This is a genomic window from Bradyrhizobium iriomotense (assembly GCF_018130765.1).
In the GTDB taxonomy this organism is placed as follows: Bacteria; Pseudomonadota; Alphaproteobacteria; order Rhizobiales; family Xanthobacteraceae; genus Bradyrhizobium; species Bradyrhizobium iriomotense_A.
Window position 1 is genome coordinate 447,072 of record NZ_JAFCJZ010000003.1, and the last position, 84,314, is coordinate 531,385.

Consider the following 84,314-nt stretch of genomic DNA (forward strand, 5'->3'; position numbering starts at 1 on the left):
GTCCGTGACCCTCGATCTGAAAATGACGTTCCTGCGGCCGCTGTCGGTGCGTTCCGGGCTGATCTCGGCCGAAGGCAAGATCATCAAGCTGGGGCGCCAGACCAGCTACACCGAGGGGTTCGTCCGCGACGGCAAGGGCGCGCTCGCGGTCCATGCAACTGCAACCTTTTCCATGATCGGCAATGTCTGAACACGAATTAATCCACCGCCTAGTCCATTTCTGTGTTATGAGATGATCTCCGACATGCAATGAGACGTCCATGCGCTATTCCCGGGAACACAAGCAGGAAACCCACGACCGGATCGTGAAGAAGGCCTCGGTGCGGCTGCGCGAGAAGGGTGCGCACGGCATCGGCGTCGCCGACCTCATGAAGGAGGCGGGCCTGACCCATGGCGGTTTCTACGCGCATTTCGATTCCCGCGAGGCGCTGGTGATCGAGGCCTTCGGTTATGCGATGGACCGCTCGATGGAGCACTGGCGCAAGATCACCGGCGAGGCCTCGCCGGAGAAGCGGCTGGCGCTGATCGCGGAGGCCTATCTCTCGACGCTGCACCGCGACAATCCCGGTCATGGCTGCTCGATCCCTGCGCTCGGTGCCGAGATCGCCCGCGAGAGCCCGAAGACGCGAAAGGCGTTTGCCGGCAAGCTCGACGAGATGATCGAGATGATGACCGACTATATCCCGAACGTCCCGCGAAAGGCCGCCCGCAAGCAAGCGATCGCGACGCTGGCGACGATGGCCGGCACCATGCTGCTGGCGCGGATCGCCGGCTCCAGCGAGTTGTCGGACGAAGTGTTGAAGGCGGGCCGGGACAGCGCGCTGGGCGGCGCGAAGCGGGAGCCGAAGGTGGCGGCCGCGAAGAAGGCGAAGCAGAACTGAGTGCCGCGGTGCCGTAGGGTGGGTTAGCCGAAGGCGTAACCCACCACTTCTGTCGCCGCGGCAAGAAAGATGGTGGGTTACGCTTCGCTAACCCACCCTACGAGACCTGCGCTATCGACCCGCAAACAGCGCCCGCTCGCGCTCCACGATCTCGCAGATGTAATCCGCCACTGCCCTGATCCGCGCGAGATCCTTGCTGTCGGCGTGCATCAGCATCCAGAACGTCCGCGTGATCGAGATCTCCTCCGGCAGCACGGCCACCAGCTGCGGATAGTCGCTCGCCATGAAATGCGGCAGCACCGCGATGCCGAAGCCGGAGAGGGTGGCGTTGAGCTGTGCGATCAGATTGGCGCTGCGAAAGCGCGCGGAGATCCGTGGCGACACCTGCGGCAGATAGTCGAGCTCCGGCGTGAACAGCAGCTCCTCGATGTAGCCGACGAAGCGGTGCTGCGGCAGGTCCTGCCGCGAGGCGATCTTCGGGAAACGGTCGAGATAGGCCGGGGCGGCATAAAGCCCGAGGCGATAGTCGAGCAGCTTGCGGCCGACGATGCGGCCTTCCTTCGGCATGGTCAGGCTGATCGCGATGTCGGCCTCGCGCTTGGAGAGGCTGAACAGCCGCGCGGTAGCCACAAGTTGCAGGTCGAGATCGGGATAGCGGTCCGCGAACGGCGCCAGCCGCGGTGCCAGGAACGCGGTGCCGAAGCCATCAGGGGCGCCGATCCGCACCGTACCGGTCAGCCGCGCCACCGAGCCGCCGACCTGTTCCTGGTTGGCGACGATGGTCGATTCCATGGCTTCGGCGCTGTCGGCGACGCGCTGGCCGGCCTCGGTGAGGAGATAGCCGGTCTTGCGCCGGTCAAACAGCTTGGCCGAGAGGTGCTTTTCCAGCCGGTCGACGCGGCGGATCACCGTGGCATGGTCGACGCCGAGCTGTTTTGCCGCAGCCGACACCGAGCCGCCCCGCACGATGGCCAGCACGAAGCGAAAGTCGTCCCAGTCGATGTGACCTTGATCCAGCATTTTCGCACATCTATGGTGCATTATCTCAGACTTGAATCCTATAAAATGCAGGTCAATAGGATTTGTCAAAGCGAACACGCTCGGCCTGAAGGAGACCATTCCATGCGTTCAATCGGACATTTCATCGGTGGCAAGGAGGTCAAGGGCACCTCTGGCCGCACCGCCGACGTTTTCGAGCCGATGACCGGTGACGTCCAGGCCAAAGTGGCGCTGGCGTCCAAGGCCGAGGTCCGCGCCGCCGTGGAGAACGCGCGCGCAGCTCAGCCCGAGTGGGCCGCGACCAATCCGCAGCGCCGTGCCCGCGTCATGATGAAATTCGTCGAGCTCGTGCAGCGCGACTACGACAAGCTCGCCGAGCTGCTCGCCCGCGAGCACGGCAAGACCGTGCCCGACGCCAAGGGCGACATCCAGCGCGGCCTCGAGGTCGCCGAATTCGCTTGCGGCATCCCGCATCTGATGAAGGGCGAGTACACCGAAGGCGCCGGCCCCGGCATCGACATCTATTCGATGCGCCAGGCGCTCGGCGTCGTCGCCGGCATCACGCCGTTCAACTTCCCGGCGATGATCCCGATGTGGAAGTTCGCCCCGGCGATCGCCTGCGGCAACGCCTTCATTCTCAAGCCGTCCGAGCGCGATCCCGGCGTGCCGATGCTGCTCGCCGAACTCATGATCGAGGCGGGCCTGCCGGCCGGCATCCTCAATGTCGTCAACGGCGACAAGGAGGCGGTCGATGCCATCCTCGACGATCCCGATATCAAGGCGATCGGCTTCGTCGGCTCCACGCCGATCGCGCACTACATCTACGAGCGCGCAGCCCAGACCGGCAAGCGCTGCCAGTGCTTTGGCGGCGCCAAGAACCACGCCATCATCATGCCGGATGCCGACATGGACCAGGCCGTGGACGCGCTGATCGGCGCCGGCTACGGCTCGGCCGGCGAGCGCTGCATGGCGGTCTCAGTCGCTGTGCCCGTCGGCAAGTCCACCGCCGACCGCCTGATGGAAAAGCTGATCCCGCGCGTCGAGAGCCTCAAGATCGGCACCTCGATCGATCCGTCGGCCGATTACGGTCCGCTGGTGACGCGCGAGGCGGTCGAGAAGGTCAAGGGCTACATCGACATCGGCATCAAGGAAGGCGCAACGCTTGCCGTCGACGGCCGCGGCTTCAAGATGCAGGGCTACGAGAACGGCTTCTATCTCGGCGGTTCGCTGTTCGACAACGTCACCAAGGACATGCGGATCTACAAGGAAGAGATCTTTGGTCCGGTGCTCTCGGTCGTGCGCGCGCATGACTACAAGGAAGCGCTGGCGCTGCCGTCCGATCATGACTACGGCAACGGCGTTGCCATCTTCACCCGCGACGGCGACGCCGCGCGCGACTTCGCGGCCAAGGTCAACGTCGGCATGGTCGGCATCAACGTGCCGATCCCGGTGCCGATCGCCTATTACACCTTCGGCGGCTGGAAGAAGTCGGGCTTCGGCGATCTCAACCAGCACGGTCCGGATTCGGTCCGCTTCTACACCAAGACCAAGACGGTGACCTCGCGCTGGCCGTCCGGCGTCAAGGAAGGTGCGGAGTTCTCGATCCCGCTGATGAAGTAGGGCTGTTGCCCAGCCCGTCATTGCGAGCGTAGCGAAGCAATCCAGTATCTTTCCGCAGAGACAGTCTAGATTGCTTCGTCGCTTCGCTCCTCGCAATGACGAGGAAGGTGAGGAGCCCAGCATGCAGTTCGCTCTGAACGAGGATCAGATCGCGGTTCGCGACATGGCGTTGGCGTTTGCGGCGGAGAAGATCGCGCCGCACGCGCTGCGCTGGGACGAGGAAAAGCATTTTCCCGTCGATGTCATGCGCGAGGCCGCCACGCTTGGCATGGGCGGTATCTACATAAGCGAGGATGTCGGCGGCTCCGCCATGACGCGGTTCGACGCGGCGCTGATCTTCGAGGCACTGGCGACGGGCTGCCCGACCACCTCGGCCTTCATCTCCATCCATAACATGGCGAGCTGGATGATCGATGCCTTCGGCAGCGACACCCAGCGCCAGCAATGGCTGCCGAAGCTCTGCACCATGGAGCTGATCGCGAGCTACTGCCTGACCGAGCCGGGCGCCGGCTCGGATGCGGCAGCGCTCCGCACCCGCGCGGTGCGTGACGGCGACCATTACGTCCTCAACGGCCAGAAGCAGTTCATCTCCGGCGCCGGCGGTACCGATCTTTTGGTCGCGATGGTGCGGACCGGCGGCGACGGCCCCGGCGGCATCTCGACCCTTGTCATCGACGGCAAGACGCCCGGCGTCTCCTTCGGCGCCAATGAGCGCAAGATGGGCTGGAACGCGCAGCCGACCCGCGCAGTCATGTTCGAGAACGCCCGCGTGCCCGTGGCCAATCGCCTGAGCGAGGAGGGCACAGGCTTCAAGATCGCGATGGCCGGTCTCGACGGCGGCCGCCTCAATATTACGGCATGTTCGCTCGGCGGTGCGCAGACCGCGCTCGATAAGGCGCGCGCCTATATGAAGGAGCGCAAGGCGTTCGGGAAACGCCTCGACGAATTCCAGGCGCTGCAATTCAAACTCGCTGACATGGCGATCGAGCTGGAAGCCGCGCGTACCTTTTTGTGGCGCGCCGCCGCCGCGCTGGACCGCAAGGACCCCGACGCCACCATGCTCTGCGCGATGGCCAAGCGCTTCGGCACCGATGTCGGCTTCGAGGTCGCCAACCATGCCCTCCAACTCCACGGCGGCTACGGCTACCTCAGCGAATATGGCATCGAGAAGATCGTGCGCGATCTGCGCGTGCACCAGATCCTCGAAGGCACCAATGAAATCATGCGGCTCATCGTGGCGCGCAAATTGATCGAGGGCGCGCGATGACGGCAGTGGAAGAGGGCGATCTCGTCGCCCGTGTCGAGGGCGCGGCCGGTGTGATCCGCCTCAACCGTCCCAGGGCCATCAACGCTGTGACGCTGGAGATGTTTCGCGACGTCGAAAAGGCGCTCGACCGTTTCGAGGCCGATCCTGAAGTCGCCGTGATCCTGCTGGAGGGCGCCGGCGAGCGCGGCCTGTGTGCCGGCGGCGACATCCGCACGCTCTGGGAAAGCTCGAAGGTCAACGGCGACCTCGGCAAGATCCTGTGGCGCGAGGAATACATCCTCAACGCCCGGATCAAGAAGTTTCCGAAGCCCTATGTCGCCTTCATGGACGGCATCGTAATGGGCGGCGGCGTCGGGCTCTCCGCGCATGCCAGCCACCGCGTGGTTACGGATCGCACCAAGCTTGCGATGCCCGAGGTCGGGCTCGGCTTCTTCCCCGACGTCGGCGGCACCTATCTGTTGTCGCATTCGCCGGGCGAGATCGGCACTTATTTCGGGCTCACCGGCCAGACCATGAACGGCCCGGACGCGATCCACGCGAAGTTTGCGGACTGGGTGGTGCCGGCAGCGAAACTCCCGGAGCTGCGCGAGGCGCTGACGAAGGTCCGTTCCGGTACGACCGCCGCCGAGGTCGGCAAGCTCATAGATGGCTTTGCAACCGGCGAGACCGCAGGGCCGGTCGCGGCGAAGGAGCCGGCGATCGATGCGCTGTTCGGCTTCGCCCGCATGGAGGACATCGTCGCGGCGCTGAAGCGCGACGGCTCCGACTTCGCCCTGGCGACGCTGAAGACGCTCAACGAGAAATCGCCGCGTGGCATGGTGGTTACGCTAAAACTGCTGCGGCTCGCGCGCAAATCGTCGAGCCTGGAAGAGTGCCTGGTGCGCGAATATCGCGCCGCGCTGGAAGTCTTCCGCAGCGACGATTTCCGCGAAGGCGTGCGCGCCGCCGTGATCGACAAGGACCGCAACCCGACCTGGTCGCCGCCGCGGATCGAGGATGTGACGCCGGACATGCTAGCGCCGTATCTCGCCGAGATCGGCGCCGACGAGCTCAAGTTCAACTAATCAACGCTCAAGCGGAGGAACGACAATGGCCACGATCGCATTCATTGGTCTGGGCAACATGGGCGGCCCGATGGCCGCTAACCTGGTTAAGGCCGGCCACAAGGTGGTGGCGTTCGACCTCGTCGAGGCCTCGCGCAACCAGGCCAAGGCCGATGGCGCCGGCATCGCCGACAGCGCCGCGGGCGCTGTGAAGGGCGCCGATGTCGTCGTCACCATGCTGCCGGCCGGCAAGCATGTGCTCGGCGTCTGGAACGAGGTTGTGCCCGCCATGGCCAAGGGCACGCTGATTATCGATAGCTCTACCATCGACGTCGAAAGTGCGCGCCAGGCGCATGCGCTCGCCGCCAAGAACGGCGTGCTTTCGGTCGACGCGCCGGTCTCCGGCGGTACCGGCGGCGCCAAGGGCGCAACGCTCACCTTCATGTGCGGCGGTGACGACAAGGCATTTGCGGCGGCAAAGCCCGTGCTCGAAAATATGGGCAAGAGGATCGTGCATTGCGGCGGCGCTGGCGCGGGGCAGGCGGCCAAGATCTGCAACAACATGATCCTCGGCATTTCCATGATCGCGGTGAGCGAAGCCTTCGCGCTTGGCGAGAAACTAGGGCTCTCGCACCAGGCGCTGTTCGACGTCGCCTCGACCTCGTCGGGCCAGTGCTGGTCGCTGACGACCTATTGCCCGGTTCCCGGCCCGGTGCCGACCTCGCCCGCCAACAACGACTACAAGCCGGGCTTTGCCTCAGCGCTGATGGTGAAGGACCTGACCCTGGCGCAGGATGCGGCGAAGGCCGCGGGGGCGGCCACGCCGCTCGGCCAGCATGCGCAGGAAATTTACCAGGCCTTCGACGCAGCCGGCCAAGGCGGGGTGGATTTTTCCGGAATTATCAAGCACGTTCGCGGCCTCGCTGGAAAATAGCGAGGCTTCGCCCGTAGCCCGGATGGAGCGAAGCGAAATTCGGGACGGTTCCTTCGCGTTGCGCAAGCGGCCCCGGATTGCGCTTCGCTCCATCCGGGCTACGCTCGAAGGTCAATTCGACGGGCCCGGACCATGACCACATTTCAGGAAGCGCGCGCGTTTCTGCTTCATAACCGTACCGACTACGAGACCGCGGTCAAAGGCTTCCGCTGGCCCGATCCGGTTCCCTTCAACTGGGCGCTCGATTGGTTCGACGAGCTCGCGAAGGATGCCGAAGCTAAGGACCGGCCCGCGCTCTGGATCGTCGATGCCGCGCAGGATCGGCAGACAAAACTGTCCTTTGCGGCGCTGTCGCGCCGCTCCAACCAGGTCGCGAACTTCCTCCGCGCGCAGGGCCTGAGGCGCGGCGATCATCTTCTGCTGCTGCTCGGCAATGTGGTCCCGCTGTGGGAGACGATGCTCGCCGCAATGAAGCTCGGCGTGGTCGTGATTCCCGCGACGACGTTGCTCACCGCCGACGAGCTGCGTGACCGGCTTGATCGCGGCAAGGCGAGAGCGGTCGTCGCCGCACAGGATCAGGTCGCAAAATTCGCAAGCCTCGGTGCGGAGAATGTCGTTCGCATCGTCGTCGGTGCGGCTTCGGATGGCTGGCTCGCCTATGACGAAGCGGCAAAGGCGCCCGAAAGCTTCACGCCCGACGGCCCGACCAATGCCGACGACCCGATGCTGCTCTATTTTACCTCGGGCACCACGGCAAAACCAAAGCTGGTGCGGCACAGCCAGCGCAGCTATCCCGTCGGCCATCTCTCGACGATGTACTGGATCGGGCTGAAGCCCGGCGACGTCCATCTCAATATCTCTTCGCCCGGCTGGGCCAAGCATGCCTGGAGCTGCTTCTTCGCGCCGTGGAATGCCGGCGCGACCGTGTTCGTGGTCAACCAGCCGCGCTTCGATGCCAAGGCGCTGCTCTCCACCGTCGGCCGCTGCGGCGTCACCACGCTGTGCGCGCCGCCGACGGTGTGGCGGCTGTTCATCCAGGAGAACCTCGCCTCGTTCAAGGTGAACTTGCGCGAGGTCTGCGGCGCCGGCGAGCCGCTCAATCCTGAGGTGATCGACCAGGTGCAGGCCGCCTGGGGTCTCACCATCCGCGACGGCTACGGCCAGACCGAGACGGCGGCACTCGCCGGCAACTCGCCGGGCCAGCCCATCAAGATCGGTTCGATGGGCCGGCCGCTGCCGGGCTATCGCGTGCAGATCAGTGATGCCGATGGCAATCCCGCGAGGGAGGGCGAGGTGACGCTGGTGCTGGGTGATGACCGTCCCGCCGGCCTGATGCAGGGCTATCAGGGCGACGACGGCAAACTCGCAGGCGCCGAAGGCGCGCTCTATCGTAGCGGCGACGTCGTGTTCGAAGACGCGGACGGCTATCTCACCTTCGTCGGCCGCTCCGACGACGTGTTCAAATCCTCCGACTACCGCATCAGCCCGTTCGAGCTGGAGAGCGTGCTGCTCGAGCATGAGCTGGTCGCGGAAGCCGCGGTGGTGCCGAGCCCCGATCCGATCAGGCTTGCGATCCCCAAGGCCTTCGTGCTGCTGACCTCGGGCGCAGAGCGGACCCCGGAAACGGCACTCTCCATCTTCCAACACCTGCACACGCGCCTGGCGCCGTTCAAGCGCATCCGCCGCCTCGAAATCGTGACCGAGCTGCCGAAGACCATCTCTGGCAAAATCCGCCGCGTGCAGCTACGACGGCTCGAACGCGACGATGATCGCAATGATCCGCTGCGCGGCCGGGAATTCCGTGAGGAGGATTTTACGGAATTGCCGAAAACACGGAGCGAGACTTAAGTGGTGCTTGTCATTCCGGGGCGATGCGTAGCATCGAGCCCGGAATCCATTTGGCCGCAGAGTCTGTTGTGGAATGGATTCCGGGCTCGCGCTTCGCGCGCCCCGGAATGACAGTGGTTGGAGCTAGTAATGAACGAAGTCTGGAAGAAGCCGCCGATTACGCTCGAGGCCTATCAGGCCATGGTCGGCAAGGAGATCGGCGTGTCCTCATGGCACCTGATCGATCAGCCCCGCATCGACACCTATGCCGACGTGATCGAGGATCACCAGTTCATCCACGTCGATCCGGAACGCGCGAAGAAGGAAACCGCCTTCGGCACCACCATCGCGCACGGTTTTCTCACGATGTCGCTGCTGTCGATCATGTCCTATGAGGTGATGCCTGTGATCGCGGGCACCACGATGGGCGTGAACTACGGCTTCGACAAGCTGCGCTTCATCTCGCCGGTGCGTTCTGGAAAACGCGTCCGCGGCCGCTTCGTGCTGGCGGAAGCCAAGCTGCGCAAGCCCAACGAGCTGCAATCCCGCACCAACGTCACGGTGGAGATTGAAGGCGAGGACAAGCCCGCACTGGTCGCCGACTGGCTCGGCCTGATCTATTTCGCGTAAACGCCGCCCGTCATGGACGGGCTTGACCCGGCCATCCATCGCTGCTCAAAAGCTGACGAATTCTCGAGGTTCTCACCCTCTCCCCTTGTGGGAGAGGGTGGCTTCGCGAAGCGAAGCCGGGTGAGGGGTCTCTCTCCACGAACTCGGCTGCCGCGAGATACCCCTCATCCGGCGCCGTAGCCGACGCTACGCGTCGGCGTCCATTTTAGGTACGGCGGCCGTAGGCCGCCTATGCCACCTTCTCCCACAAGGGGAGAAGGAAGAAGAAGCAGGAATTATACTCATGGCAATCAGGTTCGACGGACGCGTCGCCATCGTTACCGGCGCAGGCAATGGTCTCGGACGCGCGCATGCGTTGGGGCTGGCGAGCCGCGGCGCCAAGGTCGTGGTCAACGATTTCGGCGGCGCGCGTGACGGCACCGGTGGTTCGCTGTCGCCGGCGGAAGCCGTGGTCGAGGAGATCCGCAAGGCCGGCGGCACCGCGATGGCCGACGGCGCGGACGTCTCCAATTTCGAGCAGGTCACCGCCATGGTCGAGCGCGCCACCAGGGAGTGGGGCAGTGTGGACCTCTTGTGCGCCAATGCCGGCATTCTGCGCGACAAATCGTTCGGCAAGATGGAAGCCGCCGATTTCCAGAAGGTGCTCGACGTGCATCTCGTCGGCACCTTCTATTGCTGCAAGGCGGCCTGGGCCGGCATGCGCGACCGCAACTACGGCCGCATCGTGCTGACGACGTCGTCCTCCGGCCTCTACGGCAATTTCGGCCAGGCCAATTACGGCGCGGCGAAATCGGGCATGGTCGGCCTGATGAACGTGCTCGCCGAGGAAGGCCGCAAGACCAACATCCGCGTCAACATCATCTCGCCGACGGCCGCCACCCGCATGACCGAAGAGCTGCTGCCGCCGCAGGCGCTGCAACTGATGAAGCCGAACGCGATCACGCCGGCGGTCGAGTACATGCTCAGCGAGGACGCACCGACCCGCACCATCATGGGCGCCGGCGCCGGCTCGTTTGCGGTGATCAAGATCGTGGAGAGCGAAGGCATCAACCTGCCGGAGTCCGAATGGACGCCCGACGCGATCGCCGCCCACTTCGCCGAAATCGGCGACATGTCCAAGGCGAAGGCGCTGCAGGGTGCCTTCGAGCAGACGCAGAAGTATGTGGCGCAGGCCGCAGCGCGGGCGGGGATCAAGCTCTGAGTTGTTGTCATTCCGGGGCGCGCGTAGCGCGAACCCGGAATCCATCGTGCTACAGAATCCGCCGCCCAATGGATTCCGGGCTCGCGCCCAAGCGGGCGCGCCCCGGAATGACGCTGTTTTCGGCGCGAGAATCTGGCCTAAACTCTCGCCATGACCACAATCGACAACCACATCGCCGTCATCGGTGCCGGTCCCGCCGGGCTGATGGCAGCGGAGGTGCTGGCGCAAGGCGGTGCCGGTGTCACCGTCTATGACGCCATGCCATCCGCGGGCCGCAAACTCCTGATGGCCGGTCGCGGCGGGCTCAACCTCACCCACAGCGAACCGCTGCCGGATTTCCTCACCCGCTACCGTGAGGCGATGCCGCATTTGCGCGCCGCGGTCGAAGCGTTTCCGCCCGACGCGCTGCGCGACTGGAGTGCGGCGCTTGGGCAGTTGACGTTCGTCGGCAGCAGCGGGCGGGTGTTTCCAAAAACGTTCAAGGCCTCGCCATTGCTCCGCGCCTGGTTGCGGCGGCTGGATGCGACCGGCGTGCAATTCGCATTTCGGCATCGCTGGACCGGATGGGACGAGCAGGGGCGGCTGCTGTTTCAAACACCTGATGGCGCATCGGCCGTAGTCGCTCGCGCCACCGTGCTCGCGCTCGGCGGCGCAAGCTGGCCACGTCTGGGCTCGGACGGCGGCTGGGTCGACATCCTCGCGGCAAAAGGCATTGCCATCTCAAAGCTGCGGCCGGCCAATTCCGGCTTCACGGTCGCATGGTCCGATGTGTTCCGCGACCGTTTCGAAGGCCAGCCGCTCAAGGGCGTGGCGCTGACGATCGGCGCGCACACGGTGCGCGGCGAAGCGGTCATCACTCGCGGCGGCATTGAAGGCGGCGCGATCTATGCGCTGTCGGCCGAGCTGCGCGAGGCGGTGCTGGGGATCGGACAGGCGCGGCTGACGATCGCCTTGCGGCCCGACCTCGATGCCGCGGCTCTGACCACGCGCTTATCAGGCACCCGCGGCAAGCAATCGCTGGCCAACTTCCTGCGCAAGGCAGCGCAACTGTCGCCGGTTGGAATCGGCCTGATGCAGGAAGCCGCTATCGCATCCGGCCGGCCGCTGGCGGCGTTCTCGCCGGCCGAGCTTGCTCAGCTGATCAATGCAGTTCCGGTTCAGCTCAGGGGTGTCGCGCCGATCGACCGCGCGATCTCGACAGCGGGTGGAATAACGTTCGACGAGCTCGACGAGCACTTCATGCTGCGCAAGCTGCCGGGCGTGTTTGTGGCCGGCGAAATGCTGGACTGGGAGGCGCCGACCGGGGGCTATCTGCTCCAGGCGTCGTTCGCGACCGGCGCTGCGGCGGGCAGGGGCGCGCTGGGGTGGTTCGCCCAATCGCAGAAATCGTAGGGTGGGCAAAGGCGCGAAGTGCCGTGCCCACCACCTTTCGCAGTTATCACGAGAAGTCCTGGGCACGCTTCGCTTTGCCCACCCCACGGCAGTTTGCCGCTCGAAGGATGCGCGGGCGCTCCCGCAGCGCCTTACCTCAGCTTCCCGCGTGCGGCCACCGGCAGCGTGCCGATGATCTCCTCGCCGCGCACCATCACCACCTCGTCCATCATGTTGACGACGACGCAGACATGGTTTGGCACGATGCGCACGACGTCGCCGACATTCGGCCGCGTGTTGCTGCGGGACAGGTCGAGGAAGCCATGCTCCTCGGCGAACTTCGCGATTCTAGCCTCGGGGTGCTCCAGGATCAGGCCGTGGCCATCGAGGCCGCCGGTGTCCGTCGTCAGCGTCTTCGAGCCGGCGTCCAAAATGCCGCGCTCGGGCGCAGCGCGGCTCACAACGGTCGAATAGATGTGCAGCGCGCAGTCGTCCCAGGTGGCGGAGCCGGCCGCGACCTGCATGCGGTCGTTGTAGATGTAGGTACCGAAGCGATGCTCGGTGCCGCCCTTGAGCTTGCCGATGTTGACGAGGTTCGGCGTGCCGCCGGTCGAGACGATCTTGGCATCGAGCCCATGCGCGCGCACGCCGGCCAGCGCTTCGTCGTAAAACTTCTGCGCATCAGCCCAGCCGGTCTCGGTCGGGTACAGCATGAAGCCGGCGAACTGCAGTCCCTTGGACACAGCGATCTCGCGCGCCAGCGCGATCGCCTCGGCCGGCGTCTCGACACCCGCGCGCTTGCGGCCCGTGTCGCATTCGACCACGACCGAGAGTGGACGGCCGGAGGCCGCAGCGGCCTTGGGCAGGCCGGCGACGACGGTCGAATTGTCGGCCGCGACCGTCATGTTCGCCTTCGCCTGCAGCGCGCCGAGCCGCGCCATCTTCTCGTCGCCGAGCAGATTGTAGCTGATCAGGATGTCGTCGATGCCGGCATTGGCCATGATCTCGGCCTCGCCGAGCTTCTGGCAGGTGATGCCTTTCGCTCCAGCCGCGACCTGCATCTTGGCGATGGTCGGGTTCTTGTGCGTCTTGATGTGGGGGCGGTTGGCGATGCCGGCGTCGTCGCAGGCCTTCTGGATCCGCGCGATGTTGCGCTCGACCCTGTCCATGTCGATGACAGCGCAGGGCGTGCCGTATTCGCGGGCGATTTTGGCGGCGAGGGCAGTTGTCATGGGAGTCCTTTAGTTGGCGCGCATTCTGATCGCAAAACCGGTACCCACTTTTGCGGAATGCGCGCTAGGCCTGTTCTATTTCTTCGCGGAGCATTTCAAGTTCGAGCCAGCGCTCTTCGGCGGTAGACAGTTCTTCGTGCGCCTTGGCGATCGCGGCCGACGTATCGTCGAATTTCTTCCGATCTTTCGCATAGAGATTGGGATCGTCGAGCACGCGCTGCAATTTTGCAATATCGGCGTGAAGCGTTTCCATCTTCTTCGGCAGCGTTTCCAGCGCGTGCTTCTCGTTGAAGCTCAGCTTCCGCTTCGGCGCCGACGCTGGAGTAGCGGCGCGCTCCTCTTTCTTCTCCGCAGGAGCTTGCGTCTTCGCCGTCTCGCGCTTGAGGTCCGCACCGCGCTGCGCCAGCATGTCGCTGTAGCCGCCGGCATATTCGATCCATTTGCCGTTGCCTTCAGGCGCGATCACCGAGGTGACGACGCGGTCGAGGAAGTCGCGGTCATGGCTGATCAGGATGACGGTGCCTTCGTAGTCGCCGAGCATCTCCTCGAGCACGTCGAGCGTCTCCAGGTCGAGATCGTTGGTCGGCTCGTCCAGCACCAGAAGGTTCGACGGTTTCGCCAGCGCGCGCGCCAGCATCAGCCGGCCGCGCTCGCCGCCGGAGAGCACCTCCACCGGCGTGCCGCGCTGCTCCTGGCCGAACAGGAAGTCCTTCATGTAGCCGACCACGTGCTTCGGCTTGCCGCCGACCATGATCTGATCGCCACGGCCGCCGGTCAGGGCCTCGGCCAGCGTCGACTTGGGATCGAGGCTTTCCCGGTGCTGGTCGAGCGTGGCCGTCTCCAGATTGGCCCCTAACCGCACGATGCCGGAATCCGGCTGCGCGCCGCCGGTGAGCAGATTGACCAGCGTGGTCTTGCCGGCGCCGTTCGGGCCGATGATGCCGAGCCGGTCGCCGCGCTGGATACGCGTCGAGAAATTCTCGACGATTTTTCTCTCGCCATAGGCCTTGGTGATGCCCTTGGCCTCGATCACCAGCTTGCCGGATTGCTCGGCTTCCGCCGCCGCGAGACTAGCGGTGCCGGCCGTGCCGCGGTAGTTGCGCCGTTGGTCGCGCAGCGCATGCAGATTGGCGAGCCGCTTGACGTTGCGCTTGCGCCGGCCCGAGACGCCGTGGCGCAGCCAGTGCTCCTCGTCGACGATCTTGCGGTCCAGCTTGTGCTGGTCGCGCTCTTCTTCCGCGAGCACCTCGTCGCGCCAGCTCTCGAACGAGGCGAAGCCGCGGTCGATCTGCTTGATCTTGCCGCGGTCGAGCCAGGCCGTCGAGCGCGAGAGATTGGTGAGGAAGCGACGGTCGTGGCTGATGATCACCAGCGCGCCGCGGCGGCTGTCCAGTTCCTGTTCCAGCCACTCGATGGTGGAGAGGTCGAGATGGTTGGTGGGTTCGTCCAACAGCAGGATGTCGGGCGAGGGCGCCAGCACGCAAGCGAGCGCGGCGCGACGCGCCTCGCCGCCGGAGAGATTGTGCGGGTTCTCATCTCCGGTGAGGCCAAGCTGCTCGAGGAGATAGCGCGCCTGGTGATGGTCGTCACCCGGCGCGAGCCCGGCTTCGACATAGGCGAGCGTGGTCTTGTGGTCGCCGAAATCCGGCTCCTGCGGCAAATAACGGACGGTCGCGCCGGGCTGCACGAAGCGCGTGCCGCCGTCGGGCTCGACGAGGCCCGCCGCGATTCTGAGCAGCGTCGACTTGCCCGAGCCGTTGCGGCCGATCAGGCAGACGCGCTCGCCTGGCGCGACATTGAGCTCGACGCCCGATAGCAGCGGCGTGCCGCCAAAGGTCAGCGTGATGTCTTTCAGCTGGATCAGCGGCGGCGCCATGATCAGCCCTGGCTCGTCGCGGCTTGATCGGCGCGGCGGCGCTGGATCCGGCGCAGCGTCTGGTCGAGCGCCGAGAGGAAGGCGGAGCGGTCGCGCGGCGCGAACGATCGCGGGCCGCCCGTGACTTCGCCGGCCGAGCGCAGATCCGTCATCAGGTTGCGCACCGCCAGCGTCATCCCGATCGATTCTTCCGTGAACGGTTTTCCGTTCGGCGCGATCACGTCGGCGCCCGCCTTCACGCAGCGGCTCGCCAGCGGAATGTCCGCGGTGATAACGACGTCGCCGGGCCGGGCCCGCTCGGCGATCCAGTCGTCGGCAGCGTCCATGCCGGCGCCGGCCGCGACGCGCTCGATCAACGGGTCCTGCGGCACGCGAATGAAATTGCCGGCGACCACGCTCACGGGCACGCCGTGCCGGATCGCGACGCGATAGATCTCGTCCTTCACCGGACAGGCGTCGGCGTCGACATAGATGCGGGTGGGAGTGTCGGTCATTCCGCCGCGTGGTACCCCATTCGGGCCGCAAAGGCGAGGGGATTGACCGCTGTTCCCCGGCGCCTACGATTGGCCCTGAAACAACAAGAAATTTGGGGAAGCCAGCCATGCCGAACCGGCTCGAAACCTACCGTGTCGAGGCCTACAACACCGCAAAACATTCCGAAAACAAGATGCATGACGACACGGTGGCGCGCCGCTTCGGTTTCGAGGGCGGGCTGGTCCCGGGTGTCGATGTCTTCGCCTATATGATGCATGTTCCGGTGGCGCGCTGGGGCCGCGACTTCCTAAGCCGAGGGCTGGTCGAGGCGCGCTTCATCAAGCCGGTTTATGACGGCGAGGCTGCCGATGTCGACGCCACCGAGCACAATGGCCTGCTGACGATCGAGGTCTTCAGCCGCACCACGCTTTGTGCCACGGGGACGGCGTCGCTGCCGGCAACCGTGCCAGCGGTATCGCTGAGTGATTATGTCGAAGTCCCTGCGGTCGCCGAGCGCAAGCCGGTCAGCCCGGCCATTTCCGAGACGGGCAAATGGCTCGGCACAGAGCCGCGCCGCTGGATAGGGCAGGCCGCCGCGGACTATCTCGCCGACATCAGGGAGACCGACCCGATCTTCGCGCGCGAGCGCCTCGGCCATCCCGGCCTGATCCAGCGGGTCATGAACCGTGTCCTCGTCGATAACACCATTCTGGGCCCGTGGATCCACGTCGGCAGCCGCATGCAGCTGTTGTCGCCGGTACGCGCCGGCGACGAGATCACCGCGCGCGCAAAGGTCACCGCGAACTACGAGAAGAAGGGCCACCGCTTCGTCGACCTCGACGCACTCGTCGTCGCCAACGGCACCACGCCGCTCGCGCACTGCCAGCACACCGCGATCTACCAGCCGCGCGAGCAGGCGGCGGCGTAGCTGTTGGTCGTCATTCCGAGGCGGTCCGTCAGGACCGAACCCGGAATCTCGAGGTTCTCAGGTGCGCAATTGCGCACCATAGTTCGATGCTTCGCATCGCCCCGGAACGACAAACACGACATTACGCCGCCTGGCCCTTCGCGTCGTGGATCGCCCGCCACACCCGTTCCGGCGTCAGCGGCATGTCGATGTGCTTGATGCCGTAGTCGGAGAGGGCATCGAGCACCGCGTTCACCACGGTCGACAGGCTGCCGGCGCAGCCGGCTTCGCCGCAGCCCTTGCTGCCGAGCGGATTGGTCGTGGCCGGCACAGGGTGGTCGCCGACCGTCATGAACGGCACGTCCTCGGCGCGCGGCAGGGCGTAGTCCATCAGCGAGCCCGTGATCGGCTGGCCGCTCTCGTCGTAGCGGATGTGCTCCATCAGCGCCTGGCCGATGCCCTGGACCACGCCGCCATGCAGCTGGCCCGCGATCAGCAGCGGGTTGATCACCGTGCCGAAATCGTTGACCGCGCTGTAGCGCACGATCTGCACCACGCCGGTATCAGGATCGATCTCGACCTCGGCGACATGGCAGCCGTTCGGGAACGCGGAGGCGACCGGCTCGCTGGTGTGGTCGACGTCGAGGCTGTCGGGCACGCCATCCGGCACCTTGCCGTCATGCAGCTTCTTGGCGAGCTCCATGATGTCGATGCTGCGGTCGGTACCGGCGATCGTGAAGCTGCCGTCAGCGAACTCGATGTCGGCCTCGGACGCTTCGAGCATATGCGCGGCGGCACGCTTGCCCTTTTCGATGACGAGCTTTGCGGCCCCCACGATGGCCTGGCCGCTGGCGGTGATCGAGCGCGAGCCGCCGGTGCCGTTACCGGTGTGGACGATGTCGCTGTCGCCCTGCACCAGCTTCACGCTCTCGAAGGGCACGCCCAGCTGCTCGCACAGCACCTGCGCGAACGGCGTGGCATGGCCCTGGCCATAATCGAGCGTGCCGGTAATGAGCTGCACGGTGCCGTCAGCATCGAACACGATCTTGCCGAGCTCGGGGCTCGGCGGCGCGGTGACCTCGAGATAGGAGCCGACGGCGATGCCGCGCAGCTTGCCGGCCTTCTTGCTCTCCTTCTTGCGCTTGGCAAAATTCTCGTGGTCGGAGATGTCGAGCGCCTTGTTGAACACGGCCTGGAAGTCGCCGCTGTCATAGGTGACGCCGGAGGAGGCCGGGAACGGCATCTGGTTCGGCTTGATGAAGTTGCGCTTGCGCAAGGTCAGCCGGTTGATGCCCATCTCGTCGGCGGCGCGGTCGATCAGCCGCTCCATGTAGTAGTTCGCCTCGGGCCGGCCGGCGCCGCGATAGGCGCCCATCAGTGTGGTGTTGGTGAGCACCGTCTTGATGTCGACGCCCATCAGCGGCGTACGGTAGACGCTGGAAAAATTCTTGCCGGTGTTGAGCGAAAGCGGCCCCGGCGCAACGCCGGTGATATAGGCGCCGAGATTGCCGTAGCCGGACAGCTTTGCCGCAAGGAAGTGCCCTTCGGCATCGAGCGCGAGCTCGGCATGGATCTTCTGCGCGCGGCCGTGGCTGTCAGAGAGGAAGCTGGTGGAGCGCTCGTCGAGCCACTTCACCGGGCGTCCCAGTACCTTCGCCGCGTACAGGATGCACATGTATTCGGGATAGTTGATGTTCTTCATGCCGAAGGAGCCGCCGACATTGGCGGTGAGGATGCGCACCTTATCGTTCGGCACTTTCAGGTTCTTGGCGAGGTTGGCGCGGTTGCCCGCAACGCCCTGCGTCGGCACCTGAAGCGTGTAGCGCTCGGTCTTCTTGTCGTAGGAGGCGAGCCCAACGCGCGGCTCCATCGAGACCACGGCGACGCGGGTGTTCTCGATGTCGATCTTGGTGACGTGGGCGGCGCCGGCAAAGGCCGCATTGACCTTGTCCATGTCGCCATAGTGGTAGTCGAGGGCGACATTGTTCGGGATGTGGTCGTAAAGCTGCGGCGCGCCAGGCTGGGCGGCTTCCTCGGGATCGGTCACCGCGGGCAGCGGCTCGATGTCGAGTTCGACCGCCTCGGCCGCGTCGCGCGCCTGGGCCAGGGTCTCCGCCACCACGAAGGCGACGGGATCGCCGACGAAGCGGACCTTGTCGGTCGCCAGCGGCTGGCGGTTGGTCTGGAGCAGGGGCGAGCCGTCACGGCTCTTCAGCGGCAGGCCGCAGGTGAAGGGGCCATAGCCGGCGGCGTCGAGGTCCTTGCCGGTCCACACCCCCAGCACGCCCGGCATCGCCCTGGCGCCGTCGATACCGATGCCGCGGATGACGCCATGGGCATGGGTCGAGCGGACCACCACGGCATAGGCCTGGTCGGGCAGGTTGAAATCGTCGGTGTAGCGGCCCTTGCCGCGCACCAGGGTGTCGTCCTCCTTGCGGCGGACGGGCTGGCCGACACCGTATTTTTGCAGTGCAATAGCGTTTTCGAGCGTGGACGATTTGGTGTGTTCTTGCATGGAATCGACCTGAAAAGCCGGCAATTGCGCGATTTCGCGGGCGCCTGGAGGGGGGCCGGACCCCTCCTCAGATAACCCACGGACCCGTTCACGACAACGCACGAATGGGCATGGTCCTATGTGATGCGTTGTTGCGCAGGCCTGCCGCGCTGCTAATGTTTCAGGCGAAAAAGCAATTCCAGATCGGCCCGACCGGCCGCGGAAAGACAGTTTGTATGAATGACCACACGCGGCTCCGCGACGGCCTTGTGCCGCACGGTGAGCTGGAGGGGTCGATGGCGGCGGTGGCGTTGGCCACCGGACCGGCCGTCCCCGCGCAAGTGGCCGGAACCGGCGTCTATGCGGCGCTGGACCTTGGCACCAACAATTGCAGGCTGCTGATCGCCTGTCCGACCCAGGACGGCTTTCGCGTGGTCGATTCCTTCTCGCGCATCATCCGGCTTGGCGAGGGGGTCTCGGCGACCGGCTCGATCAGCGAGGCCGCGATCGAGCGCGCCATCGCGGCGCTCAGCATCTGCCGCGACAAGATCAATCTGCGCAAGGCGCGGCGGTTGCGGCTGATCGCCACCGAAGCCTGCCGCGCGGCCTCGAACGCGGAGGGGTTCCGCAGCCGCGTCGCGGCGGAGACCGGGATCGAGCTCGAGGTGATCGACCGCGAGACCGAGGCTTCGCTCGCCGTGCTTGGCTGCTCGCCGCTGGTCGACCCCAGGGGCAGGGGCGCGATCCTGTTCGACATCGGCGGCGGCTCGACCGAACTGGTGCGGATCGAGCGCGACCCCACCAATCCGGAGCCGCGCATCAAAGCCTGGATGTCGATCCCCTATGGCGTGGTCACGCTCGCCGAACAGTTCGGCGGCCGCGACGTGACGCCGGAGATCTATGCCGCGATGGAGCGCGAGGTCGCCAGCCACGTCACGCCGTTCGCCGAGGTGCATGGCCGCGATCTCACTGAGATGCATCTGCTCGGCACCTCGGGTACGGTGACGACGCTCGCCGGCATCCATCTCAATCTGGCGCGCTACGACCGCCGCCGCATCGACAGCATCTGGATGAACGATTCCGATATCACCGCGACCATCAACAAGCTGCTCGGCATGAGCTACGAGGAGCGCGCGAACAACAGCTGCATCAGCGTCGAGCGCGCCGACCTCGTGCTGGCCGGCTGCGCGATCCTCGATGCCATCCGCCACGCCTTTCCGCTGCCGCGCCTGCGCGTCGCCGACCGGGGCCTGCGCGAGGGCATGCTGGTCGAGATGATGCGCGAGGACGGCGCGCTCAGGAGCTGGTGAGATGGCGAAAGACACCACCGGCCGCTTGCACGTCCAGGTCAAGACCGGCGGCAAGCGCAAGCTGTCGTCGAAGCTGTGGCTGGAGCGGCAGCTCAACGATCCCTATGTCGCGAAAGCCAAGGCGGCGGGCTATCGCTCGCGCGCCGCGTTCAAGCTGCTGGAGATGGACGACAAGTTTCGGCTTCTGAAGCCCGGCATGGCCGTGGTCGACCTTGGCGCAGCGCCCGGCGGCTGGAGCCAGATCGCCGCCAAGCGCGTCGGCTCGGTGGAGGGCAAGGGCAAGGTCGTCGCCATCGACTTGTTGGAGATGCCCGAGATTCCCGGCGTCGATTTCGCGCAGCTCGACTTCATGGACAATGACGCGCCCGAAAAGCTCACCGCGATGCTTGGTGGCGGCGCCGACGTCGTGATGTCCGACATGGCCGCCAACACGACAGGTCACCGCAAGACCGACCAGCTCCGCATCGTCGGCCTCGTCGAGACCGCGGCGGCGTTTGCCTGCGATGTGCTCAAGCCCGGCGGCACGTTCCTTGCCAAGACGTTCCAGAGCGGCGCCGACGCCGATCTGCTGGCCCAGCTCAAGCGCGATTTCGCAACCGTGCGCCACGTCAAGCCGGCCGCGAGCCGGCAGGATTCGTCGGAGCGATACGTGCTGGCGACGGGATTTCGCGGCGGGTAGCACAGACTCCACCGTCGTCCCGGACAAGCGCAGCTCTAGACAACGCGGAGCGTTGTCTAGAGTGGAGCGCAGATCCGGGACCCATAGCCACAGGGAGAAGTGGCTAGAGGGACTCGGAGTTGCCGCCTTCGCCCCAAACTCCACCCTGTGGTTATGGGTCCCGGATCAGCGCGCGCTTGAGGCGCGCTTGTCCGGGACGACATCGAGTGGTAGGCGCGAGCATTCTTCATCAAAATCCGTATTTCACCGCACCACGCACCCTCTGGCTCTCGATGCCGCTGATAGAGCTCGTCAGCAGATATTCGAGATCGAGGCTGAGTGCGTTACCGACATCGGCTTTCACGGAAAGTCCGCCGGTCATGGTGTCGCGCGCCGTCGGGGTCCCGCTGAGCGTATAGCCGGAGGTCAGGCCGGCGAGATCGACGTAGTTCAGGCCCTGCACATAGCCGCCGTCGAAGGCGTGCCGCCATTCCGCGCGGACGGCTGGCGTCAACAGGCCCCAGTTCTGCAGCATCGGATAGGCGAGGCGGCCGCCGAGAACGCTGGCGACGCTGGTCGTGCTCATCCTGTCATAGCTCAGGGCCCATAGGCTCGAGCCGGTCTCGTTGTAGGCGCCCAGCGTGGCATTCACGATATCGACGCGGCCGTAGCTCGAAAGCTTCCAGCCGTCCCATCGGGAGACATGGCTCACGCCGACCGTGCCGAAGAGCTGGCTGCCCGAGCGCTGGCTGTCCAGCATGACGTTGCCGTCACTGGACCACCGTTTGCCGTCGAAACGGAGCCAACCATAACCGCCGGCGACATCCAGATAGGTGTGGGGCAGGAAGTTCCAGCTTGCATAGATCGTCGCGTTGAAGCTGCGCGCATCGATCCTCGATCCGTCCGTTCCGATCTTGTTGTGGTCGAAGCCGAGACCGAATGCGGCGCCCGCCTTGAGGCCGTCGGTGACGGTTCGATCGAAACCGAGCGTCAGTCCGGAGGACGTGAAGCGGTTGTCGTAGCTGTTGTCGCCTTGCAGCCTGCCGAAGCCAACCGTTCCGAATGCCCAGACATTGAATGGCAGCAGATTGGCCTTGTTGATGCGCTCGACCGCCTGAGGGAGCGCGGCGGCGAGCTGGTTGACGGCACGGCCGGCGTCGGACTGCGACGTCAGGCTCGTGCGGATCGGCAGATCGTCGGCGTAGCTGAGGGCCTGTGCCGCTGCGGACCGGTCGTTGAAGAGGCCGGCCGCCCGACGGTCGATTTCGGAATTGCTGGCCGATGCGCCGGACGGGCCTGCGGCCGCGATCGGGCCGGAGCCGGGTGCGCCATCATCCGCATCGTGCAGGCCTTCGAGACGCTGGAATATGTTACCGATCTGGGTCTGGCCGAAGCGGACCGCGGTCGAGACCTGCGAGGCGACGGTTCCACGGACCGCCACGCTTGTGCCGGGATCGGAGCGTCCGACCGTGAGCGAGATAGCGTTTGACGTGGCAGCGGCATTGTTGCCGTCACCGGCATAGATCGCGACAATCGAATGCGCGCCCGACGCCAGAGGCAAGGTCGTGAAGGATGCAGCCGAGCCGGAGATCGTCGCGGTGCCCAGCACGATCGTGCCGTCCTTGAAGCTAACGCTGCCGGTCGGGGAAGCGCCTCCGGACAGTGTCGCCGTCAGGGTGACGGACTGGCCGGCCGCAGGCGCGCTCGCCGAGCTCGATACGGCGATCGAGGGCGCGGCCTTGCCGATCGTCAGCGCGATCGCGCTCGATGTTGCCGAGGCATTGCTGCCGTCGCCGCCATAGATCGCCGTCAGGGAATGGGAGCCCACGACAAGTGTCGATGTTGCGAACGTCGCGGTCGCGCCCGAGATGGTCGCCGTACCGAGCGTCGTCGTGCCGTCCTTGAAGGTGACGGAGCCTGACGGCGAGGAGCCGCCGGAGAGCACCGCGGTGAAGACCACCGACTGGCCGGCGGGTGCCGAAGTCGACGAGCTGGACAGCAGGATCGAGGGCGATGCCTGGCCGACGGTCACGGCGATCGCACCTGACGTCGCGGCGGTATTGCTGCTGTCGCCGGCATAGACGGCGGTGATGGAATGGCTGCCGGCGGTCAGCGCGGAGGTCACGAGGATTGCGGTCGAGCCCGAGACCGTCGCAGTGCCCAGCGTGGAGGCGCCGTCCTGGAATGTCACGGTGCCGCTCGGCGAGGAGCCGCCGGACAATATTGCCGTGAACGTCACCGACTGGCCGGCGGCCGGCGACGTCAACGAGGCCGATACCGAGATCGAGGGTGACACCTTGGCGACGGTGACGGTGACGGCGCCGGAGGTCGCCGCGGCATTGCTGCTGTCCCCGCCATAGGCCGCCGTGATGCTGTGCGCGCCGATCGCGAGCGCCGCCGTCGTGAAGGTTGCCGTTGTGCCCGAGATCGCGGCTGAGCCGAGGACGGTGGCACCGTCGTTGAAGGTCACTGTGCCGCTCGCCGATGATCCTCCCGAAACCGTGGCGGTGAAGGTGACCGACTGTCCGGCGGACGGCGAAGCTGACGAAGCCGCAAGCGCGAGTGAGGCCGAGGCCTTGCCGACGGTCACCGTCACGGCGGTTGACGTCGCCCCGGCGTTGCCGCTGTCTCCGCCATAGACCGCGGTGATCGTGTGTGTTCCGACCGCAAGCGCTGCGGTGGTGAAGGTTGCGCTCGAACCCGCGATCGCGGCGGAGCCGAGGATAGTGGCTCCGTCCTGGAAGGTCACGGTGCCACTTGGCGACGATCCTCCTGAGAGCGTTGCCGTGAAGGTGACGGACTGGCCGACAGCCGGCGCCGTCGATGACGCCGCGAGCGAGATCGAAGGTGACGCCTGGCCGACCGTCACCATGATCGCACTGGAGGTGGCCGTGGCGTTGCTGCCGTCGCCGCCATAGACGGCGGTGATCGCATGTGTGCCGACCGTGAAGGCGGAGGTCGTCAGCGTCGCGCTCGCGCCCGAGATCGTGGCGGAGCCGAGCACAGTGGCGCCATCCTGGAAGGTCACGGAGCCGGTCGGCGAGGAGCCGCCGGAGAGTGTTGCCGTGAAGGTCACGGACTGACCGACGGTCGCCGCGCTCGACGAGCTGGAAACGGTCAGCGACGGCGAGACCTTGCCGACCGTGACGGTGATCGTGCCCGAACTTGCCGAGCCGTTGCTGCCGTCGCCGCCGTAAATTGCGGTGATCGGATGCGCGCCGACCGCGAGCGACGAGGTCGTGAAGGTTGCAGTCGAGCCCGAAATCGTGGCCGCCCCCAGCGTCGTGGAGCCGTCCTTGAAGGTCACGGAGCCGGTCGGCGAAGAGCCTCCGGAAAGTGTCGCCGTGAAGATCACCGATTGGCCGAGCGTCGGCGACAGCGAGGAGCTCGAAATCGAGACAGACAGCGATGCGCTGCCGACCGCCACCGTGATGGCGTTGGAGGTCGCGCCGGCATTGTGGCTGTCGCCGCCATAGACGGCGGTGATCGTATGCGATCCGGTCGACAGCGACGATACCGTCAGCATCGCGGCCGATCCGGAAACGGTGCCGGAGCCGAGCGAGGTGGCTCCGTCATAGAAGGTGACAGAGCCGCCCGGCGAGGTGCCGCCGCTGAGCGAAGCGACCAGTGTCGCGGGGTCGCCAGCGCTGGTTGACGTCGACGATGCGCCCAGGGTGACGGTCGGCGCATCCTGCGTGATCGTCACGGTGACCGAGCCCGACGTAACCGACGCGTTGGTGGTGTCACCGTTGTAGGTCGCGGTGATCGTGTGCGAGCCGACGGACAGCGACGACACCGCCAGGATGGCGGTCGTCCCGGAGATGGTGGCGCTGCCGAGCTGGGTCGCGCCTTCCTGGAAGGTGACGGTGCCGCTCGGCGAGGCCCCGCCGGTCAGGGTCGCGACGAGTGCAACGGATGAGCCGTAGCTTGCCGAAGAGGACGAGGCGGCGAGCGCGATCGAAGGCGTGATCTGGGCCACCGTGACCGTGGTGGAGCCGCTCGTAGCCGAATTGTTGTTGGAGTTGCCCGAATAGCTTGCGGTGATCGCGTTTGCTCCGACCGGCAGCGAACTGACCGTCAGGCTTGCTGTCGTCCCCGAGAGAGACGCGGTGCCGAGCGACGTTCCGTTGGCGTAGAAGGTGACTGTTCCGCTCGGCGAATAGCCTCCGCTCAGCGTCGCCGTCAGCGTCACCGAATTGCCGTAGATGATGGAGGAGGACGACGACGAGACGGACAGTGTCGGTGACGCCTTGTCGATCGTGATCTGGTAGGGGATGCTGCCCCAGCCCAAGCCGAGGGGAGTGGCATCCGAAGGAAGATTGCCGGACCCGGTCATGATCGATATGAACCCGAGATAGGTGCCTGCCGCCGTCGGGGTGCCGTTCATGGCAACGGAGCATGTGTCGCCGCTCGACGTATTCGAAATCGTCACCCCCGGCACGAAGGGGGGCATATCCGAAATCTGGCACTCGATGTCGTCGGTATAGATCGTGACGCTCTGCGAGTACGCGGTTCCGATCGTTCCGTTCGGGAGTGTTCGGAGGGCATGGGCCGGCGCGCTCGCGCAGAAGAGCAGAACGGCGGCCAGCCAAAGGCTGACAACAGCGTTTCGAACGGTGCGAGGCAGCACCGTCGCGATCGGCTCTGCATGGGCGAATGACGATGTCGCTCGCGTGGCGCGGCCCCTCTCAAGGTGCCCGCCGTGCGCGACCACGTCGAAACAATCGGAATGCATGCCCTGTCCCCGTCGTTCGGATCCCGCGCGATTGACGTCGCAGGGATTGCGCAGGCGAGGAGAGGGGTCGTCAGCGGAGGTGATCCGCCAACGCTCGATATCTCACACACCTGAGATCGTCTTGTCGGGTCTGGTAGGCGACGGACGGCAAATCCACCATCAACGCGGATTGATCCTGGGGATCGGGCAGCCGCTAGTCGCATTCCTGCGACAGCGCCAATTGTCCCGGGGCTGTTCGGTCCAAAGTGGCGCGATCGCAGATCGTCAAGGCGACGATGTGAACGACCAGGAAGGCGGCGGCCACGGCCAGCAGCCAGCCCATCTCGTCCTGGGCTCGAGGCCGCGCGGCCGACCTTGCTCGCGCTGGCTTGCCTGCAACGTTCATGTCCGTCCCCCCGGCATCCGTGTGGAACTCTTGATGTGTGATTGCTGCTGATCCCGCGACGCCGGCGTCGTCTTTAGAACCCGATCCTGACGTGCGCGCGCCCGCGCTCGCTGCGCGCGTTCTGTGCGATCAGTTCGTCGAGCTGGATGCCGAGACTGACGGACCGGTTCACCTGCAGCTCGAAGCCGAGACCGAGCAGGGCCTGGTCGCGCTTTTCCGCCGAGCCGAACAGGCTGTAGATAGTCGTCGGATCGAAGCTGTAGGCGATCGCTTGCGCATAGGAGCCGCTGAGGCTGCGGCGATAGGCGAGCTCGAAGCTGGATTTGAGCGCGCCGGCGGAAGTGTCCGTCACATGGCTGAACCTGGTCCCGAGCACGCCCGCGAGATCGACGGCCGAGGTCTGGTCGAAGGCGAGATTGTAGACGCCCGCACCGGTCTCGACATAGCCGTCGAGCCGGATCCATTGCAGGTCGAGCCGCGCATAGGGGGCGATCTTCCAGCGGCCGACCTTGGTCTCGTGGCTCACCGACAGCGAGCCGAACAGGTCGTTGGCGCCGCGATGTCCGGAGCCGAAGGCCTGCGCGGAGGTGTCGTAGCGATAATTGCCGAGCCTGCCGACGGCATAGCCGAGGACCGCGTCGATGAACCAGTGCGGCGCGACGCGGTAGCTGGCATAGGCCTGCGTGGACCAGACATTGGCATTGATGTGCGAGCCGTCGCTGCCGATCGTCGCATGGTCGATACCGAAGCCGACGGCGACACCGGCCTTCAGGTTGCGCGAGAGACGCGAATCGACGCCGGCGGTGAGCCCGGTGGAGGACACGTTGTATTTGGCGTCGGCGTAAGTGGTATCCCGGCCGAACTGCAGCGCGCCCGCGGTCCAGTAGCGCAGCGACGAATCGGATCCGGCCGGCACGGGCACGGCCTGTTCATCCCTCGACTTTGGCCGGGCCTGCGCCACGTCGGATGCGGAGACCGTCCTGTCCCCGGCATCCGCCGGCAGGCCAGACTGTCTCTGCGGCACCGGCATCTGCGCGAAGGAGGCCCTGTTGCTGACCAGGGGCACGTCGTCATTGTGCAGCTCGATCAGCCGGTCCTGCACATTGTCAATCTGCTGCTGCCCCATCACCTGCACGGTATGAACCTGGAAGTCGACCATCGCTTTCACGGTTGGATCCAGGGTCGGATCCGGCATGGCCGCGTAGCGATAGATGGCCGTGCCCGTGGCCGAGCCGAGCGGCGTCGTCACGGTGACATCGACCGCGCCTGCCGCGTGCGGCGGCGTCACCACCGATATCTGCGTCGCGCTCAGCACCGTGAACCCGAGCACGTTCACGCCGCCGAACTTGACCGACGTGGCGCCGGTGAGGTTCAGCCCGATGACGATGGTCGTTTGCTGTCCGGCGATCGGGCCCGATGCCGGATTGGTGCTGGTCACCACGGGGCCAGGACCGGGGCCGGGGTTGGGAGCGGCCGTACAGGTGACGGTGACGTCGATCTGCGACGGCAGGCCTTCGCTCAGGGAGCGCCAACTGAAGGTCTGCGTGCCGGTCACGGTCACGGTGACCTGCAGCGTGCCCGACGCCGCGCTGGAGCCGTCGGCATAATGGCCGCCGACACCGAGCTCGATGCCGTAGAAAAGGGTCGTGTCGACGACGAACGTGTAGTTCAGCTTGATGATGTCACCCGCGGTCAGCGACACCGTGGTGTCGGACTGGTGATCGGCCCCGCTCACATTGAAGGTGCCGGCATTGATGTCGGCGCAGGTGGTCGCCGCGAGCGCGGCGCCGGCACCAAGGGCCTGGACCAGGACGAACAGCACGATCGCGCGCGACACAGCCCGGGCCGCCGCCGAGGTCGCCTGCTTGAGGCGGGTGAGACGCGCGCGCGTGCCGTGACAAAAGAAAGCCATAACCCAATTCCCACTCGTCCAGATCCCCGGCCGCGATTGGCTGTAGCGCGGGACCGCGCGACTCGACGTCGGACGTGTCTGAGATCGACTGAAAGGGGCTCGTAGGCGAACGGGATCAAAACGGCCATCAACGCCGGTTGATCGTCCTGTCGGCCGAGACAAGCGAGCCCCCGACTTTGGCTCTGGACGAGGGCGGATCAACTCTGCAATGGAAGAGCTCCAGAGTGAATGAGCGCGGGGATAGGCCGGGATGCCGGCGGTAGAATTGGACCTTCAGGGACGCATCGGGACGAGCGGCGAGTTTCTTGACCCGAGGACGGAGGCGGCATTCTCCGAGAGCGGTTGGCGGTCGGCGCGCGCGATGGCCCTGCTGTGCGTTCTGGCCGACACCGTCGCGAGCCTGTCATTCGTACCGCTCGACGTCATGACGCTGAGCGGCTCGCGGCTTGCGTTCTTCCTGGAAGTGCGGCTCCTGATTGCGGTTGCCGCGGTCGCTGCCGTGCTGGCCCTGCTGCGGACGGGCGGATATGTGCGCATCGTCGCGATCACCTACGCGCACCAGTTTGCGTTCTTCACCCTCAACGCGCTGGTCTTCAACCATCCGAGCCTGACCCGTCACGGCGGATTGCTGCTGCCGCTGATCGCCATCGCGCTCAATCTGTGCCTGCCCGGGCGGTTTCGCTGGGTGGCGCTGATGAGCGCCTATGCGCCGATCGTGAGCCTGTTGTTCTGGGCGGTGCTCAGGCCGGATCCGGAGAGCCCGCTCGATCTCACGATCATCGGGCTGGTCGTGGCGGTCGGCTACGTTGTCGGTGCGGTGGCGCGTACGCAGTTCAACCGGCTGCGGCGCGAGGAATATCTGCGCATCGCGCGCGAGCGGCAGGTCAACCTCGATCTGCGTGAAGCCAAGGACGCGGCGGAAGCGGCCGCGAACGTCAAGGCCGACTTCCTTGCGGTCATGAGCCACGAGATCCGCACGCCCATGAACGGAATCCTCGGCATGGCGCAACTGGCGCTCGACGAGCCGCTGCCACCGTCACAGCGCAAGCGCCTGTCGATCATCAAATCGTCGGCGGAGGGGCTGCTCAACATCCTCGACGACATCCTGGACATCTCGAAGCTCGAACGGCAGGCCGAGGTCTACGAGCGCGCGCCGTTCGACCTCCGGCAGAGCCTGCGCGAGATCGTCAATCTGATGACGCCGCGCGCGCACGAAAAGGGGCTGAGTCTCCAACTGGAGCTCTCGCCCCTCGTGCCGCAATGGGTGCTCGGCGATCAGTCGCGCGTCAGACAAATCCTGTTCAACCTGATCGGCAACGCCGTGAAGTTCACGAGCCAGGGCAGCGTCACCGTCGAGGTGACGGCAGCCGGATCGCGGGACGGGGCGCGGATCAGTTTCTGCGTGTCCGATACCGGCATCGGGATCACGCCCGAGCAACGGGCGCATCTGTTTCAGGCCTTCGGGCAGGCGGATGCGTCGATCCGGCGACGCTTCGGCGGCACGGGGCTCGGACTTGCCATCTGCAAACGGCTGGTCGACGGCATGCACGGGGAGATCGACGTCGAGAGCGCGCCGGGAGAGGGCAGCCGCTTTCGGTTTTGCCTGCCGTTGCCGGCGATCGATGAACCCGCTGACGGCGATGCGATCGGCGTAGCGGCGCCGCAGGTCCGGCCGCTCAATCTGCTGCTCGTCGAGGATCTCCTCATCAACGCGATGGTCGCACGCGGGATCCTGGAAAAGGCGGGGCACAGCATCGCGCTCGTCAGGTCCGGCGAGCAGGCGCTCGAACTGGTGCGGAGCGCCAGGTTCGACGCGGTCCTCATGGACATGCAGATGCCTGACGTGGACGGGCTGGAGGCGACGCGCCGGATCCGGGCCCTGCCGCCGCCGCTCTGTCAGGTCCCGATCGTCGCCCTGACGGCCAACGTCATGTCGGAGGATGTCGCCGCCTGTCTTGCTGCGGGCATGGACGGCCATCTGGCGAAGCCGATCGACGTCGCAGCGCTGCACGCGGCGATCGAGGCGGCGCTGGAGGCCCGGCACTGGCCCGCATCCGGCCCGACTGCATCCCTGAAGGCCGGCGGCGACGTTCTCGTCGTGGGCGATGCGCGCAAGGCAACGCACGGTCCGCTTGGGGATCTGGGATTTCGCGTCTTTCCGGCGCAATCCTTCGAGGCCGCCGGGACGATGGTGGCGGCGCGAGAATTCGCGGCGATCGTTGCCGTCGCCCCGCCGCCGGGCTTTCTGCGATCGCTGCGCGACCGCGCTGCGGGAGAGGGCATGTTCATCGTCGGCGTTCCCGCCGAAGGAGACGCCGCGCGGCTGCTCGAGGAGGGCGCCGACCTCGTGCTTGCCGCGACGCTCGTGCCCGACGACATCGCCTGGAAGATCGGGGCCTTTCTCGCCTCGCAGCAGGCGTCCGGATCGTTCGCGCTCGAAGAGGTTTTTGAGCGCGACCGCATCGATGAATTGCAGGGCCTGTTCGCCACCAGCCTCAAGGAGCTGGACCGCGCGCTGGCACGAGGCGACCTGGCACCGAAGGATCTTGCAGGCGTCGCGCACCGCATCAAGGGAAGTGCCGCAAATCTGCGAATGCCGGAACTGGCCGCGCGCGCCGATGACGCGCTGACGGCGGCAAGGGCCGCCGGAGCCAGCCGCGGCGGTCTCGACGAGGCGGTCCGGGCGCTGCGACGGCAGATCGCCCTCGTCCTGAGGGAATTGGATGCCGCCGGGCAGAGCAGGCTGGTGCCCGCTTCCATCAACAGCGAGCTTGAAGGGGCCGATGTCGACGATCGTACTCGTGGTTGAGGACGCGCCGGAGATCCGGCTGATGCTGACCTCGTTCCTCCAGGAAGAAGGCATGGTCGCCCATGGCATGGCGACCGGCGGCGAGCTGCGCGCGGGGCTCGCGGCGCTGAGGCCCGACATCGTCCTGCTCGACATCAACCTGCCCGATGCCGACGGCATTGCGCTCGCACGCGAATTGCGGCTCGGCGAGCAATGCGGGCTGATCTTCGTCACCAGCCGGGATTCCGACGACGACGTTCTTTCGGGGCTGGAGGCGGGGGGCGACGACTATATCTCCAAGCCGATTAACCTGCGTACGCTGCTGGCCCGCATCCGCAGCGTCCTGCGCCGGACCAAGGAATCGGTCGTCACCTTCGACGGCTGGATTCTCGACCCGGTCCGGCGCGAGCTGTTTCGTCCCGACGGCAGCATGGTCAAGCTGACCTCAGGCGAATTCAACATCCTCGCCGCCCTTGCTTCGCAGATGACGCGGCCGCTCAGCCGCGATTTCCTGCTCGACGTCATCTCCAATCGCGACCCCCGCGAGATCAGCGAGCACACGGTCGACAATCTGATCGTGCGGCTGCGGCGGAAGATGCAATATGACGGAACGGCGGCGCCGATCGCAACGGTGCGCGGCGTCGGCTATGCGCTGATTCCGGTGCAGCAGCCGGCCCGCACCTGACGGACATTGATGCGGACCGTCCCGGGCATCTCGGCCCGGTCAGACCGGGATCGCGCGCACCGCCGCCCCGATGCAGATCGCAGCCATGATGGATGGCAGCGCCCAGCGCATCTGCCGCCTCAGTTCATCGATCATGGCCGCACTGAGCGCCCCGGTGCGACGTGACAGGGTATACAGCGACATGTCGACGATCAGGACCACGATCAGGTACATGTAGCCGAGAGAGATGATCTGGGCGACCGGCGTGTTGAGCGAAATGCAGCCCGGAAAACTCGATTCGAACGTGAAGCTGATGGCCGCGAGCGCGAGCAGCGACGAGAAGATCAGGCTGCCCTTGTCCTTCGAGATCAGATCCGGCGCCCACAGCACGAAAACCGATACCGCCAGCACGGCCATGATTGGCACAAAGATGCGCAGGAGATAGTGCGTCGAGATCCGCGCGAGCGTCATGGTCACGTCGAGCTTGGAATAGCTGCGGGCGTTCCAGCCCATCGCATCGCGGTTGGCGAAGCGCAGGCCGGCGGCGCGCCAGTCGACCGATGCGGTGGTATCCTCGATCCCGGAGATGTCTCGATCGGCTTCGGTGGAAATCAGGATGGCGTCCTGCGCCGCGTGGCGCGGCAGAAAGAACGAGAGCGTGAGATCCTGGCGATCGAAGGGGAAGGCGCTGAGGTTGAGGCCGAAGCGAAAGCGCGCTTCGTAACGCTCGATGAGCATCACTTCGCCGTTGGCATAGGTCGACGTGGCTACCGTGCGAGCCTCCGGCTCGCCGATGCGATTCTCGATTTCGAGGCCGGGCGTCCAGATCGATTTCAGATACGCGTCGGCATCCGCACCCGTGCGATCGAGGCGGCCGAAGCCTATCGTGACCGGATCGAAGGCCTGCCGATGGTCGGTCCAGCGCTGCGTGACCTCGACGAACAGGCGTCCCTCTCCAACGACCTCCTTGATGGAGAGCACCTTGAGGATTCGCACCGCGACCCGCACTCGCACCGGTAGCTGTGCTCCCGCGGGCAATTCGGTCTGAGCGGCCTCCGCTGGCGCTGCAACGAGACAGAACAACGCCAGGAAAAGGCTGAGGATGCGGGCGAAGGGTCTCATGGCCATGCCCTGCCGCGAGCGCGCGTGGCGCGGAACAGAAGCGCGAACGCCATGAAGGCGACGATGCCGCCGCAGATCGCCACGACGCGCAATTCGGTGCGCGAGCGTCCGAGCTCGGTGCCGTAATCAGCCTTGAGCGCGATGGAGAAGCCGATCATGCGGCCGCTGAAATCGACGAGCGGCCGCGTGATCAGGTCATAGCGGCGGCCCTCAATCGTCGGCGCGGCGGCCACGCTGTCGTGCGCCGGACGCAGCGGCATCGTCTTCAGCAGCGAGGAGAACAGCCGGTCGTCGGTCGACATCGCCAGCACGAGGTCGCCGAAGGCAGGCAGCTTGGGATCGAGCGCGATGCCCGCAAGCGAGGGGACGACGACAATCGCAATGTCGGCGTTGGACGTCGCCTTGACGCTCTCGATCAAAGGCTTCAGATCGAGGCCGACTTCGACCGTGCCGACCATGGCGCCCTGCTGCTCGACGATGGTCGCCCCGCGCAGGCCGATTCCGGCAACGCCGATCTCGAGTCCGACCTGCGGGCGCGTGGTACGATTGGCGGCGACGATCATCGGGCGAAATCCGGAGATGTCGTCGTCGAATTGCTCGGGCTTGTGGACACGCAGGAAATAGCGAATGTTCTTGTCCTGAAAGCCGAAGATCTGCACGCCGGCCTGCTGGTGAAGATGGGCAAAGGTTTCCGCGGACTGGCGCATCAGTTCGGCCCGGTCACGCGCAGCGAGCGCCTGGCGGATCGTCGCACGCCGCGCCGTGACCTCGGCCAGCGCCAATGCGAAGCGGCCGCCGCGGTCGAAAGCGGTGGAGAGCTCGCCGTTGACGAGCCGCATCTCGTCGCCACGGACGCGGGTTCCGATCTCGATCTCGTAGCCGTCGGCATACCAGAGCATGACGCCGAAGGCGGCCGCGATCACGGCGACCACGATTGCGGCGAGCATTCCCGAAAGGCCGCGTGACTGGTGAGCGCGTTTGAAATCGAGCCGCTCCGTCGCCGCGGCTGGAGTGGAAGTTTCGGTCGCGAGCATATGGAATTTCCGTGGCGGCGGACGTGAGACGGCGGCGCAGCACTCTACCCGCTGCGCGTGGCGGCAAATATCAATGGGCGTTGATGTAAGCTTGAAATCCGCCAGGATGCGCGGCGGGCCGCGGCGCTAGCCGAGCCGCTGGTCCCGCACGTCCTGCGTATCTTCCGTTGCGGCCTTCACGGCGGCCTTGGCCGCGCCCTTGCCGGCGCCCTTGCGGCTCGCGATCTCCACCGCCTTGCGGCCGGAGATCTCGTGGCCGGCGTCCGCAGGCATCTGCCAGAAGAACCAGCTCGAAGCCGCCGAGGTCAGCGCCACCACGACGAAGGCGGGCGCGAACATGGTGGCGTTGAGCTCGCTGACATGGCTGAGCCACATCGTCGTCTCCACGGAAGCCGCGCCGACCGCGACGCCGGCGGAGACCGCGAGCTGCTGGTTGACGCTGACGAGCGTCGTGGCGCGGCTCATCTGCGGGCTTTCCACGTCGGCATAGGCGACCGTGTTGATGGCGGTGAACTCGAGCGAGCGGAAGAAGCCGCCGACCACCAGGATCACCATGATGATAAGCAGCGGCGTCGTCACCGTGAACAGCGCGCAGACGCCGAGGAAGAACGCGCTGACGATCGCGTTCACCGTCATCAAATTGCGGAAGCCGAAGGTACGGATGATCCGCGCCGCCAGCGTCTTCATTCCCATGGCCCCGAGCGAGGAGGCGAAGGTGACGAGACCGGAATGGAACGGCGACAGGCCGAAGCCGATCTGCATCAGCAGCGGCAGCAGGAACGGCAGCGCGCCGATGCCGAGACGGAACAGGAAGCCGCCGAGAATCGCCGCGCGCAGCGTCGGCAGCTTGAGCAGCGAGAAGTCCAGCACCGGCGATCCCGTCCGCCGCGCGTGCAGGACGTAGAGCGTCATCGAGATCGCGCCGCCCACGACCAGCGCGGCCACCGTGCTCCAGGGCAGGAGGTTGAGCCCGGCGACGGAGAGACCGAACGCGATGCCGGCAAGGCCGATGCCGGCGAGCACCATGCCGTAGAGATCGAACGGCTCCTGCGTCTCGCTCTTGATGGGATCGATGAACTTCAAGGCCATGAAGATGCCGAGCAGCCCGATCGGGATGTTGATCAGGAAGATCCAGTGCCAGGACGCGTAGGTCGTGATGAAACCGCCGAGCGGTGGTCCGATCACCGGGCCGATCAGGGCAGGGACCGTCACCCAGGCCATGGCATTGACCAGCGCGCTCTTGTCGACCGAGCGCAGCAGCACGAGGCGCCCGACCGGCGTCATCATCGCCCCGCCCATGCCTTGCAGGATGCGCGCGAACACGAAGTCGGTGACCGAGGTCGAGAGCGCGCAGCCGACCGAGCCGACCATGAACACGCCGACCGCGATCGCGAACACCATCCGCGCGCCGAACCGGTCCGCGGTCCAGCCGCTCGCCGGGATGAACACCGCGAGCGACAGCAGGTAGGAGGTGATCGCAAGCTTCAGCGTCAGCGGGCTGGTGCCGATGTCGGCCGCAATCGCCGGCAGTGAGGTGGCGATGACGGTCGAATCCATGTTCTCCATGAAGAGAGCAGTGGCCACGATCAGCGGAATGATGCGTTGCTTGTCGACCATGACGGATCGGTAATGAAAATCGGAAGAATGGGCGAGGGTTGCGGCTTAACACCGTCGCCCGGCCGGGACCATTGCGGATCGACGCATAGCACCTAAATGCTGTGCTCGCTCCTTCGTCATTCCGTGGCGCGCCACTTGGCGCGAGCCCGGAATCCATCGCCCCGCGGGGGCCGCTGCGGGATGGATTCCGGGCTCGCGACTTCGTCGCACCCCGGAATGACGGTGGTGCCAGGCTGCCCACGCCGAATTTACCCTAAAAAAGCCTGTGCATGGCTGGCCAGCGGCTCGAATTGCTTTGATTCGTCACGCGGGCGTGCTATCGACCCGCGTCAACCCCACCGATGGGCTCCGATTCTCCGGCGATGCCGCAAGGTACGCCGAGGGCGGCGCTCATCCATAGCTATTTGCGGCAGGGCCGCAGGAAGGAGTTGGCAGATGGCCACGGTGCAACTTCAAGGCATCCGCGAAGCCTTTACGTTCGACGACGTGCTGTTGAAGCCGGGCCTTTCGGACGTCATGCCGGGCGAGGTCGACATCCGCTCGCGCGTCACCCGCGCCATTCCGCTCAATATCCCGATCATGGCCTCGGCCATGGACACCGTCACCGAAGCCCGCATGGCAATCGCCATGGCGCAGGCCGGCGGCCTCGGCGTCATCCACCGCAATTTCGATCCCGAGGGGCAGGCCGCCCAGGTGCGGCAGGTCAAGCGCTACGAGTCGGGCATGGTGGTGAACCCGCTCACCATTAGCCCCGAGGCGAGCCTCGACGACGCGCTCAAGCTGATGAGCGATCACGGCATCTCCGGCATTCCCGTCGTCACCGGCGCGAGCAAGACCACGCCGGGCAAACTGGTCGGCATCCTCACCAACCGCGATGTGCGCTTTGCCACCGATCGCCGGCAAAAAGTCTCCGAGCTGATGACGCATGAGGGCCTCGTCACGGTGCGCGAGAATGTCAGCCAGGACGAAGCGCGGCGGATGCTGCACCAGCATCGCATCGAGAAGCTGCTCGTCGTCGACGAGCAGTATCGCTGCGTCGGCCTCATCACCGTGAAGGACATGGAGAAGGCGGTCGCCCATCCGCTCGCCTGCAAGGACGCGCAAGGCCGCCTGCGCGTCGCCGCCGCCACCACGGTCGGCGACACCGGCTTCGAGCGCACCGAGCGGCTGATCGATGCCGGCGTCGATCTCGTCGTGGTCGACACCGCGCACGGCCATTCCCGCCACGTGCTGCATGCGGTGAACCGCATCAAGCGTCTGTCCAACTCCGTGCAGGTCGTCGCCGGCAACGTCGCGACCTCGGAGGGCGCGCAGGCGCTGATCGATTCCGGCGCGGATTGCATCAAGGTCGGCATCGGTCCGGGCTCGATCTGCACCACGCGCATCGTCGCCGGTGTCGGCGTGCCCCAGCTCACTGCGATCATGGATGCGGTCGAGGCTGCGAAGAAGTCCGACATTCCCGTCATCGCCGACGGCGGCATCAAGTTCTCCGGCGACCTCGCCAAGGCGCTCGCCGCCGGTGCCGACATCGCCATGGTCGGCTCACTGCTCGCCGGCACCGACGAGACACCGGGCGAAGTGTTCTTGTGGCAGGGCCGTTCCTACAAGGCCTATCGCGGTATGGGCTCGGTCGGCGCGATGGCGCGCGGCTCTGCCGACCGCTACTTCCAGCAGGACATCAAGGACTCGCTCAAGCTTGTGCCTGAAGGCATCGAGGGCCAGGTGCCCTACAAGGGCCCGGTCGGCAACGTCATGCACCAGCTCGCCGGCGGCCTCCGCGCCGCCATGGGCTATGTCGGCGCAAAGGACATGAAGGAGCTGCACGACAAGGCGCAGTTCGTCCGCATCACCGGCGCGGGCCTGCGCGAAAGCCACGTCCACGACGTCACCATCACGCGCGAATCGCCGAACTATCCGGGCGGGGGTTAGTCCCCAGTCTCGTGCCCCGGACGCAGCGCAGCGCCACTTCGGTGATGCGCTGCAGAGCCGGGGCCCATCTCCTCGCGTCCTGCCGTGTTGCTTTCTGGGTCCCGGCTCTGCGCAGCAACGTTGCACGTCGCAGCGCGACCGGGACACGAGAACTGCGTGCGCTTCGGCGTCTAACCGCTCCACCGCTTTTGTATTGACGCGCTCCACTGCCTCCGCTTCGCTCGCCGACCAAGAAACTTCGGAGGAAGCCATGTCCCAAGCCAAGCGCATCGTTCTCGCCGCACGTCCCGTCGGCGAGCCCAAGCCGTCAGATTTCCGCATCGAGGAATTCGCCGTTCCGACGCCTGCGGCAGGTGAGGTCCTGCTGCGCACGATCTGGCTCTCGCTCGATCCCTATATGCGCGGCCGCATGAGCGAGGGACCGTCCTACGCCGCACCGGTGCCGATCGGCGGCGTGATGGAGGGCGAAGCGGTCAGCGAGGTCGCGGCCTCCAACAATCCTGACTTTGCCAAAGGCGACATCGTGCGCATCCGCTCGGGCTGGCAGACGCACGCGATCTCGAACGGCAAGGGCCTGATCAAGGTCGATCCGAAGCTCGGACCGATCTCGACCTCCATCGGCGTGCTCGGCATGCCCGGCATGACGGCGTACACTGGCCTGCTCGACATCGGCAAGCCGCAACCGGGCGAGACCGTCGTCGTCGCCGGCGCCTCCGGTGCGGTCGGCTCGGCGGTGGGGCAGATCGCGAAGATCAAGGGCGCCCGCGCGGTCGGCATCGCCGGCGGCAAGGACAAGTGCGACTACGTGGTGAAGGAGCTCGGCTTCGACGCGTGTCTCGATCATCGCGAAACCGATTTTCCGGCCAAGCTGAAATTCGCTTGCCCGAAGGGGATCGACGTCTATTTCGAGAATGTCGGCGGCGCGGTGTTCGAGGCGGTGTTCCCGCTGCTCAATCCGTTCGCCCGCGTGCCGGTCTGCGGCCTGATCGCCCATTACAACGACACCGAAGCCAAGCCGCCGAAATGGGCCGCCAGCATGATGCGCGCGACCCTGACCAAGCGGCTGACCTTCCGCGGCTTCATCGTCTCCGATTTCGCCTCCCGCCATGGCGATTTCCTGCGCGACATGTCCGGCTGGGTCCGCGACGGCAAGGTCAAGTACAAGGAGTTCGTCACCGAGGGCCTGGAAAGCGCCCCCGGCGCCTTCATGGGCCTCCTGAAGGGCGCCAATTTCGGCAAGCAGCTGGTGCGCGTGGGGCCGGACAAGGCCTAGGACGACAGGGAATGGGACTCTCGTTGCCCCAGCGCCACAAGCCGGCTGGGGATGGTTAAGAAAGAGTCACCAAATGGTCACACCTGCGCGCAAAAGCCGCAGGTGTGACCGCCTGTTCATTGACGGGCCGGCGAAGGCATTGAATCATCGCGCATATTTTGGGTGTTGCGATGTTAGAGATTGTTCTTTTCTGCGTAATCCTCCTGGCCGCCGGCTATTGGGCGACGATGTTCGTCATGGGCCGCCGCGACGACGTCATCCATGGCAAGTTCGTTCATGCCGAGGAGGCGGGCGATTTCGCGCCAGCCGCAATGCCCGCGCCACCGCCATTCCCGAAGCGTCCGGTGAAAGTTGTGCAGTCCGCCAGTGTTCAGCCCGCGACCGCCGAGGCCAAGCCCGTGGACAGCGCGGCGCTGCAATCCCTGCTGGCGGCGATCCAGCAGGATCTCAAGAGCGTCGCGTAAGCACCCTCAGACGCTGCCGCGCTCGATCAGGAACAATTCGACTGCGAGCCGTTGCTCGGCTGCCGGCGCACCGGAGAGCCGCGCCAACAGCAATTCCCCCGCAATCCGCCCCAGGGCCGCCGCATCGAACGAGATGGTGGTGAGGCCGGGCGTGATCTGATCGGCGACGTCGTTGTCGCCGAAGCCGAGCACGGCGAGATCGCGCGGCACCGAGAGGCCGCGGGCGCGGGCCTCGATCAGCGCGCCGGTCGCGAGCAAATCGTTGGCGCAGAACACGGCATCGACCTTGCCGTCGCGCGCGAGCAGGGCGGTGAAGGCGGCGCGGCCGTCGACGAGGCCCGTGATCTCGCCCACACCGATCTCGTGAACGATATCGAGGCCGAGCTTTGCCGCTGCCGTGCGAAAACCGTCGCGGCGCAGGGCGCCGCGGCCGCTGTTGCGGCCGATGAAGGCGACGCGGCGATGTCCGGCCTCCGCGAGCCTCTTTGCCGCCATCGCGCCGGCATCCGCATTGGGCAAGCCGACCAGCATGTCGATGGGATCGCGCGGAAACGCCCAGGTCTCGATCACGGGAATGTCGAGCTCGGCGAGCGCTGTGCGGTTCTCCTCGAGCTCGATCACGCCGGTGAACATCACCGCGGCAGGGCGGATGCCGCGCAGCGACTGGATCATCGCGACCTCCTTGGCATAGGAGTAGGAGGTCTGGCCGACCAGCACCTCAAAGCCTTCCGGCTCCAGCGTCGCGGCGAAGCTCCGCACGGCAAGGCCAAACTGCTGGCTGAGGATGTTGGAGACGAAGGCGACGACGACGTTCGACCGGCCCGAGCGCAGCGCGCGCGCATGCGGGTTGGATGCGTAGCCGGTCGCTTCGATCACCTCGAGGATGCGCTCGCGGGTCTTGCGATTGACCTTCTCGGGATGGCGCAGCACCCGCGACACCGTGATCGGCGCGACGCCGGCGCGTTCTGCGACTTCCTCGATGCGCGGCGGCCGTCCGGTCGCATTGCTGCGGCCGGGCGGCGCCGGAATGCGCACCACGTCGTCGTAACCTGGCTTTGCCGGATCGGTCATCGAATCCTGGGGTTAGTCCAAGTCGGTATCGTCTCCGAAGTTCAGCGAGCGGGCAACTCGTCACGCGACAGAGCACGCCCGACCTGGACCAGGCAGTCGCCGCTCTGGCTGTCGGTATGCAGCCGCTGCGAGATCACGATGCCGTCGGCGGGGAAGCGCAGCGCCTCTTCGGCAAGCTCGGGGCGCTCGAAGTCGTGATACCAGCCGGCGATGTCGCCGGCCTTGACCCGCGCGCCGACGGTGACAGCGGGCTCGAACCAGCCGCGGCGCGTCGCGAACACCGCCTGGGCATGGCTCTGCAGCGCCAGCAGCTCGGTGGCGCGCTCGACCGGCGCATGTGGCCCCAGCACGGGCGCCTGGATGAGGCCAAGCGCGAGCAGCAACCGGTCGACCGCGCGCGCGGTGAACGCCATCGTCTGCGGCGTGACGGTGCCGCCGCCGCCGAACTCGCCGGAGAGTCCGATCGCGCCGGCGCGTGCGGCCGCCGCCATCGAGGTCGGCGCTGTGGCGCCGTTCTCGGCGACGAAGGCGAAGGGCATGCCGAGCCCTTCCATCAGGCGCAGCGCGTGGCCGAACATCTCGGGCGGCCCCTGCCGCTCGATCAGCGCGCAAGGTACATGCGCCATCGAGGTGCCGCCGGAATGGATGTCGAAGACGACGTCGTGACGCGGAAACAGCTCGTGCTCGAGGAAGTGCGCCAGACGGAACGTCGGCGTGCCCGCGGCATCGCCCGGGAAGGCGCGGTTGAGATTGCCTTCGTCGAGCGGCGAGCGGCGGCGCGCCGCCATCACGGCGGGCAGGTTGGCGAAGGGCAGGATGGTGATCTCGCCTTTGATGTCCTTCGCATCTAACCGGCGATACAGCCGCGTCAGCGTGATCTCGCCCTCATATTCGTCGCCGTGATTGCCGGCCATCAACAGCAGCTTTGGCCCGGCGCCGTTCTTGATCCGGAAGATCGGGATCTTGAGCTGGTAGTAGGGGGAGCGGTCGATCGAGAAGGGAATGCCGAGATGGCCGGACCATTTCTGGTCCTTCTCGAAATCGATGTCGTGGAAAAGTCCGGTATGCATGGGAGGCCTCGTGGCCGCGCCGTCGCCGGCGCCGGCCGAAGGTTGAAGAAAAAGTGACGCCTTTACAGCAAGGCGACCGCGGTCATCTCGACGCGCAGATCGGGATCGGCGAGGCGGGCCTCGACGCAGGCGCGCGCCGGCGGGTTGGCCGGATCGATCCAGGCGTCATAGACCGAGTTCATGGTGTCGAAGTCGGTAATATGCGGCAGGAAGACGTTGACCGCGATCAGCTTGGAGCGGTCCGTGCCGGCTTCCTTCAGCAGCGCGTCGATCTTGGCGAGCACCTGCTGGGTCTGCGACACGATGCCGGCCTTGCGGTCATCGGCGACCTGGCCTGCGATGTGCACCATGCCGCCGGCGGCGACGGCCTGGCTCATGCGCGAGCCGACGACGTAACGTTTGATCATCTGAAATTCTCCTCGTGAAGGTCGGCTCCCGCACGATGCGGGAGCCGTGTGCGAGCTTACAGCGTCGGCAGCGACTGCTCTTCCTTGAACCATTTCAGCTGAAGTGCGCCGAGCTTGCCGTTCAGCTTGTTGAAGAAGATGTCGGTGTTGATCCAGTTGAGCAGGTTCTGCTCGCCCTGGCGCACGCCGACATGGGCCGGTGACTGGCGGATCAGGAACTTCAGCTCGACCTCCTTGGTCGGGTTCTGGTCCTGCACCTTCAGCGCAATGGCGCTGTTCTCGGCAAACGTGTCGGCCTGTCCGGCGAGGAAGGCTGCGATGGCGGCCGGTGTGTCCTCGAAGCGCACCAGCTTCACCTTCGGCGCGTTGTCGGTGAGCCAGACGTCGAGCGTCGTGCCCTTGGCGACGGCGACCGTGCGGCCCTCGAGATTGTCGGGTTTCTTGCCTGTTGCCGCCGGAATCGATTTGGCGCCATAGACGCCGAGATTCACCACCGCATAGGGCTGCGAGAACATCACCTGCTGGGCGCGTTCGGGCGTCGCGCCGAGACCGGCGATCAAAATGTCGAGCTTGTCCGAGAGCAGGCTCGGGATGCGCGCGGCGCCCGTCACCGGCACGAGCTCGAGCTTCACGCCCATGTCGGCGGCGATCAGTTTTGCAAGATCGGCGTCAAGGCCGGCAATCTCGCCCTTGTCGTCCTTGAAGCCCCAGGGTGCTGCGTCGGTGAGGATGCCGACGCGAATCTTGCCGGCGCCGAGCACGTCCTGGAGCTTGTCGGCGTTGGCGAGATTCGGCGCGGCGAGAACGGCAAGCGCCGCGGCTGCGATGGTGAAGAAGGACTTCAACTTTCTCATAGCTCTCTCCTGGTGGCGGATTGGTGGACGATGATCATTTCGCAGAGGCAATGAAGCTTGCGAGCTCGGGCGTCTCAGGATTGGCAAACAGCTTTGCCGGCGGCCCCTGTTCCCAGACGCGGCCCTGGTGCATGAAGACGATGCGGTTGGCGACGTTGCGGGCAAAGCCCATCTCGTGGGTGACCAGGATCATGGTCATGCCTTGCTTCGCCATCGCCTCCATCACCTTCAAGACTTCGCCGACGAGTTCGGGATCGAGTGCCGAGGTCACCTCGTCGAACAGCATGAGGTGAGGGGCCATGGCGAGGCACCGCGCGATGGCGACGCGCTGCTGCTGACCGCCCGAGAGCTGCTCCGGCCATGCGTCGATCTTGTCGGCGAGGCCGACGCGGGTGAGCACATCCGCGGCCAGTGCACGTGCTTTCGCCTTGTCGATGCGTCCGGTGAGCAGCGGGGCAAGTGTGATGTTGCGCTCGACCTTCAGATGCGGAAACAGATTGAAGGCCTGGAACACGATGCCGACGCGCTGACGGAATTTCTTCAGGTCCGGCATCCTGGCGTGGACCGTCTGGCCCTCGACCCGGATCTCGCCGGAATCGACGCTCTCCAGCGCGTTGATGCAGCGGAGCAGCGTCGACTTGCCCGAGCCGGAGCGGCCGATGATCGTGACAATCTCGCCTTCCTCGACATCGAGCGAGACGCCCTTGAGCACCTCGACCTTGCCGAATGTCTTGTGCACGTCGCGGATTTCAACGAGAGCCATCGAGGCGGGCCTCCAGGGAGCGGGACCAGAGCGTGAGCGGCAGGCACAGCGCGAAATAGATCGCGGCGACCAGCGCGTAGGTGAGCAGCGGCTGGAACGTCGCCGCGCTCACCACTTGGCCGGCGCGGGCAAGCTCGACAAAGCCGAGGATCGAGGCGAGCGAGGTGCCTTTGATGAGCTGCACCAGGAAGCCGACGGTCGGCGGCAGCGACATCCGCAGCGCCTGCGGCGCAATGATGTGGCGGAATTGCTGCCAGGCGGAGAGGCCGAGGCAGGCGCCGGCCTCCCATTGCGCTTGCTTCACGGCCTCCAGCCCGCCGCGCCAGATCTCGCCGAGGAAGGCGGCGGTGTAGAGCGTGTAGGCGACGGTCACGGCGATGAGCGCCGGCACCTGGATGCCGAGGAAAACCGGCATGCCGAAATAGAAGAAGAACAAGAGGCCAAGCAGCGGCACGCTCTGGATCACCTGGATGCAGGCCGCCATCGCCCAGCGCAGACCGGCGAACCGGCTGATGCGGCCGAGCGCGAGCCCCAGCGCCAATGGCGCGCCGAAGGCGAGCGCGAGCACGACGAGCGCGACGGTCCAGCGCAGGGCCGCAAACAGCGAGACGAAATCGATGAGGGAGAAGGATCGCATCGCTTGTCCCTCAGCGCCGCCGCGGCCAGCGGAAGGCCGCCAGACCGACAATTGCGAACAGCGCCTTGAACGACATCGCCATCGCGAAATAGACCGCGCAGATCACCGCATAGACCTCGAAGCTGCGATAGGTGCGGCTTTCGATGAAGCCGGCGACATGAAACAGCTCGTCGGCCGCGACTTGCGAGGCGAGCGAGGTGCCGAGCAACAAGAGGACGAACTGGCTGGTCACGGCCGGATAGGCGTTGCGCAGCGCCGGCGGCAGGATGATGTGGCGGAACACCTGCCAGCCGGACAGTCCGAGGCACTGGCCGGCTTCGACCTGGCTGCGCGGAATGGAATCGAGGCCGGCGCGGATGATCTCGACGGAATAGGCGCCGAAATAGAGCGACAGCGCCACGGCGGCGGCCTCGAACGCCGGCAGCTTCAGGCCGAAATTCGGCAGCACGAAGAAGACGATGAAGATCTGGATCAGCGACGGCGTGTTGCGGAACAGCTCGATGTAACCGCGCACCAGCCAGCGCAGCGGCGTGATGCGCCCCTTCAGCGCGACCGCGCCGGCGATGCCGATCAGGAGTCCGGCCAGCGCCGAGATCACCGTCAGCTCCAGCGTGACGATGGCGCCGTCGATGAGCTGGTTCTGATAGCGCCAGAGCGGCAGGAAATTCATCGCCGCCCTCAGCCGAACTGGGTGGGAAGGGCGCGCGTGACGACGCCGTCGGCATCGAGGCCGAAGATGACGCGCCAGCGGTCGAGACAGGTGCAGGGATGCGAGATGCCGAAGGCGATGATGTCGCCGACCGCAAGCGTGCTATCGGGCGCGACGGAGAGGAAGGCGTGCTGGTCGTTGAGGCGCGTCACGGTGAGCGCAGGAGCGAGCCCTTGCTGCTCGACGCCGTCGCGGAACACGCGCAAGGGAACCGGCAGTCCCTGGTCGAAGGAGGCATCGCGCATGCCGAAGCCGGCGATGGCAAGGCCATCCTCGGGCCGCGACAGCACCTCGGCCCAGAGTGTCAGCGCGGGCCGAAAGCCTTCGACGGCAGAGTGGCGCAGACCGTCGACGAGCAGGCCGCCGCGCCGGTCCAGTTCCGCGAATGCGCGCGCATAGATGCCGTGATCGGCGAAGAACAGCGCGCCCGAGCGCAGGATCACGCTCGCGTTGCCGTCAGCCTGCGCCACCGGCGCCAGCGCATGCGCGACGATATCGAAATAGGCGGAGCCACCCGCGCTCATGATCAATGGCCGCTGCGGAGCGGCGGCGCGCACCAGCGCAAAGGTCTCGATGGTGCGCTCCAGCAGCGCTGTGATCGCGCGCATTGTCGCCTCGGCATCGGACGTTGCGGCCGCACCTTCGTAGGTGGCGACGCCGCCAAGCACGAGGCGATCGGCGGCGAGCACGGCTGCGATCGTTGCCTCGACCGCGGCGCGATCGCGCGCGCCGGCGCGGCCTGCACCTAACTCGACCAGCACGGACAATTCGGCGCGTCCCGCGATCCGCGCTGCCTCCGCGAGCGCTGCGACCGCGGCCGGTGAATCCGCAAAGGCGTGAAATTCCACATCGGGATAGGCGCTCAGCAGAGCGCCGAGCCGCCGGCCGGCCGCGAGCCCGCCGATCTCGTTGGCGAGCAGCAGGCGCCGCTCGCCGCTCGCGAGCAGCACGGCGGCCTGCTGGATATTGGCGACCGTCGTGCCCCACGCGCCGGCTGCGCGCAGCGAGCGCGCCAGCTCCGGCGACATCGGCGTCTTGGCGTGCGGCGCGACGCTGACGCCGGCGCTCTTGCACCAATTCAGGAAGAGGTCGCGGTTGGCCGCGAAGGCGGCTTCATCGAGGGTGAGGGCGGGCAGGGCGAGATCGCCGCGCGCAGGTGACCAGCGCTGGCTGCCGATGTCCTCGGTGGCGACGCCATCGACCAGGGGAATGCCCCGAATGGTCGTCGAAAGGCGTTGGCTATCCCACCGGGACAAGAACTGCATTGTCGCTCCCTCAGCGGCCCCTGACCGCTGGAATGAACGATATGTTCTGATGACAACGTTGTCATTAGCCAAATATAGCCAAGTTGGGGACAAATTCGATGCAGGGCGGTATTTAGATAAGTTTATCTGCCGTTGGATTGAGCTAGTGCTCGCCGCCCATCTGGGCGAGGACTTCCTCGATGTCGATATCGGCCTGGCCCGCCGCCCTGATGTGGCGGACCTCGAATCTGTCCGGCCCGAAGCGGTACTCGACGAGGCCGGTCTCCTTGATCGCGATGCGATCCTGGCGCGCGTCGTTGATCCTGAAGCCGACCGACGGCGCCCAGACGTGGCGCGTATGACGATAGGTGAAGTCGCGGCGCTGATGCACGTGGCCGCTGGCGATCAGGCGCAGATCGACACGCGCGAACATCTCGATCAATCGCGCGCGTGCTGGCTGCGGCACGTAGCGGATCGAGGTCTCAGGTAGTTCGGGGTCATCGGGCAGGTTGAGGAACAGCGGCTTGTGCAGGAACAGCGCGACCGGCCTGCCGTTCACGCGCGCGATCTCGGAGGCGAGCCAGTCGAACTGCTCGGCTTCGAAGGCGAGCCCTGAATTCATCACCAGCGTGTTGAGGCCGATGAAGCGCCAGCCGGCCGCTTCGAACGACCAATGGTCTTCGCCGATGATCTCGCAAAATTGCCGGCGGTTCGCTTCCGCGATCGGCGGCTTCGGTGCAGGTCCGATCGCGGTCGGATTGTCGCCGATGTCGTGATTGCCGGGGATGTAGCGGCAGGCGACGGGCAGGGCGTCGTGCAGGCCCTTCGCGAACAAGACATCGTCGCGGCTGGTCGGCCCGTCGAAGGAAACGTCGCCGGTGTTGACGACGAGGTCGGGCCGCTCGGTGTCGATGTGCTCGCAGACGCGATGGAAGTTTGCGATCAGGCCGGGAAAGCGCCGGCCGAGATGGGTGTCGGAAATCTGCGTGAGGCGAAATTCGGACATGGCATCAGCATACGCGTTGTCACACGTCGAAACGATGACGCCTGCCCACGCATCGCAATGAAGCAAAGTTTAAAGCGGGCGGTGGTCGTTGCGCGCGAGGGAAGGCCTATCCGCCGTCAAAGCAAATCCGTCCGACGGGTTTGCCATTGCTGCGATCCCTAAGCTGGAACGGACAGCGCAGGCGTTCGAGCGCCTTGCCGGCATCCTCATTGCCGAGCGCGGCAGCGCGCTTGTAATAGGCGATTGCGGCCTTGGCATCCTTCTCGCCGGCCCGGCCGGCTTCGGCATAGGCACCTAACCGCTCCAATGCGTCGGCATGATCGAGCGCGGCGGCCTTTTCGAACAGCGCCTTCGCGGCGACATCGTCTTTCGGACCGCCATCGCCGTCCTGGGTCATCAGTCCCAGCTGAAACATGGCCTCGTTGGAATTCGCGTCGACGGCCTTGGCGTACCATTTGCGCGCCAACGCCAAATCCGTCTTCCCGCCGACACCGGCGCCGTAGAGCGAGCCGAGGTTGAGCATGCCTTCGACGTCGCCGGCATTCGCCGCCTTCTCGATCAGCGTCCGTCCCTCGCCGATGTTCTTCCTGATGCCGTTGCCCTGGATCAGGAGCACGCCGAGGCCGGCCATCGCGGTGGAGCTGCCCGCATTAGCGGCCTTGCGATAAGCGCTTGCTGCCTCAGCCAGCTGCCGGTCGAACTCGTAGACGCGGCCGAGCTCCGTCCAGATCCGGCGCGGAGCGTCGGGCACTGCGGCGGCCGCTCTGCAGGCCTTCAGCGCGGCGGGGACATCGGCGATCTCGAGAATTCCCTTCACATCGGCAGGCCTGTCCGGATCGGTGGGATGCGCGGCGAGCCGGTCGCACGTCGCGATGTCGGCCGGGGCGGCGATGGCCGACATCCACAGTGCGGGACCAAGCAGGGCGGTGAGGACAAGCGCGGCAATGCGCAACTGCGTTCGGGGCATCACGTCACAGCACGCGATAGCGGATCGTGTAGGCGTCCTGCGGGGCGACGCTGCCAGCCACCGGCGAGGCGATACGGTCGGCGAGGTGCCAGGGGCCGAACTGCTCGGTGCGATGTGGCTCGGCGGGCAGGCGCAGGCGGAATTCGAACGTGCCCTTGCCGGGCAGTTTCACGACCAGCATGCGGTCCGCGGTGCGATGGTTGAGCGCGACCGCGCCGCGCAGCACTGCGCGTCCGTCGGCAAGGTCGCGCACGCCATCGACCAGGGCCAGGGTCTGGTTGCGGTCGGTGTGCAGCTCGATCTGGCTGTCGTTCACCGCCGCCAGCGTCTCGCGGGGCATGCGGATTTCGAACTCGACCGCGGGTTTTGACGGGTTGAGGCCGAGATAGGCGAGCGCGGCGTGGCGCATGTCGTAGGCGGCAAAGGCGAGCAGGGCGATGGCGGCGAGCGCGGCGAGGCCGTGCCTGACCACGTCCTGCCACGTTCGGTAGCTCAGGCGGAAATACACCGTCATCGCCAGCGCCACCGCGAGCGCCGTGGCGATACCTGCCAGCGCCGACATCAGGATGCCGAGCTGGCCGTCAGCGGATTCGGCGAAAGAGCCGATCAGGCTGGAGAGGGTGTTCATGGCGGTCGCTCGCCTTGTGCCCCAAAAGAGGGCGAAATTGCTTTAACAATCGGTGGTTGGTCGCAAGAGCGGGAACACCGGTTCAACTCGCTGATTGTCAGCGTGAGAAGTCGCGGCTAATGACGGTCCGCGGCGTGCCGCGCTTTACGGGAAAGTTCCGATGTCCGTCCAAATGGTCCTGCTGCCTGTCTTCGTGCAGGTCGGTCTCACCTTCGCGCTTCTGATCGGCATGGTGCTCGGGCGCCGGAAGGCGCTGGTCTCGGGCGAGACCAAGATCCGCGACATTGCGCTCGGCGAGCCGAACTGGCCCAAGGACGCCACCCAGATCGGCAATTGCTATCGCAATCAGTTCGAGCTGCCGGTGCTGTTCTATGCCCTGATCGCGCTGGCGCTGCCCTTGCGCCATGCCGATCTCTTCATCGTGCTGATGTCCTGGGTGTTCGTGGTGACGCGTTTTGCCCATGCCGGCGTGTTCGTCTCCTCCAACGATCTCGGCCGCCGCTCCACGATCTGGCTCGCCGGCGTGCTCGTGCTGCTCGCGATGTGGATCTACTTCGCGCTGAGAATGCTCCTGGTGATCTGAGCCTTACACGCTTGATCCAATCTGAAAGGTTCAAATGACCCCCGCTGCCCGGCTGTCCGCAGCCATTGAACTGATCGACACCATCGAGAGAGACCGCGTGCCCGCGGCCAAGGCGCTGAAGGAGTGGGGCACCGCGCACCGCTTCGCCGGCTCGGGCGACCGCGCCGCCATCGCCGGCCTCGTCTGGGACGTGCTGCGCCGCTACGCCTCGAGCGCGTACCTGATGGACGCCGACACCGCGCGCGCCAGGCTGATCGGCATGCTCCGCCTCGAGCGCGACATGGACGCGGCGACCATGGCCGCCATGTTCGACGGCAGCCGGTTTGCGCCGACGCCGCTGACCGAAGGAGAGCAGGCGGCGCTCAGCCAGCGCTCCCTCAAGGACGCGCCCCCTTCCGTCGCCGGCGATTACCCGGAATGGCTCGATCCGCACTTCGCAAAAGTGTTCGGCGAGGACCGTGCAGCGGAGACCGCCGCGATGGCGAGCCGGGCGCCGCTGGACTTGCGCGTCAACACGCTAAAATCCAATCGCGACAAGGTGCTGAAGGCGCTTTCTCATCTTCATGCGAAACCGACGCCTTGGTCCGCAACCGGCCTGCGCATCGAGCTTTCGGCCGATGCGCGTAACCCCGGCATCCAGGCGGAAGAGGATTTCATCAAGGGCGCAATTGAAGTGCAGGATGAGGGTTCGCAGCTTGCGGCCCAGTTCACCGCGGCAAAACCCGGCGAGCAGGTGATCGATCTCTGCGCCGGCGCCGGCGGCAAGACGCTGGCGCTCGCCGCCCTGATGCAGGGCAAGGGCCGGCTGATCGCGACCGACCGCGACAAGCGCCAGCTTGCCCCGATCCACGAGCGCCTGTCGCGTGCCGGCGTCCACAATGCCGATATCCGCACGCCCAAGGGCGAGGCCGATCCGCTGGCCGACATCCGCAGCTCGGCCGACCTCGTCGTGATCGACGCGCCCTGCACGGGAACCGGAACCTGGCGCCGCAACCCCGACGCCAAGTGGCGCATGCGCCCCGGCGCCCTGGAGATCCGCCTGCGCGACCAGGCCGAGGTCCTGGAGCGTGCGGTTCCCCTGGTGAAGCCGGGTGGCCGCATCGCCTACATCACCTGCTCGGTGCTGTCGGAGGAGAACGGCGAGCAGGTGAGGGCGTTCGTCGGCCGCCATCCCGAGTTCGCGGTGGTGCTGCCCGAGCAGACCGCCAGCGTGCTCTGGGACAAGGCCGAGGCGTTTGCCGACGCCGCGCTGCAGTCGGCCGAGGGCTGGCTGATGACGCCGCGGCGGACGGGAACCGACGGGTTTTTTGTGTCGGTGCTGAAGAAGACGGGATGATCAACGTTGTCATTCCGGGGCGCGCGTAGCGCGAGCCCGGAATCCATCGTGCGGCGGTCTCCGCGGGCTCATGGATTCCGGGCTCTCGCGTCGCGATCCCCGGAATGACAGGGAAAAAGCAAAAGCCCCGCGAACCGATCCCGGTCGCGGGGCTTTCGAGTTCTGGCGTCCTGCCGGTACGTCCGTGGTCAGAACGCTGCGCCGGCGTTAGCCGACGCGGAGATTGTCAGCCGACGACTTGCCGCTGCGGCGGTCGGCGACGATGTCGAACGAGACCTTCTGACCCTCGTTGAGGGACGAGAGGCCGGCGCGCTCGACAGCGCTGATGTGGACGAACACGTCCTTCTGGCCGTCGTCCGGCTGGATGAAACCATAACCCTTTTGGGTGTTGAACCACTTCACGGTGCCCATAGCCATGGGGAACTTCCTTTAATTAGTTAGAGACAGTACGCACGCGGACCGGTACGCGACGCTGCGCCCATGGCCCTGATGAGTCGATGTTTGGAGAATTCATCTGAAGCGTGCGCGCCCGTCTTAGACGAGGCGAAGCGGCCCAGTCGTTCGGCCAAGTATCGATGATCACAATATAGCGAGATAATTGGACTTCTTCAAGGCACCACCCGTGGCCCGGTACGTCGCCCGGATTTTCTATTTTGCGGTGCAAATACACCGCATGTCAGCCCTCAATCGACGATGAAAAGCGTCGCGCCTGACGCCGTCGAGGACCGGTGCGCGGCATCGCCGAAATCCGAAACCTGGTAGCTCATGCCCGCCGTCAGCTTGAACTTGCGGCCGTCGCGCAGCTCCGAATCGAGCTCGCCCTTGACCACGAAGATGACGTGGCCGCGGTCGCACCAATGATCGGCGAGATAGCCCGGCGAATACTCGACCATCCGCACCCGGAGATCGCCGATATTGAGCGTGCGCCAGAGCGCTTGCCCGGTCTCGCCAGGATGTGTGGTGGCCTCGACCTTGCTCCAGTCGGTGACGGTGAAGGGGGAGGTGGGGAGTTTCATGATGGTCGTCCTGTCTTGGAGCCGGCGGGCGTAGTGTTAGCGCACACACGTGCCACAGTCTCCGTCATTGCGAGCGCAGCGAAGCAATCCAGAAATGCATCCGCGGCGGCAGCCTGGATTGCTTCGCTGCGCTCGCAATGACGCTTGTGGAGGCACGCTCGCGCTTCACTCTCGCTGTCATTCCCCGCGAAGGCGGGGAATCCAGTACGTCGCGGCTTCTCCGTATCACGGCGCCGCCTCTGGAATACTGGATCGCCCGCCCCAGTGCGCAATTGCGCACAGGGCGGGCGATGACAGCGGTGAGTGTGGCTTCACCCTCAATGCACCAAATGGTTCGCCGACCCCTGCACGATCAGCCCGGCATCGTTCACCCGCAGATATTCGCAGATCTTCTTGCCGCGCTCGTTCGCATAGAACACCACGACGCTGTCGGGGCTGACGAACAGGTCGATCAGCGAAAAGTGCAGCTCCGGCAGCAGCCCGAGCGCCTTGCCCCAATAGGCCCGCAAGCTTTCCTTGCCGCGCACGGTCCCGCTGGCGTCGAACCCCATCATCGGAATCCGGTCCGAGGTCATCACGGCCGCCTCGTCATAGAGCGCGAGCACGCGTTCGAGATCGCGGGCGTTCCAGGCCTCGACCCAGGTCCGGCCGAGCGCGGCGAGCGTTGATGGCTGATGATGCTGTGACATGAGCGTTCTCCCTGATCGGCCCCTGTCGGACGGCGAGGCAAATTAGGTCAATAATACTTACCTATATACACTTGTCCATGCCCAAAGAAGAATGTGGGCGCGCAAGCCAGCGCGGTTGCGGGCGGGGGCTCCGTCGCGTATCTGCTTGCCATGACAGCAGCACAGAACGACCGCTCCGCGTCGACGCCCTCATTGGCCTCGGCGCATGACAAGATTCTCATCGTCGACTTCGGCAGCCAGGTGACGCAGCTGATCGCGCGTCGCGTGCGCGAGGACGGCGTCTATTGCGAGATCGTCCCGTTCAACAAGGCCGAAGCCGCCTTCAACGAGATGAAGCCGAAGGCGGTGATCCTCTCCGGCGGCCCTGAGTCGGTGCACGAGGCCGGCTCGCCCCGCGCCCCGCAATTGATCTTCGATTCCGGCGTGCCCGTGATGGGCATCTGCTACGGCCAGATGACCATGGCGGCCCAGCTCGGCGGCGAGGTCGAGGGCGGCCACCACCGCGAATTCGGCCGTGCCGATGTCGAGGTGAAGGCGCAGAGCAAGCTGTTCGAGGACGTCTGGACATCGGGCAGCAAGAACCAGGTCTGGATGAGCCATGGCGACCGCATCACCAAGATGCCGCCGGGCTTCTCCGTCGCCGGCACCTCGCCGAACGCGCCCTTCGCGATCATCCAGGACGAGAAGCGCAAATATTACGGCCTGATGTTCCACCCCGAAGTGGTGCACACGCCCGACGGCGCAAAGCTCATCCGTAACTTCGTGCGCAAGATCGCCGGCCTCACCGGCGACTGGACCATGCGCGCGTTCCGCGAGGAGGAAATCGCAAAGATCCGCGCCCAGGTCGGCAAGGGCAGGGTGATCTGCGGCCTCTCCGGCGGCGTCGATTCAGCCGTCGCGGCTGTGCTGATCCACGAAGCCATCGGCGACCAGCTCACCTGCGTCTTCGTCGATCACGGATTGATGCGCCTCAACGAGGCCGAACAGGTCGTCGACCTCTTCCGCCACCACTACAACATCCCGCTCGTGCACGTGGATGCCTCCAAGCAGTTCCTGGGCGAACTCGAAGGCGTCACCGATCCCGAAACCAAGCGCAAGACCATCGGCCGCCTCTTCATCGAGGTGTTCGAGCAAGAGGCCAAGAAGATCGGCGGCGCCGACTTCCTCGCGCAGGGCACGCTCTACCCCGACGTGATCGAGAGCGTCTCCTTCACCGGCGGCCCGTCGGTGACGATCAAGTCGCACCACAATGTCGGCGGCCTGCCCGAGCGCATGAACATGAAGCTCGTCGAGCCCTTGCGCGAGCTGTTCAAGGACGAGGTGCGCAAGCTCGGCCGCGAGCTGGGCCTTCCCGAAATCTTCGTCGGCCGCCACCCGTTCCCGGGCCCGGGCCTCGCCATCCGCTGCCCCGGCGACATCACCCGTGACAAGCTCGACATCCTGCGCAAGGCCGACGCCGTCTACATCGACCAGATCCGCAAGCACGGCCTCTACGACGAAATCTGGCAGGCTTTTGCGGTGCTGCTCCCCGTGAAGACCGTCGGCGTCATGGGTGACGGCCGCACCTACGACTACGTCGTCGGCCTCCGCGCCGTGACCTCCACCGACGGCATGACCGCCGACTTCTACCAGTTCGACATGAAGTTCTTAGGCGAGACCGCCACGCGCATCATCAACGAGGTGAAGGGCGTGAACCGGGTGGTGTACGATGTGACCAGCAAGCCGCCGGGGACGATTGAGTGGGAGTAGGGCGCCCGGCGGTTATCGGCTAGATTGGCGTAGGCGAGATCACCGTCACCATCCACCGGACCGCCATGACATGGGGCCGAGCGAGGCTTCGTAGAGCTGACCTAAATAGTTGGTCTATTCCTGGTACCGCTGCTTTACCACTTGGCGGCATCATCAAGTGGACCGCTCGATTTTTCCAGACTTGCCGTGAGCGCGACCAACTCGTGCTGCCGCCGCGCGCCCGTTTTGGCAAAGATTGTTTTCAACTCGCGACGTCCCGTTTCCTTTGCAATCCCAAGGTTGTCACAGATTGCACTCAATGTCTCACCCGTTGCCAGTCTCGCCGCAAGCCGCGCCTCCGCGGGTGACAATCCAAATGCGGCACGCAAAGCGGCTTCTTGCGGCTTCGAACGAGCGCCTGGCTCTACGAGAACGATGACGGCATGGCAGTCCGCGAAGACGTGCGCAGTGATCTTTGTGAGCTTCATGGGGTACGCGAGTATCGGCGGCAGTTCCCGACGTGGCATTGGAATTGGCGGCATCAGGGCAACATCGTCGGCATTCCAAAGCAAACGATGCAGGGCGCGCTCGATCGCCGCAGTGGCAGACGGATCAGCGGAAGTCAGCCGTCGAGCGCAAATTCGAATGTCTCCGGTTAGCAATCGATGGGCCAACCGATTTGTTCGGATGATCTCTGCGCGCCGATTGAGGAGGACCGCGGCCGTTTGGCTGATATCGAACGCTTCCAATGCGGCATCAGCGGCAGCAAAGCCCAGCGCACAGGATACCGCTGCATTGGCAGATAACGATCTCGATAGGTGAGCCAGTCTCGATTTTTGCGCGGCCGAAAACGGATCCTGGTGCTGGCCACGCTGAATCGAGAGGCCCCAAACATCGTCCCCGCAGGCGATTTTCACACAAGCGAACCATCTAAGACCCAAGGGTGCAAGAAACTCTTGATAATAAGGAAGGTGTTTCATTTGATCGGGCGTCACGCAATCGAGATCGTCCATAACACTGTCCCGCAGGAGCGTTGCCACACCGCGAAAGCGTTCGTCGCGCTTATGCCACCCATCTCTGAAGTAAACCTCGGTAGCCCGTGCCAACCCCTCGCTGGAAGGTACATAGGGGAGATGCTCTCCTGAGATCGGCAGCAGGAGGGCTCCGCGGCTCTCTGTTTGCGCCGTCACTACATCGAGAGCCTTTGACCAAAGTGAGGGATCTACTGCGGCGGCAGCGAAAGCCTGCTCTACGAGAGTGAGGTCCCAAGCATTCATACCCGCCCCCCCAATCTCCAAGCGCAAAAATGTCTTTCTGAACGCAAAGCGGGACAGGCAACTGGGACCAATTGATCCCCTCGCAGCAATATCTCTTACGTATTACTCCCTTCGTGGTGGTTATTCCCCACAACTCGGGCAGCTAAGGCCAAGGAGAGAACTGCGAAGTCAGGAAGCAGTGCGACATTCTGCCCACCTGCCCCAAATGGGGCAAGACAGCTCTGGGTAGAGAGCGGCTAATTGAGACGATGATGATGCAGGCAAGCCCCAGACTCGGAGGCGCGTTCATCAGTTCGTTGTTTTGCCTGACCATTTTTAGGCTTTCTAGCCAGGGCAAAACGCGCTCGGAGTTCGAAAAACGCGATCGCGCAGCATCGGGTCGCGATAGAGCTCGCCAATTATAAAAGCACTGACTGGATTCACCAACAGACTGTTTGATGAAGAAACGATTTAGCCCTTTCGGGAGCGATTGCATTTGAGGGGCAGGCGATGGCGGCGGTAACCGGCCTTGATCTCGATGTGACCTCGACAGACCGGCAATCGAAGCGACCGGCGTCATCGCGCGCCTGTCATTGATCTTAATGGCGTTGCAGCGGGCACATGGGCAACGCTTCACTACAATGCTGGAGACGCGCGAGCGCCGTCCGCTGTGGCGCGCGTGAGAAACTCGGAGGCATAAAATGACTGACACAGGATTCGATGGATCATCCGTGACCAATCAGAACGAGCCGCCGGAGCTGCTCGGACCGGGCGCTGGAGCCGTGGCCTTTTATACCTTCGACGATACGAGCGGCGGAATCGTCCGCGACGAGCAAGGCGATCATGACGGCGCGATCATTGGCGCAACGCCCGCGCCGGGGCGCACCGGCGATGCCCTGCAGTTCAATGGGTCGCAATACGTCAGTGTGCCGGACTCGCCCGACTGGACGTTCGGCAGCGACGACTTTTCGATCGTGCTTTGGGCCAATTTCAGCTCAGCGCCCGGCGGCCCCGCGGGAGCTCCCCAAGGGGGCGTTCTCGTGGCTCACGATGAAGGCGGGGGCGAAACAAACAAATGGTGGATTGCGGCCTATTCGGGCAATCTCGGCGTTCACGTGAACAGCCCCACCCTCGGGCCACAATTCTTTGCGGAGACGCCGTTCAATCCCGTGCCGGGCGAGTGGTATTTCATCGCTCTGACCAAATCCGGCTCGTCCTATCAGCTGTACGTCAATGACCAACCGGGCGGCTCCGCGATCCAAAACTTCGACATTCCGGACGCGAACGTGCCGCTGACAATTGGGCAGGGTGAAGGCTTCTATTTCAACGGCATGATCGATGGGCTCGGAATCTATCACCGTGCTTTGTCGCAGGAAGAACTGCTGGGCATCTATCAAAGCGGCGCAGGCGTGCCCGGCGACGGGATCGCAGTCTCGATCGCCGAGAACACAACGGCGGTCACGACCGTCGCCGCGACGGATCCCGACGCCGGACAGACGCTGACCTACTCGATCGCCGGCGGCGCGGACGCGAACCTCTTCACCATCGATCCCAGCAGCGGCGCACTCTCATTCAAGAGCGCTCCGAACTTCGAAGCGCCGGCCGACGCCGGCGGCGACAATGTCTACGACGTTACGGTGCAAGTCTCGGACGGCAATGGCGGGTCCGACACGCAAGCGATTGCCGTAACGGTCGGCAACGCCAATGAGGCGCCAACATTCGTCGGCGGTGGAATTGTGACGACGGCGATCGGTTCGGCCGATGACTTCGGTCGAGGCTTGGCCGTGCAGCCTGACGGAAAGATGTTGGTGGCGGGCAGCAGCTTCAACGGCACCAGCGTCGACTTTGCCCTGGTTCGTTATGACGCAGATGGCCATCTGGACACGAGTTTTGGTGGCGATGGAAAGGTAGTCACCGACTTTGGCGGCACCGATGATAATGGATTCAGCGTTGTCGTAGATCCTAACGGAAAGATCCTGGTTGCGGGCTATACCGGGTCCGGTGCGGGCTCCGACTTCGCCATCGTGCGATACAACACGGATGGCAGCCTGGACACCGATTTCGGCGACGGCGGCAAGGTCGCAACGGGTCTCCTGACCGACGACTTCGGCCAGAGTGTCGCGCTGCAATCCGACGGAAAGATCGTTGTTTCAGGCTACAGCTTTAATGGCTCAAGCTTCGATTTTTCGCTCGTGCGATACAATGCCGACGGCACGCTTGACACGACCTTCAATGGCAATGGAAAGGTCACAACGGAAGTTGCGTTCCACGATGCAAGCTACAGCGTTGCCTTGCAACCGGACGGCAAGATCGTGGCCGCTGGCCATAGTTTTACAGGGAACGGGCCGAACGATTTCGCAATTGTTCGCTACAATGTGGACGGCAGTCTCGACACGAGTTTCGATGGCGATGGCAGGCTCACTACGGACTTTGGGGGTACCAACGACGTTGGCCAGAGCGTTGCCATTCAGGTCGATGGCAAGATCGTGGTCGCGGGCTATAGCCTGACCGGCTCGAATGCCGACTTTGTCGTGGCGCGGTACAACGTGGACGGCAGCCTCGATGCGTCGTTCGGGGGCGACGGAAAGATCAGGACGAGCGTCGTAGAGGGCAGCGACTACGGGAGCAGCGTCACGATCGGGTCCGACGGCAAGATTCTGGTGGCCGGCAATAGCTTCAACGGGTCGAACACGGATTTTGCCCTTGTCCGCTACAACGCCGACGGCAGCCTCGATACGACCTTCGGCATAGGTGGCACGGTCACGACGCAAGTCGGCGATGGGCCGGACGAAGGTTTCAGCGTCAAATTGCAAGCCGACGGAAAAATCCTGGTGTCGGGATACAGCAACAATGGCTCGAATGCCGACTTTGCGCTCATCCGTTACAACCCGGACGGCAGCCTCGATACCACGTTCGGCGCGTCGCTCTCGATCCCGGAAAACACCACGTCTGTAACAACCCTCGCGGCCACCGATCCTGACACCGGCCAGACGCTCAGCTATTCGATCGCAGGCGGTCCCGATGCCAGCCGGTTCGCGATTGATGCCAATACTGGCGTGCTCTCCTTTGTCTCCGCCCCGAACTTCGAAGCGCCTACCGACGCGGGCGGCGACAATATCTACAACGTCACCGTTCAAGTCTCCGACGGCGCCGGCGGCACCAGCACCCAGGCCATCGCGGTTACAGTGACGAACGTGGACGAGATCGCCCCCACGCTCGCAAGCATCACCCGCAACGATGCTGCGACCACCAACGCCCAAATGGTGAATTACACGGTGACGTTCTCTGAGCCAGTGACGGGTGTCGACATCGACCAGTTCTCGCTGGTGACATCAGGTGTGTTGGGCGCCAGCATCGCAAACGTGGTCCCGGTGGTCGGGAGCAGTGGTACACAATACACGGTCTCGGTGAGTACAGGCAGCGGCGATGGTGCCGTTGCGCTTGCTTTTACCGGGACGAATGTGCGCGATCTGGCGGGGAATCCGATCCCGGGTGGCACGTTCCAGACAGTCGAGACTCTCAGCGGCGGGATGGTCGGCCATCTCACGGAGGGCGATGTCAACGGCGATGGGCACCAGGATCTCGTTTCTGAGAATGACACCGGCGGCGTGGCTGTCGCGCTTGGTAACGGCGACGGTACGTTTGGTGCGCCGACTGTATTTCCTGCGGGTGACGCCCTTAATGGCATCACGATCGGCGATGTGGACAATGATACCTTCGCAGACATCATCGCCTCGAACTCCAATGCCGGGACTGTGTCGATCCTGCTGGGTACCGGCGATGGGACGTTTGCGGCACCAATAACAGCTGCTGCCGACGTGCCGTTCCCGTCGGACTCCGACCTTGGCGACTTCAACGAGGACGGCTATGCGGACCTCGTCCTCAAGGGCGCTCTGCTATTCGGGAATGGCGACGGCACATTCCAATCACCCGTCCATCTGCCGACGGTCAATGCCTACATCTCGGCCGTAAGCGACCTCGATCACGATGGGCACCTGGACATCATCAACAGCAGCTTCGGTGCCGGCGTTCAAGTCTTCCTCGGCAACGGTGACGGGACCTTCGCGGAGGTCGCGGGTCTGAGCGGCCTCGGATATTGGAGCCTGCTGGCGGATTTCAACAACGATGGCGATTTGGACATCGCCTTCACCGAATACAACGGCTCGCTGATGGTAGCCCTTGGCAACGGTGATGGCAGCTTCCAGCCTCAGATGTGGTCACCCATTCCCAATGGAGGCGCGGGGTCCATCGTGTCGCAAGATGCGAATGGCGATGGCAACACGGATCTATTGTACTATGACGCAAATGATGGCGGTGCCTCCTACGGGATCTCCTTGCTCTTGGGCAACGGCGACGGGACTTTTCAGGCCCCGCACTTTATTGCCAGCGGTGGCACCCTTTCAACTCAGGCCGATTTTGATGCTGATGGCAGACCGGACATCGCCGTCTACAATGCCGGTGTGAGCACCGTCATGCTCAATAGGCCCCCGACCGTCGTGGGCCCGGCTTATACGATCGACAAATTTGATGCACCGACGACCGGCGCGGCCTCGGTCGTCACAATCGAAGATGTCACCCATACTTTTGCAGTTGCGGATTTCCCGTTCTCCGACAGCAGTGATGCTTGGTCGCACAGCATGGCCAATGTGATCGTCACGTCGCTGCCCACATCGGGGACGCTTTTTTATGACGGGCAAGCAATCAGCACAGCGCAGGCCGCCGCCGGCTTCGCGATTTCCAGCGCCGACATGGCTGCCGGCAGGTTTACCTATGCGCCACCGGCCAACGGCAACGGAGCGGGCCTCGCGTCCTTCTCATTCCGCGTGCAGGACACCGGGTTGCCGGCTGCCGGGACATTGGCGACCTGGACTTTCGACGGCACCGCCGCCGACATCTCCGGCTACGGTCACAATCTGACGCTCACTGGCGGGGCCAGCTTCGCCACCGGCTTGTCGGGGCAGGCCCTCAGTCTCGATGGCGCAAAGGCGAGCGGCGCCATTCTCAGCACGGCCCCCGCGGCGTTCGATCTTGCGGGGAACGATTTCACGATCCAGGTGTGGGCAAAGTTCAACGACTTGAGCCACGAGTCCGTGCTCATCGAGAAGTGGACCAACGATTCGGGGCCCGGCTGGACGTTCACGCGGCTCGACGATGGCCGGCTGCAGTTCTATGCCGCGGGCGTCGCCATCCTCACGACGGGTCCGCTGCCGATCGATACCGGGGTTTGGCACCAGTTCGTTGCCGAACGAAGCGGCGATACTTTCAGTATTTTCCTGGACGGCGCCCTGGTCATGAGCGACACGGGCTCTGGCGCGATCATTGCGTCGCCAGCGCCACTCCTGCTCGGTGGACGCAATGCCGGGGATCCGCGCAATTTCACGGTCGACGGCGAGATCGACAATGTCGTGATCCTGGATCACGCCTGGTCAAGCGAAGAGGTTGCAGGCAATTGGAACGGCGGCGCCGGAATCGTCATCGGTCAGAACATTTCGAACTCCGCAACGATGACCATCGGCGTCACACCCGTCAACGACGCACCGACCGGCCAACCTTTCATCAGCGATGTCACACCGACCGAAGGCCAGCTGGTCTCGGTGTCGCGGGGATCGATCGATGACCCGGACGGAACTACGACTTCCGTGTTCAGCTACCAGTGGCAGGCATTCAACGGCACGGTCTGGACCGACATCGCGGGCGCGACCAGTTCGAATCTTGTGCCGAGCCAAGCGCAAGTCGGCCAGATGCTTCGCGCAGTTGTTAGATTTACTGACGACTCTGGCACGCTGGAAGCCGTCACCTCTGACGCGACCGGAATCGTCGGAGACCTCGTCACTGGCAACAACTCCGCCAATGTTCTAACCGGCACGGCGGCCGAGGACATTCTTAATGGCCTCGGCGGAAACGATACGCTCAACGGGCTGGCTGGCAATGACGTGCTCAATGGCGGGGCCGGAAACGACCGGCTTAATGGCGGTACAGGGGACGACGCCATGACTGGCGGCACTGACAACGACATCTACGTCATCGACAGTCCTGGCGACACGGTCATCGAAGCAGTTGGCGGAGGCACAGATACAATCGAGACGACGCTCAATTCGTTCTCGTTGACCAGCCTTGCCAACCTTGAGAACCTGACATTTACCGGAGCCGGGGACTTTGTCGGGACGGGCAATGCACTGAGCAATACGGTCAGGGGAGGCAACGGAAGCGATCGCTTTGTCGCGACCATTGGCGACGGCAATGACTCTTACTTCGGCGGCAACGGTGTGGATACCATCGACCTGTCCGGTACCACGGCTGCGGCGACCGTCACCGGCAGCACCGCAACGAGCGCCCAAATCGGCAGTGATATATTGAGCGGCATCGAAAATATCATCGGCAGCCAGGGAAACGACCAGATCACCGGCACCGGCGGGGCGAACGTGATCGGGGGCGGCAACGGCAACGACATCATTAATGCCGGCGGTGGCGACGACCGCGTTGTCGGCGGGGCGGGCAATGACACGATGGACGGCGGCGGCGGTAACGACACCTTCGTGTTTGCATCTGGCTTCGGCAACGACAACATCAATTCTTTCGACGCCAACCCGATCGGCGGGCAAGACTTCCTCGACATTTCGGCATTCGGGATAACGGCTGGCGATTTTGCCACCAGAGTCACCATTGCCGACGTTGGGGCCGATACACTCGTCACGATCGACAGCGACCCAAGTCAAACGATCCGATTGGTTGGCATCGGCAACGCCACAACGGTTACGCAGTCTGACTTCCTACTCTAAACGGGATCGCGGTTTGCCGTACGGCGAAGCCCGCCGACTTCGGTGCTAGGGCTGATGCAAGCGATCTATGCCCATACTGGCAGTGTTGCCGGGGTGAGCGCGCGCGTACCTAGGTCCCTCCGCAAGCTCCGCCGCCACGAATTCATCTCGTTCAAACGCGCGAGCCCAATTGTCGCACCTCGCTGTGAACCACCTCACACGCACGCTCACATCAATCATGCGACAAAATACCTGCTGTGATTGTGCGTGGCAGATTGCCACCACATCGGCTTGAAATGAGCTGCACACGCCAGAACGACATGTTGAAATAGTCTCTCAACTGGCCAGAAGGCCGATGGGAGCTATGGAGACACTATGGCTGACAAACTCGGACAGAGCATGGTTGGTACGTGGACCAAGACCACGGCGGCTGCGTGCGCAGACAAATATCCCGCCACCCTCACATTCTCGACTGGCACCTACCGCGGCCTGCGCGGCGAGGGGCAGGGCATGGTGTGGTGGGATGCGGGTATCTACCGTCTCGAAGACTCCAGGACACTCGTCGTCGGGACGGCGAACGATGAGCTTGTGACCTATCACATTTCACTTGAGGCCGACCGATTTGAGTTCACGGATTCAGAGGGCTGTCTTGTGACGTACCGGCGCGCGTAGGATCACGCGCCGGATTTTTTTACGCCCGATTTTTTACGCCCTGGCCAACAAGAAATTCGGTTCAACCGCCAACGAGCCCGTTGCTCATGTCGATCGCCTCCACGTTTTCAACGAGGAGATTACGACATGTGCAATTGCTCAGAGCATGAATCGGGTGGAAGCCTTTCGAACATGACTGCGGCTTCGGTCGAGCCGGCCCTGAAGCCGCAGGTGCCGCTGTCGCGCCAGATCAGTTTTGATGACGATTCCGGCGATCACGCGGCCTCGACCGATCTGCAGCCCATTCCGCCGTTCAGGCTCTGCCGGCTCGACTTCCGCGAGGGCTGCTACCAGATCAACTTCCGGCCGACGGCTGGCTTCGTGTCCTTCGAGGGCACGCTGCGCGTCGATCGCTCGACGCCCGACGGCGGCGCGGACCATCTGATCGTCAGCGGCGATCTCTACTCGCGCCTGCCGATCATCAAGCCGCCGATCCCGCCGCTGCCGCCAATCCCGATCCCGATTCCGATCCCGCCGGTGCCGCCTGTGGGCGACCAGGACGTAGATGAAGCAGCAGCGGACGCGGGCCTGACGAGCATCGCCGCGTCGCTCAGCGCTGTCGACGAGCCCTTGATTCCGCTTCCGATCCGCAGGCCAAAAATCCCCATCTTCCCCCGCGCGCGCTATCATTCCTATCTCAGGGTAACCAGCGTGTCCGCGCCGATCGCGGTGCCGGTGCCGAAGAAGTGCGAGCTGACGATCGTCGCCGAGCAGTTCAACTACACGCAGCCGCCGACCGGCCAGTTCAAGGGTACGTTCCCGTCGACGCCGTCGCGCACCGTGACGATGAAGCTTTCAAAGGTGCCGGCGCCGTTTCCGTTCTCCCTGACCGGCGGGCCGTTCTACCAGGGCCGGCTGTTCGAGGGCGGCGTGGACAAGGGCAGCGTTACGCTGGCGTGGGTGTCAAAGTTCTTCCGCCGCTGCACGCTGGAGATCGACACGCTGGTTGGAGCCGTGCGGCCCGCACCCGTGCCCGATGGCGCCGGCGGCACCGAGTTCTTCGACACCGTCTTCGCCAAGACCGGCTGGCAGCTGACCGTGGTGCAGGACCAGCAAAACGTCCCGGTGCCATCCGGTGTGGTGGCGACCAATTGCTGGAGCTCGGCGGATCTGCACGCGCTGATGACCAGCGTGCGCAAGCCGTCGACCAACCTCGACACCGAATGGCGCGTGCACATGATCGTGGTGCCCGCAAAGCTCGGCTGCTCGCGCGGCATCATGTACGACCAGATCGGCGTTCCCCGCGAAGGCTGCGCCAGCTTCTCCGACGACGGCTATCCGGTCGCGGACTCCTCCAACTTCGGCCTCGCCGCCAACAAGAAGCAGCGCGACGTGCCGCGTGCGTTCCTGCGCAGCGCGACCCACGAGCTGACGCACACGCTGAACCAGATCCACCAGGAGCAGGAGACGGCGGCCGACAACTCGATCATGACCACGACGCCGAGCGTCGCGGACGTGCTCGGCGGTCCCGCGACCGGCGCGCCCGGTGTATTCCCGGACCAGATCAAGCTCGCGCACAACACCAACGTCCGTCATCACCTCAACCACATGCCCGATCCCGTCATCCGTCCGGGCGGATGGCCGTTCGCAAGCTGGTTCCCGACCGGCGCGCCGCAAGCCGCCGATCGCCACGACTTCGAACCTTCCGAGCTGGCGCTGACGGTCACGGCCAATACCGACCGCGTCGCGCTCGGCCAGCCCTTGGATCTGACCTGGACGATGACGAACAACAGCGGCGTGTCGCTGCGCGCGCCGAACGACGTCAGCACCGAGGCCCTGTTCACGTCGATCACCGTCACCGACGGGGAAGGGCGCGAGCGGCCCGTGCGGCCCTTCGTCATCCTCTGCGAGCACGCGAAGCTGAGCGAGCTCGAGCCCGGCAAGAGCATCACGGCCTCGGCGAAAGTGTTCTGGAGCACGGCCGGTTTTGCGTTCGAGAAGCCGGGCCGCTACCGCGTCGACGTCGCCGTGTCGTGGTCGGCGCAGGGCGTGATGGTCGGCGTGCAGTCGGGCATCGACGTGTTCGTCGACTATCCGACCAGCGCCACCGACAACCATTCGGCCAATCTCGTGCTGCATCCCGAGGTTGGAAAATGGGTGGCGCTCGGCGGCGATGCCTATCATCTCGGGGAAGCGTGCCGGCGGTTGCAGGCGCTCAGCCAGACAGGCGCTGCGCGGGCCGTCGCCGGCGACGGCGCGCCGGCGCCAAGCGTGCTCGACGGTTTTGCCGACCTGATGCCCGACCGCGCCAAGCTTGCCAGGCTCCGTCCCGAACTGACCGCCGACACCGGCGGCCGCGCGGCCCGCGGACCGGCGCGAGCCGCAGCCCCGGGACGCAAGCGCGCGGCGAAGGCCAAGAAGCGCACGGGGCGAAAAGGGTAGGGCGTTTCGCCGGGTCCGGCGAAGACTGCCGGTGTCGAAGCGACGGTGCGCACCCGCGACGATGTCGCGAGTGTGCGCCGTCACCTCCACCGGCGCAATGACGGCAATGTGAAATTCTCCATGTGTGCCTGCACCAAATTTCAGCGTGATGCGTGTTCGCTTTAAGCGTGTATTAGCTTAGACTGTCGCCCGCGAGGGCGGGGCTGCTTCGTGCCTGATAGCGCTTGTTGGAAGCTCCCGACCGTCGATCCAAGAACTGTCGATCCACGAACCGTCGATCCAAGACCAGCAGGGAGCAAATCATGGCCTGGCCTACGCTTGCCCAACTCGTGTCGAACTTCGCGCCGATGCTTCATCTCGACAAGGACGAGGTCAATCTGCCCTCGTCGACCGACTGGTACATCAACCAGGTCGGCTATCAGGCCGCCGGCGGCATCTATTCCGGTCCCGGTCAGTGGAACTGGGGGACGGTCGAGCAGAGCAGCCCCGACGACTATCTGGTCGCGCCGCAGGTCATATGGGCCTCGCTGATGAAGGGCTATCTTCCCAGCGCCACCAGCTATGTCCATGTCCTGCCGGTCGACGACCGCACCGACATGGTCGATCTCCAGTACTGGCTGTTCTATCCCTATAACGGGCAGGAGACCTGCGAGGTCACCGGCTGGACCGGCTCCACCGGTCAGGCGCTGATGCCGCTCTCGATCCATTGGGGCGATTGGGAATGCGTCATCGTGCGCGTCAATGTCGCCCAGCAGGTCGTCGGCGTGTTCTTCTCGCAGCATTCGGGCGGACAATGGTGCTCGCCGAACGACGGCTTCCTCACGTTCAGCAGCGGCACGCATCCGAATGTCTATGTCGCGAGCGGCTCGCACGCCAACTACCCGGCCTCGAGCAACGACACCTATGAGATCGACGGCGTCGATATATGGGATGTGCGCTTCGCGGTCGCCGATTACGCGCGGGGCGGCGGTCCGAACGTCAATCTGGCCACGCCCAACCCGCCGGTCGTGATCCAGAACGACGCGCAGGCGATCCTGCCCACGCCCGTGACTCCGCCGCCCTGGCTCGCTTTCAAGGGCCGCTGGGGACAGCCGCTCGAGCCCACGCTGACCGATGCGCAGATCGGCTCATTGGTCGCCGCCGCCGCAAACGGCATGAACCTGAACTCGCTGGTCGAGGATGCCGTGCAGTCCATCGCGAGCTCGACGACGCTGCAGGCCTGGCTCTCCGAAGTGATCCTGCCGATCGTGAAGGGCGATCTGACCGGACCGACGACACCGTCGCAGAAGGGCTCCTGGGCCGTCACGCCCACCTTCCTGGCTTTCGGCACCGACCAGTCGATCCCGTCGAGCGCCAGCCTCATTCCGGTGGCGCTGGCGACGATGCCGGGATCGGAGATCATCTGCATCGGAATGGGGCTTCCGTTGCCGCCGATGATGGGGGCGTGGAGCTTCAATCAGGGCCAATGGTCCAAGGCGCCGTCGCCGACCATGAACCAGCTCGCCGGACTGGCCGCCTGCGCCACGCCCTCGGGGGGCCTCGCGCTGCTCGGACTGCTCAACAACAAGAGCCTCGTCGCCTACACCTCCTCGTCAGGGTCCGGAGGACCATGGAGCGTGCCGGGGCTCTGGCCGGCGCCGACGGCCGCGACCGGGGCCAGCATCGGCCAGTACAACGGCGCCTGGTACATTGCCTGGGGCGGCAGCGACGGCACCATCCAGTATCTCAGCACGACCGACTGGGTGCACTTCGGGTCGCCGCAGCGCGTGATGCTCCCCGGCGACAACGGTCCGGTGGCGGCGACGATCGCGGGCGGTGCGCTGGTGGCGCCCGCGGTGGAGTGCTGCGGTGGCTCGCTGGTGATCGTGGCGCCGGTCGCAGGTCTCGAAAAGGGGATGCCGACGGTGCTCGGCGCCTATGTCTCGCCCGACGGATCGAACTGGACCGGCCCCAATCTCTTGCCGAGCATGTCGCTCTATTCGGATTCGAGCGGCTCACTCGCGGGAGGGCCGAACGGGACGCTCTATTGCTTCTACGCCGACAGCAACAAGAAGGTGCGCTACGCGGCCACCAGCGACGGCGCGGACTGGAGCGATTCAGGCACGATCGCCGGCGCGTTCTCGACGCGGACGCCCAGCGTGATCCCCTGGCAGGGCGGCTTCCTCGTCGTGCATCCCGGCAAGGGGTCACCGACGCTCTACTGGAACAGCGCGACGTTCGAGTAGGGCGCGAGGCGCGATCAGGGTCAGCGTCACTTCACCCGCGCCTGCTGGCGCGGGTGAAGTACGCTGCGCCGTCAGAACCGCGCGTCGATGTCGACGACGTCGATCAGCTTGTGATTGACGAATTCCTTGAGGCCGAGCCCCAGAAGTTCGCGTCCGTAGCCGGAGCGGCGGATGCCGCCGAAGGGCAGGTCGGCCTCGACCTTGGTCGGATGGTTGACGAACACCATGCCGGTCGAGATCTTCCTGGCGACGTCGGCGCCGCGCTTGGTGTCTGCGGTGAACACCGAGCCGCCGAGGCCGAACGGGGAATCGTTGGCGATGCGTACGGCATCGTTCTCGTCCTTGGCGCGGAACAGCATCGAGACGGGACCGAAGAACTCCCAGTAGCGCGCCGGATTGTCCTCGCCGACATCGATCAGGATCGTCGGCTGCACGAAGGCGCCCTGGTTGGGGACGGGCGGGCCGACCTGCTCGGCCTTGGCGCCGTGGGCGACAGCCTGGCGGATCTTCTCCTTGATCTCGTCGGCCGCCGCCTGCGAGGACAGCGGAGCGAGCGTCGTTTCTGGCGCGAAGGGATCGCCCGCCCTGAGGCCGGCCACGCCTTCGCGGTAGCGCGCCAGGAACTCGTCATAGACCGCGTCGACGATGATCATGCGCTTGGAGGAGACGCAGACCTGGCCGCCGTTCCAGTGACGGCCGAACACCGCCCATTTGATCGTCTTGGCCATGTCGGCGTCGGCCAGCACGACGAACGCATCGGCGCCGCCGAGCTCCATGGTCGATTTCTTCAGCGCCTTGCCGGCCTGCGCGGCGACCACCGCGCCGGCATCCTCGGAGCCCGTGAGGGCCACGCCGTGCACGCGCGGGTCGTTGATGATCGTCTCGACCTGGGAGCGCGTCGCGTAGAGATTGATGAAGGCGCCTTTGGGTAGGCCGGCTTCGCGCATCAGCCGTTCGAACGCCGCCGCGCTCTGCGGCACGTTGGAGGCGTGCTTGAGCAGCATGGTGTTGCCGGCGGAAAGCTGCGGCGCGATGATGCGGGCGATCTGGTAGTAGGGGAAATTCCAGGGCTCGATGGCGAGCAGCACGCCGAGCGGCTCGCAGACGATGACGGCCTCGCCCTCGGCGGGATCGGCGACAGTCAGTTTCTCCGGGCGCAGCAGGCGCTCGGCATTGGCGACGTAATATTCGAAGATCTTCGCCGACAGTTCGACCTCGGCCTTCGCTTCGGTGAACAGCTTGCCCATTTCGAGCGTCAGGAGTTTTGCATAGGCGTCGGCGTCCCTGCGCAGCAGATCGGCCGCCTTTTGCAGGATCGCGCCGCGCGCCGCGTAGGACGTCTCGCGCCAGGCAAGGAAGGCCGCATGCGCCGCGTCGATCGCGTGGGCGACCTCGGCATCGCTTGCGGTGGGGAATGTCTTGAGGACTTCGCCCGTGTAGGGGTAGGTGGTTGCGTAGGCCATGTGTCGTTCTCGCTTCAGGCATCGTGCAGTGCTTGGTGCCGGCTGCCTTCATGCGCTTCCGACGTGACTGCTAATGCAAGGATGGATCACAACGGCATTCGTCACTTTGAGGCAGGTCAATCGAGATGTCTCAGTGCCGATCACGAGACGGCGAGCGGGGGGCGCTGGACCTGTCGTCATCAGGGTTCACTGCACAGCACCCCGGCACAAACGCGGGATGTGGGTTGCGCTGTCCCATGATACGCCAGCCACATCGTTCTCTCTGGAGCCTGCCTTCATGTCCGTCGCGACCGCCGCCAATCAAGCCCCCGCAACCGCCGCCGAGACCGATCCCGAAACGCTCGGCTGGATGAAGGGTTTTCCGCCGGCGCCGGAGCGCACCATCACCTTCCAGAACGGCTCGTTCCGCAGCTTCCCCGAGCTGCGCTGGGCCTGGAGCAATGTCCGCCAGCTGGTGCCGACCGCGAACGTCTGGCGCGGGGCAGGGCCCGCATCCGTGCTGCCGCGCGCGGATCACGACATCGGCGCCGTCGCTTCGACCACCATGGACGGGCGCCCCATGACCTTCGCAAACATGCTGGAGGAAACCTACACCGACGGCATCGCGGTGCTGCATCGGGGCAAGCTGATCTATGAGCGCTACTTCGGTGCGCTCAAGCCGCACAAGCCGCATATCGCGATGTCGGTGACGAAGTCGTTCACCGGCGTGCTCGCGGGCATGCTCGTCAGCGAGGGTAAGGTTGATCCGCAGGCGCCTGTTACGGACTATGTGCCGGAGCTGAAGGCAGGCGCGTTCGGCGACGCGCGCGTGCACGAGGTCATGGATATGACCACGGGGCTCGAATACACCGAGGTCTACACCGACAAGAACTCGCATGTGTGGGGCCTCAGGCGTGCCAACGGCATGGCGCCGATCCCGCCTGATTATGACGGTCCGACCAATATTTTCGATTTCCTCGTCGCGCAGAAGAAGCAGGGCGAGCACGGCAAGGCCTTCGCCTACAAGACCGTCAACACCGACGTGCTCGCCTGGATCATCAGGCGCGCCAGCGGCATGGCGCTGTCCGACCTGTTGTCGGAGCGCATCTGGATTCCGATGGGTGCCGAGGAGGATGCGCATTATCACGTCGACCGCATCGGCACGGAAAGCGGTGGCGGTGGTCTCTCCACGACGGTGCGCGATCTCGCCCGCTTCGGCGAGACCATGCGTAATCGCGGCCGCTTCAACGGCCGCCAGATCGTGCCGTCACAGGTGGTCGAGGATATCGCGCGCGGCGGCGACCCCGAAAAGTTCAAGCCGGCCGGCTACACCACGCTGCCAGGGGCCTCCTACCGCAATCAATGGTGGGTCACGCACAACGCCCACGGCGCCTACATGGCGCGCGGCGTCTACGGCCAGGGCATCTATGTCGACCCCAGGGCCGAGATGGTGATCGCGCGCTACGCCTCGCACCCCGTCGCCGGCAACGCCGCCAACGATCCCGTGACGCTGCCGGCCTACATGGCGCTGGCCAAGCAGTTGATGGCGGGCGGGTAGGGAGGTTTGCTGCCAAACCGCAAGATCGGTCGAGCGCGTCACGGCCGCCTGCGGCTAACTGCAGCCGCCACGGAGGAGGGACGATGAAGGCGGCGCTGCAAAACTATCAGGCCCGGATGCGGCGGGTGCTGGAGCATATCGACCGGCATCTCGACGATGATCTGGACCTGGAAAGCCTGAGCGCTGTTGCAGCCTTCTCGAAATTCCATTTCCACCGGCAGTTCACGGCGACCTTCGGGCTGTCCGTGCATCGCTATGTCCAGCTCGCCCGTATGAAGCGCGCTTCCTATCGGCTGGCCTACAGTGACGCCCTTGGCGTCACGGACATCGCGATGGATGCCGGCTACGACGCACCGGACGCTTTCGCCCGTGCCTTTCGGCAACGGTTCGGGCAATCGCCGTCGTCGTTCCGGAAATCTCCCGACTGGGAGCCGTGGCTTGCGGCCTTCGGGCCTCTCGATATCGCGAGGAGCAAGCTCATGCAGAAGACGTTTACGACCGACGACGTGACCATCCGCGACGTGCCCACCACGAAGGTGGCGATCATGGAGCATCGGGGCGACCCGGCAACGCTTGGCGCCACCATCCAGCGCTTCATCGCCTGGCGCAGGAAGGCAGGCCTGCACCCCAGCACGAGCCCGACATTCAATGTCTGGCGCTCCGAGCGGCGGCAGGCTTCGCCTGCCGACTACAGCATGGACCTCTGTGTCGGCACCGACCAGCCGATCGCGGGATGCGGCGACGAGATCAAGCCCGGCGAGATCCCCGGCGGCCGCTGCGCCGTGCTGCGCGTCGTCGGCTACACCGACAATCTGGAGCCCGCCGCGCTCTATCTCTATCGTGACTGGCTTCCGGCCAGCGGCGAGGAGGCCCGCGACTTCCCGATCTATTGCCAGCGGCTGAGCTTCTTCCCCGAGGTGCCGGAGCACGAGACGGTCGCGGAGCTGTTCTTGCCGCTGAAATAGGTGCGTAGGGTGGATTGGGATGCGGCTGCGCAAAGCGCAGTCCGCGTCCGTAATCCACCATTCTGGTCAAGTCGCGCTCGTGATGGCGGGTTACGCTTCAGCTGATCCGCCCCTACGATCTGATAGTCTCCCTGCAAAACCGTGATCCCTGGTGCCATCACATGACCGAGGCCATTATCCGCGCTGCGGCGGACCACGATCTGCCGGAGGTGCTGAACCTTTACCGGCACCTCCATCCACACGATCCGCAGTTGGAGCCGGCAGCTGCCGGGCGCGTCTGGTCGGCATTGCTGACATCGGGCTTCACGACCGTGATCGTGGCGGAGGCGGCTGAACGGCTCGTGTCCTCGTGCACGCTCGCGATCGTGCCGAACCTGTCCCGCGGCGGCCGATCCTATGGCGTGATCGAGAATGTCGTTACGCACGGCGACTACCGCCAACAGGGCCTCGGCCGGCGGGTTCTCGCGCACGCACTCGATCTTGCCTGGAAGGCCGATTGCTACAAGGTCCTGCTGGCGACGGGTTCGAAGCGTGAGGCAACCCTGCGCTTCTATGAGGGCGCGGGCTTTCTGCGGGGCGGCAAGACCTATTTCGAAGTGCGCCGGCCCTAGCGCGCGGATCAATCCCGCGTCGCCTCGCGCATCCCGGTAAAAAACTCCACCAGGCTGAACGGTGCGCGCGCGCCGAGGCAGAGCTCCAGCATCTCATGTGCGCCGGCCGCGGCTGCTTCGCTGCGGGAGAACATCGCGGCTTCGTAAGCCGCGAGCGCGGCTTCGATGTCGTCGGGGCGCGCGGCGATGGCCTTGCCGAGCTCGGCACCGTCGAGCATTGCGAGATTCGCACCGTCGCCGGCCGGCGGCATCACATGCGCGGCATCGCCGAGCAGCGTCACCCCGGCCACACGGTCCCAGCGATGGTCGTTCGGCAGCGCGTGGATCATGCGCGGGACCGGCGGGGTGTCGGCATCGGTGATCAAGGCGGTGAGGGCAGGCGCCCAGCCGTCGAACCCGGCCGCGATGCGTGCCGTTGCGGCAGTTGTGTCGGCGAAGTCGATGGCGGCGATCCATTCGGCGGGCTCGTTCAAGGCGATGTAGGCGTGAAGCACGCTTCCCGGCTCGCGATGCGCAAAAATTCCTCGACCCGGCGCGACCGCGAACAGTGCGCCGCCGCCGACCGCTTCCGCTGCAGCCGGGTGCCGCGCATCGACGTCATGGAGATACATCTCGATGAACGAGGCGCCGACATAGTTTGGAGCAGCGGCCGACACCAACGGCCGCACCTTCGACCAGGCGCCATCCGCGCCGACGAGAAGTTTCGTGCTCACGCTTGAGCCATCCGCGAATGTCAGCTCGTGCCGCCCGTCGCCGCGTGCGATGACGCCGGTGAGCTTCTTGCCCCATCGGATCGTGTCTGCGGGCAGCGAGTCCAGCAGCATGCGCCGCAGGGCGCCCCGCTGCACTTCCGGCCGTCCGCCGGTGCCGTTATCGGGCTCGTCGAACAGCACCTGCGCATGCCGGTCGAGCACGCGCGAGGCCTGGCCGCCCTCGTGGATGAGGCCGCGGAATTCCTCGAACAGGCCGGCCGCCCGGATTGCGAGCTGTCCGCTGTCGTCGTGGATGTCGAGCATCCCGCCCTGCGTGCGGGCCACTATCGAAGCTTCCGCCTCGTAGATTTCCGCGCCAATGCCGTGAAGGTGCAGCACGCGGGCGAGGGCGAGGCCGCCGAGGCCTGCACCGACAATCGTGACCGGTGGCGTCATCGGGGGAGCCTTTCAGAAGTTGACTGGAACATCGTTCCATTCTATTGGAGCACCGTTCCATTCATGTCAAGAAGAGGCATGGCGACCAGAACCCGAACCAAGACCCACCGGACAGAACGGCGCACCGACGCACTCTCGCGGGAGCGGATCATTGCCGCCGCGATCGAGATCCTCGATGCCGGCGGCGAAAACGCTTTGACCGTCCGTGCGCTCGCGGCGCATCTCGCAACGGGAAGCGGGGCGATCTACTGGCACGTCGCCGACAAGGGCGAACTTCTGGCTGCTGCGACCGACGCAGTGATCGCGCGTGTCATGGGCGAGATCGTCAGCGGCGCAAAGCCGCGCGAGGCGATCCGCGCGGTTGCCCTCGGCGTGTTCGACGCGATCGATGTCCATCCGTGGGTCGGCGCCCAGCTCTTTCGCGAGCCATGGCGGCCGGCGATGCTGGAGATCATCGAGAGCGTCGGCGGACGGCTCCAGGCACTCGGCGTACCCGAGGCCGCGCAGTTCGATTCCGCATCCGCGGTGGTGCACTACATCCTCGGCGTCGCCGGGCAGAACGCAGCGAACGCGCGCTCTCATACCCCCGACACGGATCGATCCGCCTTTCTTGCGTCCGTCGCAGCGCAATGGGCTGCGCTCGACCCGGCAAGATATCCTTTCGTGCGGCAGATGGCGGCGCAGTTGCGCGATCACGACGACCGCGCGCAGTTCCTAGCCGGTGTGGATCTCATCCTTGCCGGCATCGAGACCGTCCGATAGCCGGGGGCCAGAGGAACCGGTCGTTTAATATAAGTGTTGACTTATATAAGTATGGATGGATATTCCTTCTTGAGGGAAGCAAGGAGGAACGCAATGCAGATCGACGTCGCCAGGGTCCTGGGGCTTGTCACGCGTTCGGTGACGAATTTCGAGAAGGACGGAAGACCGGCCAGTACGGTGACGCTGACCCGTCTCTACGAGACGGGCATCGAGGACCTCTGGGACGCGGTGACCAGCAGGGAGCGCATTCCGCGCTGGTTTGCGCCGGTCGAGGGAGACCTGCAGCTCGGGGGAAGGTACCAGGTCAAGGGCAACGCGGGCGGCACCGTCACGGCGTGTACGCCACCGACCCATTTCGCTGCGACATGGGAATTCGGTGGCGCGACGAGCTGGATCGATGTCAGGCTGACATCGGAGCGAAATCAGGCGCGTTTGACGCTTGAGCACACCGCGATGATCGAGGATCATTGGAATCAGTTCGGTCCAGGTGCGGTCGGGATCGGTTGGGACCTCGCCCTTGCGGGACTCGAGCGATATGTTGCGACCGGGGCATCGGTCGACCACGAGACGGCCGAGGCATGGATGGTCTCGCCTGAGGGCAAGGACTTCATGACGACAAGCGGCGAATATTGGTGCGCGGCGCATGTCGCAAGCGGGATGGACCCGGCTTCGGCAAAGGAGCGCTCGGACCGAACCATCGCGTTCTATCGCGGCGAGATGCCGCCCGACGTCGCACATCCGGGCACGGGAAGCTGATGCACGTCTTCGAGGTCCTCGCCGATCCCGTCCGCCGTCGCATCCTCGAGCTGCTTGCGCCCGGGGAGATGGCGTCAGGCGAGGTCGTCGAGGCGATCGGGTCCGAGTTTGGGATCACACAGGCGGCCGTGTCGCAGCACCTCAAGGTGCTGCGCGAGAGCGGCTTTGCAACGGTTCGGGCGGAGGCGCAACGGCGCCTCTATTCGGTCGACGTCGCCGGGCTTCAGGCGGTGGACGCGTGGATCGGCCGGTTCAGGACATTCTGGGAGCCGAAGCTCGACGCGCTCGCGACCGAAATCGCGCGCGGCAAACGGGAGCGCCGCAACGCGCCGATCACCAGGCGGGGCGGGAAGAGGGCGTGAGTTCGTAGGATGGGTAGAGCGCAGCGAAACCCATCGTTGCTCCTCCACAAAGATCCGATGGGTTTCGCTGCGCTCTACCCATCCTACAGTCTGATAGCCGCGCACTAGCTCACCCTACGAGCCACGCGACATCTTCTCGAACTTCTTCACCAGCCGCTCGCGCTTGAGCCGCGACAGCCGCTGGATCCAGAACATGCCGTCGAGCTGGTCGATCTCGTGCTGATGGCAGACGGCGCGCAAAGTCTCCGACTCTTCGGTCTGCAGGTTGCCGTCGAGGTCCTGATAGCTGATCCGCACGCGGGCGTGACGCTGCACCTCGTCATTGACGCCGGGCATCGAGACGCTGCCCTCGCGGTGCATGATCAGCTCGGGCGAGGCCCATGTGATCTCGGGATTGACGTAGGTGCGCGCGCCGTCCTTGGCGTCGAGCTCGAGTACGACGACGCGCAAGGGCACGCCGACATGCGGCGCGGTGATGCCGATGCCGGGCGCGGCGCGCATGGTGTCGAGCAGATCCGCGGCAAGCTCGCGCAAGCCGTCGTCGAACGCGGTGACGGGGCGGGCTGGCATTGCGAGACGGCGGTCGGGATAGCGAACGATCGGACGAATGGTCATGCAGGGCTCCTACCACTCACGGATGGTTGAAGCACCCCATTCTTGACGCACTACCAACTGAAAGGTAGTTAAGTCGTCATGACCAACGTTTCCTCGACCGCCGACGACATCCTGGCCTGCGCGCGCAGTCTGATCATCGCGGGCGGCTACAACGGCTTCAGCTACGCGGACATCGCCGACGTCGTCGGCATCCGCAAGCCGAGCATCCACCACCATTTCGCCAGCAAGGTCGATCTGGTCCGCACCCTCGTGGCGCGCTACCGCGCGGAAGCGGAGGCGGGGCTGGCGGCGCTTGAGCGCAATGTTCCCGATCCGCGCGACCAGCTCAAAAGCTACGTTGCGTACTGGGAGGCGTGCATTGCGGATGCAACGGCGCCCTTCTGCGTTTGCGCGTTGCTCGCCAGCGAGCTTCCGATCTTGCCGGAGGAGGTCGCACTCGAAGTCCGCGCGCACTTCCGTGCGCTGGCGTCTTGGCTGATATCGGTGATGGAGCGCGGCAAGCGGAAGGGGCGGCTTCACCTCTCCAACTCAGCCAAGGTCGAAGCTGAAGGATTCATGGCAACCATTCACGGTGCCATGCTGTCCGCGCGCGCTTATGGCGATCCCAAAATGTTCGGGGTGATCACCGCACCGCTGCTGGACCGGCTGTCAGCCAAGCACTGAAGACATTGGCGAGACGATGACAGCACCCCGCGCGAGCCGGGGGGAGGACGTCTAGCTGCGCGTGAAAACTACCAACTAGTAGGTAAAGGAGAGGCTATAGTGGCGCAACATCAACTGGATCTGGCTCGTGTCGAGCGCGAACGATGGCTGAAGCAATACTATTTCCTGCGAGCGACGTTCTCCTTCGCCTGGGTCGTTGCCGCGTTTGCGGTCGGGCCGTCGTCTGCGGCGATCGCCGGCGTCCTGCTCGTGCTCTATCCGGCATGGGACGCCGCGGCCAATTTTGTCGATGGCTTGCGCAGCGGTGGGCTCAATCAAAACCGCACGCAGATGTTGAACGTCGTGGTCAGCCTTGCGACCGCGATCGCGGTCCTTCTCGCGTTGCAGGTGAGCATGAATTGGGTCCTTGGTGTGTTCGGCGCCTGGGCGATCCTGTCCGGATTGCTGCAGCTGGGGACCGCCGTGCGGCGCTGGAAAAGTTTTGGCGCGCAATGGGCCATGGTGCTCAGCGGAGGACAGTCAGCGCTCGCTGGCGCGTTCTTCATCCTTCGGGCGACGACGCCGATGTCTCCATCGATCGCGACTGTCACGGGCTATGCCGCGGTCGGTGCGGTCTACTTCCTGGTCTCCGCCGCCTGGCTCACTGTCAGCGAATGGCGGCGTCGCGCCAGACGGGCTCAACTGGGATGACGCGATGGGATCGCCGGGATGATGGCATCATGGCGGTGCCCTGCCCGACCAGTCAAATCGCGGTCACATGATCATGATGGACCGCAATTCGGACGACGTCGCAAACCTGGTCAACGACTGGATCGGGAAGCAGGGGCTGGAGAACTAAAGCATGATCCGGAAAAGTGCGAAGCGGCTTTCTGGAAATGCGCAAACGACAACCTGAAGCGCGATGACGATTCATCCAAATCGCATCGCGCTTTGGGGCGTGGACTCACAACGCGCGGCCAGCCATAGCCGGATGGATGCGAGTTGGACGAAGGCAGGTAGTTTCCCGCCAGCCTGTCGTAGCGCGTCGCCACACGACGACATTGTCTGATCCCGCCGAAGTACCGTTCGGTTGAATGCTTACGGGGTAGAAGCGGACATCAGCCATCCGACAATATCCGCTGAAACCGTCGAAAAATGACCCCGAAGCCGACATTGGTCGGCGAGGGCGCCCAAAATTGAAAGAAGGCCGCTGGCAATATGTCCAGCGGCCTCAGCGCTTAACGTGGTTTGCCGCCGGGTGGCGCCCGGACTAGAGATCGATGCTAACAGCGATGTTACGGCCCTGTAGTTCGGCAATCTTCAACCCGTCAGCCATCACCTGCGCGAACTCCGGGTCCTTTGCCACGGCCTCCTGCACTTTGCCGTAGACCTCCCAATTGGCGTAGCGCGTCGTAACCAGCAACTCTCCTGCCCAATGGCCAGTGTGGAAACGGGACAGCCGAAGAAATTCGGCGCCGTGTTTTTCGAAGATTTTCTTCGCCCGCCCGACAACCTTGGTCATTTCCTCGGGCTTGTCGGTTTTGAAGCGAGTGAATTGAACGATCGGCATGGGACTACCTCCTTAGCGATGTAAAATGTCCAAGAGGCATGTATCGAGTGACCTTTGGGAGCGAACCCCAATGCAATCTCGATGAAGGTTTGTCTTCATCGATTGATTTTGGTTCAGGGTTCGCAAGAGACAGTAACGCTGCCGTATCTCGGCTCACATCGTTACTGGCTAAAACCGGTGGGCCGATATCAAGACCTGAGCTGTTCGGGCGTGTAGAGCAGCTCACATCACGCGAGGACTTGCCGATGACATCGAATTCCGTCCCATTCGGCTGTCCGCTCAGTAGGACATAGCTAGACTTGCTCACGCTGAGTTCTTCGCATTTTGACCCATTGCGCCCCGTTTGCGGTGCGCAAGGAAAATCCGAAGTTAGGGCCAAACCGGAAGTCGTCGCTTAAGCTCAAACTGGCGCTTTGACCCGCACCTGACATCCATGGTCAGTTTTTGCTGTGGGGCGCAATCCTAGTTCGAAGGTGTGGTAAGTTGTAGTCATTCGCCCGAGGGCATCGCTCAGTAGCGAGGAGAAATATCAGATGAGCCGATTGTATGGACCTGTCCACCGTTCATTGCAGGACCGTTTCGACACACGGCGGCTTGCCGACAATGTCGAAGCGCGCGTGGTGCTCACCGAAGTCTCGCCCGAGCATAAGGCGTTCATTGAAAGCCGCGACATGTTCTTCCTGTCTACCATTGATCATCAGGGCCGACCAACCGTGTCCTATAAGGGCGGCGATCCCGGGTTTGTTCGTGTTATCAATAGTAAGACCGTCGTCTTTCCTTGTTACGATGGTAACGGCATGTTCTATTCTATGGGTAATTTGCTTGGAAATCCGCAGGTCGGCATGCTCTTTATCAACTTTGAGAAGCCGCATCGTCTGCGCCTGCAAGGCATCGCCAGTATTGACGATAACGATCCTCTGCTGTCGGAGTACGCTGAGGCGCAACTGGTCGTCCGGGTGAGCGTGACTGAAATGTTTCGTAACTGCCCACGCTATGTACACCGATACAAAAGGATACAACCGTCAGAATTTGTGCCTCGCTCGACATGCGAAACGCCTTTGGCCCCCTGGAAGCGTGTCGATGATATACAGGCCTCTTTACCCGCGAAGGACCGCGCTCGCGTCGAGCGAGAAGGCAATCTGCTCTCGCGAGCAGAGTATGAAAAATACCTCAGTGACGTTGGGAGTCGCGAGACTTAAGTCGCGTGACTGACGATACGAGAACGTTGGGCACGACCGCCGATGAGATGATCGGGTAAAGGCATTTTGCTGCACTGCATGAGTCCGAAAATGGCCCATCGCGACATACTGCGCTGCCGCACGAACTTGGTCGCGATAGGAGAAAAGCGGATGTAGTCACCGGTCACGCTTATAGGTACACGGCCTAGTCCGGGTAGGGCGTGCGTCAGGCGCGCGAGCCGACTTCGAGATAAAAGGCCTCGTCCTGGAATCTGATGCCGCGTCTGACCCGAAGCCGACACCGGGCAGCCGCATCGACGGTCACGCGCGCGAGAAGGATTCAGTCCTGGGGGCGCAGGGCCGCTTCGGCGCGCTGCATCATCCGCCGCCATCGCTCGCTCGTCGGCCCGCCCATAATCAAGAAGTAGCGGACGATCGCGATCGGCAGCCAGGTCTCCATCTCTTGCGTCAGCGCCGCGACCGGCTTGCCTGACAGCCGCGCGTATTCGGATTGCGCGGCTGCATTGACCGCAAGCGGCCGTTGCGGATTGTCGGTGACGTCGAGCGCAAGCTCGGTCAGGCCGATGTGAGTGAGTCCATGATCGAGGGCCGCAGGCGCGCGGATCGCAAAGGTCCAGTCGATCAGCCGCGGACCGTCCGCCGTCATGATCACGTTGTTAGGATGGATGTCGCCATGGCACAGCCCGTCCTCCGGCTGCTGCAGGCGGTCGATCAGCGCGAGGATGCCGGAGGCGATGTGTTTGGGCACGATGCCGCCCGAGCGCATGAAGGCCCTGTCCATCCAGCCGCGTAGATGGAAGGCCTCCGGCGGCGGCGGCATCCTGTGAACGCACAGGCCGAGGGACGCAAGGATTGCACCCGCCTCAGCGAACGTCACGGTGCCGCTACGCGTAATCTGCAGCAGTGTCGGTCCGTCCAGGCGGCCGAGCACGATGCCGAAGCGTCCGTCGAGAGTCACCTCGCCGAACACCTGCGGCGCAGGCATGCCGGCGGCAAAGACGGCCTGGGTCATCCGCGCCTCTCGCTGGCCGAGCCGCGGGGGGAAACCTTCCCTGAACAGTTTTACGACCTGACCTTGCGCCCAGGCGTGGATGTCCGCCGTGCCGCCCTGGTTGATCTTCTCCCCGAGGTATCCCCGCATCGCCCGTCCTCCCGCCGGTCGCAATCAAACACCGACGGCGGGCAAGAGAGAACGCTCCCGCAATCTTGGCTGCCGGCCATGATCGTGGCTTGTCCCCGGCCGCGGCGTTTGCCAGAATCGCCAAGCGACGCGCGGCTTGAGGCAAGTCCGGTTCTGGCCTGTGGTTGATCTCCGCTGGGTGTCCGCACTATCCGCTTCCGCCGGATGAGACGCCTTGCGGATCGCAATCTCGATGCGAAGCGAGGTAGTCGATTTCGCTGCGCGCAATACCGATATCCATTAGCTCCCTGTCACTTAGGTCGCGCAGTTTGGCCGCCAATCTCCGGCGTTTGCGCCACTCCTGAAATGCATCCCAATAGATTTCGAGAGGGCTGTAGACCTGCCGCCTTGCGGTTACCGGTCCCGGCTCGGTGGTCTCGCGGATCGTGCTCATTGGGGTGTGTCTTGTCTGGACTGTTTACTGTGCAGACGTTGCCGCAAGATGCGCGGGCGCGCTTAACTGGTGTCTTACATTTCTCTTACCGGCGGCATATTCTTGATGCTTTGGTACAGAGACGGCCCCCGAGAAGGAATGGCAGCTTGCGCTATCTTTTCGAGGAATACGCATTCGACACCGACCGGCGCGAGCTGCATCGGGGGACCGATGCGGTGTCGATCACACCGCAGGTTTTTGACCTGCTCGATTACCTGATCCGCAACAGGGAGCGGGTTGTCAGCAAGGACGACCTCATCAAGGCCATTTGGAATGGGCGCAGCGTATCCGACGCCGCGCTGACAACCCGCCTGAATGCCGCCCGGGGTGCCATCGGCGATTCCGGCGAGCAGCAGCGCTTCATCAAGACACTCCCGCGCAAGGGCTTCCGCTTCGTCGGACAGGTGCGGGAGGCGCGAGGAGTTGCGGGCCCAAATCCGGGCGATACCCCCGAGAGCGCACCTGCAGTTCCCGACAAGCCCTCCATCGCCGTGCTGCCGTTCGCGAACATGTCCGGCGATCCCGAGCAGGAGTACTTCGCGGATGGGATGGTCGAGGAGATCACGACCGCGCTTTCGCGGTTCAGATGGTTGTTCGTGATCGCTCGCAATTCGAGTTTCACCTTCAAGGGCAAAGCCGTCGATATCAAGGAAGTCGGGCGCAGGCTTGGAGTCCGCTATGTCCTTGAGGGAGCCGTGCGCAAGGCATCGGGGAAAGTTCGCATCACCTGCCAGTTGATTGAAGCGGCCACGGGCACACACATTTGGGCGGATAGGTTCGAGCGTGACCTGACGGATATTTTCGCGCTGCAGGACGACGTCACGGTCGCGGTTGTCTCAGCTATTCAGCCAAAGTTGTTTCGAGCAGAAATTGCATTGACGACGCGGCGGCGACCGCAAGACCTCACTGCGTATGATCTTCATCTCCGGGCTGTACAGCAAGCCGTCCGATCGACCCGCGAAGGTTTGGCCGAGGCACTTCGACTGCTCCAGCACGCCTTGGAGCTTGACCCCGGGTTTGCTGCTGCGGCCGCTTTGGCAGGTGCCTGTCATATGGAAAACGTGCTTAGGAGCTATGCGATCGACCCACAATTCGAACGCAAGGAAGCCGTTCGGCTTATGCGCTTGGCATTGAGCCTCCACGATGGTGATCCAGACACGTCGGCAACTGCTGCATTGATCTCGGCCTTGTTGGTCGGCGATTGCGAGGCTGAGATTGAGATGGCCGATCGGGCGGTCGCGCTCAACCCAAATTCATATTACGCATGGAACCGCAGAGGTTGGGTCTACAAGATTGCGGGGCAGCCGGAGGAAGCGATCCGGAGCTTTGAACGCGCCATGCGCATGAGCCCGGTGGACCCGCAACAATTCACAACGTTAACCGGGATGGCATTTGCCTTGATTGAGCTTCGTCGCTTTGACGAGGCCATCGTTGCAGGGAGGAAAGCCCTGCGTCAGAAACCCTCCTACACAGTACCATACCGCTGCCTGGCGTCCGCTTTCGCCCATCTCGGACGGGACACTGAGGCCCGTGAAGCGGCAGCTGCTGTGCTTAAGTTCGACCCCGCTTTCACAATATCGGCGTGGATCGCTCGGAGCCGGCTATCAATAAATGCGAAGCTGATGATTGAGGGGTTTTGCAAAGCGGGGTTGCCCGAGTAGCGCTGCAATGTCCACGAGGCCTAGTCCGGGTAGGGCGTGCCGTCCTTGTGCACGAAGCGGCCGTCGGAGTTTGCGCTCATCATGTCGATGTCCGAGCATGTCGTGAGATCGTCAGGCGCGCGCGAGCCGACTTCGAGATAGACGGCCACCGCATCCGACCGATTGATCATGTGATGGCCGTTACCGCTTCCCTTCGGGAAAGCGGCGCAGTCGCCCGCGCGCAGCACGGTTTCGCCCTCGTTCTCGATCAGCACCACTTCGCCTTCGAGCACGTAGACGAACTCGTCCTCATGCGAATGCCAATGGCGCTGGCTCGACCAGTTGCCCGGCGGCAGGCGCATCAGGTTGACGCCGAAATCGGCAAGGCCGCCGGCATTGCCGAGCCGCTTGCGGATGCGCTCGGCGCACGGGGCGGCAAAGGGCGCGGGATAGCCGGAGCCCTTGCGGGCCGGGACGGTGGCGATGTCGATCTTGGGCATGAACGCGTCCCCGAAATTTCACATCGAACTTATGTGGGGCAAGTCGGCTGTGCCAGAGGCGGCCGGCCGCGGAATTGCGTAGTCCCGGCGCGGTCGCGCCAGGCGGAGAATCGAACTACCATCGCGGGTGCAGCCGTATGCCGATGGCAGGGGAGCTTCGCCGGCCGAACATGGACAGGGACATCTACGACCCCCAGCTTCGTCAAGGACGTGTTCGATCGCTGCTCGGATCGCTACATCACCTTCAGCCTGATCTGCTCGTTCGGCTTCACCGAGCGCTGGCGCCGGCAATGCGTGGCGGCGTTGCCGGCGCCCAGGCTCGCCGGCACGCGCGGCTATGACCTGATGGCGGGGACGGGCGAAGTCTGGCCGCATCTGTTGAAGCGCTTTGGCGACATTGGTGCGATCACCGCGGTCGACATCTCCTCCGGCATGCATCGCCGTGCCATGGAGCGCCTCCATGCGCATCGCGCCCATCGGATCGCGTTCAACGAGGACAACGTGCTGGCCAGCGATCTGCCGCCGGAGAGCGCGGATTTCGTGATCTCAACCTTCGGGCTGAAGACCTTCAATCCCGAGCAGCATGCGCAGCTGGCCGCCCTGATCGCGCGCGTGCTGAAGCCCGGCGGCGTGTTCTCCATGATCGAGGCGTCGGACCCGAAGGGGTGGTGGCTTCGGCCGCTGTACCTGTTCCATCTCAGGGTGGTCCTGCCTCTGGTCGAGCGGACCCTTCTGCGCGGCGCCCAGGATTTTGCGATGATCGGCACCTACAGCACGAATTTCGGCAGCGCCGCCGGGATCGCACGCCTGCTCCGCGACCAGGGTCTCGAAGTCGAGTTCACCAGATATTTCTTCGGCTGCGCAACCGGCGTTGCGGGCCGCAAGGCGGGGTAGGGCGAGCGCGCACATGTGAGGTCTCCGGCTGTAGCGCCCGGCATCTTGCCTTGAGTTACATATGGCTGTATGTAAATCGTATGGCTCATATCAGTATCCGTGATCTGCAGAAGATTTCCGGCGAGGCCATCGGCGCACTGCCAGGTCCGACGCCCGTGAAATCCGGCGAGCGGACGGTCGCTTTGCTCATTCCGCTCAAGGCAACCGATCCGGAGCGCCTGGCTGCCGTGCTGGGGCGGGCGGAGCGGCTGGCCAAGGGACGCGATGCGGCTGCGGACGATGCTGCGCTGGCCGGCTTCGGCGAGGTTGATCCGGTCGACTGGTCGGTTGCGGCCGTGAAAGCCCTGACACGTAAGCGAAAGACGTGAGACGACCGTCGACAACCGTTGTCATCGACGCGGCCATTCTGGTCGCCGCCGTTCGCGGCCGAAGCTCGGGCGCACTTCTCAGCGCCGCGGAGAAAGTGATCCTCGTGACAACGGACCGTGTCGTTCAGGAGGCGCGCCGGCGCATCGCGCTTGGGTTGCTCCGCCCCGATCTGCTGAATGTGCTGGACGATCTGGCGGAGTTGTTGACCATCGTCCCCGTCGCTTCGTTGGAGCCGGTCATGGCCCGGTGCGAGGAGACGCTTCGCGACGCAGTGCCGAGCCGCAACGGGTCAGTGCGCGACGCCCATGTGCTGGCTTTGGCGTGGAGTGTCGAGGCCGATGTCTGGACCACCGATCGCGACTTCGCGGGAACCGGCGTCGCGACCTGGTCGACGCCCAATCTCATGCGGGGTCTTAGCGAGATCTGAGTGTTGCAGCGGGCAGGATGCGCGAAGCGTCGATGCGGGCGAACGCCCAATCGCGATGGGATCGAGTGCGGCCGGATGATGCCATTGTGCCAGTGTTTTGCCCGTCGAGGCTGGGCAAGAATGTTGCTTTTTGGGAGTTGATGTAGGATTCGTCTTATGGCGAATCGCACTTTCAAGACCGGCGAGAGCCGGGAGCAACCCAGTCTTCTGCCTGCGCGGATTGAGGACTATGTCGGGTCGGACAATCCGGTCCGGGCGATCGAGAGCTTCGTTTGTGCGCTTGATCTTGCCAAGCTTGGCTTCCGCCACGCGGATCGTGGCGCGGAAGAAGTCGGGCAGCCGCCGTACGATCCTGCCGATCTGCTGAGGCTCTATCTTTACGGCTACATCAACCAGGTCAGGTCGTCGCGCCGGCTGGAGCGGGAAGCTGGCCGCAATCTGGAGCTGATCTGGCTGCTGAAGGGGCTGAAGCCGGGATATCGGACGATCGCCAACTTCCGCAAGGAGAACTGGAAGGCCCTGAAGGCAGCGAACCGGAGCTTCGTGCTGTTGGC

The 84,314-nt window shown here is 64.7% G+C and carries 72 protein-coding genes (1 of these 72 only partly in view); 39 read left to right on the forward strand and 33 right to left on the reverse strand.

Annotated features, from left to right (window positions below; translation table 11 throughout):
• A protein-coding gene (locus JQ635_RS08325; RefSeq protein ID WP_211409372.1) for a PaaI family thioesterase crosses the window boundary here: on the forward strand, positions 1-190 show its end. 338 nt of this gene lie to the left of the window's left edge; only the last 190 of its 528 coding nucleotides appear in the window; its start codon lies beyond the left edge, outside the window; the stop codon is at positions 188-190.
• A 70-nt stretch (positions 191-260) separates the two neighbouring features.
• Positions 261-881 carry a TetR/AcrR family transcriptional regulator gene (locus JQ635_RS08330; RefSeq protein ID WP_211409373.1) on the forward strand — a complete coding sequence of 207 codons (621 nt, stop codon included), beginning with the start codon at positions 261-263 and terminating at the stop codon, positions 879-881.
• Positions 882-992: 111 nt separating this feature from the next.
• Here JQ635_RS08330 and JQ635_RS08335 read toward each other — a convergent pair whose 3' ends face one another.
• Entirely contained in the window at positions 993-1,901 is a 909-nt protein-coding gene (locus tag JQ635_RS08335) for a LysR family transcriptional regulator (protein WP_211409374.1), read from the reverse strand.
• Between the two features lie 102 nt (positions 1,902-2,003).
• Between JQ635_RS08335 and JQ635_RS08340 the strand changes: the two genes are divergently transcribed.
• From JQ635_RS08340 to JQ635_RS08375, 8 genes are all read left to right on the forward strand, one after another.
• The gene (locus JQ635_RS08340) at positions 2,004-3,500 is read left to right on the forward strand and encodes a CoA-acylating methylmalonate-semialdehyde dehydrogenase (protein ID WP_211409375.1); all 1,497 of its coding nucleotides are present in this window, start codon (positions 2,004-2,006) and stop codon (positions 3,498-3,500) included.
• Positions 3,501-3,621: 121 nt separating this feature from the next.
• Positions 3,622-4,767: an isobutyryl-CoA dehydrogenase gene (locus JQ635_RS08345; RefSeq protein WP_211409376.1), complete on the forward strand. Its 1,146-nt coding sequence runs from the start codon at positions 3,622-3,624 to the stop codon at positions 4,765-4,767.
• On the forward strand, positions 4,764-5,831 hold the full coding sequence (locus JQ635_RS08350) for an enoyl-CoA hydratase/isomerase family protein (RefSeq protein WP_211409377.1): 1,068 nt from the start codon (positions 4,764-4,766) through the stop codon (positions 5,829-5,831). Before JQ635_RS08345 ends, JQ635_RS08350 begins: the two co-directional genes overlap by 4 nt.
• Positions 5,832-5,856: 25 nt before the next feature.
• Positions 5,857-6,744, forward strand: coding sequence for a 3-hydroxyisobutyrate dehydrogenase (gene mmsB, locus JQ635_RS08355; protein ID WP_211409378.1), 888 nt, complete (start codon positions 5,857-5,859; stop codon positions 6,742-6,744).
• 132 nt (positions 6,745-6,876) lie between these two features.
• Entirely contained in the window at positions 6,877-8,592 is a 1,716-nt protein-coding gene (locus JQ635_RS08360; protein WP_211409379.1) for an AMP-binding protein, read from the forward strand.
• Between the two features lie 129 nt (positions 8,593-8,721).
• On the forward strand, positions 8,722-9,201 hold the full coding sequence (locus tag JQ635_RS08365) for a MaoC family dehydratase (RefSeq protein ID WP_211409380.1): 480 nt from the start codon (positions 8,722-8,724) through the stop codon (positions 9,199-9,201).
• Positions 9,202-9,484: 283 nt separating this feature from the next.
• Entirely contained in the window at positions 9,485-10,402 is a 918-nt protein-coding gene (locus JQ635_RS08370) for an SDR family NAD(P)-dependent oxidoreductase (protein WP_211409381.1), read from the forward strand.
• 150 nt (positions 10,403-10,552) lie between these two features.
• A complete protein-coding gene (locus tag JQ635_RS08375; protein ID WP_211409382.1) occupies positions 10,553-11,794 on the forward strand; it encodes an NAD(P)/FAD-dependent oxidoreductase in 1,242 nt (413 codons plus the stop codon).
• Positions 11,795-11,925: 131 nt separating this feature from the next.
• Here JQ635_RS08375 and JQ635_RS08380 read toward each other — a convergent pair whose 3' ends face one another.
• From JQ635_RS08380 to JQ635_RS08390, 3 genes are all read right to left on the reverse strand, one after another.
• Positions 11,926-13,005, reverse strand: coding sequence for a D-TA family PLP-dependent enzyme (locus JQ635_RS08380; protein ID WP_211409383.1), 1,080 nt, complete (start codon positions 13,003-13,005; stop codon positions 11,926-11,928).
• A gap of 64 nt (positions 13,006-13,069) precedes the next feature.
• Positions 13,070-14,881 (reverse strand): ABC-F family ATP-binding cassette domain-containing protein, encoded by a 1,812-nt coding sequence (locus JQ635_RS08385; RefSeq protein ID WP_211409384.1) that lies wholly within the window; start codon positions 14,879-14,881, stop codon positions 13,070-13,072.
• A gap of 2 nt (positions 14,882-14,883) precedes the next feature.
• Positions 14,884-15,375 (reverse strand): YaiI/YqxD family protein, encoded by a 492-nt coding sequence (locus tag JQ635_RS08390; RefSeq protein WP_211409385.1) that lies wholly within the window; start codon positions 15,373-15,375, stop codon positions 14,884-14,886.
• A gap of 107 nt (positions 15,376-15,482) precedes the next feature.
• On the opposite strand from JQ635_RS08390, the gene JQ635_RS08395 reads away from it, so the two are divergent.
• Positions 15,483-16,283, forward strand: coding sequence for a MaoC family dehydratase (locus tag JQ635_RS08395; RefSeq protein ID WP_211409386.1), 801 nt, complete (start codon positions 15,483-15,485; stop codon positions 16,281-16,283).
• A gap of 121 nt (positions 16,284-16,404) precedes the next feature.
• Here JQ635_RS08395 and JQ635_RS08400 read toward each other — a convergent pair whose 3' ends face one another.
• On the reverse strand, positions 16,405-18,777 hold the full coding sequence (locus tag JQ635_RS08400) for a xanthine dehydrogenase family protein molybdopterin-binding subunit (protein WP_211409387.1): 2,373 nt from the start codon (positions 18,775-18,777) through the stop codon (positions 16,405-16,407).
• 215 nt (positions 18,778-18,992) lie between these two features.
• Between JQ635_RS08400 and JQ635_RS08405 the strand changes: the two genes are divergently transcribed.
• Together JQ635_RS08405 and JQ635_RS08410 are read left to right on the forward strand one after the other, a co-directional pair.
• Complete coding sequence (locus tag JQ635_RS08405; RefSeq protein ID WP_211409388.1) at positions 18,993-20,066, forward strand: Ppx/GppA phosphatase family protein; 1,074 nt, start codon at positions 18,993-18,995, stop codon at positions 20,064-20,066.
• A 1-nt stretch (position 20,067) separates the two neighbouring features.
• The gene (locus JQ635_RS08410) at positions 20,068-20,745 is read left to right on the forward strand and encodes an RlmE family RNA methyltransferase (RefSeq protein WP_211409389.1); all 678 of its coding nucleotides are present in this window, start codon (positions 20,068-20,070) and stop codon (positions 20,743-20,745) included.
• A 229-nt stretch (positions 20,746-20,974) separates the two neighbouring features.
• Here JQ635_RS08410 and JQ635_RS08415 read toward each other — a convergent pair whose 3' ends face one another.
• The 3 genes from JQ635_RS08415 to JQ635_RS08425 all read right to left on the reverse strand — a co-directional run bounded on the left by JQ635_RS08415 (position 20,975) and on the right by JQ635_RS08425 (position 27,756).
• Positions 20,975-25,111 (reverse strand): Ig-like domain repeat protein, encoded by a 4,137-nt coding sequence (locus JQ635_RS08415; RefSeq protein ID WP_211409390.1) that lies wholly within the window; start codon positions 25,109-25,111, stop codon positions 20,975-20,977.
• Between the two features lie 541 nt (positions 25,112-25,652).
• Positions 25,653-25,844: a hypothetical protein gene (locus JQ635_RS08420; RefSeq protein WP_211409391.1), complete on the reverse strand. Its 192-nt coding sequence runs from the start codon at positions 25,842-25,844 to the stop codon at positions 25,653-25,655.
• A gap of 73 nt (positions 25,845-25,917) precedes the next feature.
• Positions 25,918-27,756, reverse strand: a complete 1,839-nt coding sequence (locus JQ635_RS08425) for an autotransporter domain-containing protein (RefSeq protein ID WP_211409392.1) — start codon at positions 27,754-27,756, stop codon at positions 25,918-25,920.
• Positions 27,757-28,117: 361 nt separating this feature from the next.
• Between JQ635_RS08425 and JQ635_RS08430 the strand changes: the two genes are divergently transcribed.
• Complete coding sequence (locus tag JQ635_RS08430) at positions 28,118-30,565, forward strand: ATP-binding protein (RefSeq protein WP_211409393.1); 2,448 nt, start codon at positions 28,118-28,120, stop codon at positions 30,563-30,565.
• On the forward strand, positions 30,540-31,229 hold the full coding sequence (locus JQ635_RS08435; protein ID WP_211409394.1) for a response regulator transcription factor: 690 nt from the start codon (positions 30,540-30,542) through the stop codon (positions 31,227-31,229). Before JQ635_RS08430 ends, JQ635_RS08435 begins: the two co-directional genes overlap by 26 nt.
• Before the next feature lie 39 nt (positions 31,230-31,268).
• Here JQ635_RS08435 and JQ635_RS08440 read toward each other — a convergent pair whose 3' ends face one another.
• The 3 genes from JQ635_RS08440 to JQ635_RS08450 form a co-directional block, all read right to left on the reverse strand.
• On the reverse strand, positions 31,269-32,330 hold the full coding sequence (locus tag JQ635_RS08440) for a neurotransmitter-gated ion-channel ligand-binding protein (RefSeq protein WP_211409395.1): 1,062 nt from the start codon (positions 32,328-32,330) through the stop codon (positions 31,269-31,271).
• The gene (locus JQ635_RS08445) at positions 32,327-33,364 is read right to left on the reverse strand and encodes a cache domain-containing protein (protein WP_211409396.1); all 1,038 of its coding nucleotides are present in this window, start codon (positions 33,362-33,364) and stop codon (positions 32,327-32,329) included. Before JQ635_RS08445 ends, JQ635_RS08440 begins: the two co-directional genes overlap by 4 nt.
• A gap of 126 nt (positions 33,365-33,490) precedes the next feature.
• Positions 33,491-34,981 carry an MFS transporter gene (locus JQ635_RS08450; RefSeq protein WP_211409397.1) on the reverse strand — a complete coding sequence of 497 codons (1,491 nt, stop codon included), beginning with the start codon at positions 34,979-34,981 and terminating at the stop codon, positions 33,491-33,493.
• 435 nt (positions 34,982-35,416) lie between these two features.
• Here JQ635_RS08450 and guaB point away from each other — a divergent pair, with 435 nt between their 5' ends.
• From guaB to JQ635_RS08465, 3 genes are all read left to right on the forward strand, one after another.
• Entirely contained in the window at positions 35,417-36,910 is a 1,494-nt protein-coding gene (gene guaB, locus JQ635_RS08455; RefSeq protein ID WP_211409398.1) for an IMP dehydrogenase, read from the forward strand.
• Positions 36,911-37,160: 250 nt separating this feature from the next.
• On the forward strand, positions 37,161-38,183 hold the full coding sequence (locus JQ635_RS08460) for an NADP-dependent oxidoreductase (protein ID WP_211409399.1): 1,023 nt from the start codon (positions 37,161-37,163) through the stop codon (positions 38,181-38,183).
• Positions 38,184-38,353: 170 nt separating this feature from the next.
• A complete protein-coding gene (locus tag JQ635_RS08465; RefSeq protein ID WP_211409400.1) occupies positions 38,354-38,647 on the forward strand; it encodes a hypothetical protein in 294 nt (97 codons plus the stop codon).
• A 6-nt stretch (positions 38,648-38,653) separates the two neighbouring features.
• Here the strand turns inward: JQ635_RS08465 and JQ635_RS08470 are convergent, their stop codons facing one another.
• From JQ635_RS08470 to JQ635_RS08520, 11 genes are all read right to left on the reverse strand, one after another.
• Complete coding sequence (locus JQ635_RS08470) at positions 38,654-39,718, reverse strand: LacI family DNA-binding transcriptional regulator (RefSeq protein ID WP_211409401.1); 1,065 nt, start codon at positions 39,716-39,718, stop codon at positions 38,654-38,656.
• A 41-nt stretch (positions 39,719-39,759) separates the two neighbouring features.
• Positions 39,760-40,788 carry a succinylglutamate desuccinylase/aspartoacylase family protein gene (locus JQ635_RS08475; RefSeq protein WP_211409402.1) on the reverse strand — a complete coding sequence of 343 codons (1,029 nt, stop codon included), beginning with the start codon at positions 40,786-40,788 and terminating at the stop codon, positions 39,760-39,762.
• Positions 40,789-40,850: 62 nt separating this feature from the next.
• Positions 40,851-41,195 (reverse strand): RidA family protein, encoded by a 345-nt coding sequence (locus tag JQ635_RS08480; RefSeq protein WP_130362418.1) that lies wholly within the window; start codon positions 41,193-41,195, stop codon positions 40,851-40,853.
• A gap of 56 nt (positions 41,196-41,251) precedes the next feature.
• Positions 41,252-42,049: a transporter substrate-binding domain-containing protein gene (locus tag JQ635_RS08485; protein WP_211409403.1), complete on the reverse strand. Its 798-nt coding sequence runs from the start codon at positions 42,047-42,049 to the stop codon at positions 41,252-41,254.
• A gap of 34 nt (positions 42,050-42,083) precedes the next feature.
• Positions 42,084-42,812 (reverse strand): amino acid ABC transporter ATP-binding protein, encoded by a 729-nt coding sequence (locus JQ635_RS08490; protein ID WP_211409404.1) that lies wholly within the window; start codon positions 42,810-42,812, stop codon positions 42,084-42,086.
• A complete protein-coding gene (locus JQ635_RS08495) occupies positions 42,799-43,449 on the reverse strand; it encodes an amino acid ABC transporter permease (protein WP_211409405.1) in 651 nt (216 codons plus the stop codon). The genes JQ635_RS08490 and JQ635_RS08495 overlap by 14 nt, the downstream gene beginning before the upstream one ends.
• Before the next feature lie 10 nt (positions 43,450-43,459).
• Positions 43,460-44,119, reverse strand: a complete 660-nt coding sequence (locus tag JQ635_RS08500) for an amino acid ABC transporter permease (RefSeq protein WP_211409406.1) — start codon at positions 44,117-44,119, stop codon at positions 43,460-43,462.
• 8 nt (positions 44,120-44,127) lie between these two features.
• Positions 44,128-45,423 carry an amino acid deaminase gene (locus tag JQ635_RS08505; RefSeq protein ID WP_211409407.1) on the reverse strand — a complete coding sequence of 432 codons (1,296 nt, stop codon included), beginning with the start codon at positions 45,421-45,423 and terminating at the stop codon, positions 44,128-44,130.
• 142 nt (positions 45,424-45,565) lie between these two features.
• Positions 45,566-46,408 carry a metallophosphoesterase family protein gene (locus JQ635_RS08510; RefSeq protein ID WP_211409408.1) on the reverse strand — a complete coding sequence of 281 codons (843 nt, stop codon included), beginning with the start codon at positions 46,406-46,408 and terminating at the stop codon, positions 45,566-45,568.
• 106 nt (positions 46,409-46,514) lie between these two features.
• Positions 46,515-47,375 (reverse strand): tetratricopeptide repeat protein, encoded by an 861-nt coding sequence (locus tag JQ635_RS08515; RefSeq protein ID WP_246583363.1) that lies wholly within the window; start codon positions 47,373-47,375, stop codon positions 46,515-46,517.
• Positions 47,376-47,379: 4 nt separating this feature from the next.
• Complete coding sequence (locus JQ635_RS08520; protein WP_211409409.1) at positions 47,380-48,003, reverse strand: acriflavin resistance protein; 624 nt, start codon at positions 48,001-48,003, stop codon at positions 47,380-47,382.
• Between the two features lie 160 nt (positions 48,004-48,163).
• On the opposite strand from JQ635_RS08520, the gene JQ635_RS08525 reads away from it, so the two are divergent.
• Positions 48,164-48,586, forward strand: coding sequence for an MAPEG family protein (locus JQ635_RS08525; protein WP_211409410.1), 423 nt, complete (start codon positions 48,164-48,166; stop codon positions 48,584-48,586).
• 34 nt (positions 48,587-48,620) lie between these two features.
• Positions 48,621-49,922, forward strand: a complete 1,302-nt coding sequence (locus JQ635_RS08530) for an RsmB/NOP family class I SAM-dependent RNA methyltransferase (RefSeq protein WP_211409411.1) — start codon at positions 48,621-48,623, stop codon at positions 49,920-49,922.
• Positions 49,923-50,129: 207 nt separating this feature from the next.
• On the opposite strand, the gene JQ635_RS08535 is transcribed toward JQ635_RS08530, so the two are convergent.
• The 3 genes from JQ635_RS08535 to JQ635_RS08545 all read right to left on the reverse strand — a co-directional run bounded on the left by JQ635_RS08535 (position 50,130) and on the right by JQ635_RS08545 (position 51,627).
• Positions 50,130-50,339, reverse strand: a complete 210-nt coding sequence (locus tag JQ635_RS08535) for a cold-shock protein (RefSeq protein WP_008141931.1) — start codon at positions 50,337-50,339, stop codon at positions 50,130-50,132.
• Positions 50,340-50,605: 266 nt separating this feature from the next.
• The gene (locus JQ635_RS08540) at positions 50,606-50,938 is read right to left on the reverse strand and encodes a DHCW motif cupin fold protein (protein WP_211409412.1); all 333 of its coding nucleotides are present in this window, start codon (positions 50,936-50,938) and stop codon (positions 50,606-50,608) included.
• Positions 50,939-51,255: 317 nt separating this feature from the next.
• Positions 51,256-51,627 carry a nuclear transport factor 2 family protein gene (locus tag JQ635_RS08545; protein ID WP_211409413.1) on the reverse strand — a complete coding sequence of 124 codons (372 nt, stop codon included), beginning with the start codon at positions 51,625-51,627 and terminating at the stop codon, positions 51,256-51,258.
• A gap of 150 nt (positions 51,628-51,777) precedes the next feature.
• Between JQ635_RS08545 and guaA the strand changes: the two genes are divergently transcribed.
• Positions 51,778-53,376 carry a glutamine-hydrolyzing GMP synthase gene (gene guaA, locus JQ635_RS08550; RefSeq protein ID WP_211409414.1) on the forward strand — a complete coding sequence of 533 codons (1,599 nt, stop codon included), beginning with the start codon at positions 51,778-51,780 and terminating at the stop codon, positions 53,374-53,376.
• A gap of 134 nt (positions 53,377-53,510) precedes the next feature.
• Here guaA and JQ635_RS08555 read toward each other — a convergent pair whose 3' ends face one another.
• Positions 53,511-54,368 (reverse strand): helix-turn-helix transcriptional regulator, encoded by an 858-nt coding sequence (locus JQ635_RS08555; RefSeq protein WP_211409415.1) that lies wholly within the window; start codon positions 54,366-54,368, stop codon positions 53,511-53,513.
• Positions 54,369-55,312: 944 nt separating this feature from the next.
• On the opposite strand from JQ635_RS08555, the gene JQ635_RS08560 reads away from it, so the two are divergent.
• The 4 genes from JQ635_RS08560 (at position 55,313) to JQ635_RS08575 (ending at position 66,687) form a co-directional block, all read left to right on the forward strand.
• Positions 55,313-61,390: a LamG-like jellyroll fold domain-containing protein gene (locus JQ635_RS08560; protein ID WP_211409416.1), complete on the forward strand. Its 6,078-nt coding sequence runs from the start codon at positions 55,313-55,315 to the stop codon at positions 61,388-61,390.
• A 354-nt stretch (positions 61,391-61,744) separates the two neighbouring features.
• Positions 61,745-62,041, forward strand: a complete 297-nt coding sequence (locus tag JQ635_RS08565) for a hypothetical protein (RefSeq protein ID WP_211409417.1) — start codon at positions 61,745-61,747, stop codon at positions 62,039-62,041.
• 171 nt (positions 62,042-62,212) lie between these two features.
• Positions 62,213-64,462, forward strand: a complete 2,250-nt coding sequence (locus JQ635_RS08570; RefSeq protein ID WP_246583364.1) for a hypothetical protein — start codon at positions 62,213-62,215, stop codon at positions 64,460-64,462.
• A 302-nt stretch (positions 64,463-64,764) separates the two neighbouring features.
• Complete coding sequence (locus JQ635_RS08575) at positions 64,765-66,687, forward strand: Vps62-related protein (protein ID WP_211409419.1); 1,923 nt, start codon at positions 64,765-64,767, stop codon at positions 66,685-66,687.
• A gap of 71 nt (positions 66,688-66,758) precedes the next feature.
• Here the strand turns inward: JQ635_RS08575 and JQ635_RS08580 are convergent, their stop codons facing one another.
• Positions 66,759-68,150, reverse strand: a complete 1,392-nt coding sequence (locus JQ635_RS08580; RefSeq protein WP_211409420.1) for an NAD-dependent succinate-semialdehyde dehydrogenase — start codon at positions 68,148-68,150, stop codon at positions 66,759-66,761.
• 277 nt (positions 68,151-68,427) lie between these two features.
• Between JQ635_RS08580 and JQ635_RS08585 the strand changes: the two genes are divergently transcribed.
• From JQ635_RS08585 to JQ635_RS08595, 3 genes are all read left to right on the forward strand, one after another.
• Positions 68,428-69,687: a serine hydrolase domain-containing protein gene (locus JQ635_RS08585; RefSeq protein ID WP_211409421.1), complete on the forward strand. Its 1,260-nt coding sequence runs from the start codon at positions 68,428-68,430 to the stop codon at positions 69,685-69,687.
• An 83-nt stretch (positions 69,688-69,770) separates the two neighbouring features.
• Positions 69,771-70,652 (forward strand): AraC family transcriptional regulator, encoded by an 882-nt coding sequence (locus JQ635_RS08590; RefSeq protein ID WP_211409422.1) that lies wholly within the window; start codon positions 69,771-69,773, stop codon positions 70,650-70,652.
• 161 nt (positions 70,653-70,813) lie between these two features.
• A complete protein-coding gene (locus tag JQ635_RS08595) occupies positions 70,814-71,263 on the forward strand; it encodes a GNAT family N-acetyltransferase (RefSeq protein ID WP_211409423.1) in 450 nt (149 codons plus the stop codon).
• Positions 71,264-71,271: 8 nt separating this feature from the next.
• Here the strand turns inward: JQ635_RS08595 and JQ635_RS08600 are convergent, their stop codons facing one another.
• On the reverse strand, positions 71,272-72,411 hold the full coding sequence (locus tag JQ635_RS08600) for an FAD-dependent oxidoreductase (RefSeq protein WP_211409424.1): 1,140 nt from the start codon (positions 72,409-72,411) through the stop codon (positions 71,272-71,274).
• A 78-nt stretch (positions 72,412-72,489) separates the two neighbouring features.
• Between JQ635_RS08600 and JQ635_RS08605 the strand changes: the two genes are divergently transcribed.
• The 3 genes from JQ635_RS08605 (at position 72,490) to JQ635_RS08615 (ending at position 74,291) form a co-directional block, all read left to right on the forward strand.
• Positions 72,490-73,173 carry a TetR/AcrR family transcriptional regulator gene (locus tag JQ635_RS08605; protein WP_211409425.1) on the forward strand — a complete coding sequence of 228 codons (684 nt, stop codon included), beginning with the start codon at positions 72,490-72,492 and terminating at the stop codon, positions 73,171-73,173.
• A 93-nt stretch (positions 73,174-73,266) separates the two neighbouring features.
• The gene (locus JQ635_RS08610; RefSeq protein ID WP_211409426.1) at positions 73,267-73,929 is read left to right on the forward strand and encodes an SRPBCC family protein; all 663 of its coding nucleotides are present in this window, start codon (positions 73,267-73,269) and stop codon (positions 73,927-73,929) included.
• Positions 73,929-74,291 carry an ArsR/SmtB family transcription factor gene (locus JQ635_RS08615; RefSeq protein ID WP_211409427.1) on the forward strand — a complete coding sequence of 121 codons (363 nt, stop codon included), beginning with the start codon at positions 73,929-73,931 and terminating at the stop codon, positions 74,289-74,291. The genes JQ635_RS08610 and JQ635_RS08615 overlap by 1 nt, the downstream gene beginning before the upstream one ends.
• 114 nt (positions 74,292-74,405) lie before the next feature.
• Here the strand turns inward: JQ635_RS08615 and JQ635_RS08620 are convergent, their stop codons facing one another.
• A complete protein-coding gene (locus JQ635_RS08620; protein WP_211409428.1) occupies positions 74,406-74,906 on the reverse strand; it encodes a peptide deformylase in 501 nt (166 codons plus the stop codon).
• 78 nt (positions 74,907-74,984) lie between these two features.
• Between JQ635_RS08620 and JQ635_RS08625 the strand changes: the two genes are divergently transcribed.
• Complete coding sequence (locus JQ635_RS08625; RefSeq protein WP_211409429.1) at positions 74,985-75,569, forward strand: TetR/AcrR family transcriptional regulator; 585 nt, start codon at positions 74,985-74,987, stop codon at positions 75,567-75,569.
• 99 nt (positions 75,570-75,668) lie between these two features.
• Positions 75,669-76,259, forward strand: a complete 591-nt coding sequence (locus JQ635_RS08630) for a DUF308 domain-containing protein (RefSeq protein WP_211409430.1) — start codon at positions 75,669-75,671, stop codon at positions 76,257-76,259.
• Positions 76,260-76,818: 559 nt separating this feature from the next.
• Here JQ635_RS08630 and JQ635_RS08640 read toward each other — a convergent pair.
• Entirely contained in the window at positions 76,819-77,118 is a 300-nt protein-coding gene (locus tag JQ635_RS08640) for a hypothetical protein (RefSeq protein WP_018642713.1), read from the reverse strand.
• A gap of 533 nt (positions 77,119-77,651) precedes the next feature.
• On the opposite strand from JQ635_RS08640, the gene JQ635_RS08645 reads away from it, so the two are divergent.
• The gene (locus JQ635_RS08645; RefSeq protein ID WP_211409431.1) at positions 77,652-78,317 is read left to right on the forward strand and encodes a pyridoxamine 5'-phosphate oxidase family protein; all 666 of its coding nucleotides are present in this window, start codon (positions 77,652-77,654) and stop codon (positions 78,315-78,317) included.
• 319 nt (positions 78,318-78,636) lie between these two features.
• Here the strand turns inward: JQ635_RS08645 and JQ635_RS08650 are convergent, their stop codons facing one another.
• Both JQ635_RS08650 and JQ635_RS08655 read right to left on the reverse strand, forming a co-directional pair.
• Positions 78,637-79,458: a phosphotransferase gene (locus tag JQ635_RS08650; RefSeq protein WP_211409432.1), complete on the reverse strand. Its 822-nt coding sequence runs from the start codon at positions 79,456-79,458 to the stop codon at positions 78,637-78,639.
• A 187-nt stretch (positions 79,459-79,645) separates the two neighbouring features.
• The gene (locus JQ635_RS08655; RefSeq protein WP_211409433.1) at positions 79,646-79,891 is read right to left on the reverse strand and encodes a DUF1127 domain-containing protein; all 246 of its coding nucleotides are present in this window, start codon (positions 79,889-79,891) and stop codon (positions 79,646-79,648) included.
• Positions 79,892-80,037: 146 nt separating this feature from the next.
• On the opposite strand from JQ635_RS08655, the gene JQ635_RS08660 reads away from it, so the two are divergent.
• Complete coding sequence (locus JQ635_RS08660; protein WP_246583365.1) at positions 80,038-81,591, forward strand: winged helix-turn-helix domain-containing tetratricopeptide repeat protein; 1,554 nt, start codon at positions 80,038-80,040, stop codon at positions 81,589-81,591.
• Between the two features lie 20 nt (positions 81,592-81,611).
• On the opposite strand, the gene JQ635_RS08665 is transcribed toward JQ635_RS08660, so the two are convergent.
• A complete protein-coding gene (locus tag JQ635_RS08665) occupies positions 81,612-82,070 on the reverse strand; it encodes a cupin domain-containing protein (protein ID WP_211409435.1) in 459 nt (152 codons plus the stop codon).
• Positions 82,071-82,280: 210 nt separating this feature from the next.
• Here JQ635_RS08665 and JQ635_RS08670 point away from each other — a divergent pair, with 210 nt between their 5' ends.
• The 4 genes from JQ635_RS08670 to JQ635_RS08685 all read left to right on the forward strand — a co-directional run.
• Entirely contained in the window at positions 82,281-82,964 is a 684-nt protein-coding gene (locus JQ635_RS08670) for a class I SAM-dependent methyltransferase (protein ID WP_211409436.1), read from the forward strand.
• Positions 82,965-83,044: 80 nt separating this feature from the next.
• Positions 83,045-83,332 carry a hypothetical protein gene (locus JQ635_RS08675; protein WP_211409437.1) on the forward strand — a complete coding sequence of 96 codons (288 nt, stop codon included), beginning with the start codon at positions 83,045-83,047 and terminating at the stop codon, positions 83,330-83,332.
• The gene (locus tag JQ635_RS08680) at positions 83,329-83,760 is read left to right on the forward strand and encodes a PIN domain-containing protein (RefSeq protein ID WP_211409438.1); all 432 of its coding nucleotides are present in this window, start codon (positions 83,329-83,331) and stop codon (positions 83,758-83,760) included. Before JQ635_RS08675 ends, JQ635_RS08680 begins: the two co-directional genes overlap by 4 nt.
• A gap of 156 nt (positions 83,761-83,916) precedes the next feature.
• Positions 83,917-84,314: transposase (locus tag JQ635_RS08685; protein WP_211409439.1), on the forward strand; the 398-nt coding region annotated here is incomplete at its 3' end.

Bases quoted from the DNA above. Each gene is read 5' to 3' on its own strand.
- JQ635_RS08385 (WP_211409384.1), bottom strand. From the start codon at position 14,881: ATGGCGCCGCCGCTGATCCAGCTGAAAGACATCACGCTGACCTTTGGC.
- JQ635_RS08445 (WP_211409396.1), bottom strand. From the start codon at position 33,364: ATGCTCGCGACCGAAACTTCCACTCCAGCCGCGGCGACGGAGCGGCTC.
- JQ635_RS08650 (WP_211409432.1), bottom strand. From the start codon at position 79,458: ATGCGGGGATACCTCGGGGAGAAGATCAACCAGGGCGGCACGGCGGAC.
- JQ635_RS08360 (WP_211409379.1), top strand. From the start codon at position 6,877: ATGACCACATTTCAGGAAGCGCGCGCGTTTCTGCTTCATAACCGTACC.
- JQ635_RS08675 (WP_211409437.1), top strand. From the start codon at position 83,045: ATGGCTCATATCAGTATCCGTGATCTGCAGAAGATTTCCGGCGAGGCC.
- JQ635_RS08425 (WP_211409392.1), bottom strand. From the start codon at position 27,756: ATGGCTTTCTTTTGTCACGGCACGCGCGCGCGTCTCACCCGCCTCAAG.
- JQ635_RS08410 (WP_211409389.1), top strand. From the start codon at position 20,068: ATGGCGAAAGACACCACCGGCCGCTTGCACGTCCAGGTCAAGACCGGC.
- JQ635_RS08440 (WP_211409395.1), bottom strand. From the start codon at position 32,330: ATGAGACCCTTCGCCCGCATCCTCAGCCTTTTCCTGGCGTTGTTCTGT.
- JQ635_RS08470 (WP_211409401.1), bottom strand. From the start codon at position 39,718: ATGACCGATCCGGCAAAGCCAGGTTACGACGACGTGGTGCGCATTCCG.
- JQ635_RS08600 (WP_211409424.1), bottom strand. From the start codon at position 72,411: ATGACGCCACCGGTCACGATTGTCGGTGCAGGCCTCGGCGGCCTCGCC.
- JQ635_RS08450 (WP_211409397.1), bottom strand. From the start codon at position 34,981: ATGGTCGACAAGCAACGCATCATTCCGCTGATCGTGGCCACTGCTCTC.
- JQ635_RS08375 (WP_211409382.1), top strand. From the start codon at position 10,553: ATGACCACAATCGACAACCACATCGCCGTCATCGGTGCCGGTCCCGCC.
- JQ635_RS08625 (WP_211409429.1), top strand. From the start codon at position 74,985: ATGACCAACGTTTCCTCGACCGCCGACGACATCCTGGCCTGCGCGCGC.
- JQ635_RS08655 (WP_211409433.1), bottom strand. From the start codon at position 79,891: ATGAGCACGATCCGCGAGACCACCGAGCCGGGACCGGTAACCGCAAGG.
- JQ635_RS08585 (WP_211409421.1), top strand. From the start codon at position 68,428: ATGTCCGTCGCGACCGCCGCCAATCAAGCCCCCGCAACCGCCGCCGAG.
- JQ635_RS08430 (WP_211409393.1), top strand. From the start codon at position 28,118: ATGGCCCTGCTGTGCGTTCTGGCCGACACCGTCGCGAGCCTGTCATTC.
- JQ635_RS08520 (WP_211409409.1), bottom strand. From the start codon at position 48,003: ATGAACACCCTCTCCAGCCTGATCGGCTCTTTCGCCGAATCCGCTGAC.
- JQ635_RS08400 (WP_211409387.1), bottom strand. From the start codon at position 18,777: ATGCAAGAACACACCAAATCGTCCACGCTCGAAAACGCTATTGCACTG.
- JQ635_RS08415 (WP_211409390.1), bottom strand. From the start codon at position 25,111: ATGAACGGCACCCCGACGGCGGCAGGCACCTATCTCGGGTTCATATCG.
- JQ635_RS08330 (WP_211409373.1), top strand. From the start codon at position 261: ATGCGCTATTCCCGGGAACACAAGCAGGAAACCCACGACCGGATCGTG.
- JQ635_RS08640 (WP_018642713.1), bottom strand. From the start codon at position 77,118: ATGCCGATCGTTCAATTCACTCGCTTCAAAACCGACAAGCCCGAGGAA.
- JQ635_RS08620 (WP_211409428.1), bottom strand. From the start codon at position 74,906: ATGACCATTCGTCCGATCGTTCGCTATCCCGACCGCCGTCTCGCAATG.
- JQ635_RS08590 (WP_211409422.1), top strand. From the start codon at position 69,771: ATGAAGGCGGCGCTGCAAAACTATCAGGCCCGGATGCGGCGGGTGCTG.
- JQ635_RS08505 (WP_211409407.1), bottom strand. From the start codon at position 45,423: ATGCAGTTCTTGTCCCGGTGGGATAGCCAACGCCTTTCGACGACCATT.
- guaB (WP_211409398.1), top strand. From the start codon at position 35,417: ATGGCCACGGTGCAACTTCAAGGCATCCGCGAAGCCTTTACGTTCGAC.
- JQ635_RS08510 (WP_211409408.1), bottom strand. From the start codon at position 46,408: ATGTCCGAATTTCGCCTCACGCAGATTTCCGACACCCATCTCGGCCGG.
- JQ635_RS08565 (WP_211409417.1), top strand. From the start codon at position 61,745: ATGGCTGACAAACTCGGACAGAGCATGGTTGGTACGTGGACCAAGACC.
- JQ635_RS08465 (WP_211409400.1), top strand. From the start codon at position 38,354: ATGTTAGAGATTGTTCTTTTCTGCGTAATCCTCCTGGCCGCCGGCTAT.
- JQ635_RS08535 (WP_008141931.1), bottom strand. From the start codon at position 50,339: ATGGCTATGGGCACCGTGAAGTGGTTCAACACCCAAAAGGGTTATGGT.
- JQ635_RS08645 (WP_211409431.1), top strand. From the start codon at position 77,652: ATGAGCCGATTGTATGGACCTGTCCACCGTTCATTGCAGGACCGTTTC.
- JQ635_RS08365 (WP_211409380.1), top strand. From the start codon at position 8,722: ATGAACGAAGTCTGGAAGAAGCCGCCGATTACGCTCGAGGCCTATCAG.
- JQ635_RS08570 (WP_246583364.1), top strand. From the start codon at position 62,213: ATGACTGCGGCTTCGGTCGAGCCGGCCCTGAAGCCGCAGGTGCCGCTG.
- JQ635_RS08495 (WP_211409405.1), bottom strand. From the start codon at position 43,449: ATGCGATCCTTCTCCCTCATCGATTTCGTCTCGCTGTTTGCGGCCCTG.
- JQ635_RS08345 (WP_211409376.1), top strand. From the start codon at position 3,622: ATGCAGTTCGCTCTGAACGAGGATCAGATCGCGGTTCGCGACATGGCG.
- JQ635_RS08525 (WP_211409410.1), top strand. From the start codon at position 48,164: ATGTCCGTCCAAATGGTCCTGCTGCCTGTCTTCGTGCAGGTCGGTCTC.
- JQ635_RS08595 (WP_211409423.1), top strand. From the start codon at position 70,814: ATGACCGAGGCCATTATCCGCGCTGCGGCGGACCACGATCTGCCGGAG.
- JQ635_RS08395 (WP_211409386.1), top strand. From the start codon at position 15,483: ATGCCGAACCGGCTCGAAACCTACCGTGTCGAGGCCTACAACACCGCA.
- JQ635_RS08580 (WP_211409420.1), bottom strand. From the start codon at position 68,150: ATGGCCTACGCAACCACCTACCCCTACACGGGCGAAGTCCTCAAGACA.
- mmsB (WP_211409378.1), top strand. From the start codon at position 5,857: ATGGCCACGATCGCATTCATTGGTCTGGGCAACATGGGCGGCCCGATG.
- JQ635_RS08530 (WP_211409411.1), top strand. From the start codon at position 48,621: ATGACCCCCGCTGCCCGGCTGTCCGCAGCCATTGAACTGATCGACACC.
- JQ635_RS08420 (WP_211409391.1), bottom strand. From the start codon at position 25,844: ATGAACGTTGCAGGCAAGCCAGCGCGAGCAAGGTCGGCCGCGCGGCCT.
- JQ635_RS08480 (WP_130362418.1), bottom strand. From the start codon at position 41,195: ATGATCAAACGTTACGTCGTCGGCTCGCGCATGAGCCAGGCCGTCGCC.
- JQ635_RS08370 (WP_211409381.1), top strand. From the start codon at position 9,485: ATGGCAATCAGGTTCGACGGACGCGTCGCCATCGTTACCGGCGCAGGC.
- guaA (WP_211409414.1), top strand. From the start codon at position 51,778: ATGACAGCAGCACAGAACGACCGCTCCGCGTCGACGCCCTCATTGGCC.
- JQ635_RS08335 (WP_211409374.1), bottom strand. From the start codon at position 1,901: ATGCTGGATCAAGGTCACATCGACTGGGACGACTTTCGCTTCGTGCTG.
- JQ635_RS08555 (WP_211409415.1), bottom strand. From the start codon at position 54,368: ATGGACGATCTCGATTGCGTGACGCCCGATCAAATGAAACACCTTCCT.
- JQ635_RS08380 (WP_211409383.1), bottom strand. From the start codon at position 13,005: ATGACAACTGCCCTCGCCGCCAAAATCGCCCGCGAATACGGCACGCCC.
- JQ635_RS08485 (WP_211409403.1), bottom strand. From the start codon at position 42,049: ATGAGAAAGTTGAAGTCCTTCTTCACCATCGCAGCCGCGGCGCTTGCC.
- JQ635_RS08560 (WP_211409416.1), top strand. From the start codon at position 55,313: ATGACTGACACAGGATTCGATGGATCATCCGTGACCAATCAGAACGAG.
- JQ635_RS08475 (WP_211409402.1), bottom strand. From the start codon at position 40,788: ATGCATACCGGACTTTTCCACGACATCGATTTCGAGAAGGACCAGAAA.
- JQ635_RS08490 (WP_211409404.1), bottom strand. From the start codon at position 42,812: ATGGCTCTCGTTGAAATCCGCGACGTGCACAAGACATTCGGCAAGGTC.
- JQ635_RS08540 (WP_211409412.1), bottom strand. From the start codon at position 50,938: ATGAAACTCCCCACCTCCCCCTTCACCGTCACCGACTGGAGCAAGGTC.
- JQ635_RS08350 (WP_211409377.1), top strand. From the start codon at position 4,764: ATGACGGCAGTGGAAGAGGGCGATCTCGTCGCCCGTGTCGAGGGCGCG.
- JQ635_RS08500 (WP_211409406.1), bottom strand. From the start codon at position 44,119: ATGAATTTCCTGCCGCTCTGGCGCTATCAGAACCAGCTCATCGACGGC.
- JQ635_RS08435 (WP_211409394.1), top strand. From the start codon at position 30,540: ATGTCGACGATCGTACTCGTGGTTGAGGACGCGCCGGAGATCCGGCTG.
- JQ635_RS08610 (WP_211409426.1), top strand. From the start codon at position 73,267: ATGCAGATCGACGTCGCCAGGGTCCTGGGGCTTGTCACGCGTTCGGTG.
- JQ635_RS08665 (WP_211409435.1), bottom strand. From the start codon at position 82,070: ATGCCCAAGATCGACATCGCCACCGTCCCGGCCCGCAAGGGCTCCGGC.
- JQ635_RS08340 (WP_211409375.1), top strand. From the start codon at position 2,004: ATGCGTTCAATCGGACATTTCATCGGTGGCAAGGAGGTCAAGGGCACC.
- JQ635_RS08615 (WP_211409427.1), top strand. From the start codon at position 73,929: ATGCACGTCTTCGAGGTCCTCGCCGATCCCGTCCGCCGTCGCATCCTC.
- JQ635_RS08605 (WP_211409425.1), top strand. From the start codon at position 72,490: ATGGCGACCAGAACCCGAACCAAGACCCACCGGACAGAACGGCGCACC.
- JQ635_RS08460 (WP_211409399.1), top strand. From the start codon at position 37,161: ATGTCCCAAGCCAAGCGCATCGTTCTCGCCGCACGTCCCGTCGGCGAG.
- JQ635_RS08405 (WP_211409388.1), top strand. From the start codon at position 18,993: ATGAATGACCACACGCGGCTCCGCGACGGCCTTGTGCCGCACGGTGAG.
- JQ635_RS08575 (WP_211409419.1), top strand. From the start codon at position 64,765: ATGGCCTGGCCTACGCTTGCCCAACTCGTGTCGAACTTCGCGCCGATG.
- JQ635_RS08515 (WP_246583363.1), bottom strand. From the start codon at position 47,375: ATGCCCCGAACGCAGTTGCGCATTGCCGCGCTTGTCCTCACCGCCCTG.
- JQ635_RS08390 (WP_211409385.1), bottom strand. From the start codon at position 15,375: ATGACCGACACTCCCACCCGCATCTATGTCGACGCCGACGCCTGTCCG.
- JQ635_RS08545 (WP_211409413.1), bottom strand. From the start codon at position 51,627: ATGTCACAGCATCATCAGCCATCAACGCTCGCCGCGCTCGGCCGGACC.